Origin of the sequence: Micromonospora sp. WMMD812, from assembly GCF_027497215.1 — a bacterium.
Classification (GTDB): Bacteria; Actinomycetota; Actinomycetes; order Mycobacteriales; family Micromonosporaceae; genus Micromonospora.
This window is the reverse complement of record NZ_CP114904.1, coordinates 4696796-4812138: the sequence shown is the minus strand read 5'-3', so window position 1 is coordinate 4812138 and position 115343 is coordinate 4696796. Positions and strand designations below refer to the sequence as shown.

Below are 115343 nucleotides of genomic sequence, written 5' to 3'. Positions count from 1 at the left end.
GCGCCGCCCGCCCGTCCGTCAGCCGGCGAGGAGTTGGGCGGTCCGGATCAGCGCCAGGCCGATCAGGGCCACCACGATGATCGCGCCGCCGGCGGACTGCACCAGCGCGCGTCGGGACCGGGGGGCGTACGCCAGCACCAGGGCCATCAGCCCGCCCGCCACCAGGCCGCCCAGGTGCCCGGCGATGGAGATGCCCGGCACGGTGAACGTGAAGACCAGGTTGATGACGAGGATCGGCAGGATCGCCGAGGTGTCCCGGCCGAGCCGTCGCATGATCACGAAGATCGCGGCGAAGAGCCCGAAGATCGCGGTGGACGCGCCCGCGGACGCGGTGTTCTGCGCGCTGAAAAGGTAGGCCGCGACGTTCCCGCCGAAGCCACCGATGAGGTAGAGCGCCAGGAAACGCAGCGGGCCGAGGTTGGCCTCCAGCGACCGGCCCAGCACCCAGAGCGCCCACATGTTCAGCAACAGGTGGACCACGCCGTAGTGCAGGAACATCGCCGTGACGAGCCGGTACCACTCGCCGTCGGCGACGCCGCCCACCGTCCCGTCGGGGAAGACGGCCAGCCCGATCACCGACCCCCAGTCGGTGAGTGGGGTGTTGCCGCCCAGCAGGCCGCCGAAGCCGGAGCCGCCGACCGCCGCGTCCCCGCCCCGGTCGGAGGCGATGGAGAGCAGCATGAGCAGCGCGTTCAGCGCGATCAGGGCCTTGGTCACGTAGCCGTGCCGGCCGGCGGCACCGCCACCGAAGGCGGTGCGCGCCGGCCGGACGCTACGGCGTCCCTCGCTGACGCACTCCGGGCACTGGTGCCCCACCGACGCGGCCCGCATGCAGTCCGGGCAGATCGGCCGGTCGCAGCGGGTGCAACGGATGTACGTCTCCCGGCCCGGGTGTCGGTAGCAGACCGGGGTGGTCGGCGGCGACTCGCTCACCGTCCCCGCCCTCCGGAGCGCTCAGTCATGCGAGCAAAGGTACCTCGCGGACGCCTCAGTCAGCGTTGCCCTCGATCTCGACCCGCTCGATGACCACGTCCTGGAGCGGACGGTCGCTCGGACCGGTCGGGGTGTTGGCGATCGAGTCCACGACCTTCGCCGACTGCTCGTCCGCGACCTGCCCGAAGATGGTGTGCCGGTTGGTCAGGTGCGGCGTCGGGGCGACGGTGATGAAGAACTGCGAGCCGTTGGTGCCCGGCCCGGCGTTCGCCATGGCGAGCAGGTACGGCCGGTCGAAGCGCAGTTCCGGGTGGAACTCGTCCGCGAACTTGTAGCCCGGCCCACCGCGACCGGTGCCCGTCGGGTCACCCATCTGGATCATGAAGCCGGCGATGACGCGGTGCGAGATGGTGCCGTCGTAATACGGCCCGTTGCCCGGCTGGCCGGTGCGCGGGTCGGTGTACTCGCGCTTCCCCTCGGCCAGTTCGACGAAGTTGCGGACGGTCTTCGGCGCGTGGTTGGGGAAGAGCTCCAGCCGGATCGGGCCAGCGTTGGTGTGCAAGGTGGCGTAGACAGCCTCGGCCACGGGTACTCCTCACTCGTTGGTCAGTTCCATGCGGATCCTCCCATGTGCCCGATCTGGCATCGCGGAGGCATCCGAAGGTGGAGGATGACGAAGGAACAACTCCCAGGAGGTGGGACCGTGTTTGGAATGGGACGACGCAAGTCCCAGGGGCAGCTGGCCCGGGCCGAGCTGAACCAGAGCATCAGCCACCTGATGCAGGCGGCCACGTACGCCGCGAGGGGCGCCGGTGCGACCGTCGGCCCGCGGGTCCAGGCGGCCCGGGACTACGTCGGACCGACGGCGGCGAGGATGCGTGACGGCGCCGCGACCGGCTGGGGGACGACGCGCACCTCGCTCGCACCGCTCGCCGCGGCCGCCCGCGAGGGCGCCGTGCAGGCAGGTTCGATGACCAGGAAGGCGAAGTCGAGGAACATGCGGATCAGCGGGAAGAAGAAGCAGCCGCGGCGTCGCGGTTCGATGATGACGGGCCTGCTGGCCGCCGGCGCGATCGCCGGTCTGGCTGGCGCGATGGCCATGCGGCGCCGCCGCGAGCAGCAGGAGTGGGCCGAGTACGACCCGACCCGCAACCTGGAGCCGATGCGGGACGAGGTGGACACCATCGAGGTGCAGACCCGCCCGACGGCGGCCGGAGCGAAGATGGCCGACGCGAGCGCGTCCGGAATGGGCGGTGGCCCGACCGGGGCCGGCAGCTCGGCCGTGGCCGGTGGCAGCAGTGCCTCCACCACCCCGGCGACCACCAAGTCGAAGGTCCAGCCGACGGACAAGGTCCCGTCGGTGGCCGAGGGCGCCAAGGACGTCTCCGGCCGCCCGGCGGACGACCTCACCAAGGCGCTGGGCAAGGACACCGCCCGCACCAACGGGCGTCGCTGACCGCGGCGACAACGGAAGGCGCCGGCGAGCGGGGTGACCCGCCACGCCGGCGCTTTCGTGTTCGGGCCGTGGTTCACCGCGCACCGCCGGGCCGGCCCGATCCCGGGCCGCCGTCGTCGGCCGACGCCGGTGCGGTCAGCGCCAGTCGGTGCGGTCAGAGCCAGCCGTTGCGGCGGAACCAGCGGTAGAGGTAGAGGGAGACGGCGAGCATCAGGGCCAGCACGGTCGGGTAGCCGTACCTCATCTTCAGCTCGGGCATGTTGTCGAAGTTCATGCCGTAGATGCCGGCGACACCGGTCCAGAACGCGGCGATGGCGGCCCAGGCGGCGATCTTGCGCATGTCGTTGTTCTGGTCGACGGTGACCTGGGCGAGCCGGGCCTGGAGGATCGAGTTCAGCAGGTCGTCGTAGGAGTTCACCTGCTCGACGGTGCGGCTGAGATGGTCCTGCACGTCCCGGAAGTAGCGCCGGATCTCCTTCGGCACCTCGCGGTTGACCTGGGAGGTCAGCGTCAGCAGCGGGCGCTGTAGCGGCACCACGGCCCGCTTGAACTCCACCAGCTCGCGCTTCATCTGGTATATCCGCTGGATCCGTCCGCTGCCGTTGCGGTCGAAGACCTCGGCCTCCAGCACGTCCAGGTCGTCCTCGATCTGGTCGGCCACCTCCAGGTAGAGGTCGACCACGCGGTCGGTGATCGCGTACGCGACCGCCCAGGGCCCCTGGAGCAGCAGGTCCTGCTTGGTCTCCAGGTCGGCGCGGACCGGGGAGAGCCGGCAGGCGTCCCCGTGCCGGACGCTGATCAGGAAGTTCGGGCCGATGAAGAGCATCACCTGCCCGGTCTCGACCACCTCCGAGTTCTCGGTCAGCTCCGCGTGCTCGCAGTACCGTGCGGTCCGCAGGACCAGGAAGCTGACGTCGCCGAACTGCTCCAGCTTGGGCCGCTGCTCTGCCTTGACCGCGTCCTCGACGGCGAGCTCGTGCAGGCCGTACGTCTCCGCGATGGCGGTCATCTCCTCGAGCTCCGGCTGGTGCAGCCCGAGCCAGACGAAGCCGTTCTCCTCGCGGCGGGCGGCGGCCAGCGCGTCGGCGTAGGTCCAGTCACCGGGCTGCCGCCGGCCGTCGACGTAGAGCGCGCAGTCGACCACCGCGTTGTGCCCCACCCCGGCCGGGGCGGGCGTGGGGTGGGAGCCGTCGGCGCTGAGGATGCGGCTCATCGCCCGGACCGGGGCCGCCCAGGCCCGCGGCCGGTGCGCCCGTTCGCCCTGTTCCGGGGGCGTCCGCCCCTGCTGCGCCCGATAGGTCATCGCGCCCCCTCTCCACATTCCGCTGCGGATTGCAGGTTACGCCGCACGCAACGGTCACCGCCCGTGACGGCACGGGCCGTGGTGGCACCGGGCGGGCCGGGTCGCATCGGGGGGTAGAAGGGGACGACCCGGCCCACCCGGCGCCCTGTGGGGGCGGGGGTTGTGCTGGTCACGCCACTCATCGTGATGATCGCGCGAGCCGGCCCGGCGACCTGCCGGCGCGATGGCCGCAGGCTCGGGCGGTGACGTCGGCTACACGTGGTGAGTGACGCTCGCAGCATTGTGGGCCGTCGGCCGCCCGGAGGGGAGTCCCGGAACGGCCGGTACCGTCATTCTGTCGGAAACCCGACAGAATTTCAGGAGCGGACCGCTTCCACGGCCTCGGCGAGCCGGCGGACCCCTTCGTCGATCTTGTCGGCGGTGACCGCGGAGAAGGCCAGCCGCAGCGCGTGCCGCCCGCCGTCGACCACGAAGTCGCTGCCCTTGACCACCGCCACGCCACGCTCGGCGGCGGCCGGGGCGAGCCGGTCGGCCAGGACGTCCTCCGGGAACTCCACCCACAGGAAGTAGCCCCCGTCGGGCTCCACGAACCGGGCCTGCGGGAGGTGCCGGCGCAGCGACTCGGCGAGCACCCGGGCCCGCTCGCCCAGGGCGGCCCGGACGGTCTCGATCGAGCGGTCGATCTCGCCGGAGACGCAGAACTGGTGCACGATCGCCTGGGCGACCATGCCGGGCGAGATGTAGAGACTGGTCGCGTTCTTCGCGATGTCCGCGATCAGGTCCGCCGGGCCGACCAGGTAGCCGACCCGGACGCCGGGGCAGACCGTCTTGGTGAAGCTGGAGGCGTGCACCACCACGTGGCGGGTGTCCAGCGAGAGCATCGACGGCAGCGCCTCGCCCCGGAACCGGATGTCCGCGTACGGGTCGTCCTCGAAGATCGTGAACTCGTACTCCGCGGCGAGGTCGAGCAGCTCGCGTCGCTTCTCCAAAGAGAGCGTCACACCGGCCGGGTTCTGGTAGTTCGGAATGATGTGTGCGAGCCGGGGACGGACGCCGGACTCCAGCAGCTTGCGCAGCTCGGCGGTGTCGAGGCCGTCCGGCTGGATCGAGACGCCGTGCAGCTCGCTCCCCATCCGCTGGAGGTTCTGCAGCGTCCGGTCGTACGTCGGGCGCTCGACGACCACCGCGTCGCCGGGGCGGACCAGGTGGTCGAAGAGGAAGGCGTCGGCCTGGAGCGAGCCGTTGGTGACCAGCACCTGCTCCGGTGCCACCCCGTGCTTCTCCGCGATCCACTTCCGCAGGGGCGGGTAGCCGACGGAGGTGCCGTACGCCGTGATCCCCGAGGGGTCGGCGTCGAAGGCGCGGACGGCGGCGGCCTTGAGCCCCTCGACATCGACGATGTCCAGCGACGGAGCCCCACGGGCGAAGGAGATCAGCTGCTCGGCGGTCATGGCTGTTGAGCGTACGGCCGGCCACCGGGGGCGCGCCGACGGCACGGCGATGTCCGCATCCTGAGCCACCGGGTCGGGTGACCTGGGTGGACCCGCTGGTCGGCAAGTCAGACCGGAAGGGCGAGCGGGTCGTGCTGCGGCTCGCGCGAAAGCCCCTCCAGGTGCAGGCCGAGCGCCGCGAGGAGCTGCGCCCAGTCGAAGTAGGACCGCCAGGCGGCGATGCGCCCCCGGCGCACCCGGACCACGTCCACCACGTCCCAGCTGACCGTCCGCCCGGTCGGCGCGACCGTGCCGAACGGCGAGTGCAGCACCCCGGTGTGGGTGCCGGTGAGGCGCTGCTCCACGGCCGCCCCGCCGGTGGTCTGCACCCGGCCGACGGGGTCCACCCGCAGGTCGGGGAAGGCGCCGGTCCAGGTCCGGAGCAGGGCGGGCAGCTCGATCGGGCGCACCGTGACGCCGGGCATCGCATAGAAGGCGTCCCGGGCGTAGAGGTCGGGCAGCCGGGCGACGTCGCGCCGCAGGAGCATCGCGTACTGCTGCTCGACCAACCGCTCCGCGCTGCGCATGACGGCCTCCCCCACGGGCCGCGGCCTCTCCGGGCCCGTGAGGGATCCTTACCCGTCTATCCGCCCGCCACACCTGCCACGACGTCGCCCGCACGGCGGGTCGACCCCGTGGCCGGCGAGGTCGGACACCGGTCAGCCGGCGTTGACCATCCGGGTCTCGGCCCAGACCCGCATGATGTCCCGGACCGAGATCACCCCGGCCACCTCACGGCCGTCGAGCACCACCAGGTGCCGGAAGCCGCCGCGGGCCATCGCCGCGGCCGCCTCCTCGATGGTCCAGTCCGGCCCGGCGTAGACGGCGTCCCAGGTCAGGTGGGCGCCGGTGCGCTCGACGTCACAGTCCAACCCGGCTCCGATGGCGTTGAGCACATCGCGTTCGGTCATGATCCCGATCCCCTCGGAGTCCGGGTCGATCACGACGGCCGAACCGATCCCGCGGGCCGACATCATCGTCGCCGCCTGTCGGAGCGTGTGCTCCGGACCGACCACGAGAACCTGGCTCGACATCGCTTCCCGTACCTGCATCACGCATCACCCCTTTGGGACGGTGGCATCCGGTAGGGACATGGTGGGCCGTCGATGTTACGGGGACAAGACCGGACATCCTCGCCACGCCGGGACTTCGCCCGCCGAACCGGGCTGTCGCGCGGACGGCGACACCAGGGATACTCCGGATGAGCATCGGGTGAACCCCGGTTGACCGGAGGCCGGCCGGCAGGCGGCGCTATCCTCGCCCGGTGACCGGGAGTCGTACGAGGGGGGAAGCCGGGATGATCGGGATGGTGCTCGCAGCCGGGGCGGGGCGCCGGCTGCGCCCGTACACCGACACACTGCCCAAGGCGCTCGTCCCGGTAGACGGCGACGTCACCATCCTGGACATCGCCCTCGGCAACCTGGCCGAGGTGGGGCTCACCGAGATCGTGATCGTGGTCGGCTACGCGGCCGACGCCGTCCGGGATCGGCAGGCCGACCTGGAGAAGCGGTACGGCGTCACCCTCACCCTGGTGCACAACGACAAGGCCGAGGAGTGGAACAACGCGTACTCGCTCTGGCTGGCCCGCGAGCACTTCGCGCGGGGTGTGCTGCTGGTCAACGGCGACACCGTGCACCCGGTCAGCGTGGAGAAGACGCTGCTCGCCGAGCGCGGGCCGGGCATCCTGCTCGCCGTCGACACCCTGAAGCCGCTGGCCGAGGAGGAGATGAAGACCACCTTCGACGCCGCCGGCCAGCTCACCCGGATCACCAAGGTGATGGACCCGGGCGAGGCGTACGGGGAGTACATCGGCGCGACGCTGATCGAGCCGCAGGTGGCCGATGCGCTCGCCGACGCGCTGGAGGCCACCTGGCGGCGGGACCCGAACCTCTACTACGAGGACGGCTACCAGGAGTTCGCCGACCGGGGCGGTGAGGTGCGGGCGGCGCCCATCGGCGACGTCCCCTGGGTCGAGGTCGACAACCACGCCGACCTGGCCCGGGCGCGGGAGATCGCGTGCCGCTACTAGCCCGTACCGTCAACACCCCCCTGTTGATCGAGGTCCGGCGGGGCGCGGTGGCGGACCTCGGCCCGCTGCTCGCCGACCGCCGCATCTCGGCCGGCGGCGACGTCGCCGTGGTGGTCGGCCCGGGGCAGGGCGAGAAGATCGTGGAGCTGTGCCGGCCCAGTCTGGGTTCGGCCGACGTCTTCACCGTGGCCGGCGGCACCATCGACGCGGCGAACGAGCTCGGCGACCGGCTCCGGTCCCGCTCGTACGACGCCGTGGTCGGCATCGGCGGTGGGAAGACCATCGACACGGCCAAGTACGCCGCCACCCGGTACGGCATCCCGATGGTGAGCGTGGCGACCTCGCTCGCCAACGACGGCATCGCCTCACCGACCGCCTCCCTGGACCACGAGGGCGGCAAGGGCTCCTACGGGGTGCACATCCCGATCGCGGTGATCGTCGACCTGGACTTCGTGGAGAACGGCCCGGACCGGCAGACCCAGGCGGGCATCGGGGACGCGGTGAGCAACCTGAGCGCCTGCGCCGACTGGGAGCTGGCCCACGAGGTCCGGGGCGAGCCGATCGACGGCCTCGCCGTGACCCTGGCCCGGTCCGGCGCCGAGGCCCTGGTCAACCACCCCGGCAAGATCACCGACGACGGTTTCCTCACCACGCTCGCCGAGGCGCTCATCCTCGGCGGGCTCGCGAGTTCGGTGTGCGGGTCGACCCGGCCGGCCAGCGGCGGCGACCACGAGATCTCGCACGCCATCGACCACCTCTTCCCCGGCACCGCCTCGCACGGGGAGCAGGCCGGGCTCGGCGCGTTGTTCTGCACGTTCCTGCGCGGCGAGCCGGAGCGGTTCGGCCAGCTGGCCCGGTGCCTGCACCGGCACGGCCTGGCCACCACCCCCGCGGAGCTGGGGCTGACCGACGACCAGTTCGTCGAGGCGGTCCACTACGCGCCCAGCACCCGGCCGGACCGCTACACCATCCTCGAACACCTCTCGCTGTCCGCCGGCGACCTGCGGACCCGGCTTGGAGACTACGTTGACGCCCTTCGTGACCACCTTGGCTGAGCCCGTCCAGCCGACCGCGGCCGACTTCCACCGGACCAACCGGGGCGGCGGCCTGTTCAGCGAGTCGATCAGCCAGTGGTTGGGGGCCGCCTTCGCGGTCGCCGGGCACCGTCTGGGGCTCCGCCCGACCGCACTGACGATCACGAACCTGGTGATCGGGCTGGCCACCTCGGTGAGCGTCGTCGCGCTCGCCGGCCCGGTCGCCGCGGGCGAGGTGCCGGCCTGGGTGGTCGGGTTGCTCGCGCTGGTCGGCTGGCAGGTGGCGTACGCCCTGGACTGCGCGGACGGCCAGCTCGCCCGGGTGACCGGCCAGCGCAGCCCGGCGGGCGCGCGGGTCGACGTGCTCTGCGACGTGGCCGCCCAGATCGCCCTGGTCGCGGCCCTCGGGGCGACCGCGGTGGCGCAGCACCCGTCCACCCCGACGTGGCTGGTCGCCGCGTTCGCCGGCACCTGGATGGTGAACCTGGTCACGTCTGTCATGCAGGCGGGCCCGAACGCGGCGAGCATCGTCACCTCGACCTCGCTGCCGGTGCGGCTGGTGAAGCTGGTCCGCGACTACGGCGCGGTGATCTTCGTGGCCGCGCTGGTGCTGCTCTTCGCCCCGGCCCTGGTGCTCTGGGTGATGGTCGCGTTCACCGTGGTCAACGGCGTCTTCCTGCTGGCCAGCATCCTCTTCAGCGCCCGCGCCAGCCTCCGCTGACCGCCGCCGGGCCCACCGCTACTTCCTTGATCCTGCTCGATCCTGGAAAGAGTGGTGTCGGAGCGCCGCCGAAGCCCCTCCTTGCGGGATCCGGCGCGATCGTGCGGGCACAGCCCGCTCCCCGGGGAGCGGGCCGGCGGCTCAGGCGCGGCTCGGGGTGCGGGACAGGCCGGCGTAGATGTCGATGAGCTGCCTGGTGACCACGTCGGGGTGGAAGGTCCGCTCGTAGCGGGTCCGGGCGGCCGGGGCGAGCGCGGCGGCCCCCGCCCGGGCGATCGGCAGGGCGGCGGCCAGCGCGGCCGGCTCCGGGGCCACCACCCAGCCGGCCTCGCCCGCCTCGATGCCGGCCGGCATCGGCGACCCGCCGTCCCCGGCGACGGCCGAGGCGACCTCGGCCGGCCCGGTGCCGGCCGGCTCGCGCGGAGCGTCCGCGCCCACCAGGTACGGAATGCCGCCCAGCGCGGTGCCGAGCACCGGCCGGCCGCTGGCCAGCGCCTCGATGATCACGGTCGGCAGCACGTCGTGCCACATGGAGGCGGCGATCACCACCGCGCTCGCCTCGACCGCCGCGCGCACCCCGGCCCGGTCGAGTTGGCCCAGGTAGACGACGTCGGGGCGCTCGGCGGCGGCGGCCTCCACCAGCGGGCGCAGCTCGCCGTCGCCGGCCACGCGCAACGTGCCCAGCGCGCCCACCGGATGCCGACGCCAGGCGTCCAGCAACAGGTCGACGCCCTTCTCCGGGGAGAGCCGGGCCATGTAGAGGAACCCGTCGCCGAGCGGCGCGGGGCGGCCCGGGTCCGGCACGGCGTTCGGCTTGACCACGATGCGCTCGTCCGGAATGCCGTAGTCGCGCAGGTGGTCGGCGATGGCCGAGGTGAGCGCGATGTACCGGTCCACCGACCGCCAGGTGCCGCGGTGCACGGCCAGGGTGGTCGCCATCAGCGCGCTCTGCGCCGCCGAGTCCCGGTAGCAGCGGTGCTTGATCGCCGGCACGCCCAGCGCCCGGCCCTTGCAGTCCTGGCAGATCACGCCGTCCCGGAAGTAGATCCCGGAGGAGCAGACCTGCCGGTAGTTGTGCACCGTCTGGACCACCGGCACCCCGTGCCGGTGCGCGGTCCGCACCACCCAGGGGGAGAGCAGCGGGTACGGGTTGTGCAGGTGCAGCACGTCCGGCCGGTGCTCGGTGAGCAGCCGGCTCAGGTCGTGCTGGGCGCGCGGGGCCCAGATCGGCGAGATCGGCAGCAGCGCCTTCGCCGCCGTCGACATCGACGGGATCTCGTCCGAGCTGCGGATGAACGGCAGCACCTCGACCCCGGCCGCGGTGAGCTGGTTGATCTCCGCGTCGACGATGGTGTTCTCGCCGGACGGCTGAGCCTCCCGGTACCGGTTGTGCGCCACCACGATTCTCACGGGAAAGAAGGCTACCGTTGGCTGGTGCCCGAACTACCGGAGGTTGAAGCGCTCGCGGGTTACCTGCGCCAGCGCGCGGTGGGGCGGCGCGTCGACCGGCTCGAGGTCGCCGCGATCAGCGCCCTCAAGACGTACGACCCGGCGCCGACCGCGGCCACCGGCCGGACGGTGGTGGACGCGCGCCGGCACGGCAAGTTCCTCGACGTCGTCCTCGACGGCGACCTGCACCTGGTGGTGCACCTGGCCCGGGCGGGCTGGTTGCACTACCGGGAGGCGTTCCCCTCGGCCGCCCCGCTGCGCCCCGGCAAGGGTCCGATCGCCCTTCGGGTCCGCCTGGACGACGGCTCCGGCTTCGACCTGACCGAGGCCGGCACCCAGAAGAAGCTCGCCGCGTACCTGGTGACCGACCCGGGAGCCGTCCCGGGGGTCGCCAAGCTCGGCCCGGACGCGCTCGCCGCCGACCTGCCCACCTTCGCCGAGCGGCTGCGCAGCCGGCGGGGGCAGGTGAAGGGCGTGCTGACCGACCAGTCGGTCCTCTCCGGGGTCGGCAACGCGTACTCCGACGAGATCCTGCACGCGGCCAAGCTCTCCCCGTTCGCGATCACCGACCGGCTGACCGACGACCAGCTGGCCGCCCTGCACGTGGCGACCCGCCAGGTGCTCGGCGACGCGGTCGACCGGTCGCTCGGCCAGCGCGCGGCCGAGCTGAAGGGCGAGAAGCGCTCCGGGCTGAAGGTGCACGCGCGCACCGGACTGCCCTGCCCGGTCTGTGGCGACACCGTCCGGGAGGTCTCCTTCTCCGACTCGAGCCTCCAGTACTGCGCGACCTGTCAGACGGGCGGCAAGCCACTCGCTGACCGACGGTTGTCCCGTCTCGTACGGTGAGTAACGCCACCCGCCGGTTACGGAGCGAAATCGACCGGAGATCGGCGAAGGTCCCGGTCGGCAGTTCTTCCGACCCCGCCATCCATCGGTATAGTGACTCGGTCCCCGGCTTCTGATATGGCGTGGAGCCGGCCAGAACCCCGCCGGCACCATCGGGCGCAAACTCCTTCGGGTCGGCGCCCGGCCGGGGTCCGCGTGGGAGACTGGGACGGTGGGCGACTCGGGCCCTCACGGCGAGTGAGCGGCACGTGTCATGCGGGAGGACATGGGTGAGGTGACGACAAGCCTCCAGCGCCCGGTATCCAACGAAGGCCGGAGCAAACTCGTGCGGCACGTCGACAGCTTCGAGATCCAGCCGCCGGCGCCGCCGTCGCACAACGGCGTACCCCGGTCGGCATGGGCCCGGGCCCGGCGCCGCGTCTCCCGGTGGCACCGTCCCTACACCGCCATCCTCCTGCTGCTCGACATCGCGGCGGCGGCGTTCGCGAGCTTCACCGCGATCCACACCTTCGACCAGGCCCGGTCGGGCTTCTACAACGCCCAGGAGGACCCGACCTGGTTCTTCACGGTGGCGTTCGTGCTGCTGCCGCTGGGCTGGGTGATCATCCTCTGGGGCAACCGGGCGTACGACCGGCGCTACCTCGGGCTGGGGCCGGACGAGTTCAAGCGGGTGATCCGGGCCGGCGTCGCCGTCGCGGCCACGGTCTCCTTCCTCGCCTTCGCCACCAAGACCGACCTGTCCCGTTACACGGTCGGCACCGCGCTGCTCGGCGCCCTGCTGCTGATCCTGCTGGGCCGCATTCTCGCCCGGTTCGTCCTGCACGTGGTCCGGCGCAACATCGGTCAGGGCGGCCACCGGATGGTGTTGGTCGGCACGCTGCCGGAGTGCCTGGAGGTCTACACCGCGGTCACCCGCAACCCCGCCGCCGGCCTCGTCCCGGTGGCCATCCACATCACCGACGGCTACGCGGCGGCCCGGGGCATGCAGACCCCGGTCCCGGTGTACGCCGGGCGGGACGTGCTCGCCCTGGTGCGGGAGGTGGGCGGCGACACCATCGCGGTGTGCGGCTCGGCCAGCGCCGAGCCGGGTGAGCTGCGCCGGCTCGCCTGGCAGCTGGAGGGCTCCGGCGTCGACCTGGTCGTCGCCCCGCAGCTCACCGACATCGCCGGCCCCCGGGTGCACATCCGGCCGATCGAGGGCCTGCCGCTGCTGCACGTCGAGGAGCCGACCCTGTCGGGCCCGGCGCTGCTCGCCAAGAACCTGATGGACCGGGTCGCCGCCGGGCTCGGGCTGCTGGCGCTGGTCCCGGTGTTCGTGGCCATCGCGCTGGCGATCAAGATCTCCGACCCCGGGCCGGTCTTCTTCCGGCAGCCCCGGGTGGGGCACGAGGGGCGCACGTTCCGGGTGTGGAAGTTCCGGACCATGTACGTCGACGCCGAGGAGCGGTTGGCCAGCCTGGTCGACCAGAACGAGACCGACGGCATGCTCTTCAAGATGAAGCAGGACCCCCGGGTCTTCCCGGTGGGCCGCTTCCTGCGCGGCTCCTCGCTCGACGAGCTGCCGCAGCTGATCAACGTGCTCTGGGGTGAGATGTCGCTGGTCGGGCCGCGTCCGCTGCCGGCCGACGACGGTGACTTCCTCGGCGACGTACGCCGGCGGCTGCTGGTCCGGCCGGGCATGACCGGCCTCTGGCAGGTCTCCGGCCGCTCCGACCTCTCCTGGGACGAGGCGGTCCGGCTGGACCTCTACTACGTCGACAACTGGTCACTCGCGTACGACCTGAGCATCCTGTGGCGCACGGTCGGCGTGGTGCTGGCCCGCAAGGGCGCGTACTGACGGGGCTGGCGTAAGCCACCCCCGAACCACCAGGATCTGGGCGTGGGTGGCAACCTCTCGGCCGTCTTCGCCGTACTCTCGCTGGTCACCGCGCTGGTCGCGGCCCTCTTCGCGGTCGGGCGGCTGCGCGCCCGGCGCGGCATCGCCACCGCCACCCAGCGCGCCACCTACGAGGTGCTGCACACCGCGGGGCTGGCCGCCGAGCCGCTGCGCGCGGGGTTGAGCCCGGCCGGTGCGGCCAAGTCCGTACGCCATCTGCGGGCCCTGGTCGGCGCGGTCGGCCTGGCGCTGACCGACCGGACGGAGCTGCTCGCCCTCGACGGGCGCGGCGCACACCACGGCGAGCAGCTGCTGGGCGCGGCCCGCCGGGCCGTGGCCGCCGAGCGCTCGACGGTGCTCGGCGACGCGGAGCTGCACTGCGACCGGGTCGACTGCCCGGTACGCGGCGCGGTGGTCGCCCCGCTGACCGGCGCGGACGGTCGGGTGGTCGGCGCGCTGGTCGCGGTCGCCGACGGGCCGCCCGCCCCGGGGCTGGTGCAGGCGACCCTGGAGACCGCGCACTGGGCCGGCAACCAGCTCGCTCTGGCCGAGCTGGACTCGTCCCGGGAGCGGCTGGCCCGGGCCGAGGTCCGGGCGCTGCGCGCCCAGATCAGCCCGCACTTCATCTACAACGCGCTGACCGCGATCGGCTCGTTCGTCCGCACCGACCCGGAGCGGGCCCGCGAGCTGATCCTGGAGTTCGCCGAGTTCACCCGGTACTCGTTCCGGGCCCACGGGGAGTTCACCACGCTGGCCGAGGAGCTGCGCTCGATCGACCGCTACCTGACCATCGAGCGGGCCCGGTTCGGCGACCGGCTCCAGGTGCGCCTGCAGATCGCTCCCGAGGTGCTGCCGGTGACCCTGCCGTTCCTCTGCCTCCAGCCGCTCGTGGAGAACGCCGTCCGGCACGGGTTGTCCCGCAAGCCCGGCACGGGCATGGTGAGCATCGAGGCCCGGGACGCCGGTGCCGAGTGTCACATCACGGTGGAGGACGACGGAGTGGGGATGGATCCGACCACGCTGACCGCCGGCATCGCCGAGCTGGCCCACAGCAACGGCGATCCGGGGGACGACTCCGGCCAGCACGTCGGGCTCTCCAACGTCGACGAGCGGCTCCGGTCGGTCTTCGGGAACGAGTTCGGCCTGGTCGTGGAGACCGGGCTCGGCTCGGGCACGAAGGTGAGCATGCGGGTCCCGAAGTTCCACCCCGGCGTACGGGCGGGTTCGTGAGCGCGAGGAGTGAGCCGGGGTTGCGAGCCCCGCAGCCGCGAACAAAGGTGGCGCCGTGAGCGCGAGGAGTGAGCCGGGGTTGCGAGCCCCGCAGTCGCGAACAAGGGTGGCGCCGTGAGCGAGCGCGAGCGGGCCGACCGGGTCGGTGCGGTGAACGCGTCCGGTTTCCTCCGGGTGCTGGCGGTCGACGACGAGCCGCCCGCGCTCGACGAGCTGGCGTACCACCTGCGGGCCGACCCGCGGGTGGCCCGGCTGCACACGGCCGGGGACGCGACCGAGGCGCTGCGACTGCTCCGCGACGGCGACGTGGACGTGGTCTTCCTGGACATCCGGATGCCCGGCCTGGACGGGATGGAGCTGGCCCGGGTGCTGCGCCGGTTCGCCCGCCCGCCGGCGATCGTCTTCGTCACCGCGTACGACGACGGCGCGGTCGACGCGTTCGACCTCGGGGCCACCGACTACGTGCGCAAACCGGTACGCGCGGAGCGGCTGGCCGAGTCGCTGCGCCGGGTGATCGGCTCTCGGGTGGTGCCGTCGCACCCGGCGGCGCTGGCCCGGGCGGAGGAGGACCCGACCATCCCGATCGAGCTGGCCGGCACGACCCGGATGCTGCCCCGTTCGGCGGTGCGCTGGGTCGAGGCGCAGGGCGACTACGCCCGGCTGCACACCGGGGACGGCTCGCACCTGGTCCGGGTCTCGCTGGCCACGCTCGCCGAGCGCTGGGCCGACGCCGGTTTCGTCCGGATCCACCGGTCGTACCTGGTGCAGCTGAAGCTCATCGCCGAGCTGCGGCTGGTCAACTCCGGCTACGTGGTGGTGATCGACGGCACCGAGCTGCCGGTGAGCCGGCGGCACACCCGGGAGTTGAAGGACAAGCTGGTCCGCGCGGCGAAGCAGGACTGGAACCGCTGACCCGGCCCAGCCCTGCTCGCTCCGCCGTCAGCTCTTGATCTGGTCCGCGATCTGCACGGCGATCTCCCGCACCTGCTCCCGGGAGAGCGGCGCCTCCGGTTGTGCCGGCACCGCCGACTCGTCGACCCCGACCATGTTCTGCACGCTCAGCTCCAACGTCCGGTTGTCCGGCAGCTGGACCACGACGAGGTGCTGGACGGTCGGTTGCCGCTTGCCGGTGTAGGTCTGGATCTTCATCCGGGCGCCGCCGGGGCTGGTCGCCTCCTCGCACACCCGGTGGTAGCGGTTGTCCTCCCGGACGTCCGGCGGCATCCGGCACGCCCAGTAGTAACTGACGGGTCCGGACGACGCGTCGCTGTGGACCTCGGGGCTGATCGACAGTCTCAGCGCCCCCCGGCGACCCTGGTACGACAACCCGGAGGAGCCGTTGATGAGGTCCGCGCGGCCCCGGTGCGAGAACGTCGGCGCCTGCCCGTCCGGCCGCCGGGGCTCGCCGGGCTGGTCGGGCATCCAGAACCACACCGCACCGGGCGCCACCTTTCGCATCGCCCGGTCCAACTCCTGGCCGAGCCGCCGCGCGGTGGCGTCGGCCGTCTCGTCCGTGTCGAAGACCAACCGGAACCGGGTGTCCGCCGTGGGCGAGGAGGCGCTGGCCCGGGGCGTGACCTCGGCAGCGCCGGGCCGGTCGCGTACGCCGACGGCCAGCGCCAGGGCCAGCACGGCGGCCAGTGCGCCGCCGAGTCGCCGGGCGCTCCGGCTCCGTCGTTCCCTGCGGACGATGCCGTCGACGTCGACCCGCGACGGCGGTGGCGTGCCGATCAACTCGTCGAACACCTGGTGAGTCACGATTCCCCCGTCTACTCAGGACTGGCCGTCGAGGACGACACGCAGGTTCGCCAGCCCGCGCGCGGACTGGCTCTTGACCGTGCCGGCGGACACACCGAGCACCTCGGCCGTCTCCTCGACCGAGTAGTCGAGGTAGTAGCGGAGCACGAGCACCGCGCGCTGTCGTGGTCCGAGCGACCGCAGCAGGGCGGCGAGCCCGTCCCGGTCGGTCACGTCCTGCGCCACGCCGACGGTGTCCGGCACCTGGGCCCACGACTGCTCCCGGTTGTTCCAGGGCCGACGCCGCTCGTCGAGCCAGCAGCGGGTCAGCACCCGCTGCGCGTACGCGTCGCGGTTGTCCGCCCGGCTCACCGTGCCCCAGCTCCGGTAGAGCCGCGCGACCGCGACGGACACGACGTCGTCGGCGGTGTGCCAGTCCTGACAGAGCAGGAACGCGCTGCGCCGCCAGCGATCCATCCGGTCGGCGACGTAGGCCCGGAAGTCGTCCTCGTCGGCGCGCCTCACCGCGGTCCCACCTCTCTGTCGACCATCACGGCCGTACGACGGACCACCCGCAGCACGGGGTTGCATCGCCGTGTCGGGAATAATCCTCTTGGTCGTACGCTGTACGGTAGGCCGTACGACTTCGAGGAGGCCACCGTGACCGATGTCCCGTTCGACGCCGCGACCGAGTTCGACCGTCAGCTCGACCGCCTGGTGGAACTGGGCTACCCCGCGCTTGCCCGGATGACCGTGGAGGACTTCCGGAGCCTGGTCGCCCCGCTGCGTGCGGCGGCCGTCGCCGGCGCGGCCGGCCTGGCGGCCCCCACCGAGGGGCGGGTGCCCTTCCTGCTGGTGATCACCCGCGAGCTGATCCCGGTGGAGGAGCGGCTCGCGCTGACCACGCTGGCCGGCAAGCGCAAGCCCGGCTTCCTGGACCGCCACTTCGCCGACGGCGACCTGGCCCGCTTCGACCCGATTAAGGAGCTGGAGGCGCCGGCCGGCCCCGCGTACCTGCTCTTCGACGTGGACCGGGGTGAGGAGACGCTGAACCTCGCCCCCTCCGGGGCGATGGAGGTCATCACCGGTCAGGACCGGCTGCCCATCACCATCGACGAGGGGCTCGCCTTCGTCAGCCTGTATCCGGCCGCGCTGGCCAAGAACAAGTGCTTCTCGCTGGTCGGCTCGCGCTGCGGCGACAAGCGGGTGCCCGCGATCTGGATCAGCCAGGGCGCGCCGAAGCTCGGCTGGTGCTGGTACGGCAACCCGCACACCTGGCTCGGCTCCGCCTCCGCCCACCCGGTACGCGTCGGGCTCGGGTGAGGCGGGCGCGGCCGCGCGTCGACCGGTGACCGGTGACCGGCGGTTCTCCACAGATCGTTCACAACGTGAGCCACCGATCTCCACGGCACGTCCCTACAGTCAGGGCCCATGAGGGAACGCCGGGTACTGGTGGTGGAGGACGAACCGACCATCGCCGAATCGGTCGCCGCGCGGCTGCGCGCCGAGGGCTTCACGGTCGACATCGCGGGTGACGGCCCGAGCGCCGTCGAGCGGTTCCGGGTCGGGCAGCCCGACCTGGTCGTGCTCGACGTCATGCTGCCCGGGTTCGACGGGCTGGAGGTGTGCCGGCGGATCCAGGCGGACCGCCCGGTGCCGGTGCTGATGCTGACCGCGCGGGACGACGAGACGGACCTGCTGGTCGGTCTGGCGGTGGGGGCCGACGACTACCTCACCAAGCCGTTCTCCATGCGCGAGCTGGCCGCCCGGGTGCACGTCCTGCTGCGCCGGGTCGACCGGGCGTCGGCCACGCCAGCGCCCGCCCTGCGCCTCGGCGACATCGAGATCAACCAGGCCGAGCGCCGGGTCCGCAAGGCCGGTGCGGATGTGCACCTCACGCCGACCGAGTTCGACCTGCTGGTGCACCTCGCCGGCCGGCCCCGGACGGTGCTGCCCCGGGAGGCCCTGCTCGCCGATGTCTGGGGCTGGGCCGACAGCTCCGGCACCCGCACCGTCGACAGCCACGTCAAGGCGTTGCGGCGCAAGCTCGGTCCGGACCTGATCCGTACCGTGCACGGCATCGGCTACGCGCTCGAGGTCCCGGCGTGAGCCCCGCGCTGGTCGCCCGGGTGGACCGGATCCTCGAACTGCTCCCCCGACCCCTCGACCCGCTGCGGTCGATCAAGCTGAAGCTGGGGATCCTGCTGGTCAGCTCCGGCGCCGCCGGTCTCTCCTACTTCTGGTACGCGATCGGCTGGCTCCCGACCCGCACCGCGGCCACCGCCATCCTCGTCGCGCTGCTCACCTCGCAGGTGCTGGCCCACGGGATGACCTCGCCGCTGCGCGAGATGACCGCCGCGGCCGGGGCGATGGCCCGAGGCGACTACACCCGCCGGGTACGCGCGACCTCGCGGGACGAGGTGGGGGAGCTGGCCCGGGCCTTCAACAAGATGGCCGAGGACCTGCACGCCGCCGACCAGCGGCGGCGCGAGCTGATCGCGAACGTGTCGCACGAGCTGCGCACGCCGATCAGCGCGCTGCAGGGAGTGCTGGAGAACATGGTGGACGGCGTGGCCGCCCCCGAGCCGGCCAGTCTGCGGGCCGCGCTCGCACAGACCGAGCGACTCGGCCATCTCGTCGCCGACCTGCTGGACATCTCCCGGCTCGACGCCGGCGTGGCGCCCCTGCGCCGGGTCCGGATCGACGTCGCCGACTTCCTGGACGAGGCGGTCGAGCACGCCACCGCGAGCGCCGTCGGTGCCGGGCTCGACGTCCGGTTCCAGCTGCGGGACCTGCCCGCGCCGCTGACCGTGCACGCCGACCCGTGGCGGCTGCACCAGGTCTTCGCCAACCTGCTGGACAACGCCGCCCGACACAGCCCGGCCGGCGGAACGGTCCGGGTCATCGCCGAGCAACACGCCGGCGAACTGCACGTCGAGGTGACCGACGAGGGCCCCGGCATCCCGGCGGCGGAGCGCTCGCGGGTGTTCGAGCGGTTCACCCGGGGCGACCGGGCCGCCGACGGCGGGACGGGCCTGGGGCTCGCGATCGCCCGGTGGGTCGTGGAACTCCACGGCGGAAGCATCCAGGTGCTCGACCCCGACCATCCCAGCCGCGGCACCGGCCCCGGCTGCCGCATCCGGGTCGCCATCCCCGGCGCCGGACCGACCCGAGAGGACGCGGCATGACCGACTCCGCACCGACGCCCCCGTCCGCCGAGCCGACTCCCTCCGCACCACCCACGGTTCCGGCCGCCGCCGGTCCGGACACCGGCCGCACCGTGCCGCCGCAGGCCGCCGGTCCGGGATCAGCCCACCCGAGCGCGCCGCCGCCGGCCGCCGGTCACGGACCGGGCCACCCGGCCGCACCGCCGGCCGGCCCCGGCCCCGGGCAGTGGGCCGCGCCCGCACCGTCGACCGTCGGGCCCGGTGCCGGACGTCCGGCGCCGGCGCCGGCGGGCGAGCCGGGCACCGGCGCCTGGGCCGGGCAGTGGACGGTCCCGCCGACCGCTGTCGGGCAGCCCCGGCCACAGTTGCCCGCCACGCCGCCGGCACCGTCGGCGCTCCGGCGCCGCTGGCCCGGACCGGCGGGCGGCGCCCAGCCGGTGGTCCTCGGGGCGGTGACCGTGGCGGCGGCCGTGGCCGCGTCCGTCGTGCCGTTCGACCGCCCCGGCGCCGGATGGCTGCTGGCCTCGCTGGCCGGCGCCGGAGCGCTGGGCACGGCTGCCGCCGTCCGCCCTCGCGTCACCCCGTCCGGACCGCCCGCCGCGCCGGATGCGCCGGCCGCCGAGTCGAACGGACCGAAGCCGCCGACCGGCGCGCCGAAGGCACCGGATCGGCCGAACGCCGAGCCGTCCACACAGCAGGCGTCGACCGGCGAGCCGACCGCATCGGACACGCCGGTATCGGGGCCGATTCCGGCGGGCGCGCCAACGACCGGCGGAGACGCGCGGACGCGCAGCGCGCCGGCGGCGGCCGGCGGGGGGCCGGCCGATGCGGACACCCGTCCCGGTGCCACGGGGGCACCGGGACGGGTGGTCCGGGTCGCCTGGGCCGCCGCGACGATCGCGCTGGTCGCGGTCGGCTCGGTACGCGCCGCCGGGTGGCTCTTCGTGCTCTGCGTGCTCGCCGCGGCGGTGACCGCGAGCCTCGCGCTGACCGGCGGCCGTACGCCGCTGGGAATCCTGGTGTCGGCGGTGCTGCCGCCGGCGGCGGCGGCGCGCGCTCTGCCCTGGGGGGCCCGCGGCCTGTCCGCCAGCCGGCCGAACGCCCCCGGGTTCGGGCGGACCCTCGCGAGTGTGGCGGTCTCGATCGGGCTGCTGGCCCTGTTCGGGATCCTCTTCTCCTCCGCCGACGCGATCTTCGCCGACCTGGTGACCGATCTGCTGCCGGACATCTCGGCGCCCGGGGTGACCAGCTGGACACTGCGCTGGCTGCTCATCGGCGCCGGCCTGCTCGGCGGGGCGTACCTGCTGACCCGGCCACCGGACCTGGACGGCCTGCGCGGGGCACCGGCCCGCACGGTCCGCCGGCTGGACTGGGCGCTGCCACTCGCCACGCTCGATGCGCTCTTCGCCGCCTTCGTGCTCGTGCAACTCACCGTGCTGTTCGGTGGCTCGGGCCACGTGCTGCGCACCGCCGGTCTGAGCTACGCCCAGTACGCCCGCAGCGGCTTCTGGCAACTGCTCGCGGTGTCCGCGCTCACCCTGCTGGTGATCGGCGGCGCGGTCCGCTGGGCGCCACACGGCAGCCGTGCGGACCGGGTGCTGATCCGCGCGCTGCTCGGCACGCTCACCCTGCTCAGCCTGGTCGTCGTGGCGTCGGCGCTGTACCGGATGCAGGTCTACACCGAGGCGTACGGGGCGACCCGGCTCCGGCTCTTCGTGGCGACCGTCGAACTGTGGCTCGGGGTGCTGTTCGTCCTGGTCGGGGTGACCGTCCTCCGGCTGCGCGGCGCGTGGCTGCCACGGCTCGTGGTCGCCACGGCGGTGATCGCCCTGCTCGGTCTCGCGGCGGTCAACCCGGACCGGACGATCGCGGAACGCAACGTCGACCGGTACCGGGCGACCGGCCGGCTGGACGTCGGCTATCTCGCCGGTCTCTCGGCGGACGCCGTACCGGCCCTGGACCGGCTCCCCGAGCCGCTGCGGTCCTGCGCGCTGCGGAGCATCGCCGCCGATCTGCCCGAGGACGGGCTCCGCGCCGCGAACCTGGGGCGCGCGCGGGCCCGGGCGCTGCTCGGCACGGATCCGGTGGACCCGGGCGCGACCTGCCCGTACCCGGCCCGCTGGTGAGCCGTCGGGACGGTTGTCCACAGGGGTGATCCGTTCTCCACAGGTTGTCCACAGGCGTCGACCGGCTCCCTTGACAATCGGGCCGATCGGGTGAGACTGCCCAGGTGACTCCTGCCGACGATCCCGTACCGGCGCCCCGGGCGCCGGAACCGCCCGCGCGGACGCGGATCGTGCTGGCCGAGGTGGCCCGGCGGGACGACCGGGTGATGCGCACCCGCGCCGAGCTGACCCAGCAGACCCAGGTCGGCGAAGCCCTCGTCCGGGGGTTGGTGCGGGCGCAGCTCGCCCTGGCGTTGCGGCTCTCCCTGGTGGTGGCGATCGGGCTCGGCGGGCTGCCCTGGCTCTTCGCCATCGCGCCCTCGGTCGGCCGGGTCACCGTTTTCGGGGTGAACCTGCCCTGGCTGTTGCTCGGGGTGGCCAGCTTCCCGTTCCTGATCGGGGTGGGCTGGGCCTACGTGCGGTTGGCCGAACGCAACGAGCAGGACTTCACCGACCTGGTCCAGCGGCCGGAGCGCTGAGATGGGCAACGGGCTCGTCGTCCCGGCGATCGTCGCGGTCACCCTGATCACCGTCGGCATCGGCTTCTACGGGCTGCGGTTCGCCCGGACCACCTCCGACTTCCTGGTCGCCTCCCGGGCGATCAGCCCGACCTGGAACGCCGCAGCCATCGGCGGGGAGTACCTGTCGGCGGCGTCCTTCCTCGGGGTCGCCGGCCTGATCCTGAAGTACGGCGTGGACGTGCTCTGGTATCCGGTCGGGTTCGCCGCCGGCTACCTGGCCCTGCTGCTCTTCGTGGCCGCCCCGCTGCGCCGCTCCGGCGCGTTCACCCTGCCGGACTTCTGCGAGCTGCGGCTCGGCTCCCGCCGGCTGCGCATCCTCGCCACGGCCTTCGTCATCTTCATCGGCTGGCTCTACCTGGTGCCGCAGCTCCAGGGCGCCGGGCTCACGCTGGCCACGGTGGCCGGCTCCGCGTACCCGGTGGGCGCCGTGCTGGTGGCCGTGGTGGTCACCGCCAACGTGGCGCTGGGCGGGATGCGGGCGATCACCTTCGTCCAGGCGTTCCAGTACTGGCTGAAGCTGACCGCGCTCGCCGTACCCGCGATCTTCCTGGCCCTCCAGTGGCAGGCCGACGCCCGCCCGGCGGTGACCCCGCCCGACGGGCCGACCTTCCGGACCGCCACCACCGTCGTGGTCGAGCACCGCGCCACCCTCACCCTCCCCGACGGCGCGACCCGGGAGGTACGCCCCGGCGACGAGCTCTCCTTCGCCGCCGGCGACCCGGTGCCCGAGGTGTCCGGGGTGGCCACCGGGGCCGCCGACTGGCTGCTGCCCAGCGCGGCCGGGGACGACGACCGGGGCCTCTTCGCCACGTACTCGCTGATCCTGGCGACCTTCCTCGGCACGATGGGGCTGCCGCACGTGCTGGTGCGCTTCTACACCAATCCGGACGGCGCGGCGGCCCGGCGCACGACCCTGGTCGTGCTGGCGCTGGTCGGCGCGTTCTACCTGTTGCCAACGCTGTACGGGGTGCTCGGCAGGATCTACACGCCGCAACTGCTGGTCACCGGGCAGACCGACGCGGTGGTGGTGCTGCTTCCCGGCGCCGCTCTCGGCGACGGGCTGACCGGTCGGCTGCTCGCCGCGCTCGTCGCGGCCGGCGCGTTCGCGGCCTTCCTCTCCACCTCCTCCGGCCTGCTCACCAGCGTCGCCGGGGTGATCTCGACGGATGTGCTCGGCCGCGGCTCGGTGCGCGGCTTCCGGCTGGCCACGGTGATCGCCGGGACGGTGCCCGCGGTGCTCGCGCTGAACGTCTCGGGGCTGGACGTCTCGCAGGTGGTCGGGCTGGCGTTCGCGGTCGCCGCGTCCAGCTTCTGCCCGCTGCTGGTGCTCGGCATCTGGTGGCGCGGGCTGACCGACCTCGGCGCGGCCGCCGGCATCCTGGTCGGCGGCGGCGCCGCGATCGCCGCGGTGCTGGTAACCGTGCTCGGGCCGGCACTGGACGGCTGGCCGGCCACGCTCATCGCGCAGCCGGCCGCCTGGACGGTCCCCCTCGCCTTCACCGTCATGGTGGTGGTGTCGATCGCCTCCCGTCGCCGCGCCCCGGCCGATGTGGGGGCCACGATGCTCCGCCTGCACGCCCCCGAGGCGCTCCGGCCATAAGGGCCGCACAGGGCCGCCGGGCGCCGCGAGTCAGCAGGCGTCGGTGCCGGCGCAGAGCCGGTCGGCCACCTTCCGGGCATACCCGCGGGCCTCCGCCGGTGTGGTGGCCTCGTCCATCCGGAGCTGCGCCACGAGATCACCCCGCCGGACGAAGAGCCACCGGCTCGGCTCCCCCTCGATGAGCGAGCCGACGAGCAGGGACTCGTCCCCACCGAGGCCGTCCGCCAGAATCGACAGCGAGTCGCCGGGCCGGTAGGGAACACAGTCACCGACCAGGTCGCGTACCCGGTCCATGGAACTCGCGGCGCCATCGCCGGAGTGCCGGGTGACGCGCTGGATCACCGAGTCGGTGGGCGAGTCGAAGACCCGGTCCCGGTCGGCGACCTGGCGCACGGCCAGCGACGGCGACTGGTTGCGGCAGTAAACGGTGGTCGACGCGAGGGTCCAGTCGCCGTCCGGAGCCTCGTCCGCCGCGGTGAAGCCCGACGGCAGGTCGGCCAGTTGCAGCATCGCCGCAGGGGGGATGTCCACGTTCGACGTGGCCGGTCCGCCGTCGGCCGTCGCCGGATTCGACGGCGTCCGACCGGTGGGGCTGCCGCTGTTGCTCGGCGTCGGATCGGCGGCGCGGCTCGGCCCGGTGGACGGAGTGGGCGTCGGCGAGTCGGTGGCGGGCGGAAAGGGCGGGGCCGCGTCCGGGCCACCGGCCAGTGCCACGGCACCGGTGGCGATCACGGCCACCGCGACGACGCCGGCGAGGCCGGCGGCCACCCGGGCACGCCGGGTGCGTTGCCGGCCGCGCCGGCGCACCTGGTCGGTGGGCGCCCAGGTCAGGTTCTCCGTGTGCCGGTAGAGATCGGTGAAGAGCTGGTCAGGCATGGGTGACCTCCTCCGGGAGGACGGTGTCGAGCATGGTGGCCAGGGATTTCCGGCCGCGGGCGAGGCGGGCCTTGACGGTTCCGGTCGGGGCGCTGGTCTGGGCCGCGATCTCGGCGACCGACAGATCGGCCAGGTGGTGCAGCACGATGGCCTCGCGTTGTTCGGCGGGCAACCGGCGAAGCGCCGCCACCAGGGCGACGGTGTTCTCCGAAGGTGGCGGCACGGCGGGGTCCGTGCCGTGCCGGCGGTAGGCGACGAGCCCGTTCCGGATCTTGCGCCACCGGTTGATCAGCAACCGGTGACCGACCGTCCGCACCCACGCCTCCGCATCGCCGTAGGCGCTGATCCGCTCCCACCGCTGCCAGGCCCGCACGTACGCTTCCTGCGCGGCGTCCTGCGCCTCGGCCAGGTCGCCGCCGAGTGCGTAGAGCACCGTGACGACCCGATGTCTGGTGGTTCGATAGAACTCCTCGAACCCGTCGTCGTTTCCCAATGTCCCTCCCTCTCGCGTCCCTGCCTTCGTCACCCGCCAGCGGGCGAACCGGTTGCAGCTGACCCGGGTCAATCGCAGGGATGACCGGAGGTCATCCCTGCGGCGGCCGCAGTTCTGGTGCGGGACGGATACGGTCGGACGCATGACTGGTGAGCACCCGGCGCTGGCGCTGCGCGGCCTGGCGAAGCGGTTCGACAGCAAGGTCGCGGTGGCCGGCGTCGACCTGGACGTCCCGGCCGGCTCCTTCTACGGCCTGCTCGGCCCGAACGGCGCCGGCAAGACCACCACCCTGTCGATGGCGGTCGGGCTCCTCCGGCCGGACCACGGCCAGGCCTGGGTGCTCGGGCACGACGTCTGGGCCGACCCGGTCCGCGCGAAGCAGCTGCTCGGCGTCATGCCCGACGGCGTACGCCTCTTCGACCGGCTCAGCGGGGCGGAGCTGCTCGCGTACCACGGCCTGCTGCGCGGGATGGACCCGGCGGTGGTCGACCAGCGGGCGGCCGAGTTGCTCGACGTGCTGGCGCTGTCCGACGCCGGCCGCACCCTGGTGGTCGACTACTCGGCCGGCATGAAGAAGAAGATCGGCCTGGCCTGCGCGCTGCTGCACGGGCCCCGCCTGCTGGTGCTCGACGAGCCGTTCGAGGCGGTCGACCCGGTATCGGCGGCGCTGATCCGGGACATCCTCCAGCGGTACGTCGGCGGCGGCGGGACGGTCGTCTTCTCCAGCCACGTCATGGAGGTGGTCGAGCGGCTCTGCTCGCACGTGGCGATCCTGGCCGAGGGCACCATCAAGCGCGTCGGCACCATCGGCCAGGTGCGCGGCGACCGCTCGCTGGAGGACGTCTTCGTCGAGGTGGTCGGCGGGCGCGTGGCGACCGGCGAGGAGCTGGCGTGGCTGTCCAACTGAGCGCAGCGCCCGGGCCGGTGCGGCCCGTCTCCGCCCGGCACTTCGTCCGGCTCAAGCTGCGGGTGATGGGCAACAACTTCCGCGGCCAGGGCTGGCGGATCGCGCTGTTCGTGATCGGCTCGCTGGTCGGGCTGTGGTTCGCGGCCAGCGGGTTCTTCGTGTTCGCCGCCCCGGGCCTGGCCGACGGCGGCCGGTACGCGCTCATGGTGGCCGCCTTCGGCGGCGGCCTGCTGGTGCTCGGCTGGCTGCTGCTCCCCCTGGTCTTCTTCGGGGTGGACGAGACGCTCGACCCGGCCCGGTTCGCCCTGCTGCCGCTGCCGCGCCGCACCCTGGTCGCCGGCCTGTTCGCGGCCGCGCTGGTCAGCGTGCCGGTCGTCGCCGTGCTGATCGCCCTCGCCGGGCTCGTGCTCAGCGCGTGGCTGCTCGGCGGCTGGTCGGCCGGCCTGGTCGGCGCCGTCGGCGTGCTCGCCGGCCTGCTGCTCTGCGTGGCCGCGGCCCGGGCGGTGACGAGCGCGTTCGCGACGATGCTCCGGTCCCGGCGGGTCCGTGACCTGGCCGCCGTGCTGCTGGCCGTCGCCGCCGCGCTGCTCGGGCCGCTGCAGATCTTCGGGCTCGCCGCGGTTCGCGAGGCCGACTGGGAACGGCTGACGGGCGTGGCCGAGGTGGTCGGGTGGACCCCGTTCGGCGCGCCGTGGACCGTCGGCATCGACGTGGCGCAGGGCCGGGTGTGGGCCGCACCCGTCAAACTGCTGATCACCGCCGCCGCCCTCGGCGCGCTGCTGCTCTGGTGGTCGCGCTCGTTGGAGTCGGCGATGGTCGGGGCGGCGAGCGCCGGCCCGGCGCCGGCGACGCGGGCCGTCAGTGGCGGCGCGGTCGCCCAGCTCTTCCCCCGTGCGGCGGGCTGGGTCCGGCGGGACCGGTTCGGCGCGCTGGTCGCCCGGGAGTGCCGCTACTGGTGGCGCGACGCCCGGCGGCGCGCCAACCTGATCACCATCGGGGTGGTCGGCATCTTCGTACCCGTGATCGTCAACCTGGGTGGCGCCGGTTTCAGCGTGGACAGCGGGCAGGGGCTGGCCACCGGCGGTGGCGAGGCGTCACCGGTGCTGGTCAGCGTCTCGATGCTCTTCGTCGGCGTGCTCGCCTCGATCACCCTGGCCAACCAGTTCGGCTTCGACGGCAGCGCGTACGCCGCGCACGTGGTGGCCGGGGTGCCCGGGCGGCTTGAGCTGCGGGCCCGGTTCACCGCCTTCTCGACGTACGTGCTGCCGATGCTGGCGGTGGTGGCCGTGGTGATCCCGCTGGTGCTGGGGGAGCCGGGCTGGATCGGCCTGACGGCCGGCAGCCTGGTCGCCGCGTACGGGGCGGGGCTCGCGGTGACGGCCTTCATCTCGGTGCTCGGCGCGTACGCGCTGCCGGAGACGAGCAACCCCTTCGCGCTGAACACCGGCGCCGGGGTGGCGAAGAGTTTCCTCAGCCTGCTCGCGATGGTCGGCTCGGCCGCCGCCGGGCTGCCGATGGTGCTGGGCGCCGCGCTGCTCGGCGACGTCTGGCTCTGGCTGGCCCTGCCGGTCGGCCTCGGGTACGGCCTGGGCGCGGGGCTGCTCGGCAGCTACCTGGCCGGGGACGTGCTGGACCGGCGGCAGCCGGAGCTGCTCGCGACCGTGACGCCGCGCCGCTGACCGGCGATCACGGGCAGAATGTTTCACGTGAATCATGAGCCGGGCGCCGAGATCCACCACACCGACCCGTTCGCCGTGCCGGCCGGCCAACGGTCCCCCGTACGCCGGCTGCGCGGCCGGCTGGCCGCGCCGGTCACGCTCTGGACGGCGCCCGGGCCGGCCGGGCTCACGGTGTCGTCGACCGTGGTCGCGGAGGGCGAGCCGGACCGGCTGCTCGGCCTGATCGACGCGGAGTCGGACCTGTGGGCGGCGGCGCAGGCCGCCGGGCGGTTCGCCGTGTCGCCGCTGGGCCCGGCGCACCGGCAACTCGCCGACCGGTTCGCCGGGCTCTTCCCGTCGCCCGGCGGCCTGTTCGCCGTCGGGGCCTGGTCCGACACGCCGTACGGGCCGGTGCCCACCGACGCCGGAGGCTGGGCCGGGTGCCGGCTCGACACCGCCCGGGAGTACGGCTGGGCGCTGCTGGTCGAGGCGACCGTCGAGGTCGTCGAACTGGTCGAGGAGGCGGCTCCGCTGCTGCACTACCGGGGCCGCTACCGCGAGTTGACCTAGGGCGGGTGTCGCCCTGCCCGACCGGTCAACGGAGTGACCTGGGTCACTGGGCGCAGCCAGCCCGCCGTTCGGCGCAACCGCCGACCGGCGCCGATCACGCCCTTCCCCGGCGGGGAGCGCGCTTTCTACCGTGCGCGAAAAATCCCCGACGCCTGTGAAGGTGGTGATCCACAGATGTCCACGGACACTCCCGCGCCCGCCGCGCCCGCGCCGGACCGGTACCTCGCCGTACAACGGTCGGACGAGTTCGCCGGGTTGCGGCGCGCGCTGCGCGGCTTCGTCTTCCCGATGACCGTCGCATTCTTCCTGTGGTACGCGCTCTACGTGATCCTCTCCGCGTACGCGCGGGACTTCATGGGCACGAAGCTCTTCGGCAGCAACATCAACATCGCGCTGATCTTCGGGCTGCTCCAGTTCGTCTCCACATTCCTCATCGCGTGGCTCTACTCGCGGTTCGCGGACCGGAAGATCGACCCGGTCGCCGACCGGATCCGCGCCGAGATCGGGGAGGTGGACGGTGAACACGGTCCTCGCGGCTGAGGCGGGCAGCACGACCGCCCGCAACCTGACGATCACCCTCTTCCTGGTCTTCGTCGCGATCACGCTGGCCATCACCATCTGGGCGAGCCGGCAGACCAAGACGGCCACCGACTTCTACGCCGGCGGCCGGTCCTTCTCCGGCTTCCAGAACGGCATGGCGATCGGTGGCGACTACATGTCGGCCGCCTCGTTCCTCGGCATCGCCGGCATCATCGCCCTCTACGGCTACGACGGCTTCCTCTACTCCATCGGCTTCCTGGTCGCCTGGCTGGTCGCGCTGCTGCTCGTCGCGGAACTGCTGCGCAACTCCGGCCGGTACACCATGGCTGACGTGCTGGCCTTCCGGATGCGTCAGCGCCCGGTGCGTACCGCCGCCGCGGTCTCCACGATCACCGTGTCGATCTTCTACCTGCTCGCCCAGATGGTGGGCGCCGGCGCCCTGGTGGCGCTGCTGCTCGGCATCCGGCCGGGCACCACGTTCCTCGGCATGGACGCGGACGCCGCCAAGATCGCCACGATCATCATGGTCGGCGCCCTGATGATCATCTACGTCACGGTGGGCGGCATGAAGGGCACCACCTACGTGCAGATCGTCAAGGCGTTCCTGCTGATGGGCGGCGCGCTGATCATGACGTTGCTGGTGCTGGCCAAGTACAAGTTCAACCTCTCCTCGCTGCTCGGCGACGCCGCGTCGTCCTCCGGAAAGGGGGCCGCGTTCCTCGAACCAGGGCTGCGCTACGGGGTGGAGGTCGCCGGCAACTCGACGCAGACCTTCTACAACAAGATGGACCTGCTGTCGCTCGGCATCGCCCTGGTGCTCGGCACCGCCGGCCTGCCGCACATCCTGATCCGCTTCTACACCGTTCCCACCGCCAAGGCGGCCCGCAAGAGCGTGCTCTGGGCGATCGGCATCATCGGCACCTTCTACCTGCTCACGCTGGCGCTCGGCTTCGGTGCGGCGGCGCTGGTGGGCGGCGAGGCGATCACCGCACAGGACCGGGCCGGCAACACGGCGGCACCACAACTGGCCGAGGCGCTCGGTGTGGACTTCCTCGGCGGCGATCTCGGCGGGGCGACCCTGCTCGCGGTCATCGCCGCGGTCGCCTTCGCCACCATCCTGGCCGTCGTCGCCGGCCTCACCCTGGCGTCGTCGTCGAGCCTGGCGCACGACTTCTACGCCAACGTGATCAAGAACGGGCAGGCGTCGGAGCGCCAGGAGGTCCGGGTCGCCCGGATCTCCGCCCTGGTGATCGGCGCGGTCTCGATCGCGCTGTCGATCTTCGCGCAGAGCCTGAACGTGGCGTTCCTGGTGGCGCTCGCGTTCGCGGTCGCCGCGTCGGGCAACCTGCCGGCGATCCTCTACAGCCTGTTCTGGCGGCGGTTCAACACCTCCGGCGCGGTGTGGGCCATCTACGGCGGCCTGCTCGCCGCGGTGGTGTTGGTGTTCTTCTCGCCGGTGGTCTCCGGGGCGCCGACCGCGATGTTCCCCGACCACGACTGGCACTGGTTCCCGCTGTCCAACCCGGGTCTCCTCTCCATCCCGTTCGGCTTCCTCTGCGGGTGGATCGGCACCCTCATCTCGAAGGAGCACGACGAGGACAAGTACGCGGAGCTGGAGGTGCGCTCCCTCACGGGCGCCGGCGCCCACTGAGAGGCGCCGGCCCGGCACCCCCGCCGGCCGGCCCTCCGGGGCCCCCTCCCGCACCGGGAGGGGGCCCCGCTCCTCGTCGGGCAGGCGACGCGGTGGTGGTGTCCGGCCACCGCGCGGCTGTGCGGGCGTCACCGCGCTCCCAGCGACGCTGAGTAGGCTGACCGGCATGAAGGTTGCTGCGCGCTTCGGACCCGGTCACCGCATCCTCGTCACCGGCGGTGCCGGTTTCGTCCCGTCGCACCTGGTGGACGCCCTGATCGCGCGGGGCTGCACGGTGGTCGCGCTGGACAACTTCGTGACCGGGTCGAAGGAGAACGTCGCGCACCTGATCGAGACGCCGACCTTCACCCTCGTCGAGGCGGACATCTCCGACGGGCTGCCCACCCACCACCCGGCCCTGGCCGAGCGGTTCGACGCGATCCTGCACATGGCCTCCCCGGCCAGCCCGACCGACTTCGAGAAGCTGCCGGTGGAGATCCTCCGGGTCGGCTCGGTGGCCACCCTGCACCTGCTGGACCGCGCGCTCGCCGACGGTGCCCGGTTCCTGATGGCCTCCACCTCCGAGGCGTACGGGGATCCGAAGGAGCACCCCCAGCGGGAGACGTACTGGGGCAACGTCAACCCGATCGGCATCCGCAGCGTCTACGACGAGGCCAAGCGCTTCTCCGAGGCGGCCACCATGGCCTACCACCGCAGCCGGGGGCTGGACGCCGCGATCGTGCGGATCTTCAACACGTACGGTCCGCGGATGCGGCCGGACGACGGCCGGGCCATCCCCACCTTCATCTCCCAGGCGCTGCACGGCGAGCCGATCACCGTGCACGGCACCGGCAACCAGACCCGGTCGATCTGCTACGTGGAGGACCTGGTCCGCGGCATCCTGCTGCTGCTCGACTCGACCGAGACCGGGCCGATCAACTGCGGCACCGAGCACGAGATGACCATGCGGCAACTGGCGGAAACCATCGTGTCGCTCTGCGGAAGCAACTCCGAGGTGACCTACATCACTCGCAGCGCGGACGACCCGGAGATGCGCCGGCCCGACCTGACCCTCGCCCGTGAGCTGCTCGGCTACGAGCCGACGGTCACGCCGGAAGTCGGCCTGCGACGCACGATCGAGTACTTCCGCGGCCGGCTGGGGTAGCGCCCGGCGGCACATGTGCGAGCGCCGCGCGTCGCCCGAGGGCGACACTGGCCCGCGCTACGTACCCTGAGTTATATGTCCGCGACCTCGTCTGCCGGCGTCCCGCTCCCGTACCTGCACCGGAGCGCCGGGCGCGCGTCGGTGCCCGGCCCCGCCGGCGGTGCCACCGGACGCGCCCGGCCGTCCGAGAACCGCTGGTACCCGTCGTTCGACGAGGAGCCGCAGGGCGGCGGGCCCGGCGGCCCGTCCGGGCCCGGCGGGCCGGGCGGCCCCGGCGGCCCGGGCGGCAGCCGACCCGGCCGGCGTGGCCCGCAGCCGAGATGGGGCCGGATCGGTCTGGTCGCCGGGGTGGCCGTGCTGGTCCTCGCGCTGCTCGGCGGGATCGGCGCCTGGTTGTACGTGCGCAACCTGGACAACGACCTGGCCCGCACCGATCCGTTCACCGAGATCACCGGTGGCCGGCCGGCCAAGCCGGTCGAGGGCGCGCTGAACATCCTGCTGGTCGGCAGCGACTCGCGGGACCCGGACGCCCCGGTCGACCAGGCCGGCAAGTGGCGCGCGGACACGATCATCGTGATGCACATCCCGGCCGACCACAAGGAGGCCTACCTGGTCTCCATCCCGCGTGACCTGTACGTGCCGATCCCGGAGAGCGCCGGCGCCGACTGCGACTCCGGCCGGCGCGCGAAGATCAACGCGGCCTTCGCGTTCGGCGGCCTGCCGCTGGCCGTACGCACCGTCGAGTGCTTCACCGACGTCCGGCTGGACCACGTCATGGCCATCGACTTCGCCGGATTCAAGCAGGTCACCGACGCCCTGGACGGGGTCGACCTGAACGTCGAGCGGACCATCACCTCGATCCACAAGCCGTACCGGACGTTCACCAAGGGCGTCAACCACATGGACGGCGCGGAGGCGCTGGACTGGATCCGGCAGCGCAAGCAGTTCCCGGACGGAGACTTCGCCCGGATGCGCCACCAGCAGGAGTTCCTCCGCGCGCTGATGGACAAGGCGGCAAGCAGCGGCACCCTGAGCAGCCCGCGGAAGCTGAACGCGTTCCTCCAGTCGGTGACCGACGCGGTCACCGTGGACGAGGGCTTCTCGTTGATGGACATGGCGTTGCAGTTCCGCAGCCTGCGCGGAGAGAACCTGACGTTCGTCACCAGCCCGAACACGGGCAGCGCGATGCGCGACGGCGAATCCGTCGTGGTCTCCGACCGGGAGAAGGCGCTGGCCATGTACCGGGCGATGTCGGGCGACACGATGGCCGACTGGGTCAAGGCCAACCAGCCGAAGGGCACGGACGGCGGCTGACCGCCCACCGGGGGCGTCACGCACGGGCGGGTGAGGGAGGCGCTCTCGGTTCCGGAGCGACGCCGGCCGACCGGTCGCCATGAACTGGCCGATCGGGCAACCTGGCTGGGTGACCGCCGGGCCAACGGCACATTGCCGCCAGGCGAACTCGCCAGGACCGGCAAGTGTCCGTACAGTGGTCCCGCCCCCTGATCACGTGAGCTGGAGCACGCATGCCGGTTCAGACCAGCCGTCGCCCGCCGTCCCCGACAGCCAGCCGCCCGGTCGGCGCTTCCGCGACCGTCCCCCCGCAGACCCGCAGCGGCGAAGGCCGCGCCGGCGCCGCCCCGGCCAGGCGGCCGCGGCGCAGGGACCCGCTCTGGGCCCGGCTCACGGTGGTCGTCGGCGCGGTGCTGATGATGACCAGCGGGGTCGCCATCGTCGGCAGCAAGGCGCTGATCAACCATGCGACCGGCGACATCGCCCAGCGGAACCTGCTCGGTGAGGCCGGCAAGTCCGACGCCGAGGGCGGCGCGAACCTGGACGGCCCGATCGACATGCTGCTGCTCGGCGTGGACGCGCGGGAGCGGTGGGCCGCCGACGACGTCCGCTCGGACAGCATCATCGTCCTGCACATCCCGGCGACGCACGACCAGGCCTACCTGATCTCCATCCCGCGCGACACCGAGGCGCAGATCCCGCCGTTCAAGAAGAGCGGTTGGGCGGGTGGCACCGACAAGATCAACGCGGCCTTCCAGATCGGCGCCCGCAACGGCGGCGGCTGGGAGGGCGGCGCCCAACTGATGGCGCAGACCATCAAGCGCCTGACCGGTGTCAGCTTCGACGGCGCCGCGATCATCAACTTCGGCGGCTTCAAGAACGTCATCGACACCCTGGGCACGGTGCGGATCTGTGTGAGCCAGGAGGTCGAGTCGCTGCACATGTCGTACGTCGACGGCAAGCCGATGTGGAACGCGGACGCCAAGAAGACCGGCAAGCCGAGGACCCCGGTGGTGCACAAGAAGGGCTGCCAGGAGATGGAGGGCTGGGCGGCCCTCGACTACTCGCGGCAGCGCAAGACCCTCAAGAACGGCGACTACGACCGGCAGCAGAACCAGCAACAGCTGATCAAGGCGATGGCGAAGAAGGCCACCGACAACGGCACGCTGACCAACCTGGGCAAGCTGCAACAGCTGATTAAGGCGGCCGGGAAGGCGTTCGTCCTGGACACCGGTGGCGTGCCGATCGCGGACTTCGTCTTCACCATGCGCGGTGTCACCGGCAACGAGCTCACCATGCTGAAGACGAACAACGGCACCTTCCACGGCAACGGCGCCGGCAAGGAGGTGCTGAGCGCCGAGACGCTGGCGATGTTCCAGGCGGTCAAGCAGGACAAGCTGGCGGAGTTCGTCTTCAACCATCCCGAGATGCTGTCCAGCCGGAAGTGAGCGACCCGGTCGGCGCCCTCCCGGCGACCGGCGAAAGTCCGCGAAACGGACCGGCCGGACCGGTTCCTTCCGTAGCCTCGACGTGAGCAGGATTCGCGTATCGGCTGCGGGGGAGGCGCCACGTCCAGGTCGGGCCGCGACGGCGGAGAGCGGACCGGGCCGGGCGCCCGGACCGTAGGGCCGCGCCACTCCCGGTGGCCCCGGATCCTGCTCGGGGTCGGCCTGACCCTGATCGTGCTGGCCGGGCTGGCGGTGTTCGGCCTGCGGGCGCTCACCGACCGGTACGACCGCACCGTGCTCAAGGAGCAGTTGCTCGACCCGAGCGCCCGCAACGGGCGGACGGACCTCTCCGGGCCACTGAACTACCTGCTGATCGGCACCGACCGCCGACCCGGCGACACGAACCCGGAGCAGCGGGCGGACACCATTCTCATCGTGCACGTGCCGGCCGGCCTCCGGCAGGCGTACCTGATCTCGATCCCCCGCGACCTGCTCGTCGCGATCCCCGCCGGGGGCGGCTACGGCGGCGGCCAGGACAAGATCAATGCGGCGTACGAGCACGGCGGCGGCGAGTCCGGCGCCCAACTGCTGTCGGCCACCCTGACCCGGGTCACCGGGCTCCGCTTCGACGGCGCGGCCCTGGTCGACTTCGCCGGCATCCGGAAGGTGATCGACCTGCTCGGCGGGGTCCAGATGTGCGTGGAGAGCGAGGTGCGCTCGATCCACACCAAGCGGGTCTTCGCACCCGGCTGTCACCAGATGAACGGCGCGGAGGCGCTGGACTACGTCCGGCAGCGCTACGACCTGCCCGGCGGCGACTACGACCGGCAGCGCCACCAGCAGCAACTGCTCCGGGCGCTGCTGGATCGCGCGGGCGAGACGAAGCTGCGGAACAATCCGGTCAAACTCGACCAGGTGATCCGCGCCGTGGGCGGCTCGCTGACCGTGGACACGAATGGCGTGGCGCTGGAGGACCTGCTCTTCGCGCTGCGCGGGCTGCCCGCGGACGCGTTACGCGGGGTGCAGGTACCGTCGTACCCGCAGGTCATCGACGAGGTGTCGTACGTGGTGCTGGAGAACGGGGGCAACGGGCTGTTCGACGCGGTCCGCGGCAGCCGGATGCCGGACTGGGCCGGGGCCAATCCCCGCTGGGTGGTCAAGCTGTGACAGTGCCGACGGCCCGGTCCACGCCGATCCGCCCGGCGAGGATCTAGGCTTGGTACCCGTGTTCGGATCCCAGGTTCCCACCGTCACCGTCAACGAGCTCGCCGACGACACCTACCTGCTCGACGTCCGCGAGGACGACGAGTGGGCCGCCGGCCACGCGCCACACGCCCATCACCTCTCGATGATGGAGCTGCCGGCCCGGCTGGCCGAGGTGCCCACCGACCGGGACGTGGCCGTCATCTGCCGCTCCGGCGGGCGCTCCGCCCAGGTCGTCGCGTACCTGATGCGGAACGGCTGGGAGCAGGTGCGCAACGTGGCGGGCGGCATGGGGGACTGGGCCGCCGCCGGGCGCCCGGTGGTCGGCGAGGACGGGCAGCCGGGCCGGGTCCTCTAGGACCGCGGCATGGGTGATCAACCCCTGGTGTTCGCGCACCGCGGCGCCTCGTACGACCTGCCCGAGCACACCCTCGCGGCCTACCTGCGGGCCCTCGCCGAGGGTGCCGACGGGCTGGAGTGCGACGTCCGGTTGACGCGTGACGGCCACCTGGTCTGCGTGCACGACCGCCGGCTGGACCGCACGAGCAACGGCCGCGGCCTGGTCAGCGCCCGTACCCTCGCCGAGCTGGAGACGCTCGACTTCGGCTCCTGGCACCCGGGGTGCGTGCCGGGGGACACGGACGAGCCGCCGGACGAGTCGCACACCCGGCTGCTCACCCTGGAGCGGCTGCTCGACGCGGTGCTGGCCGCCGGCCGGCCGGTCCGGCTGCTGGTGGAGACCAAGCACCCCTCCCGCTACGGCGGCGACGTCGAGCGCCGGCTGGTCGCGCTGCTGCGCCGCTACGGGCTGGCCGAGCCCGGGCCGGACGACCCGGTCCGGGTCACCGTGATGTCCTTCTCGGCGCTGGCCGTCCGCCGCCTCCGCGAACTCGCCCCGGCGCTGCCCACCGTGCTGCTGCTGGAGGTGCTGCCCCGCTGGCTCCGGCTGGGCCGGCTGCCCTTCGGCACCCGGATCGCCGGGCCCGGCATCGGCCTGGTCCGGGCCCGCCCGCACCTGCTGCCCGCGCTGCGGGCGGCCGGCAACCAGGTGTACGTCTGGACGGTGAACGAACCGGACGACCTGGACCTCGTCCTCACCGCCGGGGTGGACGGCATCATCACCGACCGGCCGGCGCACACCCTGGCCCGACTCGGCCGCTGACGGAATGGCCCGGCACGGCCGCGCCGGCTCGGGACGACGGTACGAGGGTGCCGGCTCGGTCGAAGGTGCCGGTCCGGGCCGACGGTGCGCGGGTGCCGGTCCGGGGCGACGGTGCGCGGGTGCCGGTCCGGGGGTGCCCAAAATCGGGCCGCCGGGGCACACTCGGGACATGCCGGAGCGCATCGACTTCCCCGCTCTCATCGCCGGCCACACCGTGGTGATCGAGATGATCAACTCCGGGGACTCCGGTCTGCCCGTCCTCACCCAGCTGCTCCGCGTGGCCCAGCCGGCGCTCGGCGCGGCGGCCATGGCGTTCGTCGAGTTCGGGCCGACCGGGGGCCGGGTGATCTCCGCGACCGGCGCCGCCGAGTGGGCCGTCGGCCGGCCACTGCCGGCCAACCACCCGGCCACCGTGTGTCTGCTCTCCGGCCCGCGGGTGCAGCAGGTCCGGCTGGCTGGTCTCGGCGGCAAGCTCCCCGACGAGTTGACCGACCGGGGCCTGCGCCGGATGGTCGTGTCCCGGGCCGAGATCGGCGGCCACACGGTCGGCAGCCTCCACGCCCTCTACCCGGACGGCGACGACGAACCCGACGCCGAGCACTACGGGGTGGTCGCGTACCTCGCCTCGTGCATCGCCCATATGTACGGCGACCAGAGCGGGCTGCCGGTGCACGGCGACGGCCCGGTCGTCGCCGCGCTGGCCGACGGGCTGGCCGTGGTGGACCGGGACAGCCACGTCCGGCTCTGGAACCCGGCCGCGGCGCAGGTGACCGGCCGGGCTGCGGGCCAGGCGCTCAGCCGGCCGCTACCCTTCCCGATCCCGCCGTCCGGGCAGGTGCTCGACCACCGCCTGCCCGACGGACGCTGGCTGCGGATCACCTCCGGGGAGCTGCCTGGTCCGGGCGCCCTGCGGGTGGTCACCTTCCGCGACATCACCGACCAGCAGCGCCGGGACCACGAGCGGGACCTGTTCGTGGCGGTCACCAGCCACGAGCTGCGTACCCCGGTCACCGTGATCAAGGGCTACGCGGACACCCTGACCGACCACTGGGAGTCGCTGACCGACGCGGACCGGCGGCAGGCCGCCCGGGTGATCGGCCAGCGGGCGAACGAGCTGGCCCGGCTGGTCGACCGGCTGCTCTCCTCGGCCGCCGACTCCGGTCCCGGGGACGAGCCGCCCGCCCCCTTCGACCTGGCCGACGCCCTCCGGGCCGCGCTCGCCGACCTCCCCGCCGAGCTGCGCCACCGGCTCGCCGTCGACCTGCCGGCCGACCTGCCCAAGGCGCTCGGCCACCGACCGAGCCTGGCCACCGTGCTCACCGAGCTCGCCACCAACGCCGGGAAGTACTCCGCGCCGGGCACCGGGATCGAGATCAGCGCCCGGGCGGACAGCCAGATGGTCTCGTTCCGGGTCAGCGACCGGGGCATCGGCATCCGGCCTGAGCACGTCGAACGGGCCTTCGACCGGTTCTGGCAGGGCGAGTCCGGTGACCGGCGTGGCTATCCGGGGGCCGGGCTCGGCCTCTATCTCGTCCGCCGGATCGTTGAACAGCAGAACGGATGGGTATCCCTCCGACCGAGGGCCGGTGGCGGTACGGTCGCAGAGGTGCGGCTGCCGCGCGGATGACCGGCGACGGCTGTGGGGGCGTTAAGGGGCGTAGGTGGGGACGGGATCCGGCGAGCGGGCGTGGTGCGTGGTGGTGCCCCACCACGCCACCGGCGCGCGGCTGGCCCGGCACCGCCTCGCCCACGAGCTGACGGACCTCGTGCCCCCGACGCTCCTGGCCGACCTGGTCGCCGTCCTGGCCGAGCTGGTCGGCAACGCGGTCCGGCACGCCCGACCGCTGCCCGGTGGCGTGGTCCGGGTGGCCTGGCGGCTGCGGGAGACGCTCGACGGGCCCCGGGTCCAGCTCCGGGTCACCGACGGCGACGCCGGCGAGGGCCCCCGGATGCGGGTGGCGAACCCCGACGCGGCCGACGGTCGGGGCCTGCACATCGTCGCCGGCCTGGCGACCCGCTGGGGGGTCGACCGCGACGGGCTCGGGCAGAGCGTCTGGGCCGAGTTCGAGCCGGCCGGGTCGACCCGGCCGGATCTCGTCATCGCCGGCTGATCAGCCCCTCGGGGCGGGTCCTCCCCACGTCGGCCGGGCCGGGCCTCTAGGCTGTCTCGCCGTGAGCAAGCGTCGAAAGAGCCAGCGGGCCGCCGCCGAGACCACCCCGAAGCGGGAGAAGGTGCGCGACGTCTTCGTGCCGCGCCCGTTCGAGGGGCTGGTCGACGAGCCCGAGTGGATCGCGCTGCGCGAACTGGTCCCGGCCGCGTCCGCGCCGCTGCGGCTCGCGCCCGACCTCGTGACGGAGTTCGGCGACCGGCCTGTGACGCTCGCCACCGTGCTGCCGATGGCCGCCCCGGCGATGACCAAGCCGGACGGCCGGGTGTTCATCGGGCTCCAGCGGCACCTCCAGTCCGGCGACGTGTCGCGGGACCTGGCCGAGGCGCTGCTCTGCGCGCTGCGCGCCGAGCCGGGCGGCCAGGTGCCGGTGCCGCCGCTGCCCGGCCCGGGCCCCCGCCTGCAGGACGTGCTGGTCGACGGGCCGCTGGAGATCGAGATGCACGACGGGTTCGAGTTCTGGCTGGACCCGGGCGCGGCGGACGACCCGACCGTGCAGGCGTCCCTGGAGCGGGCGAACGCCGCCGTCTACCCGACCGTGCGGCTGAGCGCGGCGAAGGCCGCGTACTGGTGCCAGGTGCCGGAGAAGGCCCACGTGCGCTGGGTGCTGCCGGAGGAGGAGGACGCCGCGCTGGACGCCCTTGCCCGCCTCGGCGCCGCCGGCGCGCTGCCGCTCGGTGACGACACCCGGTTCGCCGGCATGTTCCGCGCGCACGGGCGCCTGGTGCCGGTCTGGGACCTGCCCGAGCGGACGCCCGCCGGCGAGTGGGAGGAGCCGGTGGCGCAGTTCGGCAAGCGCTACGCGGAAGCGCTGGCCGACACCACCCCACTGGACGCCGCCGGACGCCGCGCCCGGCAGGGCCTGCTCGGCCGCCAACTCACCCTGCGCTGACCACCCGCCGAGCCTGCCGGCGGGATTCGGCCGCCGCCCGGTGGCGGCCTGCCCCGTCGGCGCTCAGCCGAGCAGAGGCTCCCGGACCAGCGGGCAGGACATGCAGCGTGGCCCGCCCCGACCCGAGCCCAGCTCGGACCCGGCGATCGGGATCACCTCGATACCGGCCCGTTCCAGCTGCGCGTTGGTCTCCACGTTCCGTTCGTAGCCGACGCAGAGCCGGGGTGCGAGGGCGAGGGTGTTGTTCCCGTCGTCCCACTGCTCGCGCTCCGCGGTGACCGGGTCCAGGCCGGTGTCGATCACCCGCAGCTGGTCCAGGTCCATCGCGTCGGCGGCGGCCCGCAGGAACGGCGCCGGGCCGTCCACCCGCGGGTCCTCGCCGTCCGCGCCGGCGATCACGGTGTACGCGACGAGCGCGTCGGCGACGTTCGGGTACATCAGCACGGCGTCGACGTCGACCATGGTGCAGACCGTGTCCAGGTGCATGGTGGCCCGCTCCTGGGCGATCGGCACCACCAGGATGGTGTGCGCCAGGCCGGCGGCGAAGACCTGGCGGCCGAGCCGTTCCGCGCCGGCCGGCGTCGTCCGCTCGCCCACCCCGACCGCGAGCACCCCGGGCGCGAGCAGCAGCACGTCGCCACCCTCCAGGTGCTCCAGCCCGGGGTGGTAGACGAACCCGGTACCGGCGAAGCGCGGGTGGTGACGGTAGATGGCGTTGGTCAGGGTGCTCTCCCGCCGCCGGGCCGGCATGGCCAGGCTGGTCACCCCCACCCGGTCCCGGATCCAGAGCGAGGAGTCCCGGGTGAAGAGCAGGTTCGGCAGCGGGTCGATGACGAAGTCGTGCCGGTCCATCATGGTGTAGACCAGGCCGCCCGGGCGCTCGGCGCTGATCCGCAGTTCCTCGTGGGCGAGGCCGGCGGTGAGCACGCCGGCCAGCGCCGCCGGGTCCAGGTAGGCCAGGTGGTCGGCGACCCGGGCGCGCAGGCTGTCGCCCAGCCGGGGCGAGCGGAGCACCTGCTCGGTCAGTTCGGCCCGGGCGTCGGCCACGGCCAGCGTCTCGGCGAGCAGGGTGGCGAGATAGAGCACCTCCACTCCGCGCTCGCGCAGCGCCGCGGCGAAGGCGTCATGCTCCTCCTGGGCGCGGCCCACCCACGGGATCGCGTCGAAGAGGAGCGAGTCGTTGTTGCGGGGGGTGAGCCGGGCCAGCTCCGGGCCCGGCCGGTGCAGCAGCACGGTGCCGAGCCGACCGACTTCGCTGTCCACATAGTGGGTCACCCTGGCAGCGTAGGGCAGTGTTTGGCGGCATCCGGGAAAAGATGTGTGGATGAATATGGCATTCATCCACAGTCACTCCGGCGCTCCACCTTGCCGACCCCCCGGACCGTCAACGTAGGGTAGTGGAGACATAACTTCGAGGGACCTTTTGCCGGAGGTCGCGATGACTGTCTTCCCCGCTCGTCGGGCCGTACCCACCGCCCGGGCCCTGCCGCCCGCCACGGTGCCACACCCACGGGTGGAGTCGCCGGGTCTCCTCGACCCGGTCCGTCCCACACCGTTGGAGTGGGCCCGCCGTCGCCGGGCAGAGCGAGGCGCACGGCGGCTGGAGGCGGCGGGCGCCCGGGCCCTGGGCCAGCTCGACCACCTCGGGCCGGCGTGGCACGTCATCGAGTGGCCCCGCACCGACGCGGCCGACGTCCTGCTCGACCGCCCGCACGAGGAGCGCGCCGGGTTCCTCGCCATCGGGCCGAGCGGTCTCTTCGCGGTGACCATCGCCGACCACGGCCGGGCCCGCGTGCTGGTCGCCGGCGACGTGGTGCAGATCAACGGCAAGCGGCCGCCCTACGTGGCTGAGGCACGCCGGGACGCCAAGCGGGCCAGCAAGGCCCTCTCCGACGCGGTGGGCCTGCCGATCCCGGTGACGCCGGTGCTGACCTTCGTCGGCTCCGGCGTCATCAGCGTCTACGGCCTGCCCAAGGACTGCCTCATGGCGACCCACCGCGAGCTGGACCGCCTGCTCGTCGCCGCCGGCAGCCGGATCAGCCCGGCCACCGCCGAGAAGCTGTCCCGGGTCGCGCAGCACCCCAGCACCTGGCTGAACGGCACGTACCGTCCAGTGGCCGACTACCGGTGGTACGAGGACGGCCGAACGGCCGCTGACAAGCCGGCCAACCGCCGGTAACGTCGATCGGGACGTCACGCGCGCCGGCCACGTCGGCACCCGCTGACCCGCGCCGTCGCCGGCCGCCTGGTGGGGCACCGCCCCGAGCACGGCGGGCCGGCGGCCGCGGTGCGATCGACGACGGTCCGGGCGACCGGCTAGCGTGGACAGTCCCTAGTTGTACATAGGAGGCGCGGTGGCCCACGTCGAACTCTCGCTCTCGGAAGTGTTCACGCCGGCGGCGGGGGCCTCCACAGAGCCGGAGGTCGACAACTTCGGCCAGTGGTCCTCGACGGTCTCCCACGCGGACGAGCCCTGTCTGCTGATCGACGCCGACACCAAGGTGGTGGCGATCTCCGCGGCCGGCTGCGAGCTGCTCTGCCTCGGCAAGCCGGAGGAGCTGATCGGGCTGCCCCTGCTGGACGGCGGGCTGCGCCTGGTCGACTTCACCGCCAACCGGGGCGAGCTGACCGAGCAGGAGACCGACAAGATCCCGCCGCTGCTGGCGCTCTCCTCGGGCCGGCTCGCCCGGGGCCTGCTCCGGGTGCAGGTCGCGGCCGAGGGCGCTCCCGACGCGACGGTGGACGCCATCTCCACCCCGGTGCTCACGAACGGGGCGGTCGCCGGCTCGCTCACGTTCTTCTCCGGGGTCTGACCTGCGGCGAGTGTGGCAATCGCCGCACGCGGCGAAGCCGGACGGGCCCGCGTCCAGGCCGTAGGGTGCCCTCATGCTCGATATCGCCGTGCTGCCGGGAGAGTACGCCGTGTGCCAGATGGCCGCCGGCTCCGCCCTGCCGCCCGCGCTGTCGAGCGGGCTGGCCGTCACCGACGTGGTGACGGTGAGCTGGACGACGGACGGGATCTCGGTGATCTGCCCGATGGACCGGGCCCCCCAGCAGGCCGTGGTGGAGACCGCCTGGCGCTGCCTGCGGGTGTCCGGCCCGGTCGATCTGGCCGTCACCGGCACGCTGGCGTCCCTGGTCGATCCGCTGGCCGGCGCCCGGGTGAACACGGTCGCGTTCTCCACCTTCGACACCGACTACCTGCTGGTTCCGGCGGTGCGCCTCGGCGAGGCGACCACCGCGCTGACGCGCGCCGGTCACCGCGTCGTCGGCTGACCTTCACCGCGGCCGCCGTTCCTCCTACGATGGGCTCGGCCACCCCGGCCACGACCTTCCCGCCGCCCCCAGGATCGGTCCGTGCCGCCCACCCCTTCCCCCCGCACCGCGCCTCCCGCCCGCCGACCGTCGGCCTCGCCCGAGGCGAGCACCCGCGCGCCCGGCCGCCCGCCCGCCCGAGCCGGCCGAGGGCAGCCGTGGCTGGCCGTCGCACTGCTGGCCGCTCTGCCGCTCGCCGGCTGCGGCGCCCCGCCGGGGCTGCGACAACCGGAGCCGACCGGCACGCCGCTCCCCACCGCGGTGCCCACCCCGCCGGCGCCACCGGCCACCGGCCTGCCGTCCGCCTTTCCGACGGCGCCGGTGGCCCCGACGACGGACGCCGGCCTGGTGGCGACACCGTGCCGGAGCGGGCCCACCGGTGACCGGATCATCCAGTTGCTGCGCGGCCGGGCCGCCGTCCTGCCGGACGACGTCGGCGCCCGGGTACGCACCGGGCCGCTCTGCGCGGCGGACTGGCAGTACACGGTGCTCGACGTGACCGGGCACGAGCAGCTCCAGGTGGTGACCCGCGGGCGCCCGGGCGCGCCGGAGCTGGTGACCGCGGGCACCGACGTGTGTTCCGCCCCGGTACGGGCGGCCGGGCCGGCCGGGATCCGGGCGCTGGCCTGCGACGGCGGCACGGTGGGCGTACCGGGTGCGTAGGCTGGTCGGCATGCCGGGAACACCGCCGACGCGCTTCGTCTACCTCGGACCCGAGGGCACCTTCGCCGAGCAGGCGCTGCGGACCGTGTCCGCCGCCGAACGCGGCAGCCGGACGCCCGCGCGCAGCGTCGGGGAGGCGCTGGAGAGCGTACGGTCCGGCGACGCCGACGCGGCCCTGGTGCCCCTGGAGAACTCGATCGGCGGCGCGGTGGGGGTGACCCTGGACGAGCTGGCCGAGGGGGAGCCGCTCGTGATCACCCGCGAGGTGATCCTGCCCGTGGAGTTCGTGCTCGGCGCGCGGCCCGGCACCGAGCTGGCCGCGATCCGCACCGTGGCGGCGCACCCGCAGGCGTCCACGCAGTGCCGGAACTGGCTCCGCGCCCACCTGCCCGACGCCGTGGTGGTCGACGTGCTCTCCAACGGTGCCGCCGCGGCGGGCGCCGCCGCCGGCGAGTACGACTCGGCCATCTGCGCGCCGATCGGCGCCGCCCGACACCGGCTGGCGGTGCTGGCCGACAAGATCGCCGACCATCCGGACGCGGTGACCCGGTTCGCCCTGGTGTCGCGCCCGGGCCCGCCCCCACCGCCGACCGGGGACGACGTCACCTCACTGGCGGTCTACATCGCCCACGACCGGGTGGGCGCGTTGTTGTCGGTGCTCATGGAGCTGGCCGTACGCGGGGTCAACCTGACCCGGATCGAGTCCCGGCCGACCGGCGAGGCGCTCGGCCGGTACGTCTTCTTCCTCGACTGCACCGGTCACGTGGCGGACGTCCGGCTCGGCGAGGCGTTACAGGGGCTGCGGCGGGTCTGCGCCGACGTGCGCTTTCTCGGCTCGTACCCCCGGCACCGCTGGTCGGAGGTGGCGGCGGACCGGCCGGTGCCGGCGCCGCCGGGCCTCTCCGACACCGACTACACCGACGCGGCCGCCTGGCTGGCCCGGCTGCGCACCGGCGAGCTGAGCTGACCGGCCGGCGCGTCCCGGGCTTCCACCCGAAGCGCCCCGGCCGGAACGCGCCCGCGTCAGCTGAGCAGGCCGCCGAGGAGGCCGCCCTGCTGCTCCTGCGCGCCGCTGCCCATGACCGGCGGCTCCTCGGACGGCTGCACGACCACGAAGCCCTGGCCGGCGAAGCTCATCGTGAACGACTCACCGGTGCGTCGACCGAGCAGCGTGCCGAGACCCAGTTGCTCGGCCCGGTGGTAACCCGTCTGGAGGTTGGCCGACCAGCAGACCGCGGCCTGCGGGTCGACGTAGGTCGGCTGGTCGACGTTGAGCACCACCGGGGTGCCCTTGGTGGTGATGGCGATCCGGCCATGGCCGGTGAAGACGCAGTTGAAGAGGCCGGAGGACGAGGCCATGCCGGCGCCGCCGACCATCTTGATGTCGTACTGGAGGCTGGAGTCGAAGGCCAGCACGCTGGAGCCGTTGATGGAGAGCGCGTCGCCCGGCTCTAAATCGATGATGTGCACGTCCTTGGCCAGCTCGGCGAGGAAGACGTCGCCGTGGCCGCTCACCTTCATCAGCGGCACGCCCTCGCCGGTGAGCTTCTGCTTGAGGAACTTGCCGAGCCCGCCGGAGCCGAGCGCCTGGAACTGCACGTTCCCCTGGTAGGCGACCATCGACCCGACCCGGGCCATCGCCTCACCGTTGAGCTCGATCTTCAACATCTTGGAGTTCTGCAGCCGCATGCCGGGCTGAGCGGACTCCTTCTCCAGGTTCTCCGCGGAGAACAGCGCGCTGCGCATGAAAGTGCCTCCTGAGGTCGCGATGCCTCTCACGACGGTAGGGGACCGTCGCAACGACGGGCCATCGGCCAGCCGGCGTGGCGGCCGGCGCGCTCGGCGCCGCCCATCGGACGTTCGGCGGCGCGCTCGGCGTCGACCACGCGAGGCTCGGCGTCGTCGGCTGGCGGAGCGGCCCGGTCAGGCCCAGCCCAGGGCGTGCAGCCGCTCGTCGTCGATGCCGAAGTGGTGGGCGATCTCGTGGACGACGGTGATCGCGATCTCGTCGACGACGACTTCGTCACTGTCGCAGATCCGCAGGATGGGGTGGCGGTAGATGAAGATCCGGTCCGGCAGCACGCCGGAGTAGTCCCAGCCCCGCTCGGTGAGCGCGTGGCCCTCGTAGAGGCCGAGCAGCTCCTCGTCGCCGGGCGGCGGGTCGTCCTCGACGAGGATGACCACGTTGCTCATCAGGCCGAGCAGCTCCTCGGGCACCTCGTCGAGGGCGTCGGCGACCAGCTCCTCGAAGCGCTCGCGGCTCATCTCCACCGGCACTCCGCCATTCTGCCCCAGTCCGCCACGTGCCGACCTTTCAAGATCCACACACGTCCACGGAAGGAGGTGCCGCCCGGCGTGGGACGAGCGCTCCTTCCGTGAACGTACGGGGTGGAACGATCAGGCGACGAGGCGCGCGCGGAGGGTGATCTCGGCGCCCGGGGAGAGCAGGCGCGAGATCGGGCAGTTCGCCTTGGCGGCCTCGGCGAGCTTCTGGAACTCGCTCTCGTCGATGCCGGGGACCTCGCCGACGGTCTCCAGGTCGATCCGCGTCACGGTCATCCCGGCGTCCGTCTTGTCGAGGTGGACCGTGGCGGTGGTCTCCACCGAGGTGGCCGTCGAGCCGGCGTCGGCGAGCGCCTTGGAGAAGGCCATCGAGAAGCAGCCGGCGTGCGCGGCGCCGATCAGCTCCTCGGGGTTGGTGCCCTCCCCCTCCTCGAAGCGCGACTTGAACGAGTAGTTCCCCTGGAGCCCGCCCTTGCCGGTGCGGACCGTGCCGGACCCCTCGGTGAGGTTGCCCTGCCAACGTGCGGAAGCGGTACGGATAGGCATGCGACCGACGCTATCGGAAAGGCGCCTCGCCTGCGACGGCCTCGACCGACGCCCCTGTTGCGATCCCGGTCACCAGGCTCCCGCTGTGCCATGATGCGGGGCAGGCGCGTGACCGGCGGAAGGATTCCCCCGATGTCCCGAGAACTGCCCATCCCGCGGCAGGAAGACCGGTCCGACGGGACGGCCGTCGTCGAGTGGGGCGCCATCGAGCCGGCCCCGCCGGAGCGGCCCGGTCGTTCCCTCGCCGGCCTGGTCCGGGACCGCCGGCTGCCGCCGCTGCTCGCCGGGCTCGGCGCGGTGGCCGCGGTCGCCTCGCTGGTCGGCGAGTGGGTGGTGACGACCCTGCCCAACGCCGGCCCGACGGGCAACGCCATCCGGGTACCCGCCGGGGTCTCCGAGGTTGGCGGCTTCGGAGTCGGCTATCTGGTCGGGCTGCTCGCGCTGGTCTGCACGATGGCGCTCGCGCTGCGCGGCACCCGGGCCGTCCGGCCGAACGCCCGGGTGGCCGGGCTCGCCCTGGCCGGGGCGCTGCTGGCGCTGCTCACGACCACGGCGTTCACGCTCGACGACGCGGGTCAGCGGACCCTCTTCTACTCCCCCGGCGACGGCTTCCAGATCGAGTACGGCCGGGGCCTGGTGACGGCCTTCATCGCCTGCGCGCTGCTCGGCGCGGCCCTCTGGCTGGCCCCCGTCGCCGGCCCGACCCCGGACGACGGCGACGACGCCCCGGTCGAGCCGGTCTTCCGCCGCCGTCGGCGCCGGCCGGGTCCGGAGGAGCTGGACGACGTCCCGCCCGCGCCGGCCGACCTCACCGTGCAGCCGACCGTTCCGTTCGCCCGCCCGGAACCGCCGATCTGACCCGCCCGGCGACCGGCGGTCAGGGCGTGGCCCACCGCAGCTCGCCGTCGACCACCACGTCGGTGGCGCGCAGGCCGAGCCGTTCGGCCACTCGCGCCGACGCGCGGTGGTCGGGGTGCACGTGCGCGATCAGCGCCCGGATGCCCTGCCGGTCGAGCCAGCCGACCATTCCCGCGGCGGCCTCGCCGGCGTACCCGCGGCCCTGCTGTGGGGCCGCGACCACCCAGGCCAGCTCGGCCACCGCGCGCTCGCCGTCGAGCCGGACGGTGGCCTGGACGACGCCCAGCGCGGCCCCGGTGTCGCGATGCCGGACGATCCAGTTCAGCCAGCCCTGCGCGCCGTCCGGAGAGTGCCCGGCGACCTGGCGCGCGTACCGGGCGCGCAGTTCCTCCGGGGTGTCCGGCCGGCCGCCGACGTACTCGTGCAGGCGCTCGTCGTCCAGGAGGGGGGCCATCTCCTCGGCGTGCCCGACGCGCAGCGGTTCCAGCACCAACCGCTCGGTCTCGATCGGCTCCGCCGCCGGCCAGTCGCGCACCGCCACCCCTTCACCGTACGGGCCGAGGGCGGGCGCCGGGCCAGGTAGCGGCCGGGACGCGGTGGACATCGGAGGTGCGCCGCGGGTTGGCATCCGATTCGCCTGGAAGCCATGGTTGCGACCCGTTCCGCGAGGTACGGTTGCTGCCCGCCGTCACTCCGGGTCGACGATCGACCACTGAAACGGCTGGCTGCGACGGCGGCGGGCGAAGGAGGAACCATGACCCGCCCGGGACTGCCCAAGCTGATCGCCACCGACCTCGACGGGACGCTCGTCCGCAGCGACGACACGGTCTCCGCGTACACGCACGGGGTGCTCGACCGGGTGCGGGCCGCCGGGATCCCGGTGGTCGGCGCCACCGGCCGTGGCCCCCGGCTGACCGAGCTGACCCGCAACGACATCCGCGCCGCCGACTTCCTGGTGATGGCCGGTGGCGGGCGGGTGGTCGACCAGAGCGACCCGGCCGGTCCGGTGGTGCTCCGCGACGAGCGGCTGCCCGCCGAGGTGCTCGCCCGCCTGCTCGCCGACCTGGAGGCCGAGGTCGGTCCGTTGACCGTGATGGTGGAGGCGTCGGACGAGCACGACGCGCCACTCTGGGGCGACTACCACCCGAGCTGGCCCTACCAGGACCGGTTCGAGGCACGGACCCGCGCCGAGTGCCTCTCCACCGATGTGATCAAGGCGTTCGCGCGTACGGCCGACCATCACGTGGACGAACTCCTCGAGGTGGCCCGCCGGATCGTGCCGTCGGAGGTGGCCACGCTCACCCAGGCCGGGCTCGGGTTCGTGGAGATCTGCCCGCCCGGCGTGGACAAGGCAACCGGGCTGGCCGTGGTGGCGCAGACCCTCGGCGTCGACCCGGGCGACGTGCTGGTCTTCGGCGACATGCCGAACGACCTGCCGATGTTCGCGTGGGCCGGATGGTCCCGGGTGGCGGTCTCCAACGCCCACCCCACGGTCCGTGCCGCCGCCGACGAGGTGACCCTGCGCAACGACGACGACGGGGTGGCCGTCTACCTGGACCGACTACTCTCCCGGTGATGGGAGAGACGCCACGCCTGGTCGCCACCGACATCGACGGCACGCTGCTCCGGGACGACCGGACGCTGAGCCCGCGAACCGCCGGGGTGCTGGCCCGGATCGCCGCGCGGGGCACGCCGGTCGTTCTGGTCACCGGCCGCCCGATCCGCTGGCTCCGGATGGTGTACGAGCAGCTGGCCGAGCCACTGCCGGCGGTCTGCGCGAACGGTGCGGTGGTCTACGACCCGGTGAACGACGAGGTGCTGCGGGCCGACCCGCTGGCGCCGGAGCTGCTCGCCGAGGTGGCCCGGCGACTGCGTGCCGAGGTGCCCGGGATCAGCTTCGCGGTGGAGATCACCGACAGCCGGCAGATGCGGCACGAGGCGCACTATCCGCTGCGCTGGGACGCCGACCACGACGCGATCCGCGCGGTCGAGACGCCCGAGGAGCTGCTGGCCGCGCCGGCGGTGAAGCTGCTCGCCCGGGCCGGCGAGCAGGATCCGGACGCCTTCGTCGAGCTGGTCGCCGGGGCGCTGCAAGGCCTCGCCGAGGCCACCCACTCGTCCTACTCCGGGCTGGTGGAGATCTCCGCGGCCGGGGTGACCAAGGCGGCCGGGCTGGCGTGGTATTGCGCCCGGCTCGGCGTCGACGCCGAGGACGTGCTGGCCTTCGGCGACATGCCCAACGACGTGCCGATGCTGGCCTGGGCCGGCCGGGCGGTGGCCGTGGCCAACGCGCACCGCGGCGTCCTGGAGATCGCGCACGAGGTGACCGCGGCGAACTCCGAGGACGGCGTGGCGGCGTACCTGGAGAAGATCTTCGACGTGGGCTGACCGCGTCCGCCGCGCCGCTGGCGCGGCGGACGGCTCAGAGGTACTGCCCGGTGCTGTGCCCCTCGCCCGACGGCTGCCCCATGCCCGGCATTCCGGGCACCACCCCGCCGGGCCCGCTCGGCAGCGCCTGCCGGCCCGAGCGCATCTGCTCCAACTGCACCCGGGCGGCCATCTGCTGGGCGACCAGCGCGGCCTGGATGCCGTGGAACAGCCCCTCCAGCCAGCCGACCAGCTGGGCGTGGGCGATCCGCAGCTCTCCCTCGCTGGGCGCGCCCTCCTCGGTGAAGGGCAGCGAGATCCGCTCCAGCTCCTCGCGCAGCTCCGGCGCGAGGCCCTCCTTCAGCTCGACGATCGACCGCTCGTGGATCTCCCGCATCCGGTTCCGGCTGGCGTCGTCCAGCGGGGCCGCCTTCACCTCCTCGAGCAGCTGCTTGATCATGCTGCCGATCCGCATCACCTTGGCCGGCTGCTCGACGAGTCGGGTCGGGTCCTCGCCCTGCCCCTCGTCGGTCTGCACGGTGCCGACCGGCCGGCCGTCCGGGCCGACCACCACCACGGTGCCGGGGTGACCCGAGTCCTCGTGGCCCGGCTCGTCGTTCTGTCCAGCGAAGCGCGCTTCGGTCATGGGATCCATCTTTACCCAGCGGCGCGCACGCATGCTCGCCGGGACCGACCACCGGACCGCAACCACCCGAGCGGGTCGCGCTACCGTCGCGCCATGTCCGCCGACCCGCGGGCCGTGCTCAGCCGGCCCGCCCCCGAGCCCGACCGCACCGTCGCGTACGGCGATCACCCGGACCAGATCGCCGACCTGCGCTTCCCGGCCGGTCCCGGATCGTCCCGCCCCCTGGTCGTGGTGGTGCACGGGGGCTTCTGGCGGGCGGAGTACGACCGGCGACACACCGGCCCGCTCGCGGCCGCCCTGGCCGGCCTCGGCTACCCGGTGGCCCAGCTGGAGTACCGGCGTACCGGGCAGCCCGGGGGTGGCTGGCCGAGCACCCTCACCGACGTGCTGACCGGCGTGACCCAGCTGCCTCGGCTGGCCGCCGAGGCGATGCCCGGTCGGGTGTCCGCCGCCGCGCCGATCCTGGTCGGCCACTCGGCCGGTGGCCAGCTGGCGCTCTTCGTCGCCGGGACCGCCCCGGCCGGGGTCGGCGGCGTGCTCGCGCTCGCCCCGGTGGCGGACCTGGCGGAGGCGTACCGCCGGGACCTGGACGACGGCGCGGTGGCCGCGCTGCTCGGCGGGGGTCCGACGGATTTCCCGGACCGGTACGCGATCGCGGATCCACGGACGTTGGTACCGATACGGACACGGACGGTAGTCGTCCATGGCGCGATGGACCGGCAGGTACCGGTGGACCTGAGCCGGGACTTCGTCAGCGCGGCTCGCGCCGCAGGCTCCGATATCACCCTGATTGACCTACCGGAATGCGAGCATTTCGGGCTTATCGACCCCGAATCTGCGGCCTGGCCGGTGGTCGTGGATGTGTTGCAGTCCTTACACGATGATCACTCGCCAATTGACGCAGCGTCGCCGACCAGGTAGAACGCCGGAGGGGCGTACCGCCCTGCAACACTCCTCGGAAGGATCTCGGTGTCGCAGATGAACCGCAGGCGGGCGCTCCAACTGCTGGCCGCGCTCGGTACCACCGGACTCGTCGCGGCGTGCGGCGACGACACCGAGGGCCAACCGGCGGCCAGCCCGAAGAGCCCCATCAAGATCGGCCTCATCGCCCCCCAGGCCGGCGGGTTCAAGGCGATCGGTGAGGACATCACCAACGGGTTCCAGCTCTTCCTCGACCTGCACGACCAGCAGCTCGGCGGGCACCCGGTGACGCTCATCACAGCCGACGAGGGCGAGACGGCGAAGACCGGCCAGGCGGCGGTCGACGGCCTGCTGAACCAGGACGTGCTCGCCCTGACAGGCGTGGTCAACTCCGCCGTGATGCTCGGCATCCGGGACATGGTCGAGCAGGCCAAGGTGCCGCTGATCGGGTCGAACGCCTCGCCGAGCAGCCTGCAGAGCGTGGTCTACATCTGGCGCACCTCGTACGTGCTGGACGAGGCGGGCCGGGCGCTCGGCCGCCACCTCAAGGACCACCTGCCGGCGAACAGCCGGGTGGCGATGATCATCCCGGAGAACGTCGGCGGACCGGACGTGGTGCGCGGCTTCCGGCAGGAGTTCGGCAGCAGCGACCCGCGCATCGCGGACCCGGTCGTCCTGACCACCGCGGCCACCAACCCCGGCAAGACCGCGTTCGTGCAGGACATCCGCACGGCGCTCAACCGCAGGCCGACGGCGGTCTTCTGCTTCTTCGCCGGCGACGCGGGCGTCGAGTTCGTCAAGCAGCTGCGCAACGAGGGCTACCGGGGTCCGATCTACGCCCCGGGCTTCCTCACCGAGGGCACCGCGCTGGACAGCCTCAAGAACGACGCGCTCAACATTCAGACCGCGCTGAACTACTCGGCCGACCTGAACAACGTGGCCAACCGGGTGTTCGCCTCCGCGTACCGGAAGAAGCACAACGTCTCGCCCACCACCTACGCCATGGCGTCGTACGACGCGGCGCAGGTGCTGCACCAGGCGATCGGCCTGGCCGGCGACAAGCCGGACCCGCAGCAGGTCAACCTGGCGCTGGGCAAGCTCGGGCAGATCGACAGCCCGCGCGGCATCTGGCAGTTCAACCAGCCGCGTACGCCGCAGCAGAAGTGGTACCTGCGCCAGGTGCAGCGCGACGGCCAGGTGATGTCGAACGTCCTGATCAACGAGTTGGCCACGCTGGGCTGAGCGGCGCTCCGACGCCCCTCGACGGGCGCCACTGACGAACGAGACACCAGGGGCCGGCCTCCGCGACGGAGGCCGGCCCCTGGCCGTACGCCCGGCGTCGGGCCAGGTCAATGGCGCAGTTCGGCGATGCAGCACTTCACGCTGCCGCCGCCCTTCTTCAGCTCGGCCAGCTCGACCGGCACCGGGTGGTAGCCGGCCGCCTTCAGCTTCCCGGCCAGCCGGGTCGCCTCGGTGTTGAGCACCACGTTCAGCCCGTCGCTGACCAGGTTCAGGCCGAAGGCCAGCGCGTCCTCGTCGTCGGCGACCACGGCCTCCGGGAAGAGCTGGGCGAGCACCTTCTGGCTGGCCACCGAGAAGGCGCCCGGGTAGTAGACGATGTTTCCGTCGTCGATCGATGCGAGCGCCACATCGAGGTGGTAGAACCGCGGGTCGACCAGGTGCAGCGAGACCACCGGCCGGGCAAGCGCCTCCTGCGCCTCGGCGTGCGCCGGCAGCTCGGTGCGGAAACCGTGGCCGGCGAGGATCAGGCCGCCGTGCGCCTCGGGCAGGTACGCGAAGTCGCCCTCGCCCTCGTTGGTCTCGCTCGGTGCGACGAACCGCCAACCCCGCGACTCGTAGAACGCCCGGTGCGCCGCGGCCTCGGCGGCCCGCTGCTCGTGCTTGAACCGCGCGCCGTAGACGGTGCCGTCCACCACGAACGCGCCGTTGGCGGCGTACACCATGTCCGGCAGGCCCCGCTCGGGGGAGAGCAGGTGCACCTCGTGGCCGAGGCCGACCAGGGTCTCCCGCAGCCGGTCCCACTGCTTCACGGCCAGCGCCGGGTCGACCGGGGTGGTGACGTCCATCCACGGGTTGATCGCGTACTCGACCGCGAAGTGCTCGGGGGAGCACATGAGATATGTCCGCTTTCGCGGCACTCGCTGCTGGTTCACGGTCACCAAGGGTAGGTATCGTGGAACTTTGGTAACAGCCACAACCATTGCTTCCCAGAGGCGGAACGTTGCAGATAGACGCCGTTGACCAGCGGATCATTGCGTTGCTCGTCGCGGACGCCCGTGCCTCGTACGCCGACATCGGCACCCGGGTGTCACTCTCCGCCCCCGCCGTCAAGCGACGGGTCGATCGGCTGCGCGCCGCCGGCGTGATCCGGGGATTCACCGCCGTCGTCGACCCGGCCGCGGTCGGCTGGACCACGGAGGCGTTCGTCGAGCTCTTCTGCGCCGGTCGGACCACCCCGGCGCAGATCGGCGCGGCGGCCCGCCGGCACCCGGAGGTGGTCGGCGCCTACACGGTCTCCGGGGAGGCCGACGCGCTCGTGCACCTGCGGGCCGCCGACATCGCGCACCTGGAGGCGGCCCTGGAGCGCCTGCGGGCCGAGTCCTTCGTGACCTCCACCCGGAGCACGATCGTGCTCTCCCGCCTGGTGGAGTCGCCCGGCGTCGGCCCGTCCGCCGGCTGACCGGGCGCCCGCCCCGCACAATCGCACCGACAGTCGGCCGTCGCCCGCCGACGCGGCCTCGGCCTGACGGGCCGACCTGGGCGGCGTACCGGTGGCTCCGGCCGGCCGTTCGGGAACCCGGGCCGCTGTCCGCCCGTCGAACCGGCCATGACTCGGGGACTTCCGATCGCCGCGGCCGCCACGCTGGCCGCGCTCACCCTGCTGGCCGGCAGCGGACTGCCACCCGCGACCGGACCCGCGCCGGCGGCGCCGGACACCACGGCCGCCCCGGCCGCGCAGTGGGCCGAACCCGCCCGGCTGGTCTCCTACACCTCCTGCGACGAGGCTCTGGCCGGGCTGCGGGCTGCCACCGCCGCCGAGGTCGGCCCGTGGGGCTTCGGCGACGGCTGGCGCACCGGCGTCGCGCTGCCGAAGGACCTGGCGGGGGAGCGGGAGGCCACTGCGACGACGGCGACTCCCGAGCACTCGACCACGAACGTCCACGAGGCCGGAGCGGACGAGCCGGACCTGGTCAAGACCGACGGCCGGCGGATCGTGACGGTCACCGAGGGCGTGCTGCGGGTGGTCGACCCGGCCACCCGACGAACCACCGGGCGGCTCGACCTCACCGAGATCGGCTCACCGGACCGGTACGCCGAACGCAGCCTGCTGCTGCTCGGCGACCGGGCGCTCGTGCTGACCGGCACCGGCAACATGTTGCCCGCGCTGACGAAGGACAGACCGAGGGCGGACGGCGCCCAGCTGACCCTGATCGACCTCGCCGGAGCCCCCGTCGTGCTCGGCACGTACCGGATCGACGGGAGCCTGGTCGACGCCCGGCAGACCGGCACCACGGCGCGGGTGGTCGTGCGCTCCCACCCCCAGTTCGTCTTCCCGTACGACGAGAAGGCCACCGACGCCGAGCGGACCGCGGCCAACCGGGCGGTGGTCGCGGCCGCGGGAATCGAGGCCTGGCTACCGGCGTACGAGTGGACCGCGGGTGAGCGGCGGCACGCCGGCCGGCTGGGTTGCGACCGGCTCAGCAGGCCGGACGACGCCATCGGCACCTCCGTGCTGACCCTGCTCAGCTTCGACCTGACCGCGGACCGGCTCGGCGACGGCGATCCGGTCGGCGTCGCCGCCGACGCCACCACCGTCTACGGCACCGCCGCGAACCTCTGGCTGGCGGGCGGCCTGACCGCCGGACGGGCGGGCCCGATCTGGGAGGGTCGCCCGGCCGGCCGGGCGACCACGGTGATCCACCAGTTCGACCTCACCGCGCCGGGCCGGCCCCGCTACCTGGCCAGCGGCACCGTCCCGGGCTCCCTGATCAACCAGTACGCGCTCTCCGAGTGGCAGGGGCGCCTGCGGGTGGCGACCACCCTCGGCGAGACCTGGGGCCGCGGGCGGGATTCCGAGTCCGGGGTGTACGTGCTGGGCCGACGGGACGGCACGCTGGAGCAGGTCGGCGCGGTCACCGGGCTGGGTCGGGGTGAGCGCATCTACTCGGTGCGCTTCCTCGGTGCCACCGGTCACGTGGTGACGTTCCGCCAGACCGATCCGCTCTACACGCTGGACCTGACCGACCCGACCGCGCCCCGGGTCACCGGCGAGCTGAAGATCACCGGGTACTCGGCGTACCTGCACCCGCTGCCGTTCGGCCGGCTGCTGGGCGTGGGGCAGGAGGCCGACAACCGCGGCCGGGTACGAGGGCTGCAGGTCTCGCTGTTCGACGTCCGGGACCCGGCGCGACCGCTCCGGCTGCACCGTTACCACGTGCCCGGTGCCAGTTCGGCGGTGGAGTTCGACCCGCACGCCTTCCTGCACCAGCCGGAGACCGGTCTGGTCGCCCTGCCGGTCGACGCCGGCGTACGGCTGCTGCGGGTCACCGCCGCGCGCATCACCGAGATCGGCACGGTGAACCACCCGGGCGACGGCGCGGCGCCGGTCACCCGGTCACTGCTGGTCGGCGACACGCTCTGGACTGTCTCCGACGCCGGCCTGCGGGCCAGCGACGCCGCCACCGCGCGGAACCTCGCCTGGCTCCCCTCGACCTGACTCTCCCTCCCCGCGGGTGGGGCCCGGTCGTTCGGGGCTTCCGGGCTCCACCCGCTTCACCTGAAGCTCGCCTCAGGGCGTCCGGATGAGCGACGGCCGACCTCGACGTCAGAGGTACATGCCGGTGCGGTGCTCGCCCTCGTCGCGGCGGACCGGCTTGTCGCCCTCGCCGAAGAACCGCTTGCCGCCGAACTCGCCGTGCAGCCGGTCGTCCAGTTCGTCGGCGAGCCCGGTCATCACCTGCACGGCCAGCATCAGGTGGGTGGCCTGGAAGTTGCGGCCGAAGACGGGGATGGACGCCCAGACCGTGTCGTCGGCGCAGTAGAGGCGGCCGATCGGCATCCGGTTGGTCAGCTCGGAGAGCCGGACGTAGAGCCGCTCGGTCGGTTCGACCTCGGTGAGCACCGGGGAGAAGACGTCGACCAGCGGCGGGTTGTCGCGTACCCGGACGAAGACCATCGCCGAGCCGGCCCGGATGTTGATGTCCCCGTCGGAGTCGACCTGGAGCCGGTCGGAGTCGGACTTGAGCATGGCGGACACGACGGTCCGAACCCGGTCCTCCAGCGCCAGCACGCCGTCCTGCTCCGGCTCGGCGGTGGCCGCCTCGGCCAGCGCCTCGTCCAGGTCGGCCTCGACGTCGCTGTCCGGGCCGAACTCGCTGCGGGCGGTGCCCAGCGGCTCCCCCGGCAGCGACTCCCCCTCGGCGTCGTGGATCAGGTAGACGAGGAAGGCGGGGTGCGGCGCGCCGTAGACGTCGCGCAGGGTCCGGGAGAGCAGGGCGGCGATCCGGGTCGGCTCGGCCGTCGTGCCCTCCAGGCCGAAGTACTCGCGGGGGCCCTCGAGGACGCCGGGCGGCGACCAGCCGAGCGCGATCATGTCCGCCACCGAGGCCCGGTCCAGCCGGTAGCCCTGCGGCAGGCTGGCGTTGCCCACGGCGCGTGCGGAGAGCCGACCGTCCGCGCCCACGTCCACCCCGATCGAGTAGACGGCGTCGCCGGTGCCGGAGGCGGTCGGGTCGAGGGTCAGCTCGACGTGCGCCCCGGTGGGCAGCGCCGGCAACCGCGCGGCGAGGGCGCGCGCGAACTCCTGCCACGCCTGGGTCACCTTGGCCCGCAGGTCGGCGGTGCTCGGCTCGTCGAGCAGGATCGACTCCGGGTGCTCCGGCGGGGTGGGCACGCCGCCGGGCGGTTCTGTCCGCGCCGAGGGGTGGTCTGCCGTCATGATCGCCTCCGTCCGTCAAGGTCACCCTACCCACGGAGCCCCCGCGTCGAATCAGGGCCGACCGTGATCGGACAGCGGTGGCCGCCGGCGATGCGGCAACCCGCCGGTACGCCCGGGTGGCGCCTGATTCCTCGACGAGCGTTATGACGGAGAGGCATATTTTTGCCTCTCCGTCATAACGCTCGCGGTCCTTCCCCACCCGACGCCCGACACGCCGAGGAGCGCACCCTCGCGCCCACGAGACACGACGGCGGCGGCGCTACGTGCCAGGGGCGCCCGTGCCAGAGACGCCCCGTACCAGGGGCGCAGCGGTCCGGGGCGCGACGGGCTGGGGCGGCGGGTCAGACCGCGGCGGATCAGGAGGCGGCCGGATCCGCGGGATCGGCGCCCAGCTCGACCGGCCAGGTCGCGGCGAGCGCGCTGAGCCGCGCCGCGGCGGCCGACGGCTCGGCGCCGCGGCCGACGGCCAGCCCGAGCAGGTACGCGGAGACCGGCGCGCCGGGGCGGAGCACCTGATGGGCGACGTCCTTCGCCAGGTCGAGCACGGCCGGCACCGGAACCGCGGTCGGGTCGAGGCCCAACTCCGCGCAGGCCGCCGTGACCCAGTCGTCCATCACCGTCATCGCGCCCACTCCTCCGCCCGGCGTACGTCCTGGTCAGTGTCGCAGTCGAACCACGGTGGCGGGCCCTCGCCGGACCAGCTCACCGTCCGGACGGTCAGCTCGGCGAGCAGAGCGCGGACGGACGCGCCGGCGAGCGTCCCGCCCCGCGCGGCGGTGAGCCGGTCCAGGGCGGCGCGCAGCGCGGACACCCGCCACACCCCGCAGAGCGTCTGCCGCCGCCCGCCGGAGTCGACGTAGCAGACCCCGTCGCAGACGCTCTGGTCGGCGCCCGGTCGGGCCAGCTCGCGCCGCAGGACACCCATCGCCCCGGCGGTGAGCAGCGGCAGATCGCCGGCGAGCAGGGCGACCACGGTCGCACCCGGGTCGAGCAGGGCCAGCCCGGCCGCGGCGGCCGCCACCGGCCCACCGCCCGGCGGCTCCTCCCGGGTGACCCGCACGCCGGGCGGGACCTCGTCGGCCGGACCGACGAGGATCCGCGGTGCGGCGTCGTCGACGGCGGCCAGCACCCGGTCACGCATCGGTCGGCCGCCGACCGGCAGGGCGGGCTTGTCCACCCCGCCCATCCGGCGGGCCGCGCCGCCCGCGAGCACCACCGCCGCGTACGTCCCCACCCGGCCACGGTAGCCGTGCGGACGCCCCGGCGCGGGGTGCAGGATGGCGGGATGGGACGGGCGACTGACCGACGGCGCGTACTCCGGATCGACCTCGACGCGGGGGCCGATGGCCGCACGTCGGTCCGTCGGGCGGACACCCTCGCCGTCGAGGAGCCGTTGGAGATCCGGGTCGGCGCGGCGGGGCCGGGCCGGCGCCGGCCGCTCGCGGTGACCATGCGCACCCCCGGTGACGACCTCGACCTGGCCATCGGGTTCCTGCTGACCGAGGGGCTGATCCGGTCGACGGACGACGTGCACACCGCTCAGCTCTGCGCGGGCGGGGAGACGCCGAACACGTACAACGTGGTGGACGTGGTGCTCGCCCCCGGCGTGCCGGAGCCGACCACCGACCCGGCCCGGAACTTCTACACCACCAGCTCGTGCGGGGTGTGCGGCAAGGCCAGCATCGACTCGGTCCGCACCCGCTCCCTCTTCGCGGTCGACGGCGACCCGATCGCCGTGCCGGCCGCGCTGCTGACCGAGCTGCCGGACCGGCTTCGTGCGGCGCAGCGCGGCTTCGACCGCACCGGTGGTCTGCACGCGGCGGGCCTGTTCGCCGCGGACGGAGAGCTGGTGGTGCTGCGCGAGGACGTCGGCCGGCACAACGCCGTCGACAAGGTGATCGGCTGGGCGGTCCGGGAACGCCGGCTGCCGCTGGCCGGGCACCTCCTGCTGGTCTCCGGCCGGGCCAGCTTCGAGCTGACCCAGAAGGCGTGGATGGCCGGGGTGCCCCTGCTCGCGGCGGTGTCCGCGCCGAGCAGCCTCGCCGTCGACCTGGCCGAGGAGGCCGGGATGACGCTGGTCGGCTTCCTGCGCGGCCGGACGATGAACGTCTACGCCGGCCCGCAGCGGGTGGTCACTGACTGAACCGGTCGAACAGCCCCAGGCGCAGGGCGGCGTCGCGGGCGACGAGGAAGCCGGCGATGCCGAGGACCCAGCCGAGCGCGCTGCCCGCCTTCTCGGTGATCCACCGGTTCAGCCAGCCCAGCAGCGGCTCGACCCGCGCCGGGAAGGCCACCCGGGCGGCCAGCAGCAGCAGCGCCGGCACCACCATGACCACGCAGTATCCGGCGAGCAGCGCCGCCACGGCCGGGCCGTCGAGGTCGGCCGTGGCCAGCAGGCTGACCGCGCCGAGGTAGGGCAGCATCGTCGCCACCTCGGCCAGCGCGGCGAGCAGCGCCAGCGCGATCAGCCACCGGGCCGAGGAATCCCCGGAGGTGGCCCGGTCCCGCCAGCGCAGGATGCCGCCCGAGCCGCGCCGTCGCTTGCCGTCGTAGCGGAAGCTGAGCGCGAAGAGCGCCACCCCGAGCGCGAGTTGCGCCCACAGCACCGGCCGTTGGTCCAGCGCGCCGCCCAGCGCGTCGGCCAGCCGGGTGCCGCCCCAGACCAGCAAAACCCCGACCGCGAAGTAGAACGCGGCGATCGTGCCGAGGTAGACCAGGATCCGCCGGACGCTGACCCGCCCCGGAGTGAGCAGCAGCCAGATCGGGATGAACAACGTGCCGATGCTGGTGCTGTCGATCAGCGCCAGCCCGGCGAGCGACAGCAGCAGGCCGACGCTCATCGGACCACGGAGGGGAGTAGCGGCATCCGACCATTCTCAACGGACCGTGCAACGCCGGTCAGCGGGCGGTGCGGCGGCCACGCCGGCGGCGCACGACGCCGGGCAGTCCCACCGCCGGCCAGCCGTCCAGCTCCGACGGCGGTACGCCCCGGCGGAGCAGGTCGTCCAGGAGCAGCGCGAGCGAGTAGTCCGGGTGCGCGGCGAGCACGCGTTCGAGCGTGACCGCCGCGAGCGCGCCCTGACCGGCCCGCCAGGCGGCGAAGGCCAGGAGACAGGCCGGGGCGGCGATCAGCTCCGGCTCGGCCCGGCGCAGCACGTCCGTCCAGAGGGCGATGTCGCGGTCCCGCCCGTCGGTGCGTTCCCAGGCGTGGTCGCGTACCGGCAGGTGGGTCAGGAGCAGGCTGAGCCAGGCGACCTCGGCGTCGCCGAGCCGCTCGCCCCGGCGCTGGCGGCGCAGCGCGTCGCGTACCGCCGCCACCCCGGCGGCGCGCAGCGCGCGTCCACCCGGCCGGTCGCCGGCGGAGGACTCGACGAGGCGCACCAGCCGCCGCTCGGCGTCGGCGGTGGCCCGGCGCATGGCCAGCCGGGCCGGGCCCTCCACCGGGGCCACCTGTGCGGCCAGGGCAGCCCGGTCGGGCAACGCCACCTGCCCGGCGAAGATCGCGGAGGCGGTCACCTGGCTGGCGTCCGGGTCGTATGGCCGGCCCGTCGGCGGGCAGCAGCCGGCCTCGGTGCACACGTAGGACCACCACCGACCGTCGGTGACCCGGAGCGCGTCGAGCAGGACCAGGCCGGCCTCCGTCAACGCCTCGCGTACCGCGTCCACGGCCGGCGTCACCCGCACCGCGGGCCCGTAGCCGACCACGGTGGCGGCGTCGGCGTGCTGCCGGTGGACGACGCCGGCGAGGTGCCGGGCCGGGCCGGCCGGGTCGGCGGGATCGGGCAGGTCGGCGCGCGCCGCGAAGATGATCTACCGGCCGCGCAGCGCCACCACGACCACGCTGTCGGCGGGATGGAAGCCGAGCAGGTACGGCACGGCGGCGAGCAGGTCGGCGGGTGAGCGGACGACGAGCCGGGGGCGGTCGGTCGAGGTCATGCTCGCAGCCTGCGGCCGGACGGGCGCGCCCGGCTGCCCCTGTGGACGACACGCGGGTTGTCCACAGTCACGCAGCGTGTTTCCCCTGCTCAGGCCGCTACCGTCGGGCCCCGTTCCGAGAGCGTCGCGCCCGGGACGGCCCACCGCGCGGAGGCGGCGCTCCGGGATTCCCGTGGCGGTCGGTGCGAGGCGTTACCGTGCGCTGATGGACCTCGCGTACCTGCGCGCGCATCCGGCTCAGCTGCCGACCTTCCTGACCCACCAGCGGATCCGCGAGACGCCCGTCTCCGGCGGAGACATCTGCGCCGCGTCCCGGCTCACGCTCGACGACGGGCACTCGGTCTTCGCCAAGACCTGGCCCGAGCGGGCCGGGCAACCGGCGCCGGACGGTTTCTTCGCCGCCGAGGAGGCGGGGCTGCGCTGGCTGCGTACGGCCGACGCGGTGCGGGTGCCCGAGGTGATCGTGGCGCTGCCGGATCTGCTCGCCCTCGAGTGGGTGGAGCCCGGCGAACCCGGCCCGGAGGCGGCCGAGCGGTTCGGCCGGGAGTTGGCCGCGCTGCACCGGGCCGGCGCGCCGGCCTTCGGAGCGGACTGGACCGGGTTCATCGGCGCGCTGCCGCAGGACAACACGCCGGACGACGGCCCGTGGTCGCGGTGGTTCGCCCGCCGGCGGCTGACGCCGTACCTGGACCGTTCGGCGGCGAACGGGGCGCTCACCGCCTCCGGGATCGGCCTCGTCGAGGAGGTGATCGACCGGATCGCCGAGTTCGGCGGGGACGAGCCGCCGGCGCGGATCCACGGTGACCTGTGGCCGGGCAACGTGCTCTGGGCCGCCGACGGCGGGGCCTGGCTGGTCGACCCGGCCGCGCACGGCGGGCACCGGGAGACCGACCTCGCCCAGTTGGGGCTCTTCGGCGGCGCGCCCTACCTGGACCGGATCCTGGGCGCCTACCAGGAGGCCTGGCCACTGGCCGACGGATGGCGGGATCGGGTGCCGCTGCACCAACTGCACCTGCTGCTGGTGCACACCGCACTGTTCGGCTCCGCGTACCGCGATGCGGTCGACCGGGCCGCCCGAGCCGCCCTGAACGGCGTCGGGCGCGCTACCGTCGACAGGTGAGCGTCGCCCACCCGACCGACGGCGTCCTCGTCGACCGTTACGGCCGCGTCGCCCGGGACCTCCGGGTTTCGTTGACCGACAAGTGCAACCTGCGCTGCACGTACTGCATGCCGGCCGAGGGGCTGCCCTGGCTGGCCGGGCCTGAGCTGCTCACCGACGACGAGGTGGTCCGGCTGGTCCGGGTCGCCGTGGAGCGGCTCGGCGTGACCGAGGTGCGATTCACCGGGGGCGAGCCACTGATCCGCCCGGGGCTGGCCGGCATCGTCACGGCGGTGGCCGCGCTCGAACCGCGACCCACCATCTCGCTGACCACCAACGGCATCGGCCTGGACCGGCTCGCCCCGGCGCTGCGCGCCGCCGGCCTGGACCGGGTGAACGTCTCCCTCGACACCCTGGACCCGGCCCGGTTCACCGAGCTCACCCGCCGTCCCCGGCTCGACGCCGTGCTGGCCGGGCTGGCCGGGGCGGCGGCCGCCGGCCTCACCCCGGTGAAGATCAACAGCGTGCTGATGCGCGGGGTCAACGAGAACGACGCGCCGGCGCTGCTGCGCTTCGCCCTCGACCACGGCTACGAGCTGCGGTTCATCGAGCAGATGCCGCTGGACGCGCAGCACGGCTGGGACCGGGCGGCCATGGTCACCGCCGACGAGATCCTCTCGTCGCTGCGGCGGGAGTTCGACCTGCGTGCCGATCCGGCGGACCGGGGATCGGCACCGGCCGAGACCTGGCTGGTCGACGGCGGCCCGGCCCGGGTCGGCGTGATCGGCAGCGTCACCCGCCCCTTCTGCGGCGACTGCGACCGCACCCGGCTCACGGCGGACGGCCAGGTGCGCGCCTGCCTCTTCGCCACCGAGGAGTCCGACCTGCGCGGCGCGCTACGTGGCGGGGTGGACGACGACGGGCTGGCCGACCGGTGGCGCCGCGCGATGTGGGGCAAGCGGGCCGGCCACGGCATCGACGATCCGACCTTCCTGCAACCCACCCGACCCATGTCGGCCATCGGAGGGTGACCGTGACCGACCCGACACCGCGGCCCCCCGCCGCGGCGCCGCTCACCGTCCGCTACTTCGCCGGCGCCCGGGCCGCCGCGGGCCGGAGCGAGGAGGCCGTGCCCGCCGGGCCGTCACTCGACGACCTCAGGGCGGAGCTGGCCGGACGGCACGGCGATCGGCTCGCGGCCGTGCTGCGGGTGGCGAGCTTCCTGGTCGACGGCGTGACCTGTCATGATCGTCGGACACCGCTGCCGGCCGGGGCCACGATCGATGTCCTGCCCCCCTTCGCGGGTGGCTGAGGGAGGCGCACGTGTTGTCGGCTCTGGCGTTCGTGGGCGTGATCGCCCTGATCACCGGCCTGATCCACCTCTACCTGTGGAAGCGGCTGGTGCGGGACACCACCACGCCGGGTCGGTGGCGCCGGATCGGCGGCATCACCGCCGCGGTGCTCGCGCTCCTCATCCCGGCCGCGTTGACCGGCACCCGGGCCAAACTGCACTGGCTCGCCTGGCCGGGGTATCTCTGGCTCGCGCTGATGTTCTACCTCCTGGTGCTGCTCGTGGCCCTGGAGGTGCCGATGCTGGTGGCCCGGCTGGTCCTGCGCCGCCGGGTGCTCTCCGCCGAGTCCACCGCCGCCGCGCCCGAGCCGGTGCTGGTCGGCGCCGCCGGGCCCGCCGACCCGCCCGCCGCCGACGCGGTCGAACAGCCCGACCACGACCGGTCCCGCCGGTTGCTGCTCGCCCGCGGGGCCGCCATCTTCGCCGGGCTCACGGCCGCCGGTATCACCGGGTACGGCGTCCGCACCGCCTTCGGCCCGCCGCAGCTGGACCGCGTACGCATTCCGCTGGCCAAGCTGCCGCGGAGCATGGACGGCCTGCGCATCGCCACCGTCTCCGACATCCACCTCGGGCCGCTGCTCGGCCGGAGCCACACCGAACGCATCGTCGCCGCGATCAACCGGCTCGACGCCGACCTGGTCGCGGTGGTCGGCGACATGGTCGACGGCTCGGTGGCGGAGCTGGGCGAGGCCGCGGCTCCACTGCGCGACCTGCGGTCCCGCTACGGCAGCTTCTTCGTCACCGGCAACCACGAGTACTACTCCGGGGTGGAGGAGTGGGTGCGGGAGGTGGACCGCCTCGGCCTGCGGGTGCTCCAGAACGAGCGGCTGGAGATCGCCGCCCGGGGCGGCGTGCTGGATCTGGCCGGAGTGAACGACCCGTCCGGAGACCAACTGGGCGCCGACGCCGGCCCGGACTACGCCGCCGCGCTCGGCGACCGCGACCCGTCCCGGCCGGTGGTGCTGCTCGCCCACCAGCCGGTCGCCGCGGTGGAGGCCGCGAAGTTCGGCGTCGACCTGCAGCTGTCCGGGCACACCCACGGCGGCCAGATGGTGCCGTTCGACCTCGCGGTCCGGCTGGAGCAGCCGGTCGTCTCCGGGCTGGGCGAGGTGGACGGCACCAAGGTCTACGTCACCAACGGCGCGGGCTTCTGGGGCCCGCCGGTCCGGGTCGGCGCCAACCCGCAGATCACCCTCGTGGAGCTCCGGACTCCGTGACACGGCCGCGCATTGCGCGGGTCACGTGTGTGCGTGGCGACGGGCGGGTCCCCGGCCGGGCGTGACAGGATGCGGCGTGCCTCCGTTCAGCGCCGTACCCCCCGGTGGTCTCCCGCCGTTCGTCGCGGACCTGCACATCCACTCGAAGTACTCCCGCGCGTGCAGCCGTGACCTCACCCTGCCCAACCTCGGCTGGTGGGCCCGGCGCAAGGGCATCGGCCTGCTCGGGACCGGCGACTTCACCCACCCCGCCTGGTACGACCACCTGCGCGAGACGCTGCGCCCGGCGGAACCCGGCCTCTACCGGCTCAGCCCGGGGGCGGAGCGGGACATCGCCCGCCGGCTGCCGCCCCGGCTGGCGAGCGAGGCCGAGAGCGATCCGGTCCGGTTCATGCTCAGCGTGGAGATCTCCACGATCTACAAGCGGGACGACCGGACCCGCAAGGTCCATCACCTCATCTACCTGCCCGACCTGGACGCGGTGGAGCGGTTCAACACCGCCCTCGGCCGGATCGGCAACATCGGCTCCGACGGCCGGCCGATTCTCGGCCTGGACTCCCGGGACCTCCTGGAGATCACCCTCGAGGCCAGCCCCGACGGCTACCTCGTGCCGGCGCACATCTGGACGCCGTGGTTCTCCGCGCTCGGCTCGAAGTCCGGCTTCGACGCGATCGCCGACTGCTACGCCGACCTCGCCGAGCACATCTTCGCGGTGGAGACCGGGCTCTCCTCCGACCCGGAGATGAACTGGCGGGTCGGCAGCCTGGACGCGTACCGGCTGGTGTCCAACTCGGACGCCCACTCGCCGCCGGCGTTGGCCCGGGAGGCGACAATCTTCGCCACCGCCCGGGACTACTTCGCCGTCCGGGACGCGCTGCGGACCGGCGACGGGCTCGCCGGCACCATCGAGTTCTTCCCCGAGGAGGGGAAGTACCACGCGGACGGCCACCGGCTCTGCGGCGTCAACTGGGCCCCGGAGCGCACCCGGGCAGCCGGCGGACGCTGCCCGGAGTGCGGCAAGCCGCTGACCGTCGGCGTGCTCAGCCGGGTCGAGGAGTTGGCCGACCGGCCGGCGGGACACCGACCGGCACACGCGCGGGAGGTGACCCACCTGGTGCCGCTGGCCGAGATCCTCGGCGAGCTCAACGGTGTGGGCGCCCGCGCCAAGAAGGTCGAGGGAAGGCTCAACGACCTGCTCGCCGCGCTCGGCCCCGAGCTGGAGATCCTGACCCGCACTCCGCTCGACGACCTCGCCCGGGTCGGCGGCGACGTGCTCGCCGAGGGCATCGGCCGGCTGCGCCGCGGCGACGTGCGCCGGGTGCCCGGCTACGACGGCGAGTACGGCGTGATCACCCTCTTCGACCCGTCCGAGCTGCGCGGAAGGTCGGCCGGGACGCAGGCGGAGACGCTGTTCGACGTACCGGTGCCGGCGCCGCGGAAGCCCACGGAGCCGGCGCCGAAGCCGCGGGCCGCGCGCCCGACGCCGGCCCGGGCCGAGCCGAAGCGCAAGTCCGCGCCGCCGCCCCCACCCCCGATCGCCCCGCCACCCTCGCCGCACGAGCCGTTCGAGCCGATGCTCGCCGGGATGGAGGAGGTCGGCACCGGCCTGCTGGACCGGCTCGACGCGATGCAGCGGGTCGCCGCGTCCGCGCCGGGCGGGCCGCTGCTCATCGTGGCCGGCCCGGGCACCGGCAAGACCCGGACGCTCACCCACCGGATCGCGTACCTCTGCGCCGAGCTGAACGTCTTCCCCGAGCAGTGCCTGGCGATCACCTTCACCCGGCGCGCCGCGGAGGAGCTGCGGCACCGTCTCGACGGCCTGCTGGGGCCGGTCGCCGAGGACGTCACCGTCGGCACCTTCCACTCGCTCGGGTTGACCATCCTGCGGGAGAACGCGGACGCCGTCGGGCTGCCGGCCGACTTCCGGATCGCCGACGACGCCGACCGGGCGGCGGCCCGCTCCGAGGCGGGCGACGACCCGACGGCCTACACCGCGCTGCTGCGCAAGCAGGACCTCGTCGACCTGGACGAGCTGCTCACCCTGCCGGTGGAGCTGCTGCGCGAGGACCGGGCGCTGGTCGAGCGCTACCGGGAGCGCTGGCGCTGGATCTTCGTCGACGAGTACCAGGACGTCGACGCGGTGCAGTACGAGCTGCTGCGCCTGCTGAGCCCCGCCGACGGCAACATCTGCGCGATCGGCGACCCGGACCAGGCCATCTACTCGTTCCGGGGCGCCGACGTCGGCTACTTCCTGCGCTTCTCGCAGGACTTCACCGACGCGCGGCTCGTCCGGCTCAACCGCAACTACCGCTCGTCCGCGCCGATCCTGGCCGCCGCGGTACAGGCCATCGCGCCGTCGTCGCTGGTCCGCGGCCGCCGGTTGGATCCGGCCCGGCTCGACCCGGAGGCCCCGCTGGTCGGCCGCTACCCCGCGGCGTCCGTCGCCGACGAGGCCGACTTCGTGGTACGCACCATCGACGAGCTGGTCGGCGGCCTCTCCCACCGTTCGCTGGACTCCGGCCGGATCGACGGCCGGTCGACCTCGCTCTCCTTCTCCGACATCGCGGTGCTCTACCGCACCGACGCGCAGGCCGCGCCGATCGTGGACGCGCTCGCCCGGGCCAACATCCCGGTGCAGAAGCGCTCGCACGACCGGCTGCGGGACCGCCCCGGGGTGGCCGCGATCGCCCGCGAGCTGCGGCACGCCGGTGGCCTCGGGGGTGGCCTGCCGGCCCGGGTACGGCTCACCGGGCAGGTGCTGGCCGAGCGGTTCGCCGCGCCCACCCTCGACGGCTCGGGCGCGGTCCGGCCGGAGGAGGTCAGGGCGGCCGTCGACCTGCTCACGCCGCTGGCCCGGCGCTGCGGCGACGACCTGCCGCTCTTCCTCTCCCAGTTGGCTACGGGCGCGGAGGTGGACGCGCTCGACCCCCGGGCCGAGGCCGTCACCCTGCTCACCCTGCACGCGGCCAAGGGCTTGGAGTTTCCGGTGGTCTTCCTGGTCGGGGCCGAGGACGGGCTGCTGCCGCTGCGCTGGCCGGGTACCACCCCCGACGAGGACGCGGTCGCCGAGGAGCGCCGGCTCTTCTTCGTGGGACTGACCCGGGCCCAGGACCGGCTCTACGTCAGCCACGCGGCCCGCCGCTCCCGTCAGGGCGCGGAACGCGAGTGCGTCCCGTCGCCGTTCCTGGACGTCATCGACCCGGGCCTGTTCGAGCGGTTCGGCGAGGCCGAACCCCGCCGCCCCAAGGACCGCCAGCTCCGGCTGATCTGAGCCCGGCGGCCTGGCGTCGGCGGAGCGGGGGCGGCGGGATCCACGCTCAGGCGAGGAGGGTGGCGAGCCAGGCGCCGGCGAGGAGGGCCGGGCCGAACGGCAGCGGGGTGTCCCGGCGTACGCGGCGGGTGGCGAGCAGCGCGAGCACCAGCACGCCGTTGAGCAGATGCGGCAGGAGCAGCCCGAGCCACAGGGCCGGCCAGCCCAGCCAGCCGAGCGGCAGGCCGAGCACGGCGGCGAGCTTCACGTCCCCGAAGCCGAGCCGCGACCCGGGCAGCAGCGCGACCAGCACGTGAGCCGCGCCCGCCACCGCCGCGCCGCCCAGCGCGCCGAGCAGGCGCTCCGGTGTTCCGGCCACCAGCGCGGCGCCGGTCAGGCCGACGCCGGCGATCAGCGCGGCCAGGCCGACCAGCGGGTCGGGCAGGCGCAGGCAGGCCAGATCGACCAGGGCGAGGACCAGCCCGACCGCCGCCAGCGCGAGGAACACCGGCAGGACGGGTTCAGCGCTCAGCGCGCCGGCCAGGCCCCCGAACACGACGGCACCCGTCGCCACGGCGGTGGCCGTGACTCCACCCCCGAACGCGGGTGCCGCTGCCCTGGCGACCGGCGGGGAGGCCGTGGCGACGCGCCGGGCGAGCCGGGGAACGCCGAGACCGACCAGCACGCCGAGCACCGTCACGGCGGTCAGCGGGCCGGCGGACACCGGCCGGACGCTACCGGCGCGCCGGCTCCGGCGTGGCCCCGGCGCCCGGCCGGCGCGGTCGCTCCGTGCTCACCACGAGGGCCACGCCGGCCACGATCACCGCGCCGCCGAGCAGCACCTGCGCGGTGATCGGCTCGGCGACCAGCACGGCACCGAGGACCACCGCGACGGCCGGGTTGACGTAGGCGTACGTCGCGACGAGCGAGATCGGCGCGTGGTGCAGCAGCCAGACGTACGCGGTGAACGCGACCAGCGAACCGGCGACCATCAGATAGCCGAGCGCGAGCCAGGAGCGCATGCTGACCTGGGTCGGGTCGAAGCCCGTCAGCTCGCCGCGGCCGACCGCGAGGACGGCCAGCACCACCGCGCCGGCGACCATCTCGTAGACCGTGGCGACGAACGGGTCGTCGGGCATCCGGATACGTCCGGAGAGGAACGAGCCGATCGACCAGCTGGCCGCCCCCGCCACGATGGTGAGCGCACCGGCGAGCGGCACCCCGTCGGTCCCCCCGGTCGGCAGCACCAGCAGGACCAGCCCGACGAAGCCGAGGGTGACACCGGCGAGCGTCCAGAGCCGGGGCCGATCGCCGGTGGCCGAGCGGAGCAGCACGACCAGCAGCGGCACCGTGGCGACGAGCAGTGCGGCGATCCCGGAGGGCACCGCCACCCCGGGCGGGCCCGACTCGGCGAGCACCACCAGGCCGTTGCCGCCGGCCAGCAGCAGCACCCCGACCAGTGCGGCGGAGCCCAACTGCCGCCGATCGACCCGGAGCGCGCCGGGCCCTCGGCGTAGCCGCAGCACGAGCGCCAGGACCGCGGCGGCGGCGGCGAACCGGGCGGCGGCCGAGGCGAGCGGTGGGAGGGTCTCCACCGCGATCCGGATGCCCAGGTAGGTGGAGCCCCAGAGCACGTAGACCAGGATCAGCGCGGTCCAGATCAGGGCCGGGGCGGTGTCGGTCGTGATGGCGGTGGCGGTGGGGCCGGCGGGCCGGCCGGTAGACCGGGACGCACTTGGCGGAGTCGAGCTCATCGCTGGTCCACGCTACGGTGGCCTCGGCGTCGGCGTCCCGCCTTGGTGGCCGGCCTCTCACCACTCACGCAGGAGGCGTGCATGGCGAACTACGGATCACCGGGGGGCGGCTCCCCGGACCCGTGGAATGGGCAGCGGTCCCATCCGACGCACCCCGGCCACGAGAGTCCGGCCGGCTACCGTTCGGCCGATCCGGGGCCGCGCTACGACGAGGGCCCGCGGTACGACCAGCACCCGCACCACGGCGGTGGCCCCCACTACGGCGACGCGCCCCGGTACGACGACGGCCAGCGGTACGACGACGGCCAGCGGTACGACACCGTTCCCTCCTACGGCGGCCCGCACGGAGCGACGGGGTATGGCACCTCCTACCCGGATCCCGGCGCCTCGGTGACCTACGCCGCTGACCCCGCGCCGCCACCCGAGCGGCGCGGTCACGGACCGCTGATCGCGGTGCTGGCGGTTCTCGCGCTGCTCGTGCTGGCCGGCGGGGCGACCGTCTTCGTCCTGCGCGGCGGCGACGAACCGGCGCCGGTGGCCGCGCCGACCCAGCAGCCGGCCGCGGGCGGAGACACGGACGCGAGCGCCGGTGCGGACGAGCCCACGGACGTGCCGAGCGCCCCGGCGCCCGAGTCGTCGGCCGACCCGCGGTTCGTCAAGGTCGGTCAGTGCGTCCGCAACGACGGCGCGGCCGGTGGGAAGCCGAAGCTGCTGATCAGTGACTGCGCGCCGAAGACGTACGAGGTGCTGCGCCGCATCGACGGTGCCACCAGCGGGGAGAAGGACGCCGAGGCAAAGTGCGCCAAGGTCGAGGCCTACACCAACTGGTACTTCTTCGACAGCGAGCTGGACACGCTCGACTTCGTGCTCTGCCTGAAGCAGCGCTGACCGACGCACTCCTGGGGATGAGATGACGACCTACGGACCACCCGGTTCCGGCCAGCCCGACGACACCGAGCCGCCCACCCAGCCGCAGTCGACTCCGGCCGGCTCGGGCGACGAGCCGCCGCCCCAACCCCAGTCGACCCCACCCACGGCCGGCGCGGAGCCGCCGACTCAGTCCCAGTGGGCCCCGCCGCCGGCCGGCGAGGAGCCGCCGACCCAACCCCGGTGGGCCGCGCCGGCGGCCAACGCCGAGCCGCCCACCCAGCCGCAGTGGAGCCCGCCGGCACCCGACGCGGAGCCGCCGACGGCGCCGATGTGGGGTCCCCCGGCCGCTCCGGCACCACCCCCGGCGGCCGGCTACCCGCCGCCCACTCCGGGTGCCGGCTACCCACCGCCGCCGCCCACCGGCGCGGGCCAGGCGCCGGCCGGGCCCGGCTACCCGCCCCAGCCGCCGTTCGGCGCGGGCCAGCCCCCGACTGGACCCGGATACGTGCCCCCGCCGACGTCCGGCGTGGGCTATCCGCCGCCGGCCGGCCCGACCGGCTACCCGCCAGCCGGCGGTACCGCCGGGTCCCCGCCCGGGCCGTTCCCGCCCGCCGGGCCGACGCCGGCCCCGACCGCCGGCCATTGGGGTGCTCCGCCGCCGGCGCCGGGCGGTTACGGGATGCCGCCGGCCGCACCGCCGGCCAAGCGGAGCGGGGGTCGGATCGCGCTGATCGTCGCCCTGGTGGTGCTGCTCCTGCTCTGCCCCTGCGTCGGGCTGGTCGGCTGGGCCGTCTGGCGGGTGGCGGACGCCGACTCGACCGCCACCCCCGGCCCGTCGGTGAGCGTCCCGGCCGTGCCGGCGCCGAGCACGGCGGCCCCGAGTCCGAGCGAGGACGACGAGGAGTACGCCCGGGGCGACTGCGTGGTCAACGACGGGACGGACGACAACGCCGAGCTGCGCAAGGTGCCCTGCGGCCCGAACACCTACGAGGTGCTGCTGCGCATCCCGGCGACCACCGACGGCGACCGGTGCGACACGCTGGCGCCGCAGGCCACCGCGAACTACGTGCACGACAACACGGTCGACCTGCTCGACTACGTGCTCTGCCTCAAGGAGCGGTAGTCGTAGCCAAAACTAGGGCTGTCTAGCGTGGAGGCTAGACAGCCCTAGTTTTGTGTCGACGTTCCCGACACGCCGATAGCCCCATCTATCGATGTCTAGCCCACCAGCTAGACGGCCCGATACTCTGCGATGCGTGGATCCGGTCCGCAACCCGTACGCGCCGGGCGCCGGCCAGCGCCCTCCCGAGCTTGCCGGTCGAGGGCGGGAACTGGACGTCTTCGACATCGTGCTGGAGCGCATCGCCCGGGGTCGGCCGGAGCGGAGCCTCATGCTCACCGGGCTGCGCGGCGTCGGCAAGACCGTCCTGCTCAACACCCTTCGTTCCCAGGCGATCAACCGGCTCTGGGGCAGCGGCAAGATCGAGGCCCGGCCGGACCAGTCACTGCGCCGCCCGGTGGCCGCCGCACTGCACATGGCGGTCCGGGAACTCGCCCCCCGGCACCGCGCCCCGGACCGGATCGACGCGTTCCTCGGCGTGCTCAAGGCGTTCGCGCTGCGCGGCGCGCCGACCGGCCGCGCCGGCGCCGCCCCCAAGCTGCGCGACCGCTGGCAGCCCGGCATCGACGTGCCGCCGGCCAGCGGCCGGGCCGACTCCGGTGACATCGAGATCGACCTCGTCGAGCTGCTCAGCGACGCCGCGGCGGTCGCGAGCGACGTGGGCACCGGGATCGCCATCTTCATCGACGAGATGCAGGACCTGGGCCCCGAGGACGTCTCGGCGCTCTGCGCCGCCTGCCACGAGCTCTCCCAGATCGGTGCGCCGCTGATCGTGGTCGGTGCCGGCCTGCCACACCTGCCGGCCGTGCTCAGCGCCGCGAAGTCGTACTCGGAACGGCTCTTCCGCTACCAGCGGATCGACCGGCTCGACCGGATCGCCGCCGACCAGGCCCTCTGCGCGCCTGCCGAGCGCGAGGAGGTCGAGTACGAGCAGAAGGCGCTCGACCTGCTCTACGAGAAGTCCGGCGGCTATCCCTACTTCGTCCAGGCGTACGGGAAGGCCACCTGGGACCACGCGCCGCGCTCCCCGATCACCGCCGCCGACGTGCGGGTCGCCGCGCCGGAGGCCGAGGCCGAGCTGGCGGTGGGCTTCTTCGGCTCCCGCTTCGAGCGGGCCACCCCCGCCGAGCGTGAGTACATGCGCGCGATGGCCACCCTGTCCCTGGTGGAGGCCGAGGCCGGCGGCCCGGTCCGGGACGACATGGACGCCGCGGTGCCGACCGCGGAGATCGCGCGGGCTCTCGGCCGCAAGCCGGCCAGCCTCTCACCGGCCCGGGACGCCCTGATCAAGAAGGGGCTGATCTACTCCGGCGAGCGCGGCACCGTCGCCTTCACCGTCCCGCACTTCGGCCGGTACCTGCGCACCCAGCCGGCCTGACCACGACCCCGGCGTTCGGCCGCGCCCCTCGGGCGGTCGCGGAGCGCGCCTCAGACCTTGGACCAGGGGGGCGGGAACACGACCTCACCCACGGGCGGCGGGGGCGCGTCGCTCGTCGCCGGGGGCAGCACCAGGGCCTGCCACGGCTCGCCCAGGCCGGACCACGGACTGGACAGGCCCATCCGGTCGGCCCGACCGAAGCCGAAGCGCCGGTAGTAGGCGGGGTTGCCCAGCACCACCACCAGCCGTTCGCCCAGCTCGGTGGCCGCGTCGAGGGAGGCCTGCACGACCGCGGTGCCGTGTCCGACGCGCTGGCGGTGCGGGGCCACCGCCACCGGACCGAGGGCCAGCGCCACCGCGAAACCTCCGTCGAACGTCACCCGAACGCGGGTGAGAAGCGCGTAACCGACGACCTCCCCGCCGTACTCGGCGACCATGGCGAGCTCGGGGATCCACGCGTCGCTGTCGCGCAGTTCGTCGACCAGACCCACCTCGGGCGGCGTGGACACGTCCGGACGCGCGAACGCGGCGGCCAACACCCGCCGGACCGGGCCGGTGTCGGCCGGGTCCTCGGGTCGCAGCCGCAGCGTCGTCACGCGCGCGACGTTACCCGCCGGAGCCGGTCCATCAGCGACGGTCGCTCGATTCGGCGTGGCGCGACGCGTTCACCCACCCCGATCCGGATCGGCGGTTGCAGGGGTGGCCGGGGTCGCGAGGGGGTATGACTGAGCCATGAAACCCGTACGCTCCCTCGCCCGCGCCATGTTGAGCGGCATCTTCGTGTTCAGCGGGTATCGCAACTTCATGGATCCGGGGCGACTGGCGCCCTCGGCCAAGCCGATCACCGATCGGGTGACGCCACTGCTCGAACGTGCCAACCCCCGCATCCCGACCGACACGGAGACGTTGATCCGGGCCAACGCGGCGGTGCAGGTCGGCGCCGGGCTGATGCTCGCCACCGGTCGGCTGACCCGGCCGGCGGCGTTGGTGCTGGCGGGCACGCTGGTGCCGGTGACGCTCGCCGGGCACCCCTTCTGGCAGAACGACGACCCCGTCATGCGGAACAACAACCGCGTCCACTTCCTGAAGAACGTCGGCCTGTTCGGCGGCCTGCTGCTCGCCGCCGCGGACACCGAGGGCCGGCCGGGGCTGCGCTGGCGGGCGGGACACCGCATCGGCCACTCTCGACGCTCGATGCGCCGTGCGGTCCGCACCGCCCGACGGGAGACGAGGATCGCCGTACGGTCCGCCGCCACCGCCCGTCGACTCCCCGGCTGACCTGCGTCGATACCTCCCCTCGTGCACCCCACCCCACCCCAAGGCCGCGAATCACCTGAACCACGCGGTACGCGTTAACGCGGTGGAAATGTCAAAAACATGTGTGGGATCGGACACGGTCGCATAACGCGGGAGGCATTGAAGTGAGGCGCCGTTCTAGGCTCCGTGCAGGACCTGCACGGGTAGGACGACGACCTTGGTACGGGGGTGGCCACGCCATGCCGGCGACCGTCGGGAGACGGGCGGGCCGCTTCGCCCCAGTCCAACGCGCGACCAGTGGGATCGATCGAAGGACAGTCGTACGGGTCGGCGTCGTGGCCGCCGTCGCCTACGCCGCGTGGCTCGCCATCGGCATCTTCGGGCGGCCGTACAACTTCTTCGACATGAAGATCTACCACGGCGCGGTGGTGTGGTGGGCGAGCGGTCACGAGCTCTACGAGTTCATCGCGCCCGACACCACCCTCGGCTTCACCTACCCACCCTTCGCCGGTCTGGTCATGCTGCCGATGGCGCACCTGCCCGTGGGCGCCGCCGGCCTGGTCAACGCGCTGGCCAGCCTCGCCGCGCTGGCGGTCATCCTGGCCGCCCTGCTCCGCCCGATCGTCGACCGGCTGGCCTGGCCGCTCTGGTTCTCGGTCGCCGTCGCCGTGCCGCTCGCCGCCGCCATCGAACCGGCCCGGGAGACCCTCGGCTACGGCCAGGTCAACCTGCTGCTCTTCACACTGGTCATGGCCGACCTGATCGGCCTGCGCTGGCGCTCCCGCCGGGGCACCCACGCCACCGCGGAGGACGGCCCGCTGCTGCGGTTCGTCTACAGCGGCGCCTGGGCCGGCGCCGGCATCGGGCTGGCCACCGCGGTCAAGCTCACCCCGGCGCTCTTCATCGCATACCTGATGATCACCCGACAGTGGCGGGCGGCGACCACCGCGATCGCCACCACCATCACCGTCACCCTCGGCACGTTCGCCATCGTCGGCGCGGAGTCCCGCACGTACTTCAGCAGCGTGCTCTGGCAGACCGAGCGGGTCGGCGCGGCCGACATGACGCCGAACCAGTCGCTGGCCGGCCTGCTCGCCCGGCTGTACGACTCGATCGAGACGCCCGGCCTGCTGTGGTTCTCGTTCGCCGTGCTGCTCCTGGCGCTGGGCCTGTCCCGGGCCGCCAACTCGCACGCCGACGGTGACGAACTGACCGCGTTCACCCTGGTCGGGCTCACCGCCAACGTGATCAGCCCGATCTCCTGGACGCACCACCTCGTGTGGGTGATCCCGGCGATCATCGTGCTCGGCGACGCCGCCGTACGCCGCCGCGAGGCCAGCCGAGGGTTGGCGCACCGGTCCGGGCCGGTGTCCCTCAACGGTGGGCTGCCCGGGGTGACCGGCCTGCGGTCCCCGATCTGGTACCCGACCCTGACCGGGCTGCGGCACGGCGTCGCCGCCGTCGGGCTCTACCTGCTCTTCCTGGTCTCGCCGATCTGGCCGTACGAGCACCAACTGCCGGAGGTGTCGCACTACCAGGACGGCCTCTTCGGCGCCCTGATGGAGAACTCGCTGGCGGTGGCCTTGATCGTGCTGGTCGCCGCGCTGCCCTGGCGGCCCGGAGCCGAGCCCGCGTTCTACACTGACCGGATGGGCCGGGCGGCGGTCGGCGTCCGCCGCTGACCGACCGGCCCGTCGCCGGCCACCCGCCCTCCGCCGGCCACCGGTCCTCCGCCGCGCGGGCGGACGCCGGTCACGGGCAGTTGACCCACTCCTCGGTGCCGTCGGCGAAGAGCTGGTGCTTCCAGATCGGCAGCCGCGCCTTCGCCTCGTCCACCAGCCGGGCGCAGGCCGCGAACGCGGCGGCCCGGTGCGCGGTGCTGACCGCGGCGACCAGGGCCACCTCGCCGATCTCGAGCGGGCCGACCCGGTGCGACACGGCGACCGCGTACACCTCGGGGTCCGCCGCGATCTCGGCCGCGACCTCGCGCAGGATCCGCTCCGCGCTCGGGTGCCCCTCGTACTCCAGGCGGGTCACCACCCGGCCGTGGTCGTGGTCGCGGACCACGCCCTGGAACGAGACCACCGCGCCGGCCCGGGGGTCGGCGACCGCCGCCTCGTGTGCGGCCAGGTCGAGCGGCTGGTCGGTGACCTCGCCGAACGTCAGCGCCGGCGCGGTCACGACGCACGCTCCCCGGGCAGCAGCGGCAGCGGCACCACCGGCACCCGCGACCCGGGCTCGCCACTGGCGCCCGGGCGGACCACCGCGAAGCCGTCCGCGCCGGCGAGCCCGCGCAGCATCGCGGAGCCGACGTGCCGCACCGGATGGGCGGTGCCCGCGACCCGGTCCAGCCGGACCAGGGCGAGGTGGGTGAAGTCGCCCCGGCCGGGCACCGGCTCGGCCAGAACGGCCTGCGGCAGCACCGGCATCGGCCGGCCCTGGAGGCCGGTGAGCAGCGGGGCGACCAGCGAGACCAGCGCGACGATCGCGGACTGTGGATTGCCCGGCAGGCCGGCCACGAAGCGGACCCGCCCGTCCGGGCCGGTCAGCCGGGCGACCAGCATCGGGAACCCCGGCCGCACCGCGACCGTGTTGACCACGTAGTCGGCGCCGAGCGCCGCGAGCGCCGGGTGCAGGTGGTCGACCGGACCGTGCATCGTGCCACCGGTCGTGCAGACCACGTCGGCGGCGGCGAGCGCGGAGCGCAACGCCTCGACGTGCGCCGGGAGGGTGTCCACCACCGGGCCGATCACGTCGGTGGGGTTGACCTCGCAGCCGTCGCGGCGCAGCCAGGCGGGCACGGCCGGCCCGAGCGCGTCGCGGACCCGACCGGCGCCGGGCGGGCCCGCCGTCAGCAACTCGTCGCCGAAGACCAGCAGCGCGGCGCGCGGCGCACGCCGGACCGGCAGCGTGTCGTAACCGCAGGCGGCGGCCAGGCCGATCACCGCCGGGTCCACCGGGGTGCCGGTCGGCAGCAGCTCCTCCCCGGCGAACGCCTCCTCGCCCGGCTTCCGCCACTCAGGCGTGGTGCGCGGCGTGCCGGTGACCCGGCCGTCCGGCGTCCGCTCGGACTCCTCGATCCGCAACACCGCGGTGGTGCCCTCCGGCACCATCGCGCCGGTGGCGATCTCGACGGTCGTGCCGTCCTCGGTCAGGGGGGACGGGCTGCCGCCGGCGAGCACCCGCCCGACGACCCGCCACGGGCCCGGGCCGCGCACCGCCCAGCCGTCCACGCTGGAGGTGGGGAAAGCGGGCAGGGCGGTGCGGGTGGTCAGCGGCTCGGCGAGGGTGTGCCCGTCGGCCTCGGCGAGCGGCCGGGCGGTGACGGGAAGCGGGGCGGCCAGGCCGGCCGCGTACACCCGGGCGCGCGCCTCCTCCCAGGCGGCCGGCGGCGCGGCGGCGCGGCCGGCGGCGGGTGCGGTGTCCGTGCTCACCGGCCGAGCCTATCCGGGCGGAGGGCCCGGTGCCGGGTCAGTCACCGCGCTCAGTGGTCGCCGCCGCGGAGCTGGTCGACGGCGTGGCCGAGGATCGGGCCGAGCACGGCCAGCCCGTCCCGTGCGCCGCCGGTCGAGCCGGGCAGGTTGACCACCAGCATCCGGCCGGCCACGCCGGCGAGGCCCCGGGACAGCGCCGAGGCGGGCACCCGGTCCCGGCTGTGGGCGCGGATCGCCTCGGCGATGCCGGGGATCTCGTAGTCGAGCAGCGCCCGGGTCACGTCCGGCGTCCGGTCCGACGGGGTGATTCCGGTGCCGCCGCTGGTCACCACCACGTCGACCCCGTCGACCTGGGCGGCCCGCAGCGCCACGCCGACCGGGTCGCCGTCGGGGACCACCACCGGGTCGTCGACCTGACAGCCGAGGTCGCGCAGGCCGGCGACGAGCAGTGGCCCGCTGGTGTCTGCGTAGACGCCGGCGGCGGCCCGGTTGGAGGCCACGATCACCCGCGCCCGGATCACGGCCGGTCCTCCGGGCGGACCCACTCGCCGGTCTTGCCGCCCTCCTTGCGGAGCACGCGGACCGCGTCGACGGAGGCCGCCGGGTCGACCGCCTTGACCATGTCGACCAGGGCGAGGCCGGCGACGGCCACCGCGGTCAACGCCTCCATCTCCACGCCCGTCCGGTCGGCGGTGCGCGCGGTGGCGGTGATCTCGACGGTGTCGGCGGTGAGTCGCAGGTCGACGGTGACGCCGTGCAGCGCGATGGGGTGGCAGAGGGGGATCAGGTCCGGCGTGCGCTTGGCGCCCATGATGCCGGCGAGGCGCCCCACGGCCAGCGCGTCGCCCTTCGGCAGGCCGTCGCGGCGGAGCAGGTCGATCACTTCGGGCGTGGTCCGCAGCCGGCCGGCCGCGACCGCCGACCGCCCGGTCACCGCCTTGGCGGAGACGTCGACCATGCGGGCCGCGCCGGCCGCGTCGACGTGGCTGAGCTGCGCGGGATCGGTCAGCTGCGCGGGATCGGTCACGGCCGCGAGCCTATCGTCCGGGTACGACCGTCTGGCGCTCGTGCCGTCGCTGGCCTCCGGCGGCGCGGCGCATTCGCGGCGGCGAAGGGTATGGCGTGCGGCGCGGACGGCGGGTGGCCGAAGGTGGGGAGGAGCGACGCCGGTCGCCGCCGAGCCGGGCGGTGCCACCCGGGCTCGGAGACGTGCGCCGCCCCTCCCTCACCTACCCGCCGCTGGATCGCTGGGGGGACCCGGGCAGCGGGCGATACGGCGACCCGGTTCTGACCGATGCCAGAACCTCCCCCGTTCGCCGAACACCGCGGACGCTAGTGGCGGTGCCGATAAGAAATCGATAAGCGGGTACGCGCGGTCAACGGGAGTGCGGTGCCGCGACCGCGCCGTCGGCGAGCCGACGTTCCACGTCGAACCGCTCCGGAACGCCCATCCGGCGGAAGATGGCCAGCGCCCGCTCCCAGTGCCGGCGGGCCTCGGCCGGGTCGGTGCGCGCGAAGTGTTCGGCCAGCCCGGCCAACGCCCGTCCCTGCTCGTACGGGTGCGCGATCCGCGTCGCGATCCGCAGCCCGGCGGCGTACATCTCGGCGGCCTCGTCGGCGCGGCCGGCGACGGCGAGTGTCCGCCCGAGTTCGTTCAGCGCCGCCGCCTCCACGTAGCGTTCGCCCGAGTCGCTCGCGAGGCCCCGGGCGGTTTCGTGCTCCCGCTGGGCCTCCTCGAGCCGCCCGAGCGCGCGGTACGCGGCACCGAGGGAGTTGCGGACCTCCGCCTCGGCGTACCGGTGACCGGTCCGGTCGCGCAGCGCCAGCGAGGCGCGCAGCAGCCGGACCGCCTGGTGGTGTTCGCCCAGCCGCCTCCGCACCTCGGCGACGTGGCTCAACGCGTTCAGGATGTGGAAGTAGTTGCGGCTGACCCGCGCCCAGTAGAGGTGGAGCCGGTGGATCCGCAGGGCTTCCTGGTACCGACCACTCGCGGCCAGCGCCAGCCCGACGTTGGGCAGGCCGACGGAGATGTCGTGCCCGCCGCGGCCGCGCGGATCCCGAAGGCACTCCAGGCCCACCGCGACCGCTTCCCGCACGTCGCCCCGGAGCAGGTACACGACGAGCAGGTTGGCGCGGTACCGGAAGAGGTTCGGACTGTCGCCCTCGCGCTCGCAGATGGCGACGGCCCTGGTCACGTGTGCCAGGGCGGCTCGGTGGTTGCCGGTCCGCACCAGGGCGGAGGCCAGGTAGTTGTTCATGGAGGCGGTGCCGTGCGGGTCGTCGTCCGCCTCGGCCGCGGCCAGACCGTGCCGGTGGGTCAGGATGATGTCGTCGAAGTATGCGCGGATGTAGTAGAAGCGCCAGGTGATCCGGGCGAGGCGCCAGGCGTACGGGTGGTGGCCCTTCTCCTGGGCGCACACGACCAGGGCGACGAGTTCCGCGCGCTCGCGTTCCAACCAGTCGATAGACGGGGCCGCGGCCGCGGCGAGCAGGTCCGGGCGGCGTGGCGGTGCCAGCGCCGCCTGTTCCCGGATGAAGTCGGGTTCGAGCAGCTCGGCCGCACGGAGCGCCGCGTGCACCACGAAGTCGAGCAGCTCGGTGAGGGCCGAGCGCCGGTCCCCCGCGGAGTCGGTGCGGACGGACAACTCCGAGGAGTACTGCCTGATCAGGTCGTGCATCCGGTAGCGGTCGGCCGCCACCTCCTCGATCAGGTGTCCGTCGACGAGTTCGTCCACCGCGCGGCTGGCGGAGCCGAGCGGCAGGCCGGCCAGGGCCGCCGCCATGGTGAGGCTGACGCGACCGCCCGGATGCAGGCTCAGCAGCCGGAACACCGTCTTGGCGGGTGGGCTCAGCGGCTCGTAGGAGGTGGCGAAGACGCCGCCCAGGGTCCGCTCCTCCGCGGAGAGCTGCCCGGAGGCGTGGACGCCGTCGGCCAGCATGTCGGCCAGGTCGGCGAGGCGCCAGCTGCGGCGTCGGGCGAGCCGTGAGCCGGCCAGCCGGATCGCCAACGGCAGGTGTCCACACCGGCGGACGACGGCTGCGGCCGCACCCGGCTCCGCCGCCACCCGCTCGGGGCCGGCCGACCGGGCCAGCAGCTCCAGCCCCTCCTCGGACGTCATGACCGGCAGCGACTCCGGCGGCCCCACGTCCAGGCCGGTGAGTCGCCGGCGCGAGGTCACGATGACCACCGTGCCGGGCAGCACCGGCAGGAGCGGAAGCACTTGTTCCCCGCTCGCGGCGTTGTCGAGAACCACGACGCACCGGCGCCGCGCCAGTTCACGCCGCCACGCCTCGCCCCGGTACGCCAACTCGGCGGGGACCTGCTGGCCCGGTACGCCCAGCTGCGTGAGCAGCGTGGCCAACGCGGCGGCCGGGTCCACCGGGGCCGCGCCGCCATGGCCCCGCAGGTCGATGAAGAGCTGCGCGTCGGCGTAACGAGCGGCCAGCCGGCGGGCGACGTGGACGGCAAGGGTGGTCTTGCCGCTGCCCGCCATGCCGTCGATCACGTGCACGGCGGACAGGCGCGCCTCGACCCGACGGGTCTCGGCGAGCAGTCGCTCGATGCTCGCGGCCCGCCCGACGAAGTCCGTCACGGCACGCGGCAGCCAGTCGGCGCCCCGGACCCCGGGAGGATCGGGCGACGATTCAAGGCCGGACCGCTCCCTGTCCTCGGAGTCCCGGGACGACGGCCATGCCCGCGACGCCGGCGACTCGCGGAACGCCGGCGACTCGCGGGGCGATGGCACCGGCGCTGCTGCCCGGTCGACGCTGCCGGAGGTGTCGATGGCCTGCCGGAAGCGCCGGAGCTCCGTGCCGGGTTCGATCCCGAGTTCGCGGCGCAGCGCGGTCCAGGCCGCGTCGTACGCGGCGAAGGCGCCGGCCCGGTCGCCGTGCCGGTGGAGCGCCCGCATGAGCAGCAGGTACGCGGGCTCCCGCAGCGGGTGGAGCGCGAGCAGTTCCCGCAGCAACGGGATGGCGAGTTCCTGCCGTCCCGCCGCGACGTGGACCCGGCCCAGCAGCTCGGTGGCGAGCACCCGTTCCTCCTCGGCCGCCACCGCCCGCGCGCTCAGGGCCGGCCCGAGCGGGACCCCGGCGAGCATCGGGCCCTGCCACCGGGCGACGGCCCGGGTGAGCAGGCCCGCGGCGCGCTCGCCGTCGTCGCCCCGCAGGGCCTCCTGCGCCCGGCGGAACTCCGCCTCGAAACAGGCGAGGTCGACACGGTCCGGTTCGAGATCCAGGCGGTATCCGGCGCCCTGCCGGACCAGCGCCTTCTGGCCGGCCGACTCGAATATCCGGCGCAGATTCGCGGCATAGCTACGGACGTTGGGTATGGCAGATCGGGGCGGTGTGTCCGGCCACAACTCGTCGACCAGTTCGTCGACGGTGACGACATGACCCGGCTGAACTGCCAGCAGCGCGAGCACGGCCCGTTGTTTCGGCGTTCCCAGGTGCAGCGTGTGCGTGGCAAGTTGCACCACGAAGTCACCCAGGACGCGAATCTTCACGAGGTCTCTCTAATCCTGCTACCGAAAGGTATTCAAACAGTCACCATAAGCAGCTTAACGGTCCCCGCAACGGGCGGGACGACCACGACGCGGGTCGGCGGTCAATTGACGCGAGTCAGATCGGGGAACCTATGACCGAACTACGGATGAGGTGACGGCGGCCGGCCGGCAAACTCGAAGGAGACGGCGAGACCCCACGCAGCGGTCGAGTCACGAGGCGGACGCACATCGAAAACATTTGGCCGCGCTCCGCGCAGGACCGGTGGACAGAACGTAACAAACGCTTTCATCTTCTCTAATGTTGCGCATACCGACATTATATTCTTCTAATCATCACTGATTACTCCTAAGCTCCCATCCCAGGAACGGCGCCCCGTTGAGGAAGAACTCCTCCGGGCAATGGGGGTGAAGGGAGTGAATCATGCGCGGTAGCGAGTGGTACTGATCAGACACTCCCGTATGGGACGGCTCCCGAGATACGCTACTGGCCACCGAGCGACGCCCGTGAGGACGCCAGGAGTCGTGTGAGCCGAGCCGCTGAACGACGTGGCAATGAGACCGATCGGCGCCTGGTGGCGCTTGTCGGTCTCGTCGCCGTGTTGGCCGCCGGCCTTGCCGGCCTGGCATCGGTCATGGCAGTCCGCCGCGGCCTCGAGTCGCCCAATGACATCGCCACCGGGATCACCCTCATCTTCATGGTCGCCATCGCGGCGATCGTCAAGGTGCCGGTCCGGATCAGATCCACCACCCACGCGATCTCCTGGACGGAGACGGCGGTCGTGGTCGGGCTCTCCGTCGCCCCCGCGTCCTGGGTCGTCCTGTCCACGGCGGTGGGAATGGCGATCGCAGCCGCGATACTGCACCTGCCACCCATCAAGACGGCATTCGCCGTCAGCAAGAACGTCCTGGTCGCCGGTGGTGCGGGAGCCGTCGCCGCCGTCGTCGACTGGCGGGCCGAACCGGCCGACCTCGGCACCGTCCTCGGATTCCTCGCCCTGATCTACCTGGTCGCCGCGCTGCTGGACGACTTCCTCGCCATCCCGGTGATCGCACTGGCGTCGGGCACCCGGATCTCCCGTCAGTTCCTCGACAACCTGGACCTCCGCCTGATCGGCTTCGGCGTGCGGTTCGTCGTGGCCGTCTGCACGCTGCTCATCCTCAAGGCGGATCCCCGCCTCCTGCTCGCCGTGCCGCCGCTGGTGCTGAGCCTCCACCTCGCCTACTCGACCCGGGTCCGGGGCCGGACGGAGCAGCAGGCGTGGCAGCGCCTCGCCCGCACCACCGACGCGCTCAACGTGGTCGACCTGGACAAGGTCCTGACCAGCGCGGTCACCCAGGCCGCCGAGCTCTTCTCCGCCGACCAGGTGGAGATCGAGCTGCGCGACGGCAACCGGACGGTCCGCGGCGGCGCCGACGGCGTCATCACGTACGACGGGTCGGGTGACGAGCCGACCACCGTCGACGGCACCGTGGTCCCGGCCCCCCTCGAAGGGCACGACCGCGCCGTCGACGTCGGCGTGCTCCGGCTGCGGTTCCGCGGACCGGTCCAGCTCTCCGAGCGGGAGCGGTACACCCTGCAGACCTTCGCCTCCGCCCTGTGCACGGCCGTACGCAACGCGCAGGCGTACGCCGAACTGGCCCGGGTCGCCGAGGACCACGCCTACGCCGCCAGCCACGACGCCCTCACCGGCCTGGCCAACCGGCGGCACCTGCTGGAACGTGGCACCGAACAGCTCAGCGTCCGGCACGCCGACGGGGTGACCGCCCTCGTGCTGGTCGACCTCAACCACTTCAAGGAGGTCAACGACACCCTCGGTCACGCCGCCGGCGACCAGGTGCTGGTCCAGGTGGCCGAGCGGCTACGCGGCGCGGCCCAGGGTGACGACCTGGTGGCCCGGCTGGGCGGCGACGAGTTCGCCGTGCTCCTGCGCGGCCTGCCGGCGCCCGCGGTGGCCGCCCACCGGGCGGAGGGCCTGCTCGCGGCGCTGCACGAGCCGTTCGACCTCGACGGCATGCGGATCAGCGTCGAGGCGAGCGGCGGCATCGCGGCCGCACCGGCCACCGGCGGGATGGCCGAGCTGCTCCGCCGCGCCGACGTAGCCATGTACCAGGCCAAGCGGGCCGGCCAGCGGATCTCCACGTACGCCCCGACCCGGGACACCGCCGACCTCGGCCGGCTCACCCTCGGCGGCGAGCTTCCCCGCGCGGTCGCCGACCACGAGTTCACCGTCAACTTCCAGCCCATCGTCGACCTCGCCAGCGGCGAGGTCACCGCGGCCGAGGCGCTCGCCCGCTGGCACCACCCCACGCACGGCATGATCGACCCGTTGCGCTTCCTGGAGGCGGTGGAGCGCTCCGGCCTGCTGCCGGCCTTCGCCGAGGCCATCCTCGACCAGGCGCTGATCGCCGTGACCAGTTGGCGGGACGCCGGCTTCGACATACCGGTCGCGGTCAACGTCTCCCCGCGCAGCCTGCTCGACGCCCGGTTCCCCGGCTCGGTGCTGGCCCGGCTCCGCGCGCACGACCTCCCCGCCGACCGGCTGGTGCTGGAGCTGACCGAGACCCTCACCCTCAGCCAGCTCGACGTGGTCGACCGGGTGCTCAGCCGGCTCCGGGACGAGGGCGTACGGCTCGCGCTGGACGACTTCGGCACCGGCTACTCCTCGTTGAGCCTGCTCTCCCGGATCCCGGTCCACGAATTGAAGATCGACCGGAGCTTCGTCACCGCGATGGAGAGTTCGGCCGAGGCCGCCGCGGTCATCCGCTCCACCCTCGACCTCGGCCGCAGCCTCGACCTGACGGTCGTGGCCGAGGGCGTGGAGAGCGAACCGCAGCGCCGGGCGCTCTGGGAGCTGGGGTGCGCGGCCGGCCAGGGCCACCTATTCTCCCGTCCGGTCCCCGCCGGCACGCTGCTGGCCGCACTCCAGCGCGGCTCCGGCGGCAGCCCGGGCACGCTGGCGCCCCCGCTGTACGACGCCGGCGCCGTGATCCGCCTCGCCCCCGGCCGCCGCCCGCCCGGCCGCCGCGACCGGCTGCCACACTTGCCCGCGTGACCGCCGCAGCCCCGACCGCCCGCCGCCGCGGCTGGCGGACCCTCGACACCGCCGCCGGCGGCCTCGCCCTCGACCTCGGCCTCTACGCCGTCTCGGCCGGCTTCGCCGCGCTCACCGCCGCCACCTCGACCCTGCTCCCGCACCGCGCCTGGGGCGCCACAGCCGCCGTCGGCTACCTGATCGCCACGCTGGCGGTCGCCGGCCAGCTGCTGCTCCGTCGCCGGCGCCCCGACTCACCGCTCACCGGGCTGCCGGCCCGCTTGGCGGTCACCGGGTTCACCTGGGCGACCACCGCGCTGCTGCCGCTGATCCAGCAGAGCATCCAGCGGGCGGCCGGCCGGACCGACCGGGCACAGGAGGAGGTGCTCGTCGTCGAGCAGGCCGGCACCCGGCTCGTCGACCACGGCACCCCATACCTCGGCCACGACGCCATCGCCGCGCTCCCCGCCGACGAACGGCTGCTCGGCTACACCCCGTACCAGCCGGGCATGGCCCTCTTCGGGCTGCCCCGCGCGGTGGCGGCCGGCTGGTGGACCGACGCCCGGGTCTGGTTCGCGGTCGGCACCGCGCTGGCCCTCGTCCTCGCGGTCACCGCGCTCCGCCGCCACCCGATCGGCACCGGCACGGACGCCGCGACCGAACGCCGGGACCCCGCCCTGCTCCGCGCCGTGCAGGCCGCCACCGTGCTGCCGATCTGCGCCCTCACCCTCGCCACCGGCGGCGACGACCTGCCCGTACTCGCGCTCTGCCTGCTGGCCCTGGCACTCGCCGCCACCGGCCGGGCCGGCTGGGCCGGCGTCGCGGTCGGGCTCGCCGGCGCCCTCAAGCTCTTCGCGGGGCCGGTCGCCCTGGTCCTGATCATCTGGGGGGTCACCCGGCGGGCCGGCGCCCGCGTCGCCGCCGGCGCCGTCGGGCTGCCCGTAGTGGCCCTGCTGCCCGCCCTGCTGGTCGACCGCGACGCGCTGGTCGAGAACGTCCTCCGCTTCCCCCTCGGCCACGGGCTGGTGACCAGCCCCGCGCAGTCCCCGTTTCCCGGGCACCTCATCGCGACCGGGCTGCCCGGCGGACGGGTGATCGCCGCCGCGCTGCTGCTCGCGGCCGGGGCGGCGATCGCCGTCCGGCTCGCCCGCCGTCCGCCCCGCACCGCCGCCGCCTCCGCGCTGATCTGCGGGTACGGGCTGCTCGCCGCTATCGCCCTGATGCCCTCCACCCGGTTCGGGTACCTGCTCTACCCGCTCGCCCTGCTGGTCTGGGCACCCGCCCTGCACACCCCGGCGCTGTCCGCCGCCGTTCCGACCGCCCGGGCTCATTCGGCCAACTGGCGGGCGACGGAGCGCGGCAGGGCGTAGACCTGAGGCATGACGACCTACCGCGACCGCGCCGAGGCGGGCCGGGTGCTCGCCGACCGGCTCACCGGACTGATCGGCGAACCGGACGTCAGCGTCCTGGGCCTGGTACGCGGCGGCGTACCGGTGGCGCAGGTGGTCGCCGAACGGCTCGGCGGTCCCCTGGACGTGCTGGTAATCCGGAAGCTCGGCATGCCCTGGGCCCGGGAGGTGGCCTTCGGCGCGCTCGGCCCGGGCGGTGTGCAGGTGCTCAACGAGCAGGTGGCGGGCCGGCTCAGCTCGGAGGACATCGCCGAGACCCGCCGGCGGGAGCAGGCCGAGTTGGAGCGGCGGGAACAGCTCTACCGGGCCGGGCGGCCGCCGCTCGACCTCACCGGCCGTACCGCCGTGATCGTCGACGACGGCCTGGCCACCGGCGCCACCGCGCGCGCCGCCGTGGAGGTCGCCCGCCGGCTCGGCGCGCGGCGGGTGGTGGTCGCGGTGCCGGTCGGCTCGCAGGAGGCGTACGAGATGCTGGCCGCCGAGGCCGACCAGGTGATCTGTGCCCAGCATCCGCCGGAGTTCATGGCGGTGAGCGCCTATTACGACGACTTCCACGAGGTGTCCGACGAGGAGGTCACGGAAACGTTGCGGGCGACAGCGTGACCCGACCAGGTACCGTCGGGTGATGAGCCTCACCTGTCCCAAGTGCCACGGAGAAATGCGCCAGTACGAGCGCAGCGGTGTCGTCATCGACCAGTGCGGCGAGTGCCGGGGGATCTTCCTCGACCGCGGCGAGCTGGAGAAGCTGTTCGAGGCGGAGGCGAACTGGAACCGCCAGCAGGCGTCCGGCCCCGCTGCCCAGCCCGCTCACCAGCCGGGCGGCTACCCGCCGCCGGCTCCCGCGCCGCACCAGCCCGGCTACGGGGCGGTGCCCCCGCCTCCGCCGCCCCCGCCGGCGCACGGCTACCCGCCCGCTCCCGCCCCCGCCTACGGCCACGGCCAGCAGCACCACGGCTACCACGGCCACTACCGGCGGAAGAAGCACAAGAGCTTCCTCGACGAGATGTTCGGCTGAGTCCGTCACGACAGCCCCGACGGCCGGCCCGGCACCCGCCCGGGCCGGCCGTCCCGTCGTCGCGTCGGATCCGTGCTGCTACCGGTGGTCGCGGCGGTGCCCGCCGCGCTTGCCGTGCGCGCCCGGAGGTCGCGGCGGCGCCCACGGCGCTTGCCGTGATCGGCGCGGCGGTCCGTGCGAAGCTGCACGCCATGACGCCCATCCCGCAGCACGAGGCGCTGGCCCAGGCGTACCAGGGGATCACCGAGGTGGTCGCCGACCTCGACGACGACGAGCTGCAACGGCCGACCCGGTGCCGGGGCTGGCTCGTCGACGACCTGCTGTTCCACCTGCTCTGCGACGCGCAACGGGCGCTGGTGACGCTGGCCAGCCCGGCCGCCGGCCCGGCCGACGTCGACGACGTCAGCTACTGGCAGGCAGCCTCCACCGGCGGTGACGACCTCGGCGCCCGGCACGCCCGATGGGTACGCCGGTCGGCAGCCGCCTTCGACCGACCCTCCGGCCTGGTCCGCTACTGGTCGGACACCGCATCCGCCGCCGTCCGCGCCGCCGCCGCGGCCGACCCGACCGAGCACGTGGCCACCCAGGGCCACGTGCTCCGGGTGGCGGACTTCCTTGCCACCCTCACCACCGAGGCGGTCGTCCACCACCTCGACCTGGTGCTCGACCTGCCCGCGGCGCCACTGCCCGGCCCGCTTGCCAGCGGGGTCGCGGTGACCACCATGGACGGCCTGCTGAGCGACGAGGCCGTCCGGCCGGTGGCCTGGGACGACCACGAGTTCCTGCTGAAGGCGGCCGGACGCGTCCCGCTCAGCGACCGGGACCGGCTGGAACTGGGCGAGGTCGCCGGCTGGTTCCCGCTGCTCGGCTGACTGGCGTGCGGACTCCGCCGGCCGTCGCGTCCGACCCCGGCCGACGGGTGCGGATCAGACGATGGCCATGTCGACGAAGCGGGACAGGTGCAGCTGCGCGGCGACGGTCACCGTGTCGGTCGGCCCATTTCGGTGCTTGGCGACGATGAAGTCCGCCTCGCCGGCCCGGGGCGACTCCTTGTCGTAGTAGTCGTCGCGGTGCAGCAGGATGACGACGTCCGCATCCTGCTCAATTGACCCAGATTCCCGCAGATCGGACAGCTGCGGGCGCTTGTCGGTGCGCTGTTCGGGGCCACGATTCAGCTGACTGACCGCGATCACCGGGCACTCGACCTCCTTGGCGAGCAGCTTGAGACCCCGCGACAGGTCCGCGACCTCCTGCTGCCGGCTCTCGGTGCGCTTGGGCGAGGTCATCAGCTGGAGGTAGTCGACCACGATCATCTTGAGGTCGTGCCGCTGCTTGAGCCGGCGCGCCTTGGCCCGGATCTCCATGAGGTTCATGCTCGGCGTGTCGTCGACGAAGAGCGGCGCCTCGCTGATCTCGCCCATGCAGCGGGCCAGCTTGGTCCAGTCGTCGTCGGAGAGCTGGCCGCTGCGCAGCACGTGCAGGGGCACCCGGGCCTCGGCCGAGAGCAGTCGCATGACGATCTCGACCTTGCTCATTTCCAGCGAGAAGATCGCCGCCGCCTGGTTGGCGCGAATGGCAGCGTTCCGGGCAAAATCCATACTTGCCGTAGATTTTCCCAAACCAGGCCGGCCTGCCACGATAATCAACTGGCCCGGGTGGAGGCCGTTGAGCAGCCGGTCCAGATCGGTGAAGCCGGTGGGCACGCCGGTCATCACCCCGCCCTGGGCACCCACGGCCTCGATCTCGTCCAGGGTGGGCTGGAGCATGTCGGCCAGGACGGCGAAGTCCTCGCTGACGCGGCGCTCGGTGACGTCGTAGACAGCCTGCTGGGCGAGATCGACGATGTCGTCCACGTCGCGGCTGCCGCCGTTGGCGGTGCCGTAGCCCAGCTGCACGATCTTCGTGCCGGCCTCGACGAGCCGGCGCAGGACCGCCCGTTCGCTGACGATCCGGGCGTAGTAGGCGGCGTTCGCGGCGGTCGGAACGCTGGCGATCAACGTGTGCAGGTAGGGCGCGCCACCGATGCGGGCGAGGTCGCCCGAGTCGGTCAAGGCGGCCGCCACAGTGATCGGGTCGGCGGGCTCGCCGCGACCGTAGATCTCCAGGATCGTGTCGAAGATGGTGGCGTGCACCGGCCGGTAGAAGTCGTTGGTCTTGAGGATCTCTACGACGTCGGCGATGGCGTCCTTGGAGAGCAGCATGCCGCCGAGGACGCACTGCTCGGCTGCCACGTCCTGGGGCGGGGTCTTGTCGAACTGGCCGTCCCGCTGCGCGGGCGCGGGGGGCTGCGCGCCGCCGCGTGGCTCCGCCCGCCTGTCGTCGGTGACCGACACGGGTCCCCCTCCACTGCGTCGGATCCTGGTACGAGCTCTACCGCCCAGGTGTGACACTTTCTGCCGACCGGACCGGTCGATCGGGGGGTCATCGCGCGGGTGGTCGGGGGCCAACCATACGGAAGCCGAGTTCAGCGACTCAACAACACCGGTGGACGAGCCTCGGGACAACCTGTGGACGCCGGTGCACGAGCATGTGCGCAGCGTGTGCACAGGCTGTGGACAACCGCTGGGGAATTCCCCGCCAAAATCCGCTGACCTGGAACGACGTGATCCCCACCCTGTGGAGGGGAAGTTTTCGGTCGGGCCTGGCAGTCGTTCGTCCCGTACTATCTCCAGCGAACGGCTACACCTGGACAGCGGATTGCGCCATCGGTTGAGAAGGGTCACGCTCCGGCCGTGAGTTACCGGGACTGGGGACGCGGGGAGGGCAGCCCGCGCGAGCGCGAGCCGATCGCCACGTGGGACGAGTCCGACATTTCCTCGGTCGACCCGTCCCGGTCGGCCGCGCGCTACCGCACGCCGAGTCCTCGCCGAGCGATCGAGCGGGCGCCGGAGGAGCCGGTCGACGAGTACCTGCCGCGCTGGGCGGTGGAGTCCGGTGTCCGCCGCGCCGACGGTGGTGGGCGGCACGCCGCGCCCGATGACGACGACGATGACGAGTCGTCCCGGCCGGGTTCCCGCGCCGATTGGCGCACCACCGAGACCACCAGCAGTTGGCGTGGGGTCCGCGAGACCAGTTGGCGGGAGCTGCCGGCGATCGGCGCGGGCCCGGAGTCGGACCACACTCGGGAGTGGACGTCCGACCGCCCGCAGGACCAGGGGTACGTGGGGAGCCGGCGAGCCGAGTCCGCGAAGGACGAACCGGTCTCCGGGTCGTTCGCGGAGCGTCGTCCCCGCCGGGCGCCCACCGGCCGCCCTCAGGTGACCTGGTCCGGTGGGGACGAGTCGCCGTCGACGGCGGACCCGGCGTCGCGAAGGGATCCGGACCCTTTCCCGCGACGCGACCCGGACCCGCCCGGGCGGCGACGGCGGCGCGCGGCCGAGGCCGAGGACTCTTGGTCCCGCCCGCCGGCCGATCCGTGGGGCGGAGCGGCCCGGCGCACCGAGGATCCGGAGCCGACTTATCAGCCGCCGGTCGACCCGTGGGACGCCTCGGGTGTGCACGCCTGGCCGCCGGCCGCCGGTACGGGCCGGTGGGACACCACCGATCGGTGGGACACCACGGGGCAGTGGGGCCAGCCGGAGGCCGGCGGTCGCTGGGAGCAGCCGGACAGCACCGGTCAGTTCGACCGCTACACCGACCCGGGCCGCTGGGACCGGACGGAGCCACCGCGCTCCGGGCCGGCCGCTGAGCCGGAGGGCTGGTCCTGGTCCGGGCAGGACGACGGATTCTGGTCGGGCACGCGGCTGGCGGGTGACGACCCCCGGTGGATGGATCCGCCGACGTCGGCGCCTCGCTCGCCGGTGGTCACGTACACCGCGCCGCGGCCGCGCAGCGCGCCCGGGGCCTACGGGCCGAGCCGTCGGCGGGCCGAGCCGGTCGGTGCCCCCCGTGGGTCCGGCGTCGCATCGGTGCGGCGGCGGATCGAGGCGGTGGGCACGGGCGGCTGGCCGCGGCGTCTGGAGGACGACCTTCTCGATCCCGATCCGGGCGGGCCGTTCCGGTCGCTGCTGTACACGGCCGCCTGCTACCTGCTCCCCGCCCTGCTGATCTTCGTGTGGCTGCTGACGCTCGACTCCCGGGCGCCGGAGGGCTGCGTCACCGACATCAGCGGCGGCGGCTGCGATTCGCCCCGGGCACACGCGCTCGGCTCTCTCGTCGCCGCGGCGCCCCGGTTCGGTCTGGCGCTGGTCAGCAGCCTGGTGGTCGCGGCGCTGTTGCGGCGGGTCGGGACGACGTGGCGTGCCACCACGATCGCGCTCGCCTCGGCGGTCGTGGGTGGTGGCCTGTCGACCGTGGTGATCAGTGTGGTGACCGGGCAGCCGATCGGCTGATCCGCGAACCGAGACGACCAGGGCCCGCACCGATCGCTCGGTGCGGGCCCTGGTGTGGTGCCGGGTGGGTCAGGAGGCGACGACGTTCAGGTTGAACGAGGCCGTCACCTCGGGGTGCAGCTTGATCCGCACCGGGTAGGCGCCGGTCGACTTGATGTGACCGGGCAGCTCCAGCCGGCGGCGGTCGAGGACCGGACCGCCGGCGGCCTTGACGGCGTCGACGATCTCGGTCGGGGTGACCGAGCCGAAGAGCCGACCGCCGTCGCCGGCGCGGGCCTTCAGGTTGACCTTCAGACCCTCGAGCTGGCCCTTGACCTCGTTGGCGTGGCCGAGGTCACGGATCTCCCGGGCCGAACGGGCCCGCTTGATCAGGGTGACCTGCTTCTCCGCACCCTTGGTCCAGGCGATCGCGAAGCCCTGCGGCAGCAGGTAGTTACGGCCGTAGCCGTCCTTCACCTCGACGATGTCGCCGGGGGCACCGAGGCCGGTCACCTCCTGAGTCAGGATGATCTTCATATCGGTGCCTCCTCTCAGCGGGTGGTGGCCGTGTACGGCAGGAGCGCCATCTCGCGGGCGTTCTTGACCGCACGGGCGATCTGCCGCTGCTGCTGCGAGGTGACGCCGGTCACCCGCCGAGCGCGGATCTTGCCGCGGTCGGAGATGAACTTGCGCAGCAGCGCGGTGTCCTTGTAATCGATGTAGGTGATCCCGTCCTTGTCGAGCGGGTTCACCTTCTTCTTCGGCTTGCGAAGTGCCGCAGCCTTGGCCATTGCTCTTGCTCCTGGTTTGCGATCGCGGGCGCTCGGCGCCATTAGAACGGGGGCTCCTCGTCGAAGTTTCCGCCGCCCGAACCGGTGCGCGAGGGGGTGGGCGCGGCCGAGGCCCAGGGGTCGTCGAAGTTTCCTCCGCCGCCCTGCTGGCCACCACCGCCACCGCCACCGAAGCCGCCGCCGCTACCGCCGGAGCGGGACATCTTCTGCACCTTCGCCGTGGCGTAGCGCAGCGACGGGCCGATCTCGTCGACCTCGAGCTCGATGACGGTGCGCTTCTCGCCCTCACGGGTCTCGTAGGACCGCTGCCGCAGCCGACCCGACACGATCACCCGGGCGCCCCGCTGGAGCGACTCGGCGACGTGTTCGGCGGCCTGACGCCAGACGGTGCACGCGAGGAACAGCGGCTCGCCGTCCTTCCACTCGCCCGACGCGCGGTCCATGAACCGCGGAGTCGAGGCGACTCGGAACTTGGCGACCGCGGCACCGTTAGGGGTGAACCGCAACTCGGGGTCATCGGTCAGGTTGCCGATGACCGTGATGGTGGTGTCTCCTGCCATGACCATCTCCTCGCGCACTCATCGTCTGCCATACAGGCTCCCAGAGCCGTACGACAGCGTCGATGAGGCTGATCCGGGCGGGCCGGGGTGAATGCTTAGCGCATCTCCGGGCGAATGACCTTGGTGCGCAGCACCGACTCGTTGAGTCGGAGCTGACGGTCCAGCTCGGCCACCGCACCAGGCGTCGCCTGGAGGTCGATGACGGCGTAGATGCCCTCGGCCTTCTTGTTGATCTCGTACGCGAGGCGCCGGCGGCCCCACACGTCGGTCTTCTCGACCGAGCCACCCGCGGTCCGAATCACGTTCAGGTACGTGTCGAGCGACGGGGCGACGGTGCGCTCCTCGAGGCTGGGGTCGAGGATCACCATGATTTCGTAATGACGCAAGACGTGCTCACCTCCTGTGGGCTAAGCGGCCACGGTCCTTCCGTGGCAGGAGGTCGTGCGTCGTGGCCGCTCCGGGACCGGGGGGACCCGGCCGGGCGCGGACAACCGGACCAGGATACCCGGCCCGGACGATCATGCCCCGGGTGGCCACGCGGCCGGCACCGGGACGCGGTGACGGGGGCCCGCGCCGACCATCCGGCCGGCAGCGGACCCCCGTCCACGGGGCCGCGGGGCGTCCCGTCCGCATTCCTTGGGTGGGACCTGGGGAGGAACGACCACACCGATGAGGTTGGACCGAAGACGCCCCGCGGAGCTTTATCGTGTTGTTACCTGACGATACAACGGCTCTCGTCACTTGTCGGGGGAAATGGCACAAAATTCCGAGAATCTCCACGGGACCATTTCCGCCTCGTCCGGAACGGCCCTCGCCGCGCCGGGCCGCACGGCGAGGGTGGCCCCGCTGCCGGGTGGCTGGCCGTCCCGACCGGCGCTCGGCGGACGTCGCCCGGAGCGCCGGGGAGCTGGCCTTCCACTCCACCTCATCAACGAGCGTCGGGCGGGCGGGTGACGAGAGTGCGCGGCGACTCCTCACCCGCCGTTACCCCGCTCGCCGGGCGTCCGACGTAGGCTCGCCTGCATGCGTATCGGAGCCCACGTCGATTCGACCGACCCGCTGGCGGAGGCGGCCTCCCGAGCCGCCGACACCGTGCAGTTCTTCCTCTCCGACCCGCAGGGGTGGAAGGCCCCCAAGCCCCGGGAGGACGCGGAGCGCCTGCGCGCCGCCGAGGTCGACCTCTATGTGCACGCGCCGTACGTCATCAACGTGGCGACCCTCAACAACCGGATCCGGATCCCCAGCCGCAAGCTGCTCCTGGGGCACGCCGGCGCGGCCGCCGACGTGGGGGCGAAGGGGCTGATCGTCCACGGTGGTCACGTCAACGCGGGCGACGACCTGGCGATCGGCTTCGACAACTGGCGGAAGACCTTCGCGTACGCGGCCGACTCGGGCGGGTTCGGCGTGCCGGTCCTGATCGAGAACACCGCCGGCGGCGAGAACGCCTGCGCCCGGCGGCTGGACGCGCTGGCCCGGCTCTGGGACGCCGTAGGTGAGTTCGAGGTCGGCTTCTGCCTGGACACCTGCCACGCCCACGCCGGCGGCGAGGAGCTGCTCGGTCTGGTCGACCGGGTCAAGGCGATCACCGGCCGTATCGACCTGGTGCACGCCAACAACTCCAAGGGCGACTTCAACTCCGGTCAGGACCGGCATGACAACCTCGGCGGCGGGACCATCGACCCGGACCTGGTGGTGGCGGTGATCCGGGCCGCGGGCGCACCGGTGGTCGTCGAGACACCGGGAGGCGTGACAGGCCAGGCGGACGACATCGCGTTCCTCCGCGAGCAGCTCGGCGCGGAGCGGCCGACCGCATGACCAACGGACGGTCCGAGACCGGCGGCACGCTGCCCGCGCCCGCCGACGACAGCCACGAACGCGTGACCACCCCCGCCGGTGCCGCCACCTCGGCGGCCCGCCCGGCCGTCGGCGCCGGGTCCGGCGACGTCCCCGACGCGACCGCCGACGCGGGCGCCTCCGGAGGGCCGACAGACGTGACCACCACAGGGACGCCGGGCGAGACGAACACGTCGGGGAGGACCACCGACGCGATCGCCCCGACAAAAACCGGCGCGGACACCGCCGGGGCGACCAGCGCGGACACCGCCGAGAACAACCCCGCGGACCCGGCCGGGAAGGCCGGCGCGGACACCGCCGTGCAGAACCGCACGGATACCGCCGTGCAGAACCGCGCGGACACCGCCGTGCCGAACCGCACGGACACCGCCGAGACGGCCAGCACGGACACCGCCGGGAAGGCCGGTGGGGAGACGACCGGTGACGCCGCCGACGGCAAGGCGAAGTCGGACCCGTGGGCCGCGTTCGGGCCCGCGCCGGAGCTGGTGCCGAGCCGCCCTCGTCGGGCGGCCCGGGCGGTCGGTCGCGTCCTGATCCACGAGTGGACGCTGGCGGCGCTGGGCTCGCTGGCCCTCGCGGTGCTGATGACCTGGCCGACGCTGCGCTACCCGCGCTACACGCTCCCGCAGGACCACTGGGATCCGAGTCTGCAGGCCTGGCAGATGGCCTGGTCGGGGCACATCCTGCTGGCCAACCCCGCCCAGCTGTGGCAGTCCAACACGTTCTTCCCGGAGGCGTGGAGCTTCGCGTTCTCCGACACCCTGCTCGGCTACGCCCCCGCCGGCATGATCGGCAGCGGCCCCGAGGCCGCCATCCTGCGCTACAACATCATGTTCGTGCTGGCACACGCGCTCGCCACGTTCGGGGCGTACGCGCTGGCCCGGCAGCTCGGCTCGGGCCGGATGGGCGCCGCCGTGGCCGGGGTGAGCTACGCGTACGCGCCGTGGCTGCTGGCCCAGGCCGGGCACCTGCACGTGCTTTCCAACGGCGGGATCCCGCTAGCCCTGGCCATGCTGGCCCGCGGGCACGGCTGGTCGTTGCGACACGGCTACCGGCCGGAGCGCCGGCACGACGGCTGGGTCTACGCCGGCTGGTTCGTGGCGGCCTGGCAGCTGAGCCTCGGCTTCGGCGTCGGCCTGCCGTTCGCGTACTTCCTCGGCGGCACCGTGTTCGTCGCCGCCGTCACCTGGTTCGTCCGCCAGACCTGGTTCTGGCCGGAGCGCCGGCCCTTCGGCAACCGGCTGGTGACGGCCAACCTGGTCGGTGGGGTGCTCTTCGCCGGCGTCGGCCTGCTCATGGCGATCCCCTACTTCAACGTGACGGAGCTGCACCCGTACGCCGAGCGCACCGTCGGCGACATCGCCATCTTCTCGCCGCCCGCGTCCGGCTTCGTCACCGCGCCGGCCGAGTCGCGCATCTGGGGCGGGTTGCACGAGGGCGCCCGGGCCGCCCTGCCCTGGCACCCCGAGATGACCCTGCTGCCCGGGTTCGTGCTCTACGCCCTGGCCGCCGGCGGCCTCTTCTTCTCGGTCTGGAAGCTGCGGCAGCGGGCGCTGCTGCTCGCGGGTGTGCTGGTGGCCATGGTGCTCGCGATGGGCACCCGGTTCTTCGGCGGCACCTTCACCTACGTCCCGCTGTTCGAGCACCTCCCCGGCTGGAACGGCCTGCGCACCCCCGGCCGGCTGATGCTCTGGGTCACCCTGCTGCTCGGCCTGCTGGCCGCCGGCGCGGTCACCGCCCTCACCGACCGGGTACGCGAACTCGCCGCACAGCGGATCCCGTCCTGGCCGGGCCCCTGGCTGCGGCTGGCCACCCTGCTGCCGTTGCTCCTGGTCACGGTCGAGGGGTTGAACACCACGCCGCACCCGGTGGTGCCGGCCCAACCGGCCGCGATGCGGTTGGTGGACGGCCCGATGCTGGTCCTGCCCAGCAACCAGAGCCTCGACCAGCACGTGATGCTCTGGTCCACCACGCACTTCCAGGACGTGGTGAACGGCGGCAGCGGCTTCACTCCGCGGCAGCTGGACGAGGCCCGTCGGGTCACCCAGACGTTCCCCGACCAGACCAGCGTCGAATACCTGCGGACGCTGGGCGTGCGGAACGTGGTGCTGCTGCGCGACCAACTCGCCGGAACGCCCTGGGAGTTCACCGTCGACATGCCGGTGGACTCGCTCGGCATCACCCGGGAGGAGATCGGCGACGCGGTGGTCTACCGCCTCTTCGCCGGCGATGCGTCGGCGGTTCCCCGGCCGCAGCCGACCCAGAGCGGCCAACCCGGTCTCCCGACCGATCTGCCGACTGGCCTGCCGACGTCACTGCCGAGCGGCCTACCGACCTCACTGCCGAGCGGCCTGCCGACGTCACTGCCGACCCAGCCAGCGGGCGGGCCGGGCTCAACCGGTAGCCGGTAGCGGCTCGGCGGGTAGCGTCGGCTGCCGCCGCCGGGGGAGCCAATCCGCGTCCGGCGCGCCGTCGAGCACACCGCCGTCCGGGTCGTCCGGGTAGGTGGCCCGGACCGGGTCGCGTTCCGGGTGCAGGATGTCGCGCACGATCAGCCCGCAGAGAACCGCCACGGTGACCAGCCGCAGCGTGGCGGCGAGCACGAAGACGCCCTCGGGGAACACCGGCTTGGCGGTCGCCGCGCCGAGCAGCTCGCCGTAGAAGGCCGCGAAGTAGCAGACCTCGGCCGCCTGCCACGCCAGGAAGGCGCCCCACCGTGGCCGGGCGAGCACGGCGAGCGGCAGCAGCCAGAGCACGAACTGCTGGGACCACACCTTGCTGAAGATCAGGAACGCGGCGACCACCAGGAAGCCGAGCTGGGCCAGCCGAGGGCGGCGTGGGGCCAGCAACGCCAGCATGGCCACGCCGAAGCAGGCCAGACCAAAGAGGGCGTACGTCAGCGCGTTGAGCGTGGGGGTGTTGGCGTTCAGCCACTCGAACGGGCCGAGCTCCGTGGGGTTGCCGACCTTGCCGTCCAGGTAGCGGCCGATGTACCAGAGGGTACCCCAGTCGATGTCGCGCTTGCTGTTCAGCTCGAAGAACCGGTCCCAGTTCTCCCAGTACGGCACTGCGGCGGGGAGGTTCACCGCGACCACCGCCACCACGGCGGCGGCCACGGCGGTGAGAGCGGCGCGAAGCCGATTCGCACGGAGCGCGAGCACCAGGATCGGACCGAGCAGGAAGAGCGGCCAGAGCTTCGCCGCTCCGGCGAGCCCGAGCAGCACGCCGGCCACCACGGGCCGTCTCCGCGCCCAGGCCAACAGGCCGAACGCGGCCAGCCCGACGGCGAGGAGGTCCCAGTTGACGGTGGCGGTGAGCACCAGCGCGGGCGCCAACGCGAAGAGCGCGGCGTCCCAGGGTCGTCGGCGGCGCAGCGCGAGGATCACCGCGACGGTGGCCACCGCGAGCGCGCCGAGCACCAGCGCGTTGAGGTTGTAGAACCACTGGCCCTGGTTGATGCCGGGGTCGCCGGCGCCGAGCGCGTGCACGGGCAGGCCCAGCGCGCCCATGAAGTAGCCGGTCAGCACCGGGTACTCGACGGCATGGTCGCGGTAGGGAACCTTGCCCTCGTTGAGCCCCTCCGCGTAGTAGAGGGCGAGCACGTCGGTGTAGCAGAACCGGGTGTACTGCACGTTGTTCTGCCACGCGCCGTCCTGGCAGGGGGACTTCTGCACCCAGTGCAGGGCGAGGGTCAGGCAGGCCAGCGCCAGCACGATCCGGGCCGCCGTCCAGAAGCGGCGTTCGCGCCCCGCCGGCCGGTCGAGCGCCACGGCGTGGTCGCCCAACGGGCCGCCGATCATCCCGGAGACGCCCCGGACGAAGCCGTCGGAGCGGGACGGGTGGTCGGTCGTGCTGGCATCGTCGAGGCCGGACGTCGACTGGGTGCTCATGAAGAGGCATCCTGCCGTACGTTCCGGGTCCGCGTCCTGTCCCGGTCCGGACTTGCCGGTACGCAAGACGCCGCCGGCGGCCGGACGAGGGTCCGGCCGCCGGCGGCGTCAGCACGTGTCAGAACCTCATCGCGGTTCTGTGGTGGTCTCCGGTCTGATGCCGGGTAGCAGGCCACCGCCGTTACCACCATTGCCGTTGCCACCGGGCCGCGGGGTGAACGGGTCGATCCCGCCACCGGGGTTGCCACCACCGGGGTTGCCGCCGCCCGGGTTGCCGCCGCCGTTGGGCGGGCAGAGCACACCGAACGGGTCGGCGCACGGCGGCGGGGACGCCGGCGGCGGCGCCTCGCCGTTGCCGGAGTTCGGGTCGCCGATCTTCGACGGAGGCAGGAAGTCCACCTTCTCCTTGCCCTTGAGCGCCTGGTCCATGAACCGCTCCCAGATCTCACCCGGCAGGTTGCCGCCGCTGATCCGGGTGCCGTCCTTCGTCTTGAGCGGCTTCCGCTCCTTGACGTTGCCGACCCAGACAGCGGTGGCGAGCTGCGGCGTGTAGCCGATCATCCAGGCGTCGCCGTTCTCCGGGCTGTTCTCCTTCTGCTCCCAGGTACCGGTCTTGGACGCCGCCTTGCGGCCGTCGTCGAGCCGGTGGTTGACCTGGCCGGGGTACTTCTCCAGGACCGCGGTCACGTCGGCTACGACGTCCTTCTCGATCCGCCGCTCCGGCTTGAGCTTCTCGCCGCCGACCTTCTCCCACTTACCGGTGACGTCGTTCTGCTTCTCGACCGAGTAGAGGAAGTGCGCCTTGTTGTAGACGCCCTCGTTGGCGAAGGTGGCGACGCCGTTGGCGTGGTCCAGCACCGTGATCGGGTACTGGCCGTAGCCGACCACGTGGAAGAAGGGCGAGGGCGCGATCTCCTTCGGGTCGGTGTTGGTCAGGTCGTACGGCTTCGCCGGGTTGGTGTCGGTCCGCCACATCGTGGTGACACCGGCCGACTTGGCCATGTCGATGACCTTGTCCGGGCCGATCTCCTCGGTGACGTAGTAGAAGGGCACGTTGTACGACTTCAGCGTCGACAGCTCCAGGGTGCAGGAGTTGCCGCAGGGCGGGTTGTCGGTGCCGGCGTTGCTGACCTTGAACTTGGTGCCCTTCGGCGTGAAGGCCTTGCCCTTCCAGCGCGACTCGAGGGACTTGCCCGCCTTGAGCGCCGCGGCCAGCGTGTAGATCTTGAAGCTGGAGCCGGGCGAGTGACCGCCGGACACGTTTCCGGCGGAGTCGGTGTTCTTGCCGGCGTAGTCGGTGCCGACGCCGGTGTCACCGCCGTAGTAGGCGAGCACCCGGCCGTTCTTGGGGTCGATCGAGACCACCGCGGCCATCAGGTTGCTCGGCTGGCCGTCGAGCTCCGACTCCTTCGTCTTGCGCTGAGCGGCGTCGAGAGCCGCCTTCTGGACCTTCGTGTCGATCGTGGTCCGGATCCGGAATCCGCCGGACATCAGCGCCTGGGAGCAGAGCGGCTTGGTGTCGGTGACCTCGGCGTCGCTGTCGACGCAGATCCCCTTCTCCTTCATCTCCTCCCGGACGTAGTTGATCACGTTGCCGTACGGCGTGTTCACGCCGTAGTCGATGCCGATGCCGCCCTTCTTCGGGGCCTTCAGCGTCTTGCTCGGGTACTCGGTCGGCGCTGCCGGCTTGCCGGCGGCGTTCAGCCACCCCTCCTGGATCATGCCGCCGATGACGTAGTCCCACCGGCCCTTGGCATCGGTCGGGTTGATCGCCGGGTCGTAGCCCTTGTGGGTCGCGCTCGGCTCCGGCTGCTTGATCAGGGCCGCCAGCACCGCGCCCTCGGCCGGGTTGACCTTGTCGATGTCCTTGCCGAAGTAGGTCTGCGCCGCGGCCTGGATGCCGTAGGCGCCCCGGCCGAAGTAGATCACGTTGAGGTAGTGCTGCATGATCTCCGGCTTGGTGTACTCGTCGTTCAGCTTGGAGGCGAGGATCGCCTCCTTCACCTTCCGGGCGTACGTGTCGTCCTTCAGGTTGTCGTACGCGTTGCGCGCGTACTGCTGCGTGATCGTCGAGGCACCCTGCTTGTCGCCGCCACTCAGGTTGTTCCAGGCGGCCCGGACGATGCCCTTGTAGTCCACACCGGAGTGCCGGTAGAAGTTCCGGTCCTCGGCCGCCGCGACCGCGTCCTGCACGAACTGCGGGATCTTGTCGATCGTGACCAGGGTGCGGTTCTCCTGGCCCACCTTCGCGATGATCGTCTTGTTGTCGAAGGCGTAGAGGGTGGTCGCCTGCGGCGGGGTGATCTCGTCGGGCAGCACGACGTTGGTCGAGTAGTACGTGAAGCCGACCACGCCGATGCCGGCGAGCATGATGAAGACCGCGAAGCCGGCGATGATCATGTTCATCCGCTTGCGCTTGCGCGCCCGGGCCGCTCCGCCCGGGTCGCCGGCGCCACGGCCGCCACGGCCCGGCCCACCGGGTCCACCGGGTCCACCGGGTCCACCCGGGACACTCGCCCGGGCGACCGACGCCCGGCCCGCGAGGCCACCGACGGACGCCGAGCCGACGCTCGCCCGGCCGGCCGAGGCCGCACCGACCGACGCCGCGCCGACCGAGGCCCGGCCGGCGGGAGCCGCCGGGGAGACCGGCACCGAGGCGCGGCCCGCGCCCGCCCGCCCGACCGGACCGCCGGGCGCCGGGGAGACGGGCACCGAGGCGCGCCCGCCGCGGCCGACCGAGGCCCCACCGACCGCCGCCGCGCCCGAGGCGCCGCCGCTGCGCGGCGCGACCGAGGCCCGTCCGCCCGAGGCGGAGCCGCGCGGCGCCACCGAGGCGCGTCCGGCGGAGGCCGAGCCGTCCTGAGCCGACCAGCCGTCACCGCGCGCGTCGCCCGCGGGCCGGCGGTACGCGTCGTCCGCCCCCCGTCCGGGTTCACCGCTCGGGTTCGGGATCTGGGCCCGCCCACGCGAACTGGGATCGCCGTACGAGTTCATTCCTCACACCCTGCCGGTCGCGGTGGGGCGCAGCTGCGCCGCCACCGGGTTGCCGTGAGCTGTTTCACGCGTCATCGCGGCACCAGCGTGCCGCACGCGTCGCGTTGATTCCGAATCAATCGGGCTTATCAGACCAACCAACCGTCGCTTGTCCCAGCGGTCCTGCGCGGCACCGCGGCCGGCCGGTCGGACTGGGATCACCGTTGCGCCTCTCGCCTCCGCCGTACCGGACCGGCGTCGGCGGACGAGGCGTCGCCGCCCCCCGCGCCCTGCTCCGGCCCGATCTCGGTGCCCCCGGCCAGCCCGTCCCTGCCGAGCAGGTACTGCTCGACGAGATGGTTCCAGTCACAGCCGAGGCACACCTCCACCACGAAGACCTGGAACTCACGCAGTGTCATCGCCAGCATGGGCAACTCGGCCAATGTCCGGGCCTGGCCGGCGGACTGCTTGAGTTCGTCCCCGTAAATGTAGTGGACGTGCGTCAGATTCTCGCTCCGGCAGATCGGACAACGCTCGTCGGTCGGCTCGCCGTGGAACCGAGCAGCGTTCTTCAGGTACGGCGACGCGTCGCAGACGTCGTACGTGCCGACCCGGCCGGCCAGGAGTTCACGCAGCACCGCTCGCTTCTGGAGCGAGTAGTCGACGACCTGGCGCTGCGTACGCATGCGGAGAAGGGTACGCGGTCCGGCGGGACGAGGCGACCATGGTGACGATCCGTGACGAGGGGACCCCGGATTGGGGGTTTGCCCTGGCCACCGCGATCCGCTAGCGTGCGATGTATCGGTCCGATACATCGCGGCGGTTACCGCTCCGCATCCAGGGTAAAGGAAGGGTGGCCAGTGCTGGAACTCGCCATCCTCGGCCTGTTGCAGGAGTCTCCGATGCACGGCTACGAGCTGCGCAAGGAGTTGGCTGCCAAGCTCGGCGCGATCCGGGCGGCGATCAGCTACGGCTCGCTCTATCCGACCCTGCGCCGGCTGCAGGCGGTGGGCTGGATCGCCGAAGCCACCGAGGCGCCCGCCACCGCCGAGGAGGTCCCCGCGCTGACCAGCCGGCGCGGTCGGGTGGTCTACAAGATCACGGCGGAGGGCAAGGAACGCTTCGCCCAGCTGATCGCGCAGGCCGGGCCCGAGACGTATGACGACACGGGCTTCGGCGTGCACTTCGCGTTCTTCGCCCGGACCGACCAGGCGACCCGACTGCGCATTCTGGAGGGTCGCCGCAGAAAGATCGAGGAGCGTCGCGAAGGGCTTCGCGACGTGCTGGCCCGGGCGGCCGAGCGCCTCGACGCTTACACCCTGGAACTGCAGCGCCACGGCTTGGACGCCTGTGAGCGCGAGGTCCGCTGGCTGGAGGAGCTCATCGCCAACGAGCGCTCCGGCCGGGCCCCGACGGTCCCGCGAAGCGGGACGGCCGGTGGCCGACGAGAAGACACCAGCCCGCCCCCGCCTGGAGAGTCCAGGACAGAGCGGCCGTGATGAAGAAGAAGGAGGCAGACGCTATGGGCTCCGTCCGCGTCGCCATCGTCGGTGTGGGTAACTGCGCCTCGTCCCTCGTGCAGGGCGTTGAGTACTACCGGAACGCCGACCCCAACGATCGCGTCCCGGGTCTCATGCACGTCACCTTCGGCGACTACCACGTCTCGGACGTGCAGTTCGTCGCGGCGTTCGATGTCGACGCCAAGAAGGTGGGCATGGACCTCGCGGAGGCGATCGTCGCCAGCGAGAACAACACCATCAAGCTCTGCGACGTGCCGCCGACCGGCGTCACCGTGCAGCGCGGCCCGACCTTCGACGGCCTGGGCCAGTACTACCGGGAGATCATCGAGGAGTCGGACGTCGCGCCGGTGGACGTGGCCCAGGCGCTGCGCGACGCGCAGGTCGACGTGGTCGTCTCCTACCTGCCGGTGGGTTCCGAGCAGGCCGACAAGTTCTACGCCCAGGCCGCGATCGACGCCGGCTGCGCGTTCGTGAACGCCCTGCCGGTCTTCATCGCCTCCGACCCGGAGTGGGCCCAGAAGTTCACCGACGCCGGCCTGCCGATCGTCGGTGACGACATCAAGAGCCAGGTCGGCGCCACGATCGTGCACCGCGCCCTGGCGAAGCTCTTCGAGGACCGCGGTGTCGAGCTGCTGCGCACGTACCAGCTCAACTTCGGCGGCAACATGGACTTCATGAACATGCTGGAGCGCAACCGCCTGGTCTCGAAGAAGATCTCGAAGACCCAGTCGGTGACCTCCCAGATCCCGCACGAGATGAGCAAGAGCGACGTGCACATCGGCCCGTCGGACCACGTGCCGTGGCTGGACGACCGCAAGTGGGCGTACATCCGCCTGGAGGGCCGCTCCTTCGGTGACACCCCGCTCAACGCCGAACTGAAGCTCGAGGTGTGGGACTCGCCGAACTCGGCCGGCGTCATCATCGACGCGGTGCGGGCCGCGAAGATCGCGCTGGACCGGAAGATCGCCGGCCCGATCCTGTCGGCCTCGTCCTACTTCATGAAGTCCCCGCCGGTGCAGTACGCCGACCACGAGGCCCACGCCTCCGTCGAGGCGTTCATCGCTGGCGAGATCGAGCGCTGACGCGCTGACCAGCAGCATCGTCGAGGGCCGGGTCTTTCGGGACCCGGCCCTCGACGTCTCCGGCCCGGCCCGCCCCGGTGGCGCGGTCAGGACCAGGCGCGTTGCAGGGCGACCCGGGCCTCCAGCTCCAACAGGCGCACCTTGCGGTCCAGCCCACCACCGAAGCCGACCAGCTTTCCGCCGGCCCCGACGATGCGGTGGCACGGCACGATCACCGGGATCGGGTTGCGGTTGCACGCCACCCCGACCGCCCGGGCGGCGCCCGGATCGCCGAGCCGACGGGCCACCTCGCCGTAGGTGAGCGTCTCCCCGTAGGGGATCTCGGTCATCACCTGCCACACCGCGCGCTCGAACTCGGAGCCTCGCGGGATCGACAGCGGCAGGGTGAAGTCGGTGAGCTGCCCGGCGAAGTAGGCCCTCAGCTCCGTGACGGCCTGCCGGGTCGGCGCGTCGGCCGGCTCGTCGACCGCCGACGCGACCCGGCCGAAGTGCGCGCCGCAGACGCTGCCACCGTCGCCGGCCACGGAGAACTCGCCGATCGGCGAGTCGATGACGGTCCAGCGCATCCACCCATTGTCCCCGGCCGGACGACATTCTTCGCCGCCGGGGACCCGGGCGCCGGGTTTCAGAGCAGGTTGACGCCGAGCAGGAGCGCGCCGGCGGCCAGGCAGGCGCCACCGGCCACGGTCAGCCAGATGAGCCTGTTGGGCCGGGTGTCCTGCGGTCGCGCCACCGAGAGAAAGAACCCCAGCGGCATCAGGATCGGCGCCGCCACGAACAGCGAGCGGATCAGGGTCGCCGTGCCGTCGGACACGCCGGCCTGGTCCACGTACGGGAGTACCACCAGCGCGAAGAGCACCAGCACTCCGGCGTGGGCGTGGCCGGCCGTCCAGAGACCGCGACGCACCGGGTTGTCGAGGTAGCCGGCCTTGCGCCGGGCGAGGTGCGTGAGCAGGGTCAGACCGCCGTACGCGACGGCGACCACGGTGATCAGCAGGATGCCGGCGGTGGTCAGGGTTGCCGAGGACATGGGGACACCTCCGTCTTGTCACTGTCAAGATTCCCCTCACCGTCGAATCTTGTCAACAGCTAGATTGAGTTTGTGTCCCGCCGACACGTTGCGGGCCGTCGATACCGTTCGGTACGTGGCCACGGGGACGTTGTTCTTCCTGATTGTCGGCGGGGCGGGTGTCGGAGTGCTGGCACTCGCCCTGCTCGGCACCGAGCTCCTCCAGTTCGGCGGCGCCGACGTCGACGGGCCGGTGTCCGTCGAGACCGTGGCCGCCTTCGCCGGCGCGTCCGGCTTCGGCGGCGCGATCGTCAACGAACTGCTCGGCGGGCGTACCGCCGGGATGGTCGCCGCGGCGGCGGCCGGTGGCGCGGTCGCCGCGATACCCGTCGCCTGGATCGCGTCGCGGCTGAGTCGCGCGGCGCGGAACATGCGCACCGACCCCACGCCGACCCGGGACGACCTGGTCGGCGCGCTCGGCCTGGTGGTGACCCCGGTGCCGGTCGGCGGCTACGGCGAGGTCCGCGTCCGGCTGGCCGGGCACCCGGTCAAGCTCAACGCCCGCGCCGACCGCGCCATCCCCGTCGGCGCCCAGGTCTTCGTGGTCCAGGCCCTCAGCGACACCAGCGTGCACGTCGAGACCTACTGACACCCCCTTCGCAGACAGGACACCTGCATGCCCCTTCTCATCGCCGTCGGAGGCGCGGTCCTCCTCGTCCTGGTCCTCGTCCTCTTCGTGCTCTCCCGGATCAAGGTCGCCGGGCCGAACGAGGCGTTCATCGTCACCGGCCGCAAGGGTCGGACCACCCAGACCGCGGACGGCAGCCGGTCCACCGACATGTCCGGCCAGAAGGTCGTGCTCGGCGCCTCGGTCTTCGTCCTGCCGGTGGTGCAGAAGCTCCAGTCGCTCGACCTGTCCAGCCGCCGGATCGACGTCGGGATCCGCGGCGCGGTCAGCAAGCAGGGCATCCGCGCCGACCTGCACGGCGTCGCGATCGTCAAGGTCGGCGGCACCGAGGACGCGATCCGCGCGGCCGCCCAGCGCTTCCTGCACCAGCAGGACGAGATCGACAACTTCACCCGGGAGGTGCTGGCCGGCGCGCTGCGCTCGATCGTCGGCCGGCTCACCATCGAGGAGGTGATCCGGGACCGGGCGGCGTTCGCGAGCGCGGTGGCCGAGGAGGCCGAGCACTCGATGACGAACCAGGGCCTGGTGCTCGACACCTTCCAGCTCCAGGACATCCTCGCCGAGGGTTCGTACCTCCAGGACCTCGGCCGCCCGGAGGCGGCGCGGGTGCTCAAGGACGCGGCGATCGCCGAGGCCCGCGCGCGGCAGCAGGCCGAGCAGGAGCGACTGCTCGCCGAGGAGGCGATCGCCGAGGCGAACCGCAACCTGGCCCTCAAGCAGGCGGCGATCCAGGCGGAGATCGACGCGGCGAAGGCGAAGTCGGCGGCCGCCGGGCCGCTCGCGCAAGCGGAGCGGGACCAGGCGATCCTCACCGAACAGCAGAAGGTGGCGGAACGCAACGCCGAGCTGAAGCAGCGCCAACTCGACACGGAGGTCCGCAAGCCGGCGGACGCGGCCCGGTACAAGGTCGAGCAGGAGGCCGAGGCGGCCCGCAACGCGGCGGTGCTGAACGCGGACGCCCAGCGGCAGTCGGTCATCGCCGCGGCACAGGCCGCCGCCGAGCAGTCCCGGCTCACCGGTGAGGGCGAGCGGGCCCGCCGGGCGGCGCTCGCCGAGGCGAACGCGATCGAGGGCGCCAAGGAGGGTGAGGCGGAGCAGCGGCGCCGCTCCGCGATCGCCGAGGCCGTCGAGCGGGAGGGCCAGGCCGAGGCCGCGGCGATCCTGGCCCGGGGCCAGGCCGAGGCCGACGCGATGGCCCGTAAGGCCGAGGCGTTCGCCGCGTACGGCGAGGCGGCCGTGCTCGATCTGCTGGTCAAGGTGCTACCGCAGGTGGTGGAGGCGGCCAGCGCCCCCATCGGCGCGATCGACAAGATGACCGTCATCTCCACCGACGGCGCGTCGTCGCTGACGAAGTCGGTGGCCGGCAACGTGGCGCAGGGCCTCCAGCTCGGCAGCGACCTCACCGGGATCGACCTGGCCAAGCTGCTCGCCCGGCTCGGCTCGGCCACCGGGAACGGCAAGCCGTCCGTCGAGGGCGCGGCCGTCGAAACCCGCTGACCGTACGACGACGGGCGCCACTCCCGGTGCGGGGGTGGCGCCCGTCGTGTCGGTCCTCAGTCGAGAACGCCCTCCGCGCGGGCCCAGCGGAGCAGCTCCGCCTGGGCCTCGTCGTGGTCCAGCGGGCCGCGCTCCAGCCGCAGGTCCTTGAGGTACTTCCAGGCCCGACCCACCACCGGCCCCGGCGGCACCCCGAGCAGCTCCATGATCGCGTTGCCGTCGAGGTCGGGCCGGACCCGGGCCAGGTCCTCCTCGGCGGCGATCCGGGCGATCCGCTCCTCGAGCGCGTCGTAGTCCGCGGCGAGTTGGGCCGCCTTGCGCCGGTTGCGGGTCGTGCAGTCCGACCGGGTCAGCTTGTGCAGCCGGGGCAGCAGGTCACCGGCGTCGGCCACGTACCGGCGCACCGCGGCGTCGGTCCACTCGCCCCGCCCGTACCCGTAGAAGCGCAGGTGCAGCGCGACCAGCGCGGTGACCTTGGCGGTGACGTCCTTCGGGTAGCGCATCTCCTTCATCCGGGCCTTGGTGAGCCGGGCGCCGACCACCTCGTGGTGGTGGAAGCTGACCCGACCGTCCGACCCGACCGCCTTGGTCGCCGGCTTGCCCACGTCGTGCATCAACGCGGCCATCCGGAGGATGAAGTCGCACCCCTCCGCCTCGAACCGCATCGCGTTGCCGACGACGGTGAGGGTGTGCTCGTAGACGTCCTTGTGCTGGGCGTGCTCGTCGATCTCCAGCTTGAGCCCGGTCAGCTCAGGCAGGAAGCGCTCGGCCAGCCCGGTGTCGACCAGCAGCCGGAGCCCGGTGATCGGGTCGGCGCCGCAGAGCAGCTTGGTGAACTCGTCCCGGATCCGCTCGGCGGTGATCCGGTCCAGGTCGGTGGCCATGCTGGTCATCGCGGCGTGGACGTCGGGGTGCACCGCGAAGCGGAGCTGGGCGGAGAACCGGGCGGCCCGGAGCATCCGCAGCGGATCGTCCCGGAACGACTCGTGGGGCGTCGCCGGGGTGCGGATCACCTTGGCGGCGAGATCGTCCAACCCGCCGTGCGGGTCGGTGAACCGGTGGTCGGGCAGACTCACCGCCATCGCGTTGATCGTGAAGTCGCGACGCTTCAGATCCTCGGTGAGGCTGGTGCCGTACTCCACCACCGGGTTGCGGCTGACCTGGTCGTACGCCTCGGCGCGGAACGTGGTGATCTCCAGCCGCAACCCGTCCCGCTGGAGGCCGATGGTGCCGAACTCCCGGCCGGTCTCCCAGATCGACTCCGCCCAGCCCTTGATGATCCGCAGGGTCTGGTCGGGGTGCGCGTCGGTGCAGAAGTCGAGGTCCTCGCCGAGCCGGCCGAGCAGGGCGTCGCGCACCGAACCGCCCACCAGGTGCAACTCGTGGCCGGCCCGGGCGAACCGGCGGCCCAGCTCGTCGGCGACCGGCGAGACCCGGAGCAGTTCGGCGACGGCGTTGCGCTGCGCGGCGGTCAGGTCGCGGCGGTCGGCGGCATGAGATGCGGAGGCTTCGGACATGGGATCGCCAGACTATCGGGCCGGGTCGGGATCTCCTCCGCCGGGCGCGGGTAACGGGCCAGGGTTGACTAAGGTCTGTGACGTGCGGGCGGGCGGCCCGGATCGAGGTACCCGGGGAGGCTGGAAATGAGCGGCGGGCTCTACCGCAGTGCGAACGCCGCACAGGGCGGCCCCGGCGGCTACGGCGGCGGGCAGCCGCCCACCGACGGCGCCACCTTCATCTCCGCCGAGCCGCTCAACCAGCCGTCCGTCGAGTCGGCGGCGCCGCCGCAGGAACAGGTCGGCGAGGCGAGCGCCGCCACCAACAGCGCGGTGATGGCGATCGGCAGCCTGGTCAGCCGGGGCACCGGCTTCCTGCGCACGCTCGCGCTGACCGCCGCGCTGGGCGGCGCGCTGGTCGGCGACGCGTACACGACCGCGCAGATCCTGCCCGGGATGGTCTACGAGTTCCTGCTGGGCGGCATCCTCACCAGCGTGCTGATCCCGGTGCTGGTGCGCCGGCGCAAGGCCGACGCGGACGGCGGTCAGGCGTACGCCCAGCGGCTGCTCACTCTCGCGGTGGTCACCCTCGCCGCGGCCGCGCTGGTCGCGGTGGTCGCCGCGTCGCTGCTGACCCAGCTCTACACCAGCGACAACCGCGGGACGGACTATCAGGACCTGGTCACCAACCTGTCGTACCTGATGCTGCCGATGATCTTCTTCGCCGGTCTCAGCGCACTGATCAGCGCGGTGCTCAACACCCGGGGGCACTTCGCCGCCCCGATGTGGGCGCCGATCCTGAACAACATCGTGGTGATCGCCACCGCCGGCCTCTACATCGCGATCTTCGGCGCGGAGATCGTCCGGCCGGACGAGATGACCGCCGGGCGGATCCTGCTGATCGGCGGCGGCACCCTGGTCGGCGTGGCGGTCCAGGCCGCCGGCCTGTTGCCGGCGCTGCGCAAGGTCGGCTTCCGGTGGCGGTTCCGGTTCGACTTCCGCGCGCTCGGCCTGCGCGAGCTGGGCCGGCTGGGCGCCTGGATGTTCTGCTACGTGGCGGTCAGCCAGGTCGGCCTGATCGTCCTCTTCAACCTGCTGAACCGGGCGGGTGACGGGGACGCCGGCGCGCTGATCTACAACAACGTCTTCCTGCTGCTGATGATGGCGCACGGCATCATCGCCGTCTCGATCATCACCGCGCTGATGCCCCGGATGAGCGCCGCCGCGGCCGACGGCCGGTACGCCGACCTCGCCGCCGACCTGTCCCGGGGCACCCGGACGGTCTCCGCGGTGCTCGCCCCGATCGCCGTCTGCTACGCGGTGCTGGCCACCCCGCTGGCGGTGGTGCTCTTCCGCTACGGCGCGTTCAGCGACGACAACGCCGCCGACACCTCGCTGGTGCTCCTGCTCGCCGCGCTCGCGCTGGTGCCGTTCGCGATCAGCCAGCTCTTCACGTTCGCCTTCTACGCGCTGCCGGACACCCGCACCCCGGCGCTGATCAACATCCCGGTCGTGGCGCTGCGCATCGGCGTGCAGATCGTGCTCTTCGCCGCGTTCGCCGCGCACTTCGCGGCGGCCGGGATGATGGTCGGCAACGCGATCTCCTACCTGGCCGCGGCGATCGGCTCCGCCTGGCTGCTCCGTCCCCGGATCGGCCGGATCGGGCTGGGCGCGATCACGCGGACACTCGGCCGCGTCCTGGTCGCCGCGCTCGGCGCCGCGCTGGTCGGCCTGGTGGTGGTCGCCTTGCTGCCGGGCGACGACACGCCGAGTTGGGGGCAGGCGCTCGTCCAGCTCGTGATCGGCGGCGGGGTGATCGGCGCGACCTACCTCGGCCTCGCCATGGCGCTGCGGATCGGCGAGATCACCGAGGTGGTCGGCATGGTTCGCCGCCGGATCGGCCGCTGACCCCACCCCTACCCGCCGGTACGGTGCGTGACGGTGGATCACCAGGTTGGGGATTCTCCTGTGGATAACTCCGCGATTCACCGGTCAGCTGCCGGATCGGCCTGTGGATAACCAACCGTACGGCTGAGCGTGCCCCGCCCGTCGGGGGGAACCCGGCTCACGTGGGCGCCGCGCCGCCACTCCGGTCCGGGCCCCTCCGGCAGCCTCTTGCGGTGAACCCGTAGATTGGCTAGTACATGTGCCAGCAACGTGGCTGACAACGGTCGTAACCGGACTACTTCCCCGACTCCCGGCACCTCGCCGGGTACGGCGGGAAGATGACATGTCGGGGAGGCGGGCAACCCGGGTAAGGTCGCTGTCGACGGGTACGGCAGGCGCGGCGCTCGGCGTCGATTCCGGTCGGCCGGTTCCTTCGAAGGCAGAGCGGGAAGCCACATGCCCAGCAGTGCGGGTCCATCGATCGACACGATCACCGAGGGAGGACGGGTGACCCAGGTCGGCGAGGGTCAGGACGCGGACGAGAGCGCTCCGCCGGTCATGACCTTCGGTGGTCCCACGGCCGGTGAGATCCTCGCCGAGCGTTACGAGCTGGTCGAGCACATCAACAACGACAGCGCCGGCCGCCTGGTCTGGCGCGGTGTCGACGTCGTGCTGCGCCGTCCCGTCGCGGTCGTGCTGCGATACCCGGGCGGCGACTCGGCCACCGAGATGCTCCAGGCCGCCGTCGCGGCCAGCCGGGTGATCCACCCCAACCTGGTCGGCGTCTACGACGCGATCGACGAGGACGAGCGCGCGTACGTGGTGCGCGAGTGGGTGGACGGGCAGTCCCTGCGGGAGCTGGTCACCGAGGACCCGCTCGACGCCGCCCGGGCGACGTCGATCGGCAGTGCCGTCGCGAGCGCCCTCGCCGCGGTCCACGCCACCGGCATGGTGCACGGCAACGTGCACCCCGGCACCGTTATGATCTCCGATGACGGCCGGGTCGTGCTGGCTGACGCCCGCACCGACGGCGACGACAGCCAGGAGAGCGACATCCGGGCGGTCGGCGGGATCCTCTACTTCGCCCTGACCGGATACTGGCCGCACGCCGAGGTTCCGCTGCGCGGCGCCACCGCCGGCCACGGCCGGGCCGCCATTCCCGACGCCTTACGGGACGCCAGCGGCGCCATCGCCGCGCCCCGGCAGGTCCGTGCGGGCGTGCCGGCGTACCTGGACGACCTGACCATGGACCTGCTCGACGCCGAGATCGCGCCGCCGTCGTCGGACGTGCTCGCCGCCGAACTGGCCCGGCTGGACGTGGCGGCCGAGGAGCCGTTCCTCGACAACACCGGCCCGCTGCGCTTCGCGGCCGAGGCCGAGGAAGAGCCGTCGCCGCTGGCCGCCGCCGGCGGGCGGAAGGTCGCCATCGGCATCGCCGGTCTGCTGGCGGTCGCCCTGGTCGGGCTGCTGATCGGCATCAGCGCGCTCGGTGGTGGCGACGACGAGAACCCGCAGACCAATCCGGTCGGCGCGCCCACCTCCAGTGCCCCCGCCGGAGAGGCCACCCCGCCCGCCAACGTCGGCCCGCTTCGCGTCCAGAGCGTACGGATCATCGACCCGGACAGCAGGAAGCGCGACGAGCTGGACGGCGCCAACAAGATCATCGACGGCAAGGCCGACGAGGGCTGGCGAACCGACCGGTACCCGAACAACAAGTTCGGCAGCCTCAAGGCCGGGATGGGTGTCTGGCTCGACCTCGGCGCCCCGCACACCGTGAAGTCCGTCCAGGTCACCCTCTCCGGCACCGGTGCGACCGCGGCCTTGTTCACCGGCAGCGTCAACCCGCCGTCGACCTCGTCGGGCGACAAGCAGCTGGTCCAGGACTACAAGACCCGGATCGGTCAGCCCTTCGAGGAGCACGACGGCACCACGATGGCCTTCGACGGCTTCAACGCCGACCAGAAGTACCGGTACCTGCTCGTCTGGGTCACCGAGCTGCCGGCCGACGACGACAGTGGCTTCCGGCTCGGGGTCCAGGAGATCTCGGTCCAGGGGTCGTGAACCAGCCACCGCGCTCCGGGCACCGCCTCCGCCGGACGTGGTGATGGACGGGCACGAGGCCGTTCCGCCGGCCGCGGCACCGGCCGCCGTGCCGATCCCGACCGGGGCGGCCGACCCGGTGAGCGACCTCGAGCTGCTGCGCGCCCACGTCGCCGGGGATCGGGACGCCTTCGCCGAGCTGTTCCACCGGCACCGCGACCGGCTCTGGGCGGTGGCGTTACGCACGATCGGTGACCGTGAAGAGGCGGCCGACGCCCTTCAGGACGCGCTGCTCTCCGCGCACCGCGCCGCCGGGCGGTTCCGTGGCGACTCGGCCGTCACGACCTGGCTGCACCGCATCGTGGTGAACGCCTGCCTGGACCGGCTCCGCCGCCGTCAGGCGCACCCCACCGTGCCGCTGCCCGACGGCGTACACACCGACAGCGGGTCGGCCACCGGCGGCGTCGAGCCGGCCGCGCCGGCGACCGACCACGACACGGCGCTGGTCGTCCGACAGGCGCTCGCCGCGCTGCCGGTCGAGCAGCGCGCCGCGCTCATCCTGGTCGACGTGCAGGGCTACCCGGTCGCCGAGGTGGCCGTGATCCTCGGCGTCGCCGAGGGGACGGTGAAGAGCCGGTGCGCCCGGGGCAGGGCCCGCCTCGCGGTGCTGCTGGGCCACCTGCGCCCGACGACCGGCCCCGCGACGACCGGCTCCCCGGCGGCCGGCGGCGGTCGGGCGGCGGGCAGCGGGCCGGTCGCCGACGTGCCGCCCGTCACCTCCGGGAACCCACGCCCGCCCGAGGGCGTCGGATCAGGGCCGGGACGTTCCCGGCTCGACGCCAACCAGGAGGACGCGTGACGGCCGGGCGGTTCCGGGAGGTCGACCACGACCTGCTCGCCGACTACCTCGGCGGGGTGCTGGACGGCACCCCCGAGGAGACGGAGGTCGCCCGGTTGGTCGCCGAGGACGCGGCCTGGGCCGAGGCGTACGCGCTGCTGGCGTCGGCGGTAACGGATGTCCGGGCCGATCTCGCCCGCTGGGGGGAGCCGGTGGTCGAACTGCCGGCGACGGTCGCCGACCGGATCACCGCGGCCCTCGCCGCGTTGCCACCGTTGCCGGACGGCCTGGTCGACGCGGACGCCGAGCGGGCGGGCCGGGAGTCGGCCGGCGGCCGGCGGCCGGCGGCGGGCGGGGCGGACACCGCCGGGAGCGCGGTGGTGGCGGCCGGGGACGCGACGGACCACGCCGGGCCGGAGACCGAGCCGACCGACGACGGGCCGCGGCTCGTGCCCGCGCAGGGTGGCGCCGGGCGGCGCCGACCGGCGGCGGGCGTACCACGATCGGAGCCTGGACGGGGTGCGGCGACCGGCCCCGGTCGACGGCGGCGCCGGTGGGCCCGGGTGGCCGGGCCCGTGGCGGTCGCCGCGGCCTCCCTGGCGGTCGTCGGCCTCGGCGTCAACCAGCTCGCGCGGCACGACGGCGAGACCACCGGCACGGCGATGGACCAGCCGGCGAGCGCCCCCGAGGCGGCCGCCGCCGGGCCGGTCCGGACGACGGGTCCGGCACTGCGCAGCGGCACCGACTACACGCCGCTGACCCTCGCCGCCCCCGCCTCCGCGGCCACGTCCTTCGAGGCCAAGCCCTTCGCCAGCGAGCCTCCGGGCAGGCAGTCCGGTGTCGACGCCGATCGGGGACGGCTGCCGGCGCCCGACGGGAGCGACCAACTCGCCCGGTTGACCGACCAGTCCGCGCTCAACACCTGCCTGAACGAGATCGCCGCCGAGCACGGCGCGGGGCCGCTCGTGGTGGAACTGATCGACTACGCGGCCTTCCAGGGCCAGCAGGCGCTGGTGGTGCGGTTCGCCGACGGGACCGGCGCTCGCTGGGCGTGGGTGAGCGGGCCGGAGTGCGGTGTCCCTGGCTCCGCCGCAGACACCCGCTTTCGCACCCGGGTAGGGTGAATTCGCGGTCGGGGGGCGTTTCAGCGTCCGCGTGATG

Annotated in this window: 107 protein-coding genes and 2 pseudogenes; 67 read left to right on the top strand and 42 right to left on the bottom strand. The window is 73.3% G+C overall.

Annotated features, from left to right (window positions below):
* Positions 1-18 precede the first annotated feature (18 nt).
* Both O7603_RS22200 and O7603_RS22195 read right to left on the bottom strand, forming a co-directional pair.
* Positions 19-933 carry a rhomboid family intramembrane serine protease gene (locus O7603_RS22200; RefSeq protein ID WP_281571723.1) on the bottom strand — a complete coding sequence of 305 codons (915 nt, stop codon included), beginning with the start codon at positions 931-933 and terminating at the stop codon, positions 19-21.
* Positions 934-988: 55 nt separating this feature from the next.
* Positions 989-1519, bottom strand: a complete 531-nt coding sequence (locus O7603_RS22195; protein WP_281571722.1) for a peptidylprolyl isomerase — start codon at positions 1517-1519, stop codon at positions 989-991.
* Positions 1520-1603: 84 nt separating this feature from the next.
* On the opposite strand from O7603_RS22195, the gene O7603_RS22190 reads away from it, so the two are divergent.
* Entirely contained in the window at positions 1604-2389 is a 786-nt protein-coding gene (locus O7603_RS22190) for a hypothetical protein (protein WP_281571721.1), read from the top strand.
* A gap of 154 nt (positions 2390-2543) precedes the next feature.
* Here O7603_RS22190 and corA read toward each other — a convergent pair whose 3' ends face one another.
* From corA to O7603_RS22170, 4 genes are all read right to left on the bottom strand, one after another.
* Positions 2544-3692, bottom strand: a complete 1149-nt coding sequence (corA, locus tag O7603_RS22185) for a magnesium/cobalt transporter CorA (protein WP_281571720.1) — start codon at positions 3690-3692, stop codon at positions 2544-2546.
* Positions 3693-4048: 356 nt separating this feature from the next.
* A complete protein-coding gene (locus tag O7603_RS22180) occupies positions 4049-5143 on the bottom strand; it encodes a PLP-dependent aminotransferase family protein (protein ID WP_281571719.1) in 1095 nt (364 codons plus the stop codon).
* 107 nt (positions 5144-5250) lie between these two features.
* Positions 5251-5709, bottom strand: a complete 459-nt coding sequence (locus tag O7603_RS22175; protein WP_281571718.1) for an ester cyclase — start codon at positions 5707-5709, stop codon at positions 5251-5253.
* Positions 5710-5841: 132 nt separating this feature from the next.
* Positions 5842-6234 (bottom strand): CBS domain-containing protein, encoded by a 393-nt coding sequence (locus tag O7603_RS22170; protein ID WP_281571717.1) that lies wholly within the window; start codon positions 6232-6234, stop codon positions 5842-5844.
* A 245-nt stretch (positions 6235-6479) separates the two neighbouring features.
* On the opposite strand from O7603_RS22170, the gene O7603_RS22165 reads away from it, so the two are divergent.
* The 3 genes from O7603_RS22165 to O7603_RS22155 are packed head-to-tail and all read left to right on the top strand — an operon-like array spanning position 6480 to position 8966.
* Positions 6480-7211, top strand: coding sequence for a phosphocholine cytidylyltransferase family protein (locus tag O7603_RS22165; RefSeq protein WP_281576767.1), 732 nt, complete (start codon positions 6480-6482; stop codon positions 7209-7211).
* Positions 7199-8266 carry an iron-containing alcohol dehydrogenase family protein gene (locus tag O7603_RS22160; RefSeq protein ID WP_281571716.1) on the top strand — a complete coding sequence of 356 codons (1068 nt, stop codon included), beginning with the start codon at positions 7199-7201 and terminating at the stop codon, positions 8264-8266. Before O7603_RS22165 ends, O7603_RS22160 begins: the two co-directional genes overlap by 13 nt.
* Positions 8250-8966 (top strand): CDP-alcohol phosphatidyltransferase family protein, encoded by a 717-nt coding sequence (locus O7603_RS22155; RefSeq protein WP_281571715.1) that lies wholly within the window; start codon positions 8250-8252, stop codon positions 8964-8966. Before O7603_RS22160 ends, O7603_RS22155 begins: the two co-directional genes overlap by 17 nt.
* 141 nt (positions 8967-9107) lie before the next feature.
* On the opposite strand, the gene O7603_RS22150 is transcribed toward O7603_RS22155, so the two are convergent.
* Positions 9108-10376 carry a glycosyltransferase gene (locus tag O7603_RS22150; RefSeq protein WP_281571714.1) on the bottom strand — a complete coding sequence of 423 codons (1269 nt, stop codon included), beginning with the start codon at positions 10374-10376 and terminating at the stop codon, positions 9108-9110.
* Between the two features lie 24 nt (positions 10377-10400).
* Here O7603_RS22150 and O7603_RS22145 point away from each other — a divergent pair, with 24 nt between their 5' ends.
* The 4 genes from O7603_RS22145 (at position 10401) to O7603_RS22130 (ending at position 15279) form a co-directional block, all read left to right on the top strand.
* Positions 10401-11261 (top strand): DNA-formamidopyrimidine glycosylase family protein, encoded by an 861-nt coding sequence (locus O7603_RS22145; protein ID WP_281571713.1) that lies wholly within the window; start codon positions 10401-10403, stop codon positions 11259-11261.
* Positions 11262-11526: 265 nt separating this feature from the next.
* Positions 11527-13098 (top strand): sugar transferase, encoded by a 1572-nt coding sequence (locus O7603_RS22140; protein ID WP_281576766.1) that lies wholly within the window; start codon positions 11527-11529, stop codon positions 13096-13098.
* Between the two features lie 42 nt (positions 13099-13140).
* Positions 13141-14367, top strand: a complete 1227-nt coding sequence (locus tag O7603_RS22135; RefSeq protein WP_281571712.1) for a histidine kinase — start codon at positions 13141-13143, stop codon at positions 14365-14367.
* A 150-nt stretch (positions 14368-14517) separates the two neighbouring features.
* A complete protein-coding gene (locus O7603_RS22130) occupies positions 14518-15279 on the top strand; it encodes a LytTR family DNA-binding domain-containing protein (RefSeq protein WP_281576765.1) in 762 nt (253 codons plus the stop codon).
* A gap of 27 nt (positions 15280-15306) precedes the next feature.
* On the opposite strand, the gene O7603_RS22125 is transcribed toward O7603_RS22130, so the two are convergent.
* Positions 15307-16125, bottom strand: a complete 819-nt coding sequence (locus O7603_RS22125; protein WP_281571711.1) for a hypothetical protein — start codon at positions 16123-16125, stop codon at positions 15307-15309.
* A gap of 15 nt (positions 16126-16140) precedes the next feature.
* Positions 16141-16629, bottom strand: coding sequence for a SigE family RNA polymerase sigma factor (locus O7603_RS22120; RefSeq protein WP_281571710.1), 489 nt, complete (start codon positions 16627-16629; stop codon positions 16141-16143).
* A gap of 135 nt (positions 16630-16764) precedes the next feature.
* On the opposite strand from O7603_RS22120, the gene O7603_RS22115 reads away from it, so the two are divergent.
* The 6 genes from O7603_RS22115 to O7603_RS22090 all read left to right on the top strand — a co-directional run bounded on the left by O7603_RS22115 (position 16765) and on the right by O7603_RS22090 (position 23557).
* Positions 16765-17427, top strand: a complete 663-nt coding sequence (locus O7603_RS22115) for a DUF5701 family protein (RefSeq protein WP_281571709.1) — start codon at positions 16765-16767, stop codon at positions 17425-17427.
* A gap of 108 nt (positions 17428-17535) precedes the next feature.
* Complete coding sequence (locus O7603_RS22110) at positions 17536-18213, top strand: response regulator transcription factor (RefSeq protein WP_281571708.1); 678 nt, start codon at positions 17536-17538, stop codon at positions 18211-18213.
* The gene (locus tag O7603_RS22105) at positions 18210-19292 is read left to right on the top strand and encodes a HAMP domain-containing sensor histidine kinase (RefSeq protein WP_281571707.1); all 1083 of its coding nucleotides are present in this window, start codon (positions 18210-18212) and stop codon (positions 19290-19292) included. Before O7603_RS22110 ends, O7603_RS22105 begins: the two co-directional genes overlap by 4 nt.
* Complete coding sequence (locus O7603_RS22100) at positions 19289-21397, top strand: DUF4153 domain-containing protein (RefSeq protein ID WP_281571706.1); 2109 nt, start codon at positions 19289-19291, stop codon at positions 21395-21397. The genes O7603_RS22105 and O7603_RS22100 overlap by 4 nt, the downstream gene beginning before the upstream one ends.
* A 104-nt stretch (positions 21398-21501) precedes the next feature.
* Positions 21502-21915: a hypothetical protein gene (locus tag O7603_RS22095; protein ID WP_281571705.1), complete on the top strand. Its 414-nt coding sequence runs from the start codon at positions 21502-21504 to the stop codon at positions 21913-21915.
* Position 21916: 1 nt separating this feature from the next.
* Positions 21917-23557: a cation acetate symporter gene (locus O7603_RS22090; protein WP_281571704.1), complete on the top strand. Its 1641-nt coding sequence runs from the start codon at positions 21917-21919 to the stop codon at positions 23555-23557.
* A 30-nt stretch (positions 23558-23587) separates the two neighbouring features.
* Here O7603_RS22090 and O7603_RS22085 read toward each other — a convergent pair whose 3' ends face one another.
* Both O7603_RS22085 and O7603_RS22080 read right to left on the bottom strand, forming a co-directional pair.
* Positions 23588-24433, bottom strand: coding sequence for a hypothetical protein (locus O7603_RS22085; protein WP_281571703.1), 846 nt, complete (start codon positions 24431-24433; stop codon positions 23588-23590).
* Positions 24426-24926, bottom strand: coding sequence for a SigE family RNA polymerase sigma factor (locus tag O7603_RS22080; protein WP_281571702.1), 501 nt, complete (start codon positions 24924-24926; stop codon positions 24426-24428). Before O7603_RS22080 ends, O7603_RS22085 begins: the two co-directional genes overlap by 8 nt.
* 142 nt (positions 24927-25068) lie before the next feature.
* Here O7603_RS22080 and O7603_RS22075 point away from each other — a divergent pair, with 142 nt between their 5' ends.
* The 14 genes and pseudogenes from O7603_RS22075 (at position 25069) to O7603_RS22010 (ending at position 39562) form a co-directional block, all read left to right on the top strand.
* A complete protein-coding gene (locus O7603_RS22075) occupies positions 25069-25833 on the top strand; it encodes an ABC transporter ATP-binding protein (RefSeq protein WP_281571701.1) in 765 nt (254 codons plus the stop codon).
* The gene (locus O7603_RS22070; protein WP_281571700.1) at positions 25818-27512 is read left to right on the top strand and encodes an ABC transporter permease; all 1695 of its coding nucleotides are present in this window, start codon (positions 25818-25820) and stop codon (positions 27510-27512) included. Before O7603_RS22075 ends, O7603_RS22070 begins: the two co-directional genes overlap by 16 nt.
* A 12-nt stretch (positions 27513-27524) precedes the next feature.
* A pseudogene (locus O7603_RS22065) lies at positions 27525-28061 on the top strand (flavin reductase family protein); the annotation flags it as partial.
* A gap of 174 nt (positions 28062-28235) precedes the next feature.
* Positions 28236-28601 (top strand): DUF485 domain-containing protein, encoded by a 366-nt coding sequence (locus tag O7603_RS22060; RefSeq protein WP_281571699.1) that lies wholly within the window; start codon positions 28236-28238, stop codon positions 28599-28601.
* A complete protein-coding gene (locus O7603_RS22055) occupies positions 28579-30252 on the top strand; it encodes a cation acetate symporter (RefSeq protein WP_281571698.1) in 1674 nt (557 codons plus the stop codon). Before O7603_RS22060 ends, O7603_RS22055 begins: the two co-directional genes overlap by 23 nt.
* Before the next feature lie 166 nt (positions 30253-30418).
* Positions 30419-31396, top strand: a complete 978-nt coding sequence (locus O7603_RS22050) for an NAD-dependent epimerase/dehydratase family protein (protein WP_281571697.1) — start codon at positions 30419-30421, stop codon at positions 31394-31396.
* Positions 31397-31471: 75 nt separating this feature from the next.
* Complete coding sequence (locus O7603_RS22045) at positions 31472-32710, top strand: LCP family protein (RefSeq protein WP_281571696.1); 1239 nt, start codon at positions 31472-31474, stop codon at positions 32708-32710.
* Positions 32711-32922: 212 nt separating this feature from the next.
* Positions 32923-34137 (top strand): LCP family protein, encoded by a 1215-nt coding sequence (locus O7603_RS22040; RefSeq protein ID WP_281571695.1) that lies wholly within the window; start codon positions 32923-32925, stop codon positions 34135-34137.
* 231 nt (positions 34138-34368) lie between these two features.
* A complete protein-coding gene (locus O7603_RS22035; RefSeq protein WP_281576764.1) occupies positions 34369-35304 on the top strand; it encodes an LCP family protein in 936 nt (311 codons plus the stop codon).
* A gap of 58 nt (positions 35305-35362) precedes the next feature.
* Positions 35363-35698 carry a rhodanese-like domain-containing protein gene (locus O7603_RS22030; protein ID WP_281571694.1) on the top strand — a complete coding sequence of 112 codons (336 nt, stop codon included), beginning with the start codon at positions 35363-35365 and terminating at the stop codon, positions 35696-35698.
* Positions 35699-35707: 9 nt separating this feature from the next.
* A complete protein-coding gene (locus O7603_RS22025) occupies positions 35708-36502 on the top strand; it encodes a glycerophosphodiester phosphodiesterase family protein (RefSeq protein ID WP_281571693.1) in 795 nt (264 codons plus the stop codon).
* 169 nt (positions 36503-36671) lie between these two features.
* Positions 36672-38129: an ATP-binding protein gene (locus O7603_RS22020; protein ID WP_281571692.1), complete on the top strand. Its 1458-nt coding sequence runs from the start codon at positions 36672-36674 to the stop codon at positions 38127-38129.
* 67 nt (positions 38130-38196) lie between these two features.
* Positions 38197-38613, top strand: coding sequence for an ATP-binding protein (locus O7603_RS22015; RefSeq protein WP_281576763.1), 417 nt, complete (start codon positions 38197-38199; stop codon positions 38611-38613).
* 61 nt (positions 38614-38674) lie between these two features.
* On the top strand, positions 38675-39562 hold the full coding sequence (locus O7603_RS22010; RefSeq protein ID WP_281571691.1) for a DUF5926 family protein: 888 nt from the start codon (positions 38675-38677) through the stop codon (positions 39560-39562).
* A gap of 63 nt (positions 39563-39625) precedes the next feature.
* Here the strand turns inward: O7603_RS22010 and O7603_RS22005 are convergent, their stop codons facing one another.
* Positions 39626-40837, bottom strand: coding sequence for an arginine deiminase (locus O7603_RS22005; protein WP_281571690.1), 1212 nt, complete (start codon positions 40835-40837; stop codon positions 39626-39628).
* A gap of 163 nt (positions 40838-41000) precedes the next feature.
* Between O7603_RS22005 and O7603_RS22000 the strand changes: the two genes are divergently transcribed.
* From O7603_RS22000 to pheA, 5 genes are all read left to right on the top strand, one after another.
* On the top strand, positions 41001-41741 hold the full coding sequence (locus tag O7603_RS22000; protein ID WP_281571689.1) for a hypothetical protein: 741 nt from the start codon (positions 41001-41003) through the stop codon (positions 41739-41741).
* Positions 41742-41916: 175 nt separating this feature from the next.
* A complete protein-coding gene (locus tag O7603_RS21995) occupies positions 41917-42375 on the top strand; it encodes a PAS domain-containing protein (protein WP_281571688.1) in 459 nt (152 codons plus the stop codon).
* A 73-nt stretch (positions 42376-42448) separates the two neighbouring features.
* The gene (locus tag O7603_RS21990) at positions 42449-42838 is read left to right on the top strand and encodes an ACT domain-containing protein (RefSeq protein ID WP_281571687.1); all 390 of its coding nucleotides are present in this window, start codon (positions 42449-42451) and stop codon (positions 42836-42838) included.
* A gap of 201 nt (positions 42839-43039) precedes the next feature.
* Positions 43040-43540, top strand: a complete 501-nt coding sequence (locus tag O7603_RS21985) for a hypothetical protein (protein WP_281576762.1) — start codon at positions 43040-43042, stop codon at positions 43538-43540.
* A 10-nt stretch (positions 43541-43550) separates the two neighbouring features.
* On the top strand, positions 43551-44507 hold the full coding sequence (gene pheA, locus O7603_RS21980) for a prephenate dehydratase (protein ID WP_281571686.1): 957 nt from the start codon (positions 43551-43553) through the stop codon (positions 44505-44507).
* Between the two features lie 56 nt (positions 44508-44563).
* Here pheA and O7603_RS21975 read toward each other — a convergent pair whose 3' ends face one another.
* From O7603_RS21975 to O7603_RS21965, 3 genes are all read right to left on the bottom strand, one after another.
* Positions 44564-45286 (bottom strand): AIM24 family protein, encoded by a 723-nt coding sequence (locus tag O7603_RS21975; protein ID WP_281571685.1) that lies wholly within the window; start codon positions 45284-45286, stop codon positions 44564-44566.
* A 177-nt stretch (positions 45287-45463) separates the two neighbouring features.
* Positions 45464-45811, bottom strand: a complete 348-nt coding sequence (locus O7603_RS21970; RefSeq protein ID WP_281576761.1) for a metallopeptidase family protein — start codon at positions 45809-45811, stop codon at positions 45464-45466.
* Between the two features lie 126 nt (positions 45812-45937).
* Positions 45938-46369: an OsmC family protein gene (locus tag O7603_RS21965; RefSeq protein WP_281571684.1), complete on the bottom strand. Its 432-nt coding sequence runs from the start codon at positions 46367-46369 to the stop codon at positions 45938-45940.
* A 132-nt stretch (positions 46370-46501) separates the two neighbouring features.
* Here O7603_RS21965 and O7603_RS21960 point away from each other — a divergent pair, with 132 nt between their 5' ends.
* Positions 46502-47227: a hypothetical protein gene (locus O7603_RS21960; RefSeq protein WP_281571683.1), complete on the top strand. Its 726-nt coding sequence runs from the start codon at positions 46502-46504 to the stop codon at positions 47225-47227.
* A gap of 19 nt (positions 47228-47246) precedes the next feature.
* Here O7603_RS21960 and O7603_RS21955 read toward each other — a convergent pair whose 3' ends face one another.
* Complete coding sequence (locus O7603_RS21955) at positions 47247-47768, bottom strand: GNAT family N-acetyltransferase (RefSeq protein WP_281571682.1); 522 nt, start codon at positions 47766-47768, stop codon at positions 47247-47249.
* A gap of 213 nt (positions 47769-47981) precedes the next feature.
* Between O7603_RS21955 and O7603_RS21950 the strand changes: the two genes are divergently transcribed.
* Both O7603_RS21950 and O7603_RS21945 read left to right on the top strand, forming a co-directional pair.
* The gene (locus O7603_RS21950; protein WP_281571681.1) at positions 47982-48803 is read left to right on the top strand and encodes an HAD family hydrolase; all 822 of its coding nucleotides are present in this window, start codon (positions 47982-47984) and stop codon (positions 48801-48803) included.
* Complete coding sequence (locus O7603_RS21945) at positions 48803-49615, top strand: HAD family hydrolase (RefSeq protein ID WP_281571680.1); 813 nt, start codon at positions 48803-48805, stop codon at positions 49613-49615. The genes O7603_RS21950 and O7603_RS21945 overlap by 1 nt, the downstream gene beginning before the upstream one ends.
* 34 nt (positions 49616-49649) lie before the next feature.
* On the opposite strand, the gene O7603_RS21940 is transcribed toward O7603_RS21945, so the two are convergent.
* Positions 49650-50249 carry a bacterial proteasome activator family protein gene (locus O7603_RS21940; protein WP_281571679.1) on the bottom strand — a complete coding sequence of 200 codons (600 nt, stop codon included), beginning with the start codon at positions 50247-50249 and terminating at the stop codon, positions 49650-49652.
* 84 nt (positions 50250-50333) lie between these two features.
* On the opposite strand from O7603_RS21940, the gene O7603_RS21935 reads away from it, so the two are divergent.
* Positions 50334-51161 carry an alpha/beta hydrolase gene (locus O7603_RS21935; RefSeq protein ID WP_281571678.1) on the top strand — a complete coding sequence of 276 codons (828 nt, stop codon included), beginning with the start codon at positions 50334-50336 and terminating at the stop codon, positions 51159-51161.
* A gap of 48 nt (positions 51162-51209) precedes the next feature.
* Entirely contained in the window at positions 51210-52403 is a 1194-nt protein-coding gene (locus O7603_RS21930; RefSeq protein ID WP_281571677.1) for an ABC transporter substrate-binding protein, read from the top strand.
* Positions 52404-52510: 107 nt separating this feature from the next.
* On the opposite strand, the gene ddaH is transcribed toward O7603_RS21930, so the two are convergent.
* Positions 52511-53344 carry a dimethylargininase gene (gene ddaH, locus O7603_RS21925; RefSeq protein WP_348651029.1) on the bottom strand — a complete coding sequence of 278 codons (834 nt, stop codon included), beginning with the start codon at positions 53342-53344 and terminating at the stop codon, positions 52511-52513.
* Positions 53345-53403: 59 nt separating this feature from the next.
* Between ddaH and O7603_RS21920 the strand changes: the two genes are divergently transcribed.
* Together O7603_RS21920 and O7603_RS21915 are read left to right on the top strand one after the other, a co-directional pair.
* Positions 53404-53862 carry an Lrp/AsnC family transcriptional regulator gene (locus O7603_RS21920; protein WP_281571676.1) on the top strand — a complete coding sequence of 153 codons (459 nt, stop codon included), beginning with the start codon at positions 53404-53406 and terminating at the stop codon, positions 53860-53862.
* A gap of 147 nt (positions 53863-54009) precedes the next feature.
* Positions 54010-55899, top strand: a complete 1890-nt coding sequence (locus O7603_RS21915) for a beta-propeller domain-containing protein (protein ID WP_281571675.1) — start codon at positions 54010-54012, stop codon at positions 55897-55899.
* Positions 55900-56007: 108 nt separating this feature from the next.
* On the opposite strand, the gene O7603_RS21910 is transcribed toward O7603_RS21915, so the two are convergent.
* From O7603_RS21910 to O7603_RS21900, 3 genes are all read right to left on the bottom strand, one after another.
* The gene (locus tag O7603_RS21910; protein WP_281571674.1) at positions 56008-57120 is read right to left on the bottom strand and encodes a hypothetical protein; all 1113 of its coding nucleotides are present in this window, start codon (positions 57118-57120) and stop codon (positions 56008-56010) included.
* 356 nt (positions 57121-57476) lie between these two features.
* Positions 57477-57743 carry a DUF6457 domain-containing protein gene (locus O7603_RS21905; protein ID WP_281571673.1) on the bottom strand — a complete coding sequence of 89 codons (267 nt, stop codon included), beginning with the start codon at positions 57741-57743 and terminating at the stop codon, positions 57477-57479.
* Positions 57740-58399 carry an NTP transferase domain-containing protein gene (locus tag O7603_RS21900; RefSeq protein WP_281576759.1) on the bottom strand — a complete coding sequence of 220 codons (660 nt, stop codon included), beginning with the start codon at positions 58397-58399 and terminating at the stop codon, positions 57740-57742. The genes O7603_RS21905 and O7603_RS21900 overlap by 4 nt, the downstream gene beginning before the upstream one ends.
* 6 nt (positions 58400-58405) lie before the next feature.
* On the opposite strand from O7603_RS21900, the gene fdhD reads away from it, so the two are divergent.
* Positions 58406-59263 carry a formate dehydrogenase accessory sulfurtransferase FdhD gene (fdhD, locus tag O7603_RS21895; protein ID WP_281571672.1) on the top strand — a complete coding sequence of 286 codons (858 nt, stop codon included), beginning with the start codon at positions 58406-58408 and terminating at the stop codon, positions 59261-59263.
* On the opposite strand, the gene O7603_RS21890 is transcribed toward fdhD, so the two are convergent.
* Together O7603_RS21890 and O7603_RS21885 are read right to left on the bottom strand one after the other, a co-directional pair.
* A complete protein-coding gene (locus O7603_RS21890; RefSeq protein ID WP_281571671.1) occupies positions 59253-59960 on the bottom strand; it encodes a GAP family protein in 708 nt (235 codons plus the stop codon). The genes fdhD and O7603_RS21890 overlap by 11 nt on opposite strands.
* A 58-nt stretch (positions 59961-60018) precedes the next feature.
* Positions 60019-61056: pseudogene (locus O7603_RS21885) on the bottom strand (DUF4192 domain-containing protein).
* Positions 61057-61261: 205 nt separating this feature from the next.
* On the opposite strand from O7603_RS21885, the gene O7603_RS21880 reads away from it, so the two are divergent.
* From O7603_RS21880 to O7603_RS21860, 5 genes are all read left to right on the top strand, one after another.
* Positions 61262-62176: a fructosamine kinase family protein gene (locus tag O7603_RS21880; protein ID WP_281571670.1), complete on the top strand. Its 915-nt coding sequence runs from the start codon at positions 61262-61264 to the stop codon at positions 62174-62176.
* Positions 62173-63186 (top strand): GTP 3',8-cyclase MoaA, encoded by a 1014-nt coding sequence (moaA, locus tag O7603_RS21875; RefSeq protein ID WP_281571669.1) that lies wholly within the window; start codon positions 62173-62175, stop codon positions 63184-63186. Before O7603_RS21880 ends, moaA begins: the two co-directional genes overlap by 4 nt.
* A 2-nt stretch (positions 63187-63188) precedes the next feature.
* Entirely contained in the window at positions 63189-63467 is a 279-nt protein-coding gene (locus O7603_RS21870) for a MoaD/ThiS family protein (RefSeq protein ID WP_281571668.1), read from the top strand.
* A gap of 11 nt (positions 63468-63478) precedes the next feature.
* Entirely contained in the window at positions 63479-64723 is a 1245-nt protein-coding gene (locus tag O7603_RS21865) for a metallophosphoesterase (RefSeq protein WP_281571667.1), read from the top strand.
* 76 nt (positions 64724-64799) lie between these two features.
* The gene (locus O7603_RS21860; protein ID WP_281571666.1) at positions 64800-67994 is read left to right on the top strand and encodes a UvrD-helicase domain-containing protein; all 3195 of its coding nucleotides are present in this window, start codon (positions 64800-64802) and stop codon (positions 67992-67994) included.
* Positions 67995-68040: 46 nt separating this feature from the next.
* Here the strand turns inward: O7603_RS21860 and O7603_RS21855 are convergent, their stop codons facing one another.
* Both O7603_RS21855 and O7603_RS21850 read right to left on the bottom strand, forming a co-directional pair.
* Positions 68041-68697: an A24 family peptidase gene (locus O7603_RS21855; RefSeq protein WP_281571665.1), complete on the bottom strand. Its 657-nt coding sequence runs from the start codon at positions 68695-68697 to the stop codon at positions 68041-68043.
* Between the two features lie 10 nt (positions 68698-68707).
* Entirely contained in the window at positions 68708-69727 is a 1020-nt protein-coding gene (locus tag O7603_RS21850) for an EamA family transporter (protein WP_281571664.1), read from the bottom strand.
* A 453-nt stretch (positions 69728-70180) separates the two neighbouring features.
* Here O7603_RS21850 and O7603_RS21845 point away from each other — a divergent pair, with 453 nt between their 5' ends.
* The 3 genes from O7603_RS21845 (at position 70181) to O7603_RS21835 (ending at position 73095) form a co-directional block, all read left to right on the top strand.
* Positions 70181-70615 carry a hypothetical protein gene (locus O7603_RS21845; protein WP_281576758.1) on the top strand — a complete coding sequence of 145 codons (435 nt, stop codon included), beginning with the start codon at positions 70181-70183 and terminating at the stop codon, positions 70613-70615.
* Positions 70616-71324: 709 nt separating this feature from the next.
* On the top strand, positions 71325-71720 hold the full coding sequence (locus O7603_RS33070; RefSeq protein ID WP_348651084.1) for a hypothetical protein: 396 nt from the start codon (positions 71325-71327) through the stop codon (positions 71718-71720).
* Between the two features lie 133 nt (positions 71721-71853).
* Positions 71854-73095 carry an ATP-binding protein gene (locus tag O7603_RS21835; RefSeq protein ID WP_281571662.1) on the top strand — a complete coding sequence of 414 codons (1242 nt, stop codon included), beginning with the start codon at positions 71854-71856 and terminating at the stop codon, positions 73093-73095.
* 50 nt (positions 73096-73145) lie between these two features.
* On the opposite strand, the gene O7603_RS21830 is transcribed toward O7603_RS21835, so the two are convergent.
* Positions 73146-73691, bottom strand: coding sequence for an N-acetyltransferase (locus tag O7603_RS21830; RefSeq protein ID WP_281571661.1), 546 nt, complete (start codon positions 73689-73691; stop codon positions 73146-73148).
* A 136-nt stretch (positions 73692-73827) separates the two neighbouring features.
* Here O7603_RS21830 and O7603_RS21825 point away from each other — a divergent pair, with 136 nt between their 5' ends.
* Positions 73828-74373: a DoxX family protein gene (locus O7603_RS21825; protein WP_281571660.1), complete on the top strand. Its 546-nt coding sequence runs from the start codon at positions 73828-73830 to the stop codon at positions 74371-74373.
* A gap of 218 nt (positions 74374-74591) precedes the next feature.
* The gene (locus O7603_RS21820) at positions 74592-76034 is read left to right on the top strand and encodes a glycosyltransferase 87 family protein (RefSeq protein WP_281571659.1); all 1443 of its coding nucleotides are present in this window, start codon (positions 74592-74594) and stop codon (positions 76032-76034) included.
* A 70-nt stretch (positions 76035-76104) separates the two neighbouring features.
* Here O7603_RS21820 and O7603_RS21815 read toward each other — a convergent pair whose 3' ends face one another.
* From O7603_RS21815 to O7603_RS21795, 5 genes are all read right to left on the bottom strand, one after another.
* Positions 76105-76533, bottom strand: a complete 429-nt coding sequence (locus tag O7603_RS21815; RefSeq protein ID WP_281571658.1) for a molybdenum cofactor biosynthesis protein MoaE — start codon at positions 76531-76533, stop codon at positions 76105-76107.
* Positions 76530-77786, bottom strand: a complete 1257-nt coding sequence (locus O7603_RS21810; protein ID WP_281571657.1) for a molybdopterin molybdotransferase MoeA — start codon at positions 77784-77786, stop codon at positions 76530-76532. Before O7603_RS21810 ends, O7603_RS21815 begins: the two co-directional genes overlap by 4 nt.
* 50 nt (positions 77787-77836) lie before the next feature.
* On the bottom strand, positions 77837-78307 hold the full coding sequence (locus O7603_RS21805; RefSeq protein WP_281571656.1) for a MogA/MoaB family molybdenum cofactor biosynthesis protein: 471 nt from the start codon (positions 78305-78307) through the stop codon (positions 77837-77839).
* On the bottom strand, positions 78304-78795 hold the full coding sequence (gene moaC, locus O7603_RS21800) for a cyclic pyranopterin monophosphate synthase MoaC (protein ID WP_281576757.1): 492 nt from the start codon (positions 78793-78795) through the stop codon (positions 78304-78306). The genes O7603_RS21805 and moaC overlap by 4 nt, the downstream gene beginning before the upstream one ends.
* Positions 78796-79162: 367 nt before the next feature.
* Positions 79163-82291: a BTAD domain-containing putative transcriptional regulator gene (locus O7603_RS21795; protein WP_281571655.1), complete on the bottom strand. Its 3129-nt coding sequence runs from the start codon at positions 82289-82291 to the stop codon at positions 79163-79165.
* A 632-nt stretch (positions 82292-82923) separates the two neighbouring features.
* Between O7603_RS21795 and O7603_RS21790 the strand changes: the two genes are divergently transcribed.
* The 5 genes from O7603_RS21790 (at position 82924) to O7603_RS21770 (ending at position 88619) form a co-directional block, all read left to right on the top strand.
* Positions 82924-85344, top strand: coding sequence for a bifunctional diguanylate cyclase/phosphodiesterase (locus O7603_RS21790; RefSeq protein ID WP_281571654.1), 2421 nt, complete (start codon positions 82924-82926; stop codon positions 85342-85344).
* Positions 85341-86693 carry a glycosyltransferase 87 family protein gene (locus O7603_RS21785; RefSeq protein ID WP_281571653.1) on the top strand — a complete coding sequence of 451 codons (1353 nt, stop codon included), beginning with the start codon at positions 85341-85343 and terminating at the stop codon, positions 86691-86693. Before O7603_RS21790 ends, O7603_RS21785 begins: the two co-directional genes overlap by 4 nt.
* Before the next feature lie 9 nt (positions 86694-86702).
* A complete protein-coding gene (locus O7603_RS21780; RefSeq protein ID WP_281571652.1) occupies positions 86703-87335 on the top strand; it encodes a phosphoribosyltransferase family protein in 633 nt (210 codons plus the stop codon).
* A 19-nt stretch (positions 87336-87354) separates the two neighbouring features.
* Positions 87355-87747, top strand: coding sequence for a zf-TFIIB domain-containing protein (locus tag O7603_RS21775; RefSeq protein WP_281571651.1), 393 nt, complete (start codon positions 87355-87357; stop codon positions 87745-87747).
* A 191-nt stretch (positions 87748-87938) separates the two neighbouring features.
* Positions 87939-88619 carry a maleylpyruvate isomerase N-terminal domain-containing protein gene (locus O7603_RS21770; RefSeq protein ID WP_281571650.1) on the top strand — a complete coding sequence of 227 codons (681 nt, stop codon included), beginning with the start codon at positions 87939-87941 and terminating at the stop codon, positions 88617-88619.
* A gap of 54 nt (positions 88620-88673) precedes the next feature.
* Here O7603_RS21770 and dnaB read toward each other — a convergent pair whose 3' ends face one another.
* Positions 88674-90080 (bottom strand): replicative DNA helicase, encoded by a 1407-nt coding sequence (dnaB, locus tag O7603_RS21765; RefSeq protein ID WP_281571649.1) that lies wholly within the window; start codon positions 90078-90080, stop codon positions 88674-88676.
* Between the two features lie 399 nt (positions 90081-90479).
* Between dnaB and O7603_RS21760 the strand changes: the two genes are divergently transcribed.
* Complete coding sequence (locus tag O7603_RS21760; RefSeq protein ID WP_281571648.1) at positions 90480-92078, top strand: hypothetical protein; 1599 nt, start codon at positions 90480-90482, stop codon at positions 92076-92078.
* Between the two features lie 69 nt (positions 92079-92147).
* Here the strand turns inward: O7603_RS21760 and rplI are convergent, their stop codons facing one another.
* From rplI to rpsF, 4 genes are all read right to left on the bottom strand, one after another.
* Positions 92148-92594, bottom strand: a complete 447-nt coding sequence (gene rplI / locus O7603_RS21755; protein ID WP_281571647.1) for a 50S ribosomal protein L9 — start codon at positions 92592-92594, stop codon at positions 92148-92150.
* Positions 92595-92608: 14 nt separating this feature from the next.
* Entirely contained in the window at positions 92609-92848 is a 240-nt protein-coding gene (gene rpsR / locus O7603_RS21750; protein WP_013289355.1) for a 30S ribosomal protein S18, read from the bottom strand.
* Between the two features lie 41 nt (positions 92849-92889).
* A complete protein-coding gene (locus O7603_RS21745) occupies positions 92890-93426 on the bottom strand; it encodes a single-stranded DNA-binding protein (RefSeq protein ID WP_281571646.1) in 537 nt (178 codons plus the stop codon).
* A 77-nt stretch (positions 93427-93503) separates the two neighbouring features.
* Positions 93504-93794 (bottom strand): 30S ribosomal protein S6, encoded by a 291-nt coding sequence (gene rpsF / locus O7603_RS21740; RefSeq protein WP_281571645.1) that lies wholly within the window; start codon positions 93792-93794, stop codon positions 93504-93506.
* A gap of 637 nt (positions 93795-94431) precedes the next feature.
* Here rpsF and O7603_RS21735 point away from each other — a divergent pair.
* Together O7603_RS21735 and O7603_RS21730 are read left to right on the top strand one after the other, a co-directional pair.
* Positions 94432-95223 carry a deoxyribonuclease IV gene (locus tag O7603_RS21735; protein WP_281571644.1) on the top strand — a complete coding sequence of 264 codons (792 nt, stop codon included), beginning with the start codon at positions 94432-94434 and terminating at the stop codon, positions 95221-95223.
* On the top strand, positions 95220-97673 hold the full coding sequence (locus O7603_RS21730; protein ID WP_281571643.1) for a hypothetical protein: 2454 nt from the start codon (positions 95220-95222) through the stop codon (positions 97671-97673). The genes O7603_RS21735 and O7603_RS21730 overlap by 4 nt, the downstream gene beginning before the upstream one ends.
* Here the strand turns inward: O7603_RS21730 and O7603_RS21725 are convergent.
* The 3 genes from O7603_RS21725 to O7603_RS21715 all read right to left on the bottom strand — a co-directional run bounded on the left by O7603_RS21725 (position 97656) and on the right by O7603_RS21715 (position 102811).
* Positions 97656-99152 carry a glycosyltransferase 87 family protein gene (locus O7603_RS21725; RefSeq protein WP_281571642.1) on the bottom strand — a complete coding sequence of 499 codons (1497 nt, stop codon included), beginning with the start codon at positions 99150-99152 and terminating at the stop codon, positions 97656-97658. The genes O7603_RS21730 and O7603_RS21725 overlap by 18 nt on opposite strands.
* A 126-nt stretch (positions 99153-99278) precedes the next feature.
* Complete coding sequence (locus O7603_RS21720) at positions 99279-102146, bottom strand: transglycosylase domain-containing protein (protein ID WP_281571641.1); 2868 nt, start codon at positions 102144-102146, stop codon at positions 99279-99281.
* Between the two features lie 197 nt (positions 102147-102343).
* Positions 102344-102811, bottom strand: coding sequence for a DUF5318 domain-containing protein (locus O7603_RS21715; protein WP_281571640.1), 468 nt, complete (start codon positions 102809-102811; stop codon positions 102344-102346).
* 174 nt (positions 102812-102985) lie between these two features.
* On the opposite strand from O7603_RS21715, the gene O7603_RS21710 reads away from it, so the two are divergent.
* Together O7603_RS21710 and O7603_RS21705 are read left to right on the top strand one after the other, a co-directional pair.
* A complete protein-coding gene (locus O7603_RS21710) occupies positions 102986-103624 on the top strand; it encodes a PadR family transcriptional regulator (RefSeq protein ID WP_281571639.1) in 639 nt (212 codons plus the stop codon).
* Between the two features lie 23 nt (positions 103625-103647).
* Positions 103648-104727 (top strand): inositol-3-phosphate synthase, encoded by a 1080-nt coding sequence (locus O7603_RS21705; protein ID WP_281571638.1) that lies wholly within the window; start codon positions 103648-103650, stop codon positions 104725-104727.
* Positions 104728-104813: 86 nt separating this feature from the next.
* Here the strand turns inward: O7603_RS21705 and O7603_RS21700 are convergent, their stop codons facing one another.
* Both O7603_RS21700 and O7603_RS21695 read right to left on the bottom strand, forming a co-directional pair.
* Positions 104814-105293 carry a methylated-DNA--[protein]-cysteine S-methyltransferase gene (locus tag O7603_RS21700; protein WP_281571637.1) on the bottom strand — a complete coding sequence of 160 codons (480 nt, stop codon included), beginning with the start codon at positions 105291-105293 and terminating at the stop codon, positions 104814-104816.
* A 59-nt stretch (positions 105294-105352) separates the two neighbouring features.
* Complete coding sequence (locus O7603_RS21695) at positions 105353-105757, bottom strand: hypothetical protein (protein ID WP_281571636.1); 405 nt, start codon at positions 105755-105757, stop codon at positions 105353-105355.
* A gap of 115 nt (positions 105758-105872) precedes the next feature.
* Here O7603_RS21695 and O7603_RS21690 point away from each other — a divergent pair, with 115 nt between their 5' ends.
* Together O7603_RS21690 and O7603_RS21685 are read left to right on the top strand one after the other, a co-directional pair.
* The gene (locus O7603_RS21690; RefSeq protein ID WP_281571635.1) at positions 105873-106385 is read left to right on the top strand and encodes a hypothetical protein; all 513 of its coding nucleotides are present in this window, start codon (positions 105873-105875) and stop codon (positions 106383-106385) included.
* A 27-nt stretch (positions 106386-106412) separates the two neighbouring features.
* Positions 106413-107921 (top strand): SPFH domain-containing protein, encoded by a 1509-nt coding sequence (locus O7603_RS21685; protein WP_281571634.1) that lies wholly within the window; start codon positions 106413-106415, stop codon positions 107919-107921.
* A 56-nt stretch (positions 107922-107977) separates the two neighbouring features.
* Here the strand turns inward: O7603_RS21685 and O7603_RS21680 are convergent, their stop codons facing one another.
* On the bottom strand, positions 107978-109438 hold the full coding sequence (locus O7603_RS21680; RefSeq protein ID WP_281571633.1) for a CCA tRNA nucleotidyltransferase: 1461 nt from the start codon (positions 109436-109438) through the stop codon (positions 107978-107980).
* A gap of 126 nt (positions 109439-109564) precedes the next feature.
* Between O7603_RS21680 and murJ the strand changes: the two genes are divergently transcribed.
* From murJ to O7603_RS21660, 4 genes are all read left to right on the top strand, one after another.
* On the top strand, positions 109565-111325 hold the full coding sequence (gene murJ / locus O7603_RS21675) for a murein biosynthesis integral membrane protein MurJ (protein WP_281571632.1): 1761 nt from the start codon (positions 109565-109567) through the stop codon (positions 111323-111325).
* Positions 111326-111760: 435 nt separating this feature from the next.
* Positions 111761-113365 carry a protein kinase family protein gene (locus O7603_RS21670; RefSeq protein WP_281571631.1) on the top strand — a complete coding sequence of 535 codons (1605 nt, stop codon included), beginning with the start codon at positions 111761-111763 and terminating at the stop codon, positions 113363-113365.
* 43 nt (positions 113366-113408) lie between these two features.
* Positions 113409-114203 carry an RNA polymerase sigma factor SigM gene (gene sigM, locus O7603_RS21665; RefSeq protein ID WP_281571630.1) on the top strand — a complete coding sequence of 265 codons (795 nt, stop codon included), beginning with the start codon at positions 113409-113411 and terminating at the stop codon, positions 114201-114203.
* Positions 114200-115306, top strand: coding sequence for a hypothetical protein (locus O7603_RS21660; RefSeq protein WP_281571629.1), 1107 nt, complete (start codon positions 114200-114202; stop codon positions 115304-115306). Before sigM ends, O7603_RS21660 begins: the two co-directional genes overlap by 4 nt.
* Positions 115307-115343 lie beyond the last annotated feature (37 nt).

What these genes read in the sequence shown, in the direction of transcription:
- O7603_RS22165 (WP_281576767.1), top strand. Translation starts at nt 6,480, where the DNA reads ATGATCGGGATGGTGCTCGCAGCCGGGGCGGGGCGCCGGCTGCGCCCG.
- O7603_RS21910 (WP_281571674.1), bottom strand. Translation starts at nt 57,120, where the DNA reads ATGACGGCAGACCACCCCTCGGCGCGGACAGAACCGCCCGGCGGCGTG.
- O7603_RS22000 (WP_281571689.1), top strand. Translation starts at nt 41,001, where the DNA reads ATGACTGTCTTCCCCGCTCGTCGGGCCGTACCCACCGCCCGGGCCCTG.
- O7603_RS21685 (WP_281571634.1), top strand. Translation starts at nt 106,413, where the DNA reads ATGCCCCTTCTCATCGCCGTCGGAGGCGCGGTCCTCCTCGTCCTGGTC.
- O7603_RS22100 (WP_281571706.1), top strand. Translation starts at nt 19,289, where the DNA reads ATGACCGACTCCGCACCGACGCCCCCGTCCGCCGAGCCGACTCCCTCC.
- O7603_RS21945 (WP_281571680.1), top strand. Translation starts at nt 48,803, where the DNA reads ATGGGAGAGACGCCACGCCTGGTCGCCACCGACATCGACGGCACGCTG.
- O7603_RS21940 (WP_281571679.1), bottom strand. Translation starts at nt 50,249, where the DNA reads ATGGATCCCATGACCGAAGCGCGCTTCGCTGGACAGAACGACGAGCCG.
- O7603_RS22075 (WP_281571701.1), top strand. Translation starts at nt 25,069, where the DNA reads ATGACTGGTGAGCACCCGGCGCTGGCGCTGCGCGGCCTGGCGAAGCGG.
- O7603_RS21915 (WP_281571675.1), top strand. Translation starts at nt 54,010, where the DNA reads ATGACTCGGGGACTTCCGATCGCCGCGGCCGCCACGCTGGCCGCGCTC.
- O7603_RS21975 (WP_281571685.1), bottom strand. Translation starts at nt 45,286, where the DNA reads ATGCGCAGCGCGCTGTTCTCCGCGGAGAACCTGGAGAAGGAGTCCGCT.
- O7603_RS21890 (WP_281571671.1), bottom strand. Translation starts at nt 59,960, where the DNA reads ATGAGCGTCGGCCTGCTGCTGTCGCTCGCCGGGCTGGCGCTGATCGAC.
- pheA (WP_281571686.1), top strand. Translation starts at nt 43,551, where the DNA reads ATGCCGGGAACACCGCCGACGCGCTTCGTCTACCTCGGACCCGAGGGC.
- murJ (WP_281571632.1), top strand. Translation starts at nt 109,565, where the DNA reads ATGAGCGGCGGGCTCTACCGCAGTGCGAACGCCGCACAGGGCGGCCCC.
- O7603_RS21965 (WP_281571684.1), bottom strand. Translation starts at nt 46,369, where the DNA reads ATGCCTATCCGTACCGCTTCCGCACGTTGGCAGGGCAACCTCACCGAG.
- O7603_RS22110 (WP_281571708.1), top strand. Translation starts at nt 17,536, where the DNA reads ATGAGGGAACGCCGGGTACTGGTGGTGGAGGACGAACCGACCATCGCC.
- corA (WP_281571720.1), bottom strand. Translation starts at nt 3,692, where the DNA reads ATGACCTATCGGGCGCAGCAGGGGCGGACGCCCCCGGAACAGGGCGAA.
- O7603_RS22090 (WP_281571704.1), top strand. Translation starts at nt 21,917, where the DNA reads ATGGGCAACGGGCTCGTCGTCCCGGCGATCGTCGCGGTCACCCTGATC.
- O7603_RS21730 (WP_281571643.1), top strand. Translation starts at nt 95,220, where the DNA reads ATGACCAACGGACGGTCCGAGACCGGCGGCACGCTGCCCGCGCCCGCC.
- O7603_RS21695 (WP_281571636.1), bottom strand. Translation starts at nt 105,757, where the DNA reads ATGTCCTCGGCAACCCTGACCACCGCCGGCATCCTGCTGATCACCGTG.
- O7603_RS21790 (WP_281571654.1), top strand. Translation starts at nt 82,924, where the DNA reads ATGGCAGTCCGCCGCGGCCTCGAGTCGCCCAATGACATCGCCACCGGG.
- O7603_RS21680 (WP_281571633.1), bottom strand. Translation starts at nt 109,438, where the DNA reads ATGTCCGAAGCCTCCGCATCTCATGCCGCCGACCGCCGCGACCTGACC.
- O7603_RS21780 (WP_281571652.1), top strand. Translation starts at nt 86,703, where the DNA reads ATGACGACCTACCGCGACCGCGCCGAGGCGGGCCGGGTGCTCGCCGAC.
- O7603_RS21880 (WP_281571670.1), top strand. Translation starts at nt 61,262, where the DNA reads ATGGACCTCGCGTACCTGCGCGCGCATCCGGCTCAGCTGCCGACCTTC.
- O7603_RS22175 (WP_281571718.1), bottom strand. Translation starts at nt 5,709, where the DNA reads ATGCGCAGCGCGGAGCGGTTGGTCGAGCAGCAGTACGCGATGCTCCTG.
- O7603_RS22180 (WP_281571719.1), bottom strand. Translation starts at nt 5,143, where the DNA reads ATGACCGCCGAGCAGCTGATCTCCTTCGCCCGTGGGGCTCCGTCGCTG.
- O7603_RS21960 (WP_281571683.1), top strand. Translation starts at nt 46,502, where the DNA reads ATGTCCCGAGAACTGCCCATCCCGCGGCAGGAAGACCGGTCCGACGGG.
- O7603_RS21725 (WP_281571642.1), bottom strand. Translation starts at nt 99,152, where the DNA reads ATGAGCACCCAGTCGACGTCCGGCCTCGACGATGCCAGCACGACCGAC.
- O7603_RS21715 (WP_281571640.1), bottom strand. Translation starts at nt 102,811, where the DNA reads ATGCGTACGCAGCGCCAGGTCGTCGACTACTCGCTCCAGAAGCGAGCG.
- sigM (WP_281571630.1), top strand. Translation starts at nt 113,409, where the DNA reads ATGGACGGGCACGAGGCCGTTCCGCCGGCCGCGGCACCGGCCGCCGTG.
- O7603_RS22045 (WP_281571696.1), top strand. Translation starts at nt 31,472, where the DNA reads ATGTCCGCGACCTCGTCTGCCGGCGTCCCGCTCCCGTACCTGCACCGG.
- O7603_RS21820 (WP_281571659.1), top strand. Translation starts at nt 74,592, where the DNA reads ATGCCGGCGACCGTCGGGAGACGGGCGGGCCGCTTCGCCCCAGTCCAA.
- O7603_RS22025 (WP_281571693.1), top strand. Translation starts at nt 35,708, where the DNA reads ATGGGTGATCAACCCCTGGTGTTCGCGCACCGCGGCGCCTCGTACGAC.
- O7603_RS21990 (WP_281571687.1), top strand. Translation starts at nt 42,449, where the DNA reads ATGCTCGATATCGCCGTGCTGCCGGGAGAGTACGCCGTGTGCCAGATG.
- O7603_RS21850 (WP_281571664.1), bottom strand. Translation starts at nt 69,727, where the DNA reads ATGAGCTCGACTCCGCCAAGTGCGTCCCGGTCTACCGGCCGGCCCGCC.
- O7603_RS21735 (WP_281571644.1), top strand. Translation starts at nt 94,432, where the DNA reads ATGCGTATCGGAGCCCACGTCGATTCGACCGACCCGCTGGCGGAGGCG.
- O7603_RS22140 (WP_281576766.1), top strand. Translation starts at nt 11,527, where the DNA reads ATGGGTGAGGTGACGACAAGCCTCCAGCGCCCGGTATCCAACGAAGGC.
- O7603_RS21705 (WP_281571638.1), top strand. Translation starts at nt 103,648, where the DNA reads ATGGGCTCCGTCCGCGTCGCCATCGTCGGTGTGGGTAACTGCGCCTCG.
- O7603_RS22050 (WP_281571697.1), top strand. Translation starts at nt 30,419, where the DNA reads ATGAAGGTTGCTGCGCGCTTCGGACCCGGTCACCGCATCCTCGTCACC.
- rplI (WP_281571647.1), bottom strand. Translation starts at nt 92,594, where the DNA reads ATGAAGATCATCCTGACTCAGGAGGTGACCGGCCTCGGTGCCCCCGGC.
- O7603_RS21825 (WP_281571660.1), top strand. Translation starts at nt 73,828, where the DNA reads ATGAAACCCGTACGCTCCCTCGCCCGCGCCATGTTGAGCGGCATCTTC.
- O7603_RS21935 (WP_281571678.1), top strand. Translation starts at nt 50,334, where the DNA reads ATGTCCGCCGACCCGCGGGCCGTGCTCAGCCGGCCCGCCCCCGAGCCC.
- O7603_RS22040 (WP_281571695.1), top strand. Translation starts at nt 32,923, where the DNA reads ATGCCGGTTCAGACCAGCCGTCGCCCGCCGTCCCCGACAGCCAGCCGC.
- O7603_RS21700 (WP_281571637.1), bottom strand. Translation starts at nt 105,293, where the DNA reads ATGCGCTGGACCGTCATCGACTCGCCGATCGGCGAGTTCTCCGTGGCC.
- O7603_RS21720 (WP_281571641.1), bottom strand. Translation starts at nt 102,146, where the DNA reads ATGAACTCGTACGGCGATCCCAGTTCGCGTGGGCGGGCCCAGATCCCG.
- O7603_RS22060 (WP_281571699.1), top strand. Translation starts at nt 28,236, where the DNA reads ATGTCCACGGACACTCCCGCGCCCGCCGCGCCCGCGCCGGACCGGTAC.
- O7603_RS22170 (WP_281571717.1), bottom strand. Translation starts at nt 6,234, where the DNA reads ATGCAGGTACGGGAAGCGATGTCGAGCCAGGTTCTCGTGGTCGGTCCG.
- O7603_RS21950 (WP_281571681.1), top strand. Translation starts at nt 47,982, where the DNA reads ATGACCCGCCCGGGACTGCCCAAGCTGATCGCCACCGACCTCGACGGG.
- rpsR (WP_013289355.1), bottom strand. Translation starts at nt 92,848, where the DNA reads ATGGCCAAGGCTGCGGCACTTCGCAAGCCGAAGAAGAAGGTGAACCCG.
- O7603_RS21670 (WP_281571631.1), top strand. Translation starts at nt 111,761, where the DNA reads ATGCCCAGCAGTGCGGGTCCATCGATCGACACGATCACCGAGGGAGGA.
- O7603_RS22190 (WP_281571721.1), top strand. Translation starts at nt 1,604, where the DNA reads ATGACGAAGGAACAACTCCCAGGAGGTGGGACCGTGTTTGGAATGGGA.
- O7603_RS22085 (WP_281571703.1), bottom strand. Translation starts at nt 24,433, where the DNA reads ATGCCTGACCAGCTCTTCACCGATCTCTACCGGCACACGGAGAACCTG.
- O7603_RS22020 (WP_281571692.1), top strand. Translation starts at nt 36,672, where the DNA reads ATGCCGGAGCGCATCGACTTCCCCGCTCTCATCGCCGGCCACACCGTG.
- fdhD (WP_281571672.1), top strand. Translation starts at nt 58,406, where the DNA reads ATGGGACGGGCGACTGACCGACGGCGCGTACTCCGGATCGACCTCGAC.
- O7603_RS21905 (WP_281571673.1), bottom strand. Translation starts at nt 57,743, where the DNA reads ATGACGGTGATGGACGACTGGGTCACGGCGGCCTGCGCGGAGTTGGGC.
- O7603_RS21770 (WP_281571650.1), top strand. Translation starts at nt 87,939, where the DNA reads ATGACGCCCATCCCGCAGCACGAGGCGCTGGCCCAGGCGTACCAGGGG.